Source organism: Pantoea sp. BJ2 (assembly GCF_040255075.1).
Taxonomy (GTDB): Bacteria; Pseudomonadota; Gammaproteobacteria; order Enterobacterales; family Enterobacteriaceae; genus Pantoea; species Pantoea leporis.
In genome coordinates this window covers 3565572-3678737 of sequence record NZ_CP158292.1, presented here as the reverse complement: position 1 = coordinate 3678737, position 113166 = coordinate 3565572, and the positions used below count along the sequence as shown (strand labels likewise).

The following is a 113166-nucleotide window of genomic DNA, read 5'->3' as shown; positions in this document are numbered from 1 at the left end:
ATGACCAAGTTCCGCACCCGTTTGCTGCCGCAATTGTTGTCGTCGCAGCAGCAAAACGGGCAATGGCCTGTGCGGCTGACCTTCGCCTTTGCCGCGCTGCTGGCCTTTTATCGTGGTGCAGAGGGCAAACGTCACTTGCCGCTGCAGGACGACGAACAGTGGCTGCAGCGTTTCGCTGAACTGTGGTCAGCAGTAAATAACGATAAACAGACTCCAGAACAGTTGGTGCGTGCGGTACTCAGCGACGCCAATCACTGGGGCGAAGATCTCACTCAGCAGCCCGGATTAGTGGCTGCGGTCAGCCAACACCTGCAAAACATCATCGTCCACGGGATGCGGACGGCGTTGACACAACTGAGATAACGCTATGCAAGATGCCATTAGAATCCATTCACGCGACAACGTTGCTGTGGCGTTGCGCGATTTGCCAGCCAATACCCAGGTCGAAATCAATCAACAGGTGATCACCTTGCAGCAGGAGGTTGGACGCGGCCATAAGTTTGCGCTGCAGCCTTTAGCCACCGACGCGCTGGTGATCAAATACGGTTTGCCGATCGCGCACGCCACTCAGCCGATTGCGGCTGGCGAGATCATTCACTCCAGCAATGCGCGTACCAACCTAAGCGACGTGGATGAGTACGACTATCAACCCGATTTTCTCGATCTGCCGTCGCAAGCTGGCGACCGCGACGTGCAGATCTATCGCCGCGCCAGCGGGGAAGTGGGCATCCGTAATGAGTTATGGATCCTGCCCACCGTGGGCTGCGTCAACGGCATCGCGCGGCAAATCCTGACGCGCTTTATGAAAGAGACCAATGACGCCGAAGGCATTGATGGCGTGCATCTGTTCAGCCATCCGTTTGGCTGTTCGCAGCTTGGGCAGGATCACGAGAACACCCGCACCATGTTACAGAACATGGTGCGCCATCCCAATGCCGGCGCGGTGCTGGTGATTGGGCTTGGCTGCGAGAACAATCAGGTTGATGTGTTTCGTGAAACGCTTGGTGGCTTCGATAGCGATCGCGTGCAGTTCATGGAGTGCCAGAAGCAGGATGATGAAGTGGAAGCGGGGCTGGAACGTCTGCACGAACTCTATGGTGCCATGCGCGCGGATCAACGCCAGCCGGGCAAACTCAGCGAGCTGAAGTTTGGCCTGGAGTGCGGCGGTTCGGATGGTTTTTCCGGCATCACCGCCAATCCTATGCTGGGCTGTTTCTCTGACCAGATGATTGCCAACGGCGGCACCACGGTGCTGACCGAAGTGCCAGAGATGTTTGGCGCTGAGCGCATTTTGATGAGCCGCTGCCGCGATGAAGCCACCTTTGAAAAAACCGTGGCGATGATAAATGACTTCAAGCGCTACTTTATCGATCACCAGCAGCCGATCTATGAAAATCCATCACCCGGCAACAAAGCGGGCGGCATCACCACGCTGGAGGAGAAGTCGCTCGGCTGTACGCAGAAGGCCGGACAAAGTCAGGTGGTGGATGTGCTGAAGTACGGTGAGCGCCTGCATACACCGGGACTGAATCTGTTAAGTGCGCCGGGCAACGATGCGGTTGCAACCAGCGCGCTGGCGGGCGCTGGCTGTCATATGGTGCTGTTTACCACCGGACGCGGCACGCCGTACGGCGGTTTTGTGCCGACGGTGAAGATCGCCACCAATACGCAGCTCGCCGAAAAGAAGCCGCACTGGATCGATTTTAATGCCGGGCGTTTGCTTGAAGGGATGAGTATGGCGGAGATGCTGGAGGACTTCGTCGATATGATTGTGGCGATTGCCAATGGCCAACCCGCGCGCAACGAAACTAATGATTTTCGCGAGTTAGCCATCTTTAAAAGCGGCGTGACCTTGTAAAACCAGGTCGCCATGAATGGCGACCTATTCAAAAACCTTACCTTACTCCGATTCTGACAACGTACGACGCGGCTGGCGCTCGGCTTCGGCCTGGCATACGGCCGCGGTAAACAGAATATCCGTCGAGGAGTTCAGCGCAGTCTCGGCGGAATCCTGCAGCACGCCAATAATAAAGCCCACCGCCACTACCTGCATCGCCAAATCATTTGGAATACCAAACATGTTGCAGGCTACCGGGATCAGCAGCAGCGAACCGCCGGCCACACCGGATGCGCCACAAGCACACAGTGACGCCACCAGACTCAACAGAATGGCGGTTGGAACATCCACCGCAATACCCAGCGTATGTACTGCCGCCAGCGTCAACACCGTGATGGTGATGGATGCGCCAGCCATGCTGATGGTGGCACCCAGCGGGATCGACACGGAATACGTGTCTTCATCCAGATTGAGACGTTTCGCCAGCGCCATATTGACCGGAATGTTGGCCGCTGAACTGCGGGTGAAGAACGCGGTGACGCCACTTTCACGCATGCAGGTAAACACCAGCGGATACGGGTTGCGGCGAATCTTCTGGAACACCAGCATTGGGTTGATTACCAGCGCCATAATCAGCATGCAGCCGAGCAGCAGCGCCAGCAGATTGGCGTATTCCCACAGCGCATCGAAACCGGTTGAGGCGAGAATGGAGGCCACCAGCCCAAAAATTCCCAGCGGCGCACAGCGGATCACACAGCGCACGACCCAGGTCGCGGCATTGGACGCGTCATTAAGAAACGCTTTGCTGCTTGGGCTGGCATGACGAAACGCCAGCCCCAATCCCAGCGCCCACACCAAAATACCGATGTAGTTGGCATTCATCAGCGCTTCAATCGGGTTCGACACCATGCTCATCAGCAAACCGTGCAGCACTTCGGTAATACCCGACGGCGGCGTAATTTGCGTGGCGCCGACGTTCATCGACAGCGTCTGAGGGAACAGATGGCTGAAGATCACCGCCACAACCGCAGCAAAGAACGTGCTGAGCAGATACAGCATGATAATCGGGCGGATATTGGTTTTTTGTCCCTGCTGATGGTTAGCGATCGAAGAGATTACCAGCACCAAAACCAACAGCGGCGCGACGGCTTTTAGCGCACGCACGAACAGCTCACCCAGCAAGCCAACGGCCAGTGCGGCATCGCGTGAGAACCACGCCAGCGCCACGCCCGCCACCAGGCCGATCATGATTTGTTTTACCAGGCTTCCTGCGAACAGTGCGCCCAGACGTCCAATAAAGTTGTTTTGCATATCACAGTCTTTTTATATTCGCGGTCATGAGTATTGTGCGCGGTTCCACCACGCACAACGGTTTGCCCGGCGGAGTATAAGGAAAAGAGCTTATGAGGAAAGAGATAATTCTGTGCATGCGCAGCAGATCGGTTTTTTGATCTGCTGATGATGGGAAGTGTGACAGATATATAAAAGGTGAAGGTTGCCACTGGCGAAACAAAGCAGGGGCGATTAGCGCCCCTGCAGAAGATTATGGTGAGATCTTCTTCTGGTCGTTTCTGTGGTTTACCCAGGCGTTGATCAGCAGCGTACCGCCGAGAATTACACCCACCACCGTCAGCGAGATGCCGACGGGAATGTGATAGAACTCGACAATCAGCATTTTGATACCGATAAACACCAGCACAATCGCCAGGCCATATTTCAGCATCGAGAAACGTTCCGCGACGTTAGCCAGCAGGAAGTACATGGCGCGCAGGCCAAGAATCGCGAACAGGTTGGAAGTCAGCACAATGAACGGATCGGTGGTCACCGCGAAGATCGCGGGAATGCTGTCCACGGCGAAAATCACATCGCTTAGTTCAACCATGATCAGCACCAGCAGCAGCGGCGTAGCAAACAGCACACCGTTTTTGCGGGTGAAGAACTTCTCGCCGTCCAGACTATCGGTCATGCGCAGATGTTTACGCAGCCAGCGCACCACCGGTTTGTCGCCCACCGTGCTGTCATCTTCCTCTTTCGCCAGCGCCATTTTCAGGCCGGTAAACAGCAGGAAGGCGCCGAACACGTATAGGATCCAGCTGAACTGAGTAACCAAATAGCTGCCAGCGAAGATCATGATGGTACGCAGCACAATCGCGCCCAATACGCCATAAATCAGCACGCGGCGCTGTAGGTTGGCCGGTACAGCGAAGTAACTAAATAGCATCAGCCAGACAAAGACGTTATCCACCGCCAGCGCTTTCTCTAAAACGTAGCCAGTGAGGAAGGCGAGGGTTTGCGCGGTGGCAACTTCGCGCCCGGCGGTGCCGTCGAGATACCACCAGAAGGCGGCGCTGAACAGCAGTGAAACTGACACCCAAATCAGCGACCAGACCGCTGCTTGTTTGAATGACATGGTTTGTGCGCCGCGTCGGCCCTGTAATAGCAGATCGATCGCCAGCATGATGAGCACTACGACAGCGAAGCTGCCCCAAAGTAACGGTGTGCCAACTGAGTGCATAGTCGTATCCTTTTCCAGAAATAAAAAAGCGGCTGAAGTCAGAAGACGTCAGCCGCTTTGATCGTGCTGCAAGCAAACCTCGCCTTCCGGCAAGGTCTCACTTACAACTCAGAATAGATTCCGGGTTGCCTGACGACCGGATGCGTAACGTATATTGCGTGGCGCATCGTAATGACGATCAATCAGCGTAGAAGTTACTCCCCTTTGCAGCGCTAAACATACGGAGTTCGATAATCGCTTTCAAGAGGGCTCTGGAAATGTTTTGCAATATTTACACTTCAGTCTGATCCGCCGGGAATACCACGCCGGTCTGGCGACGGATTTCCGTGAGCAACTGTGCCGTGATGCGCGAGTTTTCTAAGGCCGCATGCTCAACTTCACCGGCCTCCACCAATTTGGCGAAGGTTTCGGCTTCATACAGCATGGTATTGATGTGCTGCGGCTGCGTCAGGTTTTGGCTCTCGCCACCGCGCGGGATAAAGCGCAGTTGCTGGCACTCGGAGATCTTTTCAATCACCAGCGATCCCGCTTCGCCCTGAATCTCACTCGGGATCAGTGAATCGCTGACCTTTGAGTGCAGCAGCGTGACATCAAAATCGCCGTAGCCCAGTACCACCACGCCATGCGCATCAACGCCACTTTCCAGCAGGGAAGCTTGCGCCTTGACCTGCTGTGGCGCACCCCACAAGGTGACAGCGGCGGCGAGGCAGTAAAAGCCGATATCCATCATCGAGCCATTCGACCAGCGAGGATTAAAGGTATTCGGGTTCTCACCATCCAGATAGCGCTGATAACGCGAGGAATACTGGCAGTAGTTGATCAAGGCTTTACGCAGTTTGCCCAATTGCGGCAACGTTTTTTGCAGTTGCAGGAAGGTGGGCAGGCTGGCGGTTTTAAAGGCTTCGAACAGCACCACCTGATGCTGGCGCGCGCAGGCAATCATCGCCTCGGCTTCACGCAGGTTAGACGCCATCGGCTTCTCGCAAATCACATGCTTGCCATGCGACATAAACAGTATCGCCTGCTCACTGTGCAGCGCATTCGGACTGGCGATATACACCGCATCGATCTCACTGCTGGCGGCAAGCTCATCCAGAGAGGTGAAGGTCAGCTTGCAGGGATAATCCACCACAAACGCGTCGGCCTGCTGCTGACTACGCGAATAGACGCCGCTCAGCTTCATTTTGCCGGTTTCATGCGCGGCATCGATAAACTGGCGGGTAATCCAGTTGGTTCCCACGATGGCGAAACGAATCACGTGCTGCTCTCCTGCTAAAGTAAAACGGCAGAGTAACATGTTCATCTGAGCGCCAGGCAGGCGAAATTTGATCCTGAGATCCGCATTCCAATATGATGATGCCGCACAACTTTTTAACCGACTTAGCGGGGACGCGCGGGTGAGTGGAAGTAAACATGCTCTGAACTGGACCACATTACTGATTGCCATCCCCGTTGGATGTGTGGCCTCGCTGGTGACGCTGGCCTTTCGCGGCGTGATTGAATTGATCAACCATCTGCTATTCAACAGTGACAGTGAAATCACCGTGGCGATGCATGTCTGGCCGTGGATCTTCTGGCCGCTGCTGGTGGGCGCAGGCGGCGTATTGGCCGGTTTTTTCCTGCGCTATGCGGTGGCGATTGAGAAACAGGAAACGGTGCAGACCGATTATCTGGAGGTGATTAACGCGCGGCTCGATGCGGTACCAACCAAAACCTCGCTGTTCCGTGCGCTGTCATCGATGGCCAGCATCGGCAGCGGCGCGTCGATTGGTAAAGAGGGGCCGATGGTGCAGCTCTCGGCGCTGAGCGGCAGTTTAATCGGGCGCTGGCTGCCGAAATCGTTGAATCTGCGTAACAGCGATATCGTAGCGATGGCCGCTGCTGCTGGGCTTTCATCGGTGTATCACGCCCCGTTGGCGTCGGCGATATTTGTCGCGGAGATCGCTTTTGGCATCTCGGCGCTGCAGCGTTTGATTCCGCTGATTGTCTCGTCGGCGGTGGCGGTGATGACCATGTGGTCGCTGGGTTTTCGCAGCGCGCTATATCCGTTATCCGAAGCGCTATTTCAGATGGATATCAGCAGTTTGCTAATGACGTTGCTGATTGGATTTGTCGCCGGTATCGCCGGCTGGCTGCTGATCAAACTGATTGCGCGCAGCAAGGCGCTGTTTGGCCGCGTGCGTTCGCTGCCGCTGCGGCTCGGCGCCGGTGGATTAGCGGTGGGCTTTTTGGCGCTGATCTCCACCGATATTCTCGGTAACGGTTACGAAGTGATCGTGAAAATCATTGATGGCCAATATCTACTGATGGGATTACTGGGATTGCTGGTGCTAAAAACGCTGGCGACCACGCTGTCGGTGGGTTCCAACGCGGTGGGCGGGCTGTTTACCCCTTCCTTATTGATCGGCGCACTGCTCGGCGTGGCGCTGGCGCAGATGGGTGTGATGCTGCATTTACCGGTCGGCAATACTTTGCTGTATGCGGCCATTGGCATGGCGGCGGTGCTGGCGGCGGTCAGCCAGGCACCGTTAATGGCGATGCTGATGGTGCTAGAGATGACGCTGAATAGCAGCCTGCTGTTCCCGATTATGATCGCGTCAGTGCTGGCCTCGATGGTGGTGTATCGCCTGCAATCGTCCAGCACTTATCCGGTGGTGAGCAGCCATTTCAGTCGTTCCGAAGCCAAGTATGATTTCGATAACATGCGTGTCGATCAGTTGATCATTCCCGGCGCGGCGTTGCAGCCAGAAGAGTCAGTAGGGCAGGCGCTGGCGGTGAGCTCGCTCAAGCGGGAACGTTATGTCTATGTGATTAATAGTGAAGGGCAATTTCTCGGCGTGGTGTCGATACACGATATCTCACGCAAGGTGTTGTCGCAGGAGATCACGCTGCATTCGCCAGTCAGTAGCGTGATGGACAATAACTTTCCCTGCATTTATCAGAATCAAAGCATGCGCGAAGGCTGGGAAGCCTTTGCCCGCGTCACGCTTGAACGCCTGCCGGTGCTAAATAATCCGCAGGAGCGCCGTTTTATGGGCGCACTGACCAAAACCAGCCTGATCCAAAAAGCGCAGGAGTTTCTTTAAGCCGCGTTGCCGCGCATCGCCTGATCGGTCATCCACAAGCGTGCGTCAAATTCGAGCTGATGATAATCCGGTTCCATGTGGCAGCAGAGTTGGTAAAACGCTTTGTCGTGCTCTTTCTCTTTCAGGTGCGCCAGCTCGTGCACCACGATCATGCGCAAAAACGCTTCCGGTGCGAGGCGGAAGAAAGTGGAGATGCGAATCTCCGCTTTGGCTTTAAGATTGCCGCCTTGCACGCGCGAAATCGCCGTATGCAGCCCCAACGCGTGCTTCATCACCTTGATTTTATTGTCCCAAATCACTTTGCTCACCGGCGGTGCGCTGCGCATATAGCGGTTTTTCAGCGCCTGCGTGTAATCATAGAGCGCGCGGTCGCTGACGATATTGTGCGTATCGGGATAGCGTTGCTGGAGAAAGGCACCTAAGCGCTCATGTTCGATCAGCGTCTGAACCTGCTCGAGGATGTTTTCAGGGTAGCCCTGCAGATAGATTAATGACATTGGGATTCCCGGCGAAAGACAGTATACTGCGCCCCCTTTTTAGGGCGAAAATCGCGCAAAGTGTACCACGCCGGAGATTCCATGAGCCAACTTGAACTGACCAATCGCACGCTGACGCTGCACCGCTTCCCGCCAATGCGTGAGGAAAGCCCGCTACAGGCGTGGGATTCCGCCGATGAATACCTGTTGCAGCAAGCGCTGCCTGAGGGACCGGTTTTGGTGTTCAACGACAGCTTTGGCGCGCTGACTTGCGGGTTGGGTGCACGTCCGGTGTGGCACGTCAGCGATTCGCTGCTGAGCGAACAGGCGGCAAAACAGAACCTGCGACTCAATGAGATGGATGAAGATCAGGTGCATTTTCTCGATAGCCTGGCGCCATTGCCGGCCGCACCGGCGGTGGTGATGATCAAAATCCCCAAAGCGCTGGCGCTGCTCGAGCATCAACTGCGTGCATTGCGCGAAGTGGTTATGCCGGACACGCTGATTCTGGCGGCGGCGAAGGCCAAAGATATTCACAACTCCACGCTGCAACTGTTCGAGCGCATCCTCGGCGAGAGCAAAACCTCGCTGGCGTGGAAAAAAGCGCGTCTGATTTACAGCCGCTTCACTGCGCCGCAATTAGCGGATCAGCCCGCCACCACCGTTTGGCCGCTGGATGATTCTGAGTACCAGATCCACAATCACGCCAACGTGTTTTCCCGCGCGTCGCTGGATGTGGGCGCACGCTTCTTTATGCAGCATCTGCCTTTTGACATTGAAGGTGAGATTCTCGACCTGGGTTGTGGCAACGGCGTGATTGGCTTGCTGGCACTGGAACAGAACCCAAACGCGGACGTGCTGTTTTATGATGAATCCTACATGGCGGTGGCATCAAGCAAACTGAACGTGGAAGTGAACCGTCCGCAGGATATGGCGCGCTGTCAGTTCCGCGTTAACAACGTGCTGAGTGGCTTCCCGTCCGATCGCCTGCACGCGGTGCTGTGCAATCCACCATTCCATCAGCAGCACGCGGTGACCGATCATCTGGCATGGCAAATGCTGCGTGATGCGAAACGCTGCCTGCAGTATGGCGGCGAGTTGCGCATCGTCGGCAACCGCCACCTCGGTTATCACGTCAAAATGAAAAAGCTGTTTGGCAACTGCGAGCTGGTGGCGTCCAACGCCAAGTTCGTGGTACTGCGTTCGGTCAAACTGCGCTAATTACACACTCAGCGCCAGTTCGGTCGCCTGAGCGATGGCGCGGCGAGCATCCAGCTCCTGCGCCACATCCGCACCACCAATCACACGTACGGATTTGCCACGCGCGCTGAGCTGATCCGCCAGCAGGCGCAGCGGTTCCTGTCCGGCACAAATCACCACGTTATCCACCGCCAGCGTCATCGCTTCGCCCTGATGACGCAGATGTAATCCAGCATCATCAATCTGCAAATATTCGACGTCGCCCCACATCTGCACGCCGTGCGCCTGCAAGCTGGCGCGGTGGATCCAGCCGGTGGTTTTCGCTAAGCCTGCGCCCGGCTTGCCGGATTTGCGCTGCAGCAGCCAGATTTGCCGATCGGCGGGCTGTGGCTGTGGTGCCATCAAACCACCTCGCGCCTGCAGGCTGCGATCGATGCCCCAGCTTTGGTAGAAATCGTCATGGTTGGTTTGATGCAGCAGAAACTCGGCGGTATCAAAACCAATGCCGCCCGCGCCGATAATCGCCACGCGTTTTCCCACCGGTTTTTTATCGCGAATCACATCAAGGTAGCTCAGTACGCTGGGATGATCGATGCCAGGAATCGTCAGCTGGCGCGGCAAGATACCGGTTGCGATGATCACTTCGTCAGCGGCTGCCAGTTCGTCAGCGCTGACGCGATGTTCCGTTTTAATCGTTACGCCTGCGGCAGCAAGTTGGTAACGGAAATAGCGCAGCGTTTCACTGAATTCAGCTTTGCCGGGAATCTGTCGGGCGATATTAAACTGCCCACCAATTTGCGCATCGGCCTCGTAAAGCGTGACCTGATGGCCGCGCTGCGCCGCCTGCAGCGCGAACGCCATACCCGCGGGCCCCGCGCCCGCCACCGCCAGCTGTTTCGGCTGCTTGGTGGCGATCACCGGCATCAGCGTTTCGTGGCAGGCGCGCGGATTCACCAGACAAGAGGTGATTTTGCCAACAAAGATTTGATCGAGGCAGGCCTGATTACAGGCAATGCAGGTGTTGATGGCTTCGGGTTGGCCGGTTTCGGCTTTACGGACGAAAGCCGCATCGGCGAGGAAAGGGCGCGCCATCGAGACCATATCAGCGATGCCATCACGCAAAAGCTGTTCAGCGACATCGGGATGGTTGATGCGATTGGTGGCGATGACCGGCACCGATACGCGCTCGCGCAGGTGCTGCGTGACCCAGGCAAAACCAGCACGCGGCACGCAGGTGGCGATGGTGGGAATGCGCGCTTCATGCCAGCCAATGCCGCTGTTAAACAGCGTAACGCCGCACTGCTCCAACGCTTGCGCCAGTGAAAGCGTCTCTTCCAGCGAGCTGCCGTTATTGACCAAATCGAGCATCGACAGGCGGAAGATAATGATGAAGTCGCTGCCGACGGCATCACGAACCGCTTGCGTCACCGCTAACGCAAAGCGCTGGCGTCGCGTCACATCGCCGCCCCAGTCATCCTCACGCTGATTGGTGTGCGCCACCAGAAACTGGTTAATCAGATAACCTTCCGAGCCCATGATCTCCACGCCGTCATAGCCGGCCTGTTGCGCCAGTTTGGCGCAGTGCGCGAAGTCCTGAATGGTTTGCTGAATATCCGCATCGCTGAGCGCTTGTGGCGTAAAAGGATTGATCGGCGCCTGTAATGCCGATGGGGCAACCAGGTCACGCTGATAGCTGTAGCGCCCGGCATGCAGAATTTGCAGCGCGATTTTCCCGCCTTCTGCATGCACCGCATCGGTGATGATACGGTGCCAGTTGCACTGACTTTCCTGGTTGAGGATCGCTCCGCCTTGTGCCACCACGCCTTGCGGATTGGGCGCGATACCGCCAGTGACAATCAGCGCCACGCCTTCACGCGCGCGCTCAGCGTAAAAAGCGGCCAGGCGCTCTGCGCCCTCGGCGTGTTCTTCCAGTCCGGTATGCATCGAACCCATCAGAAAACGATTTTTAAGCTGGGTGAAACCCAGATCCAGCGGGGCGAACAGGTGGGCATAATGCTCAGACATAATCACATACTCAGAGAGTGGTCGGATGAGTGAACTCTAGCGGGATTTTGCAGGGAAGGAAGTGTGTGGCGTTCAGCCTGTGAGAAGTATCAAAAAAAAGCAGGGCGGTAAGTCGCAGACGAAAGTATCGGACTTCTTTCGGCAGGCACGGGAAGAAACCTACTCGCCCTGTAATAGCATGAAGAAGGGGCTAATAAATTAGCTCTGTGGTTATTAATTCCTTTATAACTCAATCTTTTTAAAAACTGTCCGGGGTTAGGACAAGGCATATCATGCCACGCCATAACGTTATTAATCAGCAAGACTAGTCTTGATTTTTCTTTCAACAAGCCCCATTGCGACGTGCAAGTTCGATGATATCAACCAGGTTTTTTGACTCAAGTTTTTGGAATATCTTTGTTTTATAAGTGCTGATTGTTTTATTATTTAATCCCAATTCGCAAGCGATGGTTTTATTCGACTTCCCCTGTGCGAGCTGTCGCAAAATTAAATTTTCACGGTCAGTCAGGCGAGAAAGCATATCTTGCTCATTTGCATAACGCTGACGTTTGTCCAGAATGTCGCCCGGTAGATAATTCACATTATTAGAAACGCAGCCAATGGCGGCGATCAGTGTTTGAATGGGATCGTAAGTTGACACGAACCCGTTCGCGCCTTGGCTAAGTGACTGTATTGAAAGATGGTTGTTGCTATCCCGACTAATCAATATGACTTTCATCCACGTCTTTGATTTGACGATATCGCGTAGAAATGCGATGCCATTTTTTTCTTTAAAGTCAGGGTCTAATATTAGTATGTCGATGTGTTGATGAATGATATCATCAATACCATCGTTAATTGTGTGCGCAGTAGTGACACAATTAAAGCCATTCATTAATAATAAAGCCTGCACGCCGGCGGCAACCAAACGATGCTCATCAACGATGAGAATTTTTGCATTAAACATATCTCTCCCTTTAACGGCACCGTAATGATGACGTTGACGGCCATTATGTCCGGCAGATTAATAGGGCGAACCGAGAAATGTCTCGATAAGATTATGATTCTATAAATCTTGATGTTTTTTCAGGCGATGTTTCTCAAATTCTTGCAAGGACTCATTAACACGTTTCATTTCCTCGACAATCTGCTGAATTAACACTTGCGGATCGAGGGCTTCCTCGCGGTGTTTCTCCAACTTGCGGCCCAGTTCAGTCAAGGTTGGAGCATTTAGCATTGCTGCTCCTCCTTTTAATTTGTGACCCAGCTGTGACAGGGCGCTGACATCATCGGTTTGCTGAAGTGATACCAACAACTCATCGTGGCTGGTTCGTATGCTGTTGAGTAACACCAGACAACCTTCACTATCCTGTTCGGCCAGTTGTGTTAACAGCTGTGGGAAAGAGGAGATACTTGCTGCCGGCGGGGCCTGGATTTCTGGTTTTATGGCGCTGCGCCGGGTACAACGTGCAACCTGAGCAAGTAAGCTCTCTAAATCCAGCGGCTTGAAAAGACAATCGTTCATTCCCGCCTGAAGGCAGCGTTGCATAATATGCTGCTCAGCCGATGCAGTCAGGCCGAATAGCATGATCGGTGTTAACTGATGCTCATGCTCGTATAGACGCAGCGCTTCAGCGAACTCAAAGCCGTTCATGCCCGGCATATTACAGTCTGTGATGATGAGGTCGAAACGTAATGGATCCTGCTGCCATAACGTCAGTGCTTCTGCCGCACTTTCACTCACCATGACTTGATGGCCGGCCAGTTCAAGCTGTTTCCCAAGCAGTAATCGGTTGGGTGCGTGATCATCGATGATCATCACGGAGAGCTTGTCGGAGATCAGCGGCTGCGACAAATGAGGCTGTGTTTGATCCTGCGGTTCACCGGGCAAGGCACGGAAATAAAAAGAGAACACCGCGCCTTCCCCTGGCGCACTTTCCACAATCAGCTCACCATCCAGTAGATGCGCCAGATTACGACAAATGCTTAATCCTAATCCGGTGCCAATTTGCTGCTGCTGACGATCGCCCACCTGCACAAAAGGTTCGAAGATGGCGTGCTGTTGGTCCTCCGTCATGCCACAACCTTGATCGCTAACTTCGATCACGAATTCACAACCGTCCTCCTCCTGCGCAATGCCCTGCATGAGCACGACAGTGACAGTACCGTAATCGGAAAACTTAATGGCGTTGCTCAATAGGTTGGAGAGAATTTGATTCAGCATCAATGGGTCTGTCTTCACCCAGTAAGCAGCAATATCCATCTCTACCCGCAGTTCAAGTCCCTTAATCTCTGCTTTATTACGAAATAGCGTAACCGCTTGATCGAGAACATCAGGAAGGTAGACCGTTTCTAACGTTGGTTGATAAAGGCCGGACTCGATTTTCGACAAATCGAGAATATCGCCAATCAATGACAGCAACGCGCGTGCCGAATGGTACGCAACCCGGATGTTCTCTGAGAGTGAATCAGCCGGTTGCAAGCGAGTTTCGAGCTCCAGTAAGCCAATCATGGCATGCAGTGGCGTGCGGATTTCATGGCTCATGCTGGCAAGAAATTCACTTTTGGAGCGGTTGGCTTTATCAGCCACATCTTTGGCGAGTTGTAACTCCTGCAGCAGCGCATTGCGTTCAGTGACATCCAGCCAGCCCCCAATAACACCTGCGACATCACCGTGCCGATCGCGAAACGGCAGTATCCAGTGATAAAGCTGGAATGTCCGCTGTTCAAAATCCATGTAATGGGATGGACTACCTCTTCCCTCTGCGCTTAACTGAACATAATTCATCCAGCAGGAGTGTGACTATGAACATCGCATTTATGGGCATCGACCTGGCAAAAAATGTTTTCCAACTTTGCGGACTGAATCAGGCAGGCAAGCCGGTTTATACCCGGCGTGTTGAGCGAAAAATTTTACTTCAGACGCTGGTCAATATACCCGCCTGCCTGATTGGTATTGAAGCATGTACGGGAGCATTTTACTGGCAAAGGGAATTTGAAAAACTGGGTCATAAAGTGAAAATCATCAGTCCCCAGTATGTTAAGCCTTTTATTCGCGGACAAAAAAACGATGGCAATGATGCACAGGCAATCGCGGTGGCACTGATGCAACCAACAATGCAATTTGTCCCCCCGAAAAGCCCGGAACAGCAGGATATACAGGCGTTACATCGGGCCAGACAACGTATAGTTAATCACCGTACTGCAACAATCTGCCAGATACGAGGGCTTTTACTTGATCGCGGCATCTCAATTGGTACGGCGATGTCCAGAGCCCGCCGTGCTGTTCCATTAATACTTGAAGATGGTGAAAATGGATTAAGCATAAGAATGCGAAAGACAATTGCTGAACTTTATGAGCTTTTCATAGATCTTGAGAAACGGATCAATTTTTTTGATAAGGAGATCGAAACTGTGTTCAGGCAATCAGCAGAATGTCAGCGCATAGCCAAAGTTAAAGGGATCGGCCCGAAAACGGCTACAGCTGTTGTTGCTGCGATCGGTAATGGTCAGGAATTTAAAAACGGCCGTCATTTTGCGGCATGGCTTGGACTTGTCCCGCGGCAGCATTCGAGCGGAGACAGACAGGTGCTGATGAACATCACTAAGAAAGGCGATAAACATTTAAGAACACTTTTAATTCACGGAGCCCGCGCAGTTGTCCGGGTAGCAACAAATAACAATGATGGTTCTCTAAACCAATGGGTTAATCAGTTAAAAGAACGACGGGGTTTCAATAAGACTACTGTCGCGGTGGCAAACAAAAACGCCCGGATTATCTGGTCGATCCTACGGCATGAAACTGAATATCAACCCGCATTGAATTAAGGCTTACCTGATGAAAGTTGCAGCGTACTGAAAATGGTAACAGGTTGCACCTGCACAGTCGGAACCTGATTTTTATACTGGTCCCTGAGACCGTCCAAGTGTTGAGGCGACTGTGTGCGGATTTCCCATTTGGGCACAGGCATATTCCTGATGCCGGATAGATGTTAGCAACAACCTAAACCTGACCCAGTGCTTGCAAAACAGAGGTAGTCCATAGATGTATATCGCGCATGACGGCTTCGCCATCCAGTAAGGTTTTTTGATAGCCATCTTCAATACTGTGAATACTGGCGTTATTGCCAGTGAGAACGTCCGACAGTCGTTTACCGATGACATCTTCTCGCTGGAAATCCATAAAACGTAGGTAGGCATTGTTGCAATCCACTAATCGGGTTTGTTTATCGCGGATATACATGGCAACGGGCGAGTCATTGAAGAGTGTATGGGTGAAATTGAGCTGATTTTTCAATGCATTTTCAGCCTGAATACGCTGCTGAATAACCTTCCGCAGATGACGGTTCCACAGCAAAATAAGGGCTATCAATCCGGCCGAGACCGACACGATCAGCAAGATAACTTGTTTGTAACTCTGCCATGAAGCGCTGAGGAACGGCATCTCTGACTGACGCCAATGTGCCAGCAACTTGAACATGGTTTCGGGAGGAATCGCGATCAAGGCTTTATTGAGAATGCTAATCAGCGTTTCATTACCGGGTTCAACACGCATGACAAAACGTGCCGGGTCTGCACCCAACGTGGTTTCAATAATCAGGTCATCTGCATAATGGTTGTGGAGCAGATAATCCACAAAAATCTTTGGCAGCACTACCGCATCGATTTCATGCGCCTGCAATTCACGCAAGGCCTGCAAAGGATCGTTGATATAGGCGAGGTTCAGATGGGGATAATGCAGAAGCATCCAATCCTTCATCTGCCGATTGTTCAGCATGAGAGCCGAGCCAAAGGGAAAAGGATCCCGAGCCATAATATTCCGAGGGCGTTTATGGCGAATAATGACCCAGTGTGAAACCAGCCATGGGCGGGTTATTAACTGAGGTGGCATATCCGGGGTAAGCATCTCAAGCGCATACAGATGTGGAAAATGCTTATCGGTTTGGTTACGTCCACTTTCTTCCTGAACTTCTGAATTAAATGTAATGCCACTTTGGTTGGCTATCAGATCTAAAACATCAATGATCATGCCGCGAAACGGCATGCTTCCGTTGCGACTGCTGAGTGGAGCGAGGGTTTGCGGTAGTGCGGTGTTAATACGCGGGTGTGCCTGTAGCCATTTCTCCTCTTCATGCTTGAGTGCAAGCGGATTACGCTGCAGCACATGGTACGTATCCAGTTGCCAGCGCTTCGCTATCTGCATGCGAATAGAGAGAGGAATTTGTGTTAAGGCAAAATTAATCGCTTCGGCAAGTTGTGGATAACGCGGGCTAATGCCAAAGCTGAAATTCATTGGAATAGCGTGGTCATCTTTGGTTATATCCAGCGCATTTGCGAACATGAAGCGATTAAGGTGCGTAAGTGTGGCGGCATTGCCCCATACACGCTCTGTTTGGCCAAATACTGTTGCTGCGACAGCATCGTAGTAACCAGGAAAGCGAACTAAAAGGTCGCTCTTAAAAGTCTCTTCTAAATGTGCACGCATCAACGCTGAACCAGACCAGGCCATGCGATTGGGTTCATCAATTTTTAATGGAGCGTTCTGCCCAGACTTAAAACCGATCGCTGCATAATCCAGCATCCAGGGGTCGCTGGCGATCAAGGTTTGCGGCTTTGATACTGAGGGGGGTTCCACATAGATCGCTAATAGTTGCATTTCTCCGCTGGTTACCGCTTCCTGGGCCGCGCTATGGCTGGCGTAATAATGGATTTCTATTGTGGTATCCAGCATATTCTGAATCAGAGAGAGATAATCCGCACTCACGCCTTCGAATCGTCGCGTATCTATATCCATAAAAAGGGGCGGTTGTGGTTGCCCAGCGACAGCAACTTTGAGAACGTGATGACGAAACTCCGAAGAGATTGGTTCAGCCAGTTGTAAAGCAGGTTGAGCTACATCATATCGCGCCAGTAATTGCAGTTTTTTCTCTGATGCTATTAATGAACATGAAACTAAAGCCAGAAAAAATAATGCCAACAAGCGAAAAGTATTAAGATTAATTAGCACGCTGCCTTCTTAAGGTATCCATTAATATCTATTAGGACCAGGGATTATAAAGATATTATTATCTTTCGCTCGTTCTATTCTTTTACTGTTGAAATTTTGCGACCATTCTCAAATATTTGATTTTTAGCGAAAGAGAGAGGGTGATGACGATGTCACTATATGATGTTCATTTCTTAGCTTATTCAGTTGGTTAGATTGCTCCTTTTCTTTCAAGACAATTCTTATGTGGTCTTGTTAAGGAGTTAAGTCAGACTTTTCCCACTTTTACGTGAGCAGGAAAGTAAGAATCTATCACGGAAAAATATAAACCTAAAAGGGGTATATAAAAATGACCGCTATTAGGGTGACGCTATCGATTTAGAATTCTGATGTTGTGAAGGCTATTTTTTCACAGCTGTTGTAATCGACACCATTTATTTATTGAAGCGGGTGTGACAGTCAGAATTGGACAAAGTTAATGCTGTAATAAAGGAATAAACAAATGGTATATGCACACAATAAACAAGTGCGTGTGGCTGTCCTTGATGATCACCCCATGGTCCGTACCGTTTTCGAGTTGTGTTTGAAACATGAGCCCGATATTCATTTGGTGGGTACCTGGGCTTCAAGTAATGAATTATTTAATCAGCTGAGAAGTACCGTAGTCGATGTGCTGGTACTGGATTTCCTGCTGGGTGAACGTGAACTGGATGGTTTGGCGCTGGTGAAGCAACTGCGTAATCACCATCCCCAGCAAAAAATTCTGATCTCTTCTTCGATGGAGAGTCCGGCCATCGTCAAAATGGTGCTAAGCGCAGGCGTGAAGGGCTTTATTGGCAAAAGCCACAATATGCAGGAAATTACCCATGCGATTCGTCAGGTGGCGCAGGGCCGTTTGTTCTTGTCTAAAGAAGTCGCTTACGAGGTTGAAAATCTCTATGTCATGAGCGAAGAGTCGCTGGATGACAGCCTCGATTTCAGCAGCAAAGGCAATATGTATGAGAAGGTGAAAACCCTCAGCCCGCGTGAAGTTGAAGTGGTGCGTTGTTTTCTCGATGGTTTGAGCGTGTCGCAAATTGCCGTGAAGTTTAAGCGCAGTCGTAAAACCGTGAGCGGGCAGAAACAATCGGCGCTGAAAAAGCTCGGTTTACGTTCGGATTCTGAGCTGTTCAAATACAGCCACGACCTGATGTCAGGCTATTAATTCTCTTCACAGGCGGCCACTTACGGCCGCCTGTTTCCTCTTCGGCATCGCAGACTTCACGTTCCAGGTAACAGCTTTCCGTAACATGTTTTTAGGTGATGTTCATCACAGTTTTAAGCCGCATAACCCGGTCTGATGGCCCCCATTGCTAAAGCTCTTATGGGGACGTTATGAATATCGAAACGCAATCCGGCGTAATCACTGGAAAAAAACAAGTCAGCGTTGCGCAGCAGCAGGTGAAATGGGACGGCAAAGGTACGCTGGTGCGTATCACGCGTGGCGGCATTTGTGGATCCGATCTGCATTACTATCAGGAAGGCAAGGTCGGTAGTTTTGAGATCAAAATGCCGATGATCCTGGGCCACGAAGTGATTGGTTATGTGGTGGAGAGCGACAATCCAGCACTTAAACCCCAACAAAAAGTCGCGGTAAATCCCTCTAAGCCTTGCGGCGCGTGCAAATATTGCCAGCGCGATCAGGAAAACCAGTGCACCACCATGCGCTTCTTCGGCAGCGCCATGTATGTGCCGCACGTTGACGGCGGTTTTACCCAATACAAAGTGGTGGATAGCGCGCAATGCGTGCCGTTCCCGCAGGATGCTGATGAAACGGTCATGGTGTTCGCTGAGCCGCTGGCGGTGTGTATTCACGCCACGCAGCAGGCAGGTGATCTCACCGGCAAGCACGTGTTTATCTCAGGCGTGGGTCCGATTGGCTGCCTGATTGCGGCGGCGGCCAAAGCGCGCGGCGCGGCCTCCATTGTGTGCAGCGATATCAGCGAGCGTTCACTGGAGATGGCGCTGCAGATGGGCGCAAGCGAGGTGATTCATGCCGCCGATGGCGATTTTGCGCCCTATCTTGCCGACAAAGGCTATTTCGATGTGGCGTTTGAAGCCTCCGGCCATCCTTCTTCGCTGCAGCGCTGCCTCGATGTGGTGTGCGCCAAAGGTACGCTGGTGCAGGTTGGCATGGGCGGCACCATTCCCAATTTCCCGATCATGGCGCTGATTGCCAAAGAGATTAATCTGGTTGGTTCCTTCCGCTTTACTCATGAATTCAACACCGCCGTCGAATGGCTGGCCACCGGCGTGGTAAACCCGTTGCCGCTGTTCAGCGGTGAGTATGCCTTGCAGGATATCGATGCCGCGCTGCAGTTTGCCGGCGATAAAACCCGTGCCGCTAAAATCCAGTTAACCTTTTAAGGAGCAGTGATGAGCCAGTTATTTTCCCTCGAAGGCAAGCGTGTGCTGCTGACCGGTTCGGCGCGCGGCATTGGATATCTGCTGGCGCGCGGCCTGGCGGAAGCCGGTGCTGAAGTGATCGTCAACGCCACCACGCACGAAGGCGCAGAGAAGGGCGCGGCGCAGCTGCGTGAGTTGGGCTTACGCGCGCACGCCAAAGCGTTTGATGTCACGCAATCGGCGCAGGTGAAACAGGCGGTAGATGAGATCGAAGCGGAGTGGGGCGCGATTGATGTGCTGGTGAATAATGCTGGCATCCAGCGTCGTCGGCCGTTCCTTGAATTCCCGGAGCAGGACTGGAATGACGTTATCGCGGTCAACCAGACCGCCGTATTCCTGGTTTCGCAAACTGTGGCGAAAAAAATGGTCGAGCGTCAGCAGGGTAAAATCATCAATATCGGTTCGATGCAGAGCGAATTAGGGCGCGACACCATCACGCCTTACGCGGCCTCCAAAGGCGCGGTGACTATGCTGACGCGCGGCATGTGCGTGGAGTTGGCGCGTCACAATATTCAGGTGAACGCCATTGCGCCGGGCTATTTCGTCACGGAGATGACTCAGGCGCTGGCTGACGATCCTGCCTTTACCGGCTGGCTAACCAAGCGCACGCCAGCCGCTCGCTGGGGCAAACCGGAAGAGCTGATTGGCGCGGCAGTGTTCCTTGCTTCCGGTGCGTCGAACTTCGTTAACGGGCATCTGCTGTTCGTTGACGGTGGCATGCGCGTCGCCGTGTGATGACCGGGCGCGGCTGGCATTATCATCAGGCCGCGCCTAAACCTTAATCACCCCTCTGTATTCCTAAGGATAATAAAAATGCCAATAACCATCATTGTGCTGGGTGTGATACTGCTGCTGGTGTTGATGATTGTATTTAAGGTCAATGGCTTCATTGCCTTGGTATTTGTCTCGGCGGTGGTCGGTATTGCCGAAGGCATGACGCCACTGAATGTTATGGCCTCGATCCAGAAAGGTATCGGCTCGACGCTGGGCGGATTAGCCATGATCCTCGGCTTCGGCGCCATGCTCGGGCGGCTGGTTTCCGATACCGGTGCCGCACAACGTGTTGCTACCACGCTGATCGCCGCTTTTGGTAAAGAGCGGCTGCAATGGGCGCTGGTGGTGACCGGACTGATCGTCGGCCTGGCGATGTTCTATGAAGTTGGCTTCGTACTGTTGCTGCCGCTGGTGTTCACTATTGTGGCGGCTGCCGGTTTGCCGCTGCTGTACGTCGGCGTGCCGATGGTCGCCGCGCTCTCGGTCACTCACTGCTTCCTGCCGCCGCATCCTGGCCCAACGGCGATTGCCACTATCTTTGGCGCCAATCTCGGTACCACGTTGCTCTACGGCATGATCATCACCATTCCAACGGTGATTATTGCCGGACCGGTTTTCTCGAAGTTCCTTAAAAGCTTTGAGAAGTCACCGCCGGAAGGGCTCTACAACCCAAAAATCTTCACGGAAGAGGAGATGCCTGGCTTCGGCATCAGTATTTTTGCCGCAGTGATTCCGGTGGTGCTGATGGCGATTGCCGCCGTCTTCGAGTTGACCACGCCGAAAGAGAACGCGCTGCGTCAGTTCTTCGAATTCATCGGTAATCCGGCAGTGGCGCTGTTTATCGCAGTGGTGATAGCGGTGCTGACGTTGGGGCTGCGCAATGGCCGTAAGATGGAAGAAGTGATGGATATGTGCGGCGAGTCGATTGCCGCCATCGCCATGATCATCTTTATCATCGCGGGCGGCGGTGCATTTAAACAGGTGCTGGTGGATAGCGGCGTAGGTAACTACATCGCCGATATGATGAAGGGATCGTCACTGTCACCGCTGCTGATGTGCTGGACGGTTGCGGCAATGCTGCGCGTGGCGCTGGGTTCAGCCACGGTGGCGGCGATCACCACCGCCGGTATTGTGACGCCAATTATCGCGGCCACGCATGCCGATCCGGCCTTGATGGTACTGGCGGTGGGTTCCGGCAGCGTGATCGCTTCACACGTGAACGATCCCGGCTTCTGGCTATTTAAGGGCTACTTCAACCTGAGCGTGGTGGAAACCCTGAAAACCTGGACGGTGATGGAAACGTTAATCTCGATTCTCGGTTTAGCCGGCGTGTTGGCGCTCAATGCCATAATTCACTGATCGATAAAGCTTCACAAGGACGTGAAGCTCTTAACCGCGCGTGCGGATCCACGAGAAACGTGACTGATAGCCGCTGTCAAAATGGGTGTTGTAGCGATAGCTGGAACCCGCTTCCGCCATGCAGTAGGTACAGACGTTCAGCACTTCAATATGTTCCGCCACCACTCCCCGCTGTAACAACAAGCCTCGCGCCAGGTTAGGCAGATCAAACCAGATTCCATCCTGCTGGGCCCGCGCCTGCGGACGGATCGCTTGTGCGTTGTGCGGCTGCTGGGTGGAGTAGGGTAACGGCGGAAGATCGTGACGATCCTGCATATGTGTCACCAGATCGTTACCCAGTTCATAGCAGCACGGCCCGATCGCTGGACCGATTACCACACGCAGCGTTTCACGGCTGGCGCCGCGCTCCAGCAGACGATCAATCGCGTTGTTCAATACGCCACCGAGCGTGCCTTTTAATCCGGCGTGCACCGCCGCAACCTGCTGTTGTTGCGGATCGGCAAATAACACCGGCAGACAGTCGGCGGTATACACCGCGACCGGCAGATGATCTTCGCCAATCAAGCCATCCGATTCGCAACGTTTAGGCGGGATGTTTTGGCTTGCCAGCAACACATTGGCGCTGTGACGCTGTTGACCATAAGCCGCCTCTGCCGGAACGGGCTGGCCAGCCGGCTGAAAGGCGTATTCCAGCCAGGAAAAGTCATCCAATAGTCTTGATCGTGGACCGCTGTGGGGGTGCTGTACCATAAGTGTCTCCTCTCACCAAACCGCTGTTTTCTGCTGCTCACAGCTTACGTTAGCTGCTACATTTTTAAAGCTTTACAAAAACTGACCCTAATCACTTAAGGATGAAATGATGAAGAAAACCACCTTGCTGGCGGCATCCGGCTTAATGGCGCTGGCATTAACCGGTTGTGCGCAGCCTTCTAAACAGCAGGCTCAGCAGCAGCTCGGCCAGCAATCGGTGCTGGCAGTAAATTGGTTCCAGCAATCCGGCGAATATCAGGCATTGAGTTGGCAGGCATTTAACAGCGCGCGCATGGCCTTCGATCAGGCGCCATCGCTGGCGGGTAAACCGAAAGCGGTTATCGTCGATTTAGATGAAACGATGATTGATAACAGCGCCTACAGCGCGTGGCAGGCGAAAAACGGCCAGCCCTTCTCGGGTAAAACCTGGTCAGCGTGGACGCAGGCGCGTCAGGCAACGGCCGTTCCGGGCGCAGTGGAGTTTGCCAACTACGTCAACAGCCACGGCGGCACTATGTTCTATATCTCCAACCGCGACCAAAAAGATTTTGCCGCAACGGTTGAGAACCTGAATAAGCTGGGCTTCAGCGGCGTGAGCGAGAAGACGGTGCGCTTGAGTACCGGTAATTCTAACAAGCAAGAGCGCTTCGACGCGGTTAAGAATGCCGGTTACAACGTGGTGCTGTATGTGGGCGACAACCTGAATGACTTTGGCGGTTCAACCTGGCATCAGGGAAATGCGCAGCGTCAGCAGTTCGTTAGCCTTAATCATCAGCGTTTTGGCACCCAATTTATCGTGTTACCGAACCCGCTGTATGGCGACTGGGAAAGTGGCATGGCGGAAAACTACAACAAACTCACGCCTGAGCAGCAACTGCAGGTGCGTGAAGCGCGTATGAAAGCGTGGAACGGTAAATAATTCGTCAGGTAAAATAGCGTCTGCTTAGGCAGGCGCATTCATGTCCTTTTCAGGTCCATCAATATTTACATAACTCCGTAACTATTATTCCCCTCACTGTTTTCCTGATCTCTTACTAAATTCATGGCAACTGAATAGCGAAATATCTCGTCTTATTTGCTGAATGGCAGTGAATCGCACTAATCATAAATTTTTTAATTAGGAATTCTCCCAGCTCATAAGGATTAAATTATAGCGTCGCTAAAATGGCATATAATTTTTGCGTGTATTGTTTTGTAATTGCACCGAAAATATCACATTTAAAATCGCTCTTATTTAATTGTTAATAATGCTTTTTATCGATCCTGCTCATCATTCCGCTCCTTGCATAAACTTACCTGATTCATACGTTTATTGAAGTTTTGTTTACAAAAAGATTCGTTTTGTCGACGTCAGAAATATTCATGATGCAAGGTAATGCTTAAGCGTCTATAAACTATTTTTGTGAGGAAGTTCTGCTTTCATCCTCAATGGTTCTCCATAGCCGCGTTTAATGACGTCGCTATCTGCCTGAAAGCGATCTTTTTAAATGTTGAGAGAAGATTATTGTGATGACCCTGAAACCCTTATTAGTGATAAATCGTACTCTGGCTTTGCGGCGCCGCGCGCGGTTAATTCAGCCATCTGCAGAGGAATCAATGCCATGAATTTAAGCACGCTTCGTCAGGATATTCCGGCTGGTTTGGTGGTGTTTCTGGTCGCGCTGCCGCTCTGTCTTGGCATCGCGCAGGCGAGTGGATTACCGCCCTTTGCGGGTCTGCTCACCGGCGTGATTGGTGGGTTGCTGGTGACTGCGCTGAGCCCCTCGCGTTTTGCGGTTAGTGGTCCGGCGGCGGGATTGGTAACGATTGTGGTCGCGTCGATCGCCACGCTAGGCAGCTTTTCCGCCTTTCTCACCGCGCTGATTCTGGCGGGTGCGTTGCAGTGCCTGTTTGGCTTACTGCGTGCAGGACGTTTTATCGCCTTAGTGCCGAGCAGCGTGATTAAAGGCATGCTGGCGGCGATTGGTATTTTACTGATTATGCAGCAAATTCCGGTAGCATTCGGCGCGGCGGGCGATGTTGAGCTGTTGTCGCTGGTAAACGGGGAATTTCAATTTTCCAGCAGCGCGATGCTGGTTGCTGGCGTGGGATTGGCTATTTTATGGCTGTGGACCACGCCGCTGATCAAGTCAGTTAAAGTGCTGAGCTGGATGCCCGGTCCGCTGGTAGCGGTGCTGGTGGGCTGTGCGGCGACGGTGTTTGGCGATCGCCTGTTTCCAGCGTTAGCTGATGGCTTGCCGCGTATCGCGCTGCCCGCGTTCGACAGCATGTCGGCGCTGGTGGCTGAACTGGAAACGCCAGACTGGCAAGCGTGGCAGAATCCTGCAGTGTGGATGGTGGCGATCACGCTGGCGCTGGTCGCGAGCCTTGAAACGCTGCTCAGCCAGGAAGCGCTGAAGAAACTGCGTCCGCAACATCCTGCACCTTCACCTAACAAAGAGATGTTTGCGCAGGGTATTGGTAACCTGACCGCCGGTTTCCTTGGCGCGATGCCGATTACTGCAGTGATTGTGCGCAGTTCGGTGAACGTCAGCGTTGGCGCGCAAACCAAACTGTCGATTCTGATTCATGGTGTGCTGCTGTTAATCTGCGGCCTGTGGTTCAGTAATCTGCTTAACGCGATTCCCCTTGCCAGCCTTGCGGCGGTGCTGCTTTATACCGGCTATAAGCTGGCCACGCCGCGCCTGTTCATTGAGCAGATGCGCATGGGACCGCAGCAATATGTGCCATTCCTTGCCACTATCGGCGGCATTATTGTGTTTGGCATGCTGGCCGGCATCGGAATTGGCATCGCTACGCAAATCCTCTACAGCATCTATAAAAGCCATCGCAACGCCTTGCAGCTTACGCGACATGACGATCACTACGTTTTACGCCTGCAGCAAAATCTGACCTTTATGCACAATCCAAAGCTGCAGGGATTGCTGGCGGAGATCCCGGAAAACAGCGTGGTGATTGCTGAGCACGGCAATGCCCAATATATGGATCCCGACGTTAAAGCGGTGCTAAAAGACTTTGGTGAAAACGCACGCCAACGTGGCATTCGTCTAAGTCAATGGCCTGTTGCGGTGAAATAGCCATAAGTCTGTGCTGGAACAACCGTTTTAATACTAAAAAATCGGATATCTCGGATAGCCGATTTTTTTATTTACAGGGCATAATTGCCACAAGTTTTATCCTTTGTCTCTGGCGTTTCCACAATGCCATTTGGCGCGACGCTGCTTTTTATGGCAGGTGAGCGCCGCCCAGCCGCAGAGTAGGATGACGAACACTTGCTTAATTACCGAATCATCGCACGGGTATTTCCGGTTTAATGCTTGCAGATGCTTAGGGTTGATGCCGGCACTTTCCAGGTTACAAGGTTCAGACGTATGCGCGTTATGCTGTTTGAAGAGAATAATTTTAAAAAGAATGCCCTCACGCTGTTCTTCATTACGCTGTTTTTCTGCTTTATCGGCAGCCATTTACGCATCCCCGAAGAGTTCTCACTATTCTGGCCGGTGAATGCGCTGGTGGCGGGATTAATAGTGCGGAATCCGTTTTTGCACACTACCTCCAGCTATCTGGTGTGCTTCAGTGCGATGATTTTTAACGACACGGTATTTTCCGGCTGGGCGCTGCCAGCGTTTACCGTCAATTTTGCCAACATTCTGTTTATTCTCGTCGCGGTCAGCATGCTGATCAAACATCTGCAACGTCCTTCCGCCCACAGCCAGGTGTTCAATGCCATGCGCATTTTTCCCGCCTGTTTTCTTGGCGCGGCGGCTTGTGCAACCTGGGGCGCGTGGGCACAGGATATTGATTTCAATGCGCGCTTTATTGTGGCGTGGAGCGACTGGTTCAGCGAACAGTTCTCTACTTCGCTGATGCTGCTGCCGGTGATGCTGGCACGCCCGCTGCGAACGGTTTCACCGCGCACCTTAATGCATCCCGGCAAATTGCTGCCGCTGGCGGCGGTGATTCTATCGCTGACTGTTGGGGCACTAATTGGCGGGGCCGGTAGCCTGACATTCCCGGTTCCTGCGCTGATCTGGTGCGCCATTGTGTTACCGATTCCATTGACTAGCTTAGTGATCCTGATAACCGGTATCACGGAGATTGTGCTGGTGTCGCATGGTGTGATGAACATCCAGGGAGACGATGCACTGCTACCGATTAGCCATCTCACCTCGGCACGGCTTGGCGTCGCCACCGTTGCGCTCAGCCCGCTGCTGGTGGCGGTGAGCATGGATGCGATCCGCCAGTTAAATCATCGCCTTGCACTCCGCGCTAATTTTGATTTTCTCACCCAGTTGCTGTCCCGTTCCGGTCTGTATGAAAGCTTAAGAAATGAACCTTTCTCGCTACAACGGGAAGCAGGCGTTATTATGCTTGATGTCGACTATTTCAAAGCCATTAACGACAATTTTGGCCACGATGCCGGTGATTGCGTGCTGGAAGAGATTGCGCGGCGCATTCAGCGCGTGGTTGGCAATCGTGGCATGGTGTGTCGCTTTGGTGGCGAAGAGTTTGTGATGGTGATGTTCGATTGTAGCCATAGCCAGCTTTACCAACTCGCCGAAACGGTACGTCAGGCGATGGTCAAAGAGAAGTTCTGGATTCAGGGCAACACGGTGACGGTAACTGCCAGTTTAGGTCTGGCGCGCGGCAGTGCGCAGAATGAACGTGAATGGCCAAGCGTGATCAATCGCTTAGTGTCAGCGGCGGATAAGAATCTTTATCTTTCCAAACGCAATGGTCGTAATCAAACCTCACCGGCGATGGAGCCGCGCAGCATGATGAATGACGTGGCCTGAGCCACGTCATGGCGATTCAAACGCTACTTTTCAGTTGGCTGGTTTGCTGGTGACGCTGCTGAGCCAGCTCAATCAGACGGGAAATCAGATCGCTGTAGCTCAAACCCGCTGCCTGCCATAACTTCGGATACATGCTGATATTGGTAAAACCTGGCAAAGTATTCACTTCATTGACAATGATCTCGCCGCTTTCCGTCAGAAACACGTCAACACGCGCCATGCCAAAACACTCCAGCGCCTGAAACGCAGTAATTGCCACCTGACGAATCGCCTCGCTGGCTTCATCGCTGATTGCCGCTGGCACCACCACTTGCGCACCGCTTTCGCTGATGTATTTGGTGTCGTATGAGTAGAAGGCATCATGCACCACCACTTCGCCGCACGGGCTGGCTTCTGGCGCATCGTTGCCCAGCACGGCACATTCAATCTCGCGGCCCTTAATCCCTTGCTCGATCAAGACTTTGCGATCAAACGTAAAGGCGAGATCCAGCGCGGCAACGAACGCTTCAGGGCTGTCGACTTTGCTCACGCCAACGGACGATCCCTGGTTAGCCGGTTTGATAAACAGCGGCAGGCCAAAGCGTGCAATCACGGCCTCAGCATCAATGTTCGCGCGCTGTGCCTGCGTCACGCTCAGCCAGGGTGCAACGTTCAGTCCGGCATCACGCAGCAGCCGCTTGGTAAAATCTTTGTCCATGCTGACGGCAGACCCGAGCACGTCAGAGCCGACAAACGGCAGATTCGCCATACGCAATAAGCCCTGAAGCGAGCCATCTTCACCCAGCGTGCCGTGCACGATGGGGAAAATGACATCCAGCTGTGACAAAGGCTGCGCTTGCTGACGGGTAATCAGCTGCTGGGAAGAACTGCCCGGAACCAGCGCGACATTTTCACCTGAACGATTAAGCGCAATCAGCTTCGGGTTCTCAGCGTTGAGCAAGTATCCCGAAGCATCATTGAGATGCCATTCACCCTGTTTATCGATTCCCAGCAACACCACCTCGTACTTGCTCTTATCGATGGCTTCGAGGATGTTTTTGGCTGATTGTAATGACACTTCATGCTCGGCCGATTTGCCGCCAAACACGATCCCTACGCGCTGTTTTACCATTGCTATTTGTCCGATTGCGATAAAGCGAGCCAGTAAGATAACACGCCCAGGACGAGCATCAACAGCCTTGCATTTTTCTGCGCCAGGCAGTGCAAAAAGCCCGCCTCCGTGCCTGCAATCACGAGTTTAAACAATTATTCCTAACCGTTTGAGACAAGTCTTGGACTGCTCAAAACCTGCCTTCTGTCAGAATTTTCCCAATTCAAACAGGTGCAACGGTGGGCAATGTGCTCACCGTTTTTTTGTCAGGTTTACAGGAGTCGGGAAATGGTCGACCAGAAGCAGGATGCTGTGGAGCAGGATGCGCGTTCTGTTGCTCGTATTGAAACCACGGTAGATGACACGCTGTTAAAAAGCGTGGCTTGGATCTGCAAACACTACAAACGCGAGAAAAGTGAAGAAGCGCTGGTGGCAGGTTTGCCAAAAGCGACATTGCTCTCACCATCACAGGCCATGACAGCGCTCGAAAACGCCGGCATTACCGGCGGCATGGTTGAGCGTCGTCTGCAGGATCTGCCGGAGCAGTTGATGCCGATGATTCTGCTGCGCAAAGGGGGCGGCGGTTGCATTGTGCTGTCGCGCCGCATTCACATTAATGAGGAAAATCAACGCGAATTGCGCTTCCAACTGGTGATGCCAGAAGTCAGCGCTTCAGCCGTTGAGATGAATCTGGCCGAGCTGAATGAGATCTACGCGGGCTTCGCCGTCATGGCGAAACCCACTGCTGTGGTCGATGAGCGCGCCAGTGAAATGCTGCCGGAAGTAAAAGGCCATTGGCTGTTCACCACTCTGTGGCGCTATCGCCGCTATTACCGCAGTGCCGCGATTGCGGCGGTATTGATCAACGTTCTCGGTCTTTCCAGCATCTTCTTCACCATGAACGTCTATGACCGTGTGGTGCCGAACCAGGCATTCGTGACACTGTGGTCACTGGCGATTGGCGTGACCATTGCGATGATCTTCGAAGCCGTTACCCGCTTCGTACGCGCGCATCTGCTGGATATGGCGGGTAAAAAGGCCGATTTAGTGCTCGGCAGTATGCTGTTCCGTCAGGCACTTTCTATCCAGATGGAACACAAACCCGCTTCCTCCGGTACCTTCGCCAACCAGATTCGTGAGTATGAATCGGTACGTGACTTCGTGGCATCTGCCACGCTGGCGGCGATTTCCGATCTTCCTTTCATTCTGATGTTTGTGGGTGTGATCTTCTTTATCAGCGGTCCGCTGGCGATCATTCCACTGATGATGATCCCATTGATCATCATCGTCAGTGCCGCGATCCAGTGGCCGCTGGCGCGCATTATGAAAGAGAACTTGCGTGACGCCTCACTCAAACAAGGCGTGCTGATTGAATCAGTTGAAGGTATGGAAACGCTGAAAGCAGTGGGCGGTGAAGCACACATGCAGCGTCGCTGGGAAAATTTCAGTGCACTGCAATCCGCTAACTCGATGAAATCAAAACGCTACTCAACGCTGGCAACCGGCGTGGTGACGTTCCTGCAGCAGTTTCAGACGGTGATGTTGGTGGTGGCCGGTGTTTATCTGATCAATGAAGGCACGTTCACCATGGGTGCGATGATCGCCACCGTGATGCTTGCCAGCCGCGCTACTGGCCCGCTCGGTCAGGTTATTGGCCTGGCTGTACGTTATCAGCAGGCAAAAGCGGCGCTAACGTCACTCAACAAGCTGATGGAGATGCCTATTGATCGTGACAGCAGCAAAACCTATCTCACCGATCCGCCGTTGAGTGGTGAGATCACGCTGACCAACGTCAACTTCTCCTATCCGGCACCGCCAATGAAGCCGAACCCGGAAATCCTCAAAGATATCTCGTTGAGCATTAAAGCCGGGGAACGCGTCGCGATTCTTGGCCGCATCGGTAGCGGTAAATCCACCTTATTACGTGTAATGGCACGACTTTACCAACCGGTGAAAGGTCAGCTTTCGGCCGATGGTCTGGATGTTAATCAGATTGATCCGGCGGACTGGCGCAAGGCTGTTGGCTTTGTCGGTCAGGATGCGCGTCTGTTCTACGGCACGCTGCGCGAAAACGTAATGATTGGGCGCCCGGACGCCACCGCCAATGAGCTGCTGCGCGTGCTAAATCTGACCGGTTTGGACCACGTTGCGGCACGCCATCCAAGTGGTATCAATTTAACGGTTGGCGAGGGCGGCGAAGGCTTGTCTGGCGGTCAGCGTCAGCTGGTTTCTCTGGCGCGAACGCTGCTCACCCGTCCTAAAGTGCTGCTGATGGATGAGCCAACCAGCGCCATGGATAGCATGACGGAAAACCAATTCCTCGCGCATTTACGTCGCGCCAGTGAAGGACACACGCTGATTGTGGTGACGCATCGTCCATCCATTCTGGCATTGGTCGATCGCATCATCGTGGTGGAAGAAGGCAAAGTGGTGGCGGATGGCCCGAAAGATCAGGTGCTTGCCGCTTTAGAAGGAAAAAATAAAGCCCGCAAACAGCCGCGTCAGGCGGTTGAACCGGCGGTACGTGCGCCAGCTCCCGCTAACGATTCAGCGCCGACGCAAGCAGCAGCAGAGGAGGCCGCAGTATGAGCAAGTTAATGTCATGGCGTAAGAGCGAGAAAGGTATGTCCGCTGCTGATGCCGAATTTATGAATGACGTGCAGGCTTCTCTGCTGTCGCAGACCACGCCGGGTTCCAAGCTAGTGATGTGGATCATCATTGCGGTGTTAGTTGGTGGCCTTACCTGGGCCAATTACGCACGAGTGGAAGAGATCACTAAAGGCGATGGCAAGGTCATCTCACGCAGCCGTGAGCAGGTTATTCAAAGCCTGGAAGGCGGCATTCTGGCAGAGATGAATGTGCGTGAAGGTACGGTTGTAGATCGCGGTGATGTGCTACTGAAAATTGACCCAACGCGTGCGCAATCCAGCTATCGCGAAGTACTGAGTAAAGTGGTGGGTCTGAAGGGCAGCATTGCACGCTTACGTGCTGAAGCTTATTCATTGCCACTGGCGTTTGATGAGCAGGTACAGAGCGATCCCGCCGTTGTGGCGCAGGAAACTAAAGCTTATGAATCGCGCAAACGTGCGCTAAGTGACAGCATCAACTCATTGCAACGCAGTTACGCACTTTCGATGCGCGAGATACATCTGGCTGAGCCGTTAGCGGCCAAAGGTCTCTTGTCGGAAGTCGAACTTCTGCGTATGCAGCGTCAGGCCAATGACATTCAGGCGCAAATCGTCGAACGTCGTAACCGCTATCAATCAGATGCCCACACCGAGCTGGGACGCCTGGAATTAGAACTGAGCCAGGTTAGCGAAAACCTGATTGGCCGTGCCGATATTGTTGATCGCACCACGATCGTCGCACCGGTGCGCGGCACGGTGAAAAACGTACGCGTTAACACCATTGGCGGGGTTATTCAGCCGGGTGAGCATATTCTCGAAATCGTTCCACTGGAAGAGCAGTTGCTGGTGGAGGGAAAAATCCGTCCGTCGGATGTCGCCTTCCTGCGTCCAGGCTTACCGGCCAAGGTGAAAATCACCGCCTATGACTTTGCCATTTACGGCGGGCTTGATGGGCACGTGGAGTATATCAGTCCGGATACCTTAAAAGACGATCAGAAAGCCGCCAGTGGACGCCCGGATGATACCTACTATCGCGTACTGATCCTGACGGATAAAAGCACGCTGCACGCAGGTAACAAAGATCTGCCGATCATTCCCGGCATGATCGCTACCGTCGAGGTGCGCACGGGTGAGAAAACCATTCTCGATTACCTGCTGAAGCCGGTCCTGAAAGCTAAAGAAGCATTCCGCGAGCGTTAATAATCATGAAAAATAATAACAAGATGCGCCATGCACAAGCGCGTCATTTCTCTCTGCTTGCCGTTTGTATTGCCGTTGTGATGGCGCCAGCGGTCAACGTGATGGCGGATTCCACCAGTGAGTTGATGATGTTTGCGGAAATGAGCGGCCAGCGTCCTGTCGCTCCTGCGGCAGCGCCGGTGCGAACGCAACGTTTGCAAGGTTCAATGGCGCCTGCATCTGCTCTAACGACACCTGCGGCAAAGGTTGCGCAACCAACGTTCACTTCGCCTGCGCCGCTGTTTGTTGAAAGACAGATACCGGAGGTCGCGATTACTCCACGAGTTCAGCCGCCAGTTGCGCCAATCGTACCGGCCCCAATAGCAAAAGCGCCGCACCAGCGCGAAGCTGCCGAACGTCCTGCTCAGATCAGTGCGAAAACCAGCCAGCATGCTGAAATTCAGGGCGGAGGTTTCCTGACGGAGGATCAGCGTCGCCCTGAACCACAGCCGTTTAACCCGATGCAACCGTCGCGAAATGTGGGTCAGCAGCAGGCGGCAGCAACGAAAACCTATGCTCCAGCTGAAAGCGCTAAGGCAGATTTTAGTTATGTTAGCCCTCCAGCAGCGACTACAGCGGCAGAAACGACTTCACCCGTTACGTTAAGCGGCGGAGTTAATGAAACAGTTGCCGAGAGTGAAATACGGCAAAAGTTTCTCTCAGCTGCGCGTATCACCTGGCGAATCAGCCCGGCGCTGAAGTCCTATATTGCTCAGGGTGATGCGGCTGAAGCCAGCGTGGATGAAGCGAAAGGTCAGCGCTGGCCACAAGTTGATGTAAGCGCCGCTTCGGCAACCAAAGAGTTTGGTGGTGGAACTAAAAATTATGAATACCAAGGGAATATGCCGTCTTTAGGTGTTTCAGTAGCGACTAATCTAATCGACTTTGGCCAAACCAGTCGCACCATTGAAAGTCGCGAAGAGCGCGTTAAGTCAGCCTTACAGTCGGTGCAGGCACAGCGAGAAGATTTGGCGATGCAGGTAAGTAACGCCTTGATTGAGTGGAATAAACAGCAGCACGTCATCGCCATCAGTAAGCAGTATTTGGGGCGTATGGCGGAGCTGACCAAAATGCTCAGCGGTATTGTTCAGTCAGATACTGGACGTCGCAGTGAACTGACGCAGGCAAAAGGGCGCTTACTGCAAGCGCAAAGCTACCTGGAAAATGCCGAGTCTCGCGCGCGGGATGTTGAAATCACTCTGAATCGCCTGATGGGCAACAACCGCGTGACGTTACCAGCCAGCGATAAGTGGGCGCTTTCCTTTGGTGATTTAAACCGCCAACTGACGAGTTTGGATGTCCATCCTCTGATCTTGCGCGCCAGCGCTGAGGAGCGAGCAGCCTTTAAAGAGGCGGAGGCAATCAAAGCTTCTGGCCTGCCAAAGCTCAACTGGACGGTAAGCAAAAACACCCGTGAAGATCAGCTCGGACGCCAACAGGCATGGCAAACCGGCCTGAACGTTAGCTGGGGCTTATTCCGCGGCGGTTCAACCAACGCCCAGGAAATTGCGGCGATTAAACGTGCCGAAGCGAGTCGTCAGCAGGTGCAGGAGCAACGCCGCGATCTGGAAAATCGTGTGCGTGCTGCCAACCAGAATGCCCACTCAACAGCGGAACGCGCCGTGCTTTACAAAAACCTGATTGTGGAATCCGATCGGATTCGTAAGGACTTCTTTGATCAGTGGTATCACTTAGGCCGCCGTTCATTGCTGGATGTATTGAGCGCAGAAAGCGATCTCTACAACAACCAGGTTAGTGAAGTCAGCAACCGTTTCGATAGCTATGCCGCCATTATCAGCGGATATGCTAACTCGGGCACGCTAAGTCGTTGGCTAACGACGGGGCGATAACAATTCCATACACCCGCTTCGGCGGGTTTTTTGTTTTAACTTAACGTAAACGAACGGGCTATTTGAGTTGGCAACGCTGCGTAAGTCATTTTAGAATCGCGGCGGATTTTTACCCAAGAGGAGAACGGCATTGGACACAAGTCCCAAACGATTACAGCAGGACCTCGCGGTAAGATAGCCTTCACGCTGTCTTAACTGCGCGTTAAGACGGTGAATTTCCTTCCAGAATCACCCCTTTTCATAAGCACAATGCGGCTGGTTCCCAGCGGTATTCGCACTGTCTGTAATCCATTTATTAATCTTTTGTTCCGCAAACAGAAAGCTGCGGATTGAGGTCTATCATGGATTGGAAAATCTTTTTACTGCGCGTCACCGTCGCGCTGGTTTTGGGTGCGCTGATCGGCAGTGAGCGCCAACTACGTCAACGCATGACTGGATTACGCACCAATGCGCTGGTGAGCACTGGCGCTTGTCTCTTCGTTCTGATGACACAAAGCGTGCCCGGCATCGCTACGGATGCGTCACGCGTTGCGGCTTATGTGGTTTCCGGTATCGGTTTCCTCGGCGGCGGAGTCATTATGCGCGATGGCTTGAACATCCGCGGATTGAATACCGCCGCCACCTTGTGGTGCACCGCCGCCATTGGCGTGCTGTGCAGTATGGGATTGCTGCTGGAGGCGGCCCTCGGCTGCATGGTGATCCTGTGCGCGAATATACTGCTGCGTGAACTGGCCTTGGGTATCAACCGCCAAACCATCGTCTCAGCAGCCGAAGCGATGCAACACTACAAAGTACAAATCATCTGCCTCGCGCAGGATGAGGTTCAGGTTCGCAGCCTAATGCTGCACACGCTGGGCGGCAGCGGATTGCGCCTGCAATCACTGCATAGTGAGGATTTGGATCCGCCGCATCGCATGGAGGTGAATGCTGAGGTGATTGGCAATCCCACTTTAACCGATCAGCTGGAAAGCCTGGTGAGCCGCATTAGTCTGGAGAAGGGCGTAAGTTCGGTGCGTTGGCAGGTGAATGAGTTGGAGCGTGATTGATATTTAGAATCGCTTTAGAAAACGTATCGCCATTTGATCGCCACTGTGAATGACAAACAAAAAAGCCACCTTGAAAAAGATGGGTTAACAGTATGATTTACATTACTAAAATTAGTGGCGCTGCTGGATTTGAACCAGCGACCAAGCGGTAACAAGTTAAAATTTATAGCGAGTGGAATCAGTAATTTACTGAATTTAATGTTTTCTTTGAGCCGAATAGTGATGAAAAGTGGCACATAGCGTTGCGCTCTGCTGCCATTTCTACACAAAAATTTCTCTAGCTAGAATTCCCATCCAGTCAGAGTTGTCTAACTTCCTGTAGAGGGGGGTTAGACGCTCTTTAACATGCAAAATGAGTTCGTTTTCACTCATTTCAGAAGCTTTTGAATAAAAGATAGGTATTACTTCGTCAAACAGTTCCCAATAAAAATTGGATAGAATATTCGCTGATCTGGCGAAAGCTCTTGGCGGAAAATCTAAGAAATAATGAGTAAATAATGCAAGCTTGCCCTCAACATCTTCACCGGATTTAGAAGCAATCAAATATCCTATTTGCATCCGTAGCCATACTAATGCGCTGTAATGAGGATGTGGATTTTGTATGTTCATCTCTCGCTGGTAAATTTTTAGATATTGCTCTACTTCATTACGATCAGGTATCGGCTCTAAATTCAGAGATGCCAGAATAAGGAGAGTATCAGACTCTTCGCCTGTTAAGACTTTTCTTTCAGCCCATTCTGTTATCGCTTTGTAATACCTATCCAAGCCAATTACATGAAATGTATTACTGAAAACCCTAACGCATAGGAGTTCTTCGAGTTCTAAATCATCACACTGAATTTCCTTCTCCATCACGATTCCATTTTGCTGAGAGGGTTAAGTAAAATAGCTTCAGACAAGTGATCTGGCGCAAAATGCGCATATCTCATTGTTACCTTAATATCTGTATGCCCCAGTATCCGCTGAAGTACGAGAATATTGCCGCCGTTCGTCATGAAATGAGACGCGAACGTGTGGCGCAAAACGTGCAAAAACTGCCCAGCAGGTGTTTCGATACCGGCACGTTGCATGGCCTTCCTAAAGGCTAAGTAACAAGGTTTAAAGAGCACCTGTGCTTTCCTGCAGGCTGGCAGATCAGCTTGTAATTTTTTAGTTATCGGCACCTCGCGGTTTTTCTTGCCTTTAGTTTTCACATAGATGAACTGACCGGCGCGGATTTGGTTGCCCTTTAAGCCTTCGGCTTCACTCCAACGTGCGCCAGTTGCCAGGCAGATCTTCATAATAGTAGTTAAATCTTTAGAACGGCTGTTCCCACATTCAGCGAGGAGTGTTTTAATTTCCTCAATGGTGAGAAACGCCATCTCCGATTCACTGATTTTAAACTCGCGCACGTTTTCAAGCGAGTTCGGAGCGGTTCATTAATCTAACCGGCGTAGCTCGTTAAACATTGCCCTAAAATATGCCAGCTCTAAATTAACAGTGCGCGGCGTAACCGTCTTCACTCGGCTGGAGCGGGTGATCTTCTTGCTTATCCGCTTTATCTCCCAGCCAAGGCTTATGTTGAGCCTAATCTTTTACGAAATCAGGCAAAGCGTCGCGGCTACACGTCAGGAGACTATCGCGCCAGTGGTTTGGATTGGTTCAGAGCAAATCAACGTGGCGCAGTTGATGCTTGACAGTGTTGCGCTTATGCAGTGAATGGCAAGTCATACGCACCCGTCTACCGGGCAGCCAACCAACAGAGTCGCCATCGGGAAAAGTGCCATACATGTCACTGCACTCGCCGCGAAATATTCTCAAGTTATCGGTAAATTATCCACTTCACCAGACCTGCTAACACAGCGTTTTTTTATGCCTGCTATCACACCACACAGAACGCACGTAGCCGCACGCATCAGAACAGCCACTCGACTAATCACCCTCACATGGATCATCCGCACAGTAGGGCACAGGTGCAGCAACAGCCCCACAATGACGAAAACGGCGCTACATCGCACCCGCCTGTGGGTTTTACATCATAAAAATTTTTCAGTTTTATTTTTATGCAAACCGATGCGCCAGTGCACGCGGCTGCTGGCTTTCTGATGTAATTAGGAAAATTAAAATCTTGAAAAGATTTTGAGTGCTTTTCAGTTTGAAGGATCAATATTGGATCTTGGTAATTGCACAGCTCAATGAGAAAAAGACAAGATTGTTATTTGCAGATTATTGGATCTTGAATGGATCTGCTGCTTGAGCGTAAGCAATGTCCATTTGGCCATGATTGGTTAGGGGGCTGCGGTAAAATTGACTGATTCGAATGGACTGAAAAACAGAGGGGTAAAAACAGTGTCAGGCGTCATTAAAAATTAGCACGATTATAGGTGGTTGTGCTTTCCAAAAGTTTAAATGACGCTAAGAATTAACCGTTTATTGTCAACCTAAATTATCACAAGACGAATTGTTTAAATTTTTCTCTGTTCGCAACAAGGTAAGATGGGAATTTATCATTAGTTAACTCTTGCCTGACAAGTTTTCTTTCCCTATTCCATAAATCTTTACCATTTTTCAACGCATCAATAATGTGCTCTTTATTATTTAAATGAGGTAAATCATATTCGGTATGAGAAATTGAAGACATTTTTTCTGATATCCGTTCTGGAGTCATAATCCATGAGAAATGCCAGCCTGCATTTTTTATGACCTCGCTGCGTAACTTAAACCAGTTTCTTGAAATAAAATTACTGTATAATTCTGATTTCTTTATGTTTCGGAACAACTCTGGTTTACCGTCAAAATAATGTTTGAGATTATGCATATTAGTAGCCCGTGGTAATCGGCATTGACGCTCTGATCCGTCAGCATTGAATACTTGAAGATTAAATTGATAATTATAAAAAGGCATATACAATATCGTACATAATTTCTTGGGGTTTATTTTTTTTATAATTGCTGAGTTAAAAATTTCATCAACATCGGAAATTAATATCAAATCTTCATCCTTAGCCTTTTTTAATCCTCGCATTATAGCGTTTCTTGTTGCAGCCTCGTTTGCCCAGGCATCATAGTTCCCTGCTTTACCATTTTCTAGAATTGGTAACTCATCAAAGACAACATAGATAATCTTATCTTTAAATCTTTCATATTTATCTATATCGAAATTTAATTTCTTAGTTTTCCCAGTGAATGTATGAGTAGATTCTACAATGACAAAATAATCTACGGCATCGTCCAAACTATTTAATCTTATATCAAGTAGCATATCTTCGTCGTAGTATAAAAAACAATCATAAATCATTAGGTATTCCTTGCGCATTGAGTTAGTTCCAGCGTCTTATGTTCACAAATGATAGATGCTGCTGTCTAGCTTTTGGATCTCGGTGGACAAAAAGGGGGCAATGAAAGCCAAATACGAAAAAGCCACCTCAAGGAAGGTGGCTTAAGAGCATGATTTAAATCACTAAATTTGGTGGCCCCTGCTGGGTTTGAACCAGCGACCAAGCGATTATGAGTCCCAATTTGAAGCGAGTAAAATCAGTAACTTACTGATTTATATGTTTTCTTCAGGCCGAATAGTGATGAAAAGTGGCACATAGCGTTGCGCTCTGCTGCCACTTTGCTGCCACTTACGGGGGATAATAAATTTAAGAATTCTTAACGAGTTCACTTAAAAAAGATTGCAATGCCTCTGATGGTTCATGAACATCACTGACAATCATTTTCACTCCTCTTGCATCTAATATTTTCTCTTGCACAGGGTTTGGTCTTGTTGAGAAAACGAAAGACTTTGGTCTGGATGTTGAAGTGTTGCTATTTTTTTTCCATAGCTTATCTAACTTATAAAATAATAGTTTTATATTCCAATCTGAAAGACTATAACCAATGAAAAGGACTGATTTACCTAACATGTCGCTTCTGAATTTTATGTCTAACGGGCTATCAAAATCTAAACGATCAAAATAGCTTGATTCACCAAGCACAATCGATGAGTCATCCGAAAAATCCCCATGAAGCTTGACTACTTGTGTTACATCGCTTTTTATATCTGCTATATCAGACACATCAACGATAACTTTATGTTTTTTATTATAATGTTTAAGTGAATGCTCAATCCATCTGTCGTAATTAGTTGTATAGATTATTGGGAAGTTACCGGTTGCAATATGTCGATGGATCTCAGAGTCTTCGATTTTTATATCACCACTATGCCACTTTGTATCCATCCAACTTCTTAACTTCCCGATCTTGTTGTTATTATTCAATAAGTAATATTCAGCTAGACTTAAGTAATCACCGTATGTAAGGAATACATCGTCGTCGAACTCAAGTTCATTTGCGATTTCACTAATCAGTTCCTTCCAGTCTGGAAGATTAAGGTTTTTTGAAACGCCAGCTCCAATAAAAAGAATGAGATTGTCATTTTTATAAGCATCCAATAACTCTTGATCTAACATCACTTTTCCTCCAGTAAATGTGCCGAAAGCTTATCCAATGCTAATTTCCTCATGGATATTTCATTTTTTTTATCGCCCATCTCAGCAAAGCTTTCTTGGTAACCATTTGGTATAAATATACAGTCCCACTGAAAATCACGGTTTCCTAATGGTGAATCTGATATCGTTCCTTCAACTTCGCCTTCGAAAAAGTGTATTTTCTTTCCATCGCAATAGCCAATTACTGTTTTAGCAATTGCAGCCTTATCTTGATGAGAGTTGAGTAGTGATATGAACCCTTCCGCTTCAAGATCATCCCAAAATATTTGAGTTAACCCACCAGGTAACTCTTTTAATGATTTTAAATATAAACCAGTATGTTCTACAAAAACTGGTCTTCCTATCTGCTTGAAGGCTTTTAATAATTTATCTCTAACTAAATCCTGCGTATTTTTACTCTGTATTTCTTCAATTTTTATATTTGCACTCACCACCTCAACCCGATCACCTAAGATATCATTTATTTCCTTGATTTTATTCGGATTGTTACTCAGGAAATGTAGTTTCATATTATTCCTTTAATAAAAGTATATTGTTTTTGATATTCATACATGTTTTTGGAAAAGTTAGGGATTATAATTTCTTTATTGCAATAACCGTAATCATCAATAAGGCTTGTCTCTTGTATCCCCGGATTATCTGAGCAAACAACAAAGGGAACTTCGAAATTCAAAAACTCTTGAAGAGAATGTCCTTTGGCTATATTTGTAGCACCTGTCATCACGTTGCTTAAAGGGCATACTTCAACACAAACTTGATTCTTACTTAGCATCTCTAATACATAATTATCGTTTTTAGCGCAAGTTCCGTGGCCTATTCTATCTGCTTCGAAATGAGTTATGGCTTTTTTAATATTATCGACATTTCCAGTCTCGCCTGCATGAATTGTAATTCCTAATCCTAAATCATGTTTGCATTTTTTAAACAAGTTGTAGATATTATTATCCAGTTCAGCATCCTCATCTCCAGCCAAATCAATACCAACGATATTATTCTGTGAGCTTGATAAAGGAATATTAGTGATGGCGAGTTTAATATGGTCCATGGCCTGTTCGCCTCTCCCAATTGTAATAATTAGCCCAGCCTTTATCTGATATTTGCAGCTATAAATTGTCATGCCTTCTAGAAGCCAATCTAATGCCTCGAGATAAGTAATCCCACAATTTCTAGCTAAATGGATTACCGTGTGCCTGATCTCAACAAATTTTATGTTTGTTTCTGCCATGGCTATAAAAAAAGCCTCAATCATAGTATTTAATTGAACTTTGTTTATAGGGATAAGCCGAAGAAATTCCCAGGGCTTAAGATACTCTATCAATCCAGACGATTTCTTATTAACTAACAATTTGCTGTGATGGTAATTAATTTCATTCAATCGATCAGCAGAATTATTTTCTACAATGATTCTATCAACAATTTCTGGAGGTAAAGCTCCATTGAAATGTACGTGTAATTCACCTTTTGGAGTAACTAAAAAATCATCCATGCGTTATCCTAATTTAAATTCACATTTTCTCTTGAAAATTTTGTTGTTGGTTTGAGGCGTTTATTGGCAGCCACGATATTAATTATATCAATTTGTCATATGGAAGAGTTAGATATAATTAATAGGATTAAGCCGCGTCGCTTCAGCTAAATGGTCTGGCGCGAAATGCGCGTATCGCATCGTCACCTTAATATCCGTATGCCCTAAAATTCGCTGAAGCACAAGGATGTTTCCTCCGTTTATCATGAAGTGAGAAGCAAAGGTATGACGTAATACGTGCGTTAGCTGCCCGGCAGGTGTCTCGATGCCGGCGCGCTGCATGGCTTTTCTAAAGGCTGAGTAACAAGGTTTAAAGAGCACCTGCGCTTTTCTGCTGGATGGCAGTTCAGCCTGTAATTTTTCAGTTATCGGCACCGCGCGGTTTTTCTTGCCTTTAGTTTTCACATATATGATCTGACCGGCGCGGATTTGGTTTCCCTTCAAGCCTTCGGCCTCACTCCATCGTGCGCCAGTTGCCAGGCAGATTTTCACAATGGCCGTTAGGTCTTTGGAGCGGCTGTTCTCACATTCGGCGAGAAGCGTTCTAATTTCCTCAATGGTGAGATACGCCATTTCCGATTCATTGATTTTAAACTCGCGCACGTTCTCTAGCGGGTTAGGTGCGGTCCATTCATCTAACCGGCGTAACTCGTTAAACATCGCCCTAAAATACGCCAATTCTAAATTGACCGTTCGAGGCGTAACTGTCTTCACTCGAGTGGAGCGTGTGATCTTTCCGCTTAACCGCTGCTCGCGATAAGACGCAAAGATTTTCGCGTTAAACTCGGTTGCGAGTGGGTTTCCCATAGCCTCGCAGGCGAACGCCATTGTGGTTCGCCGCTTCTCACCATCCGCCAACGTAATGCCATGCGTGTTGAACCACAATTCAACAAGCTCAATTACCCGCCGCTTATCTGCTTTCTCTCCCAGCCAGGGCTTTTCTTGAGCCTGCTCTTTTACAAACTTCTCATAGGATTGCGCTTCGCCCTTAGTCGCAAACTGGCGGCGAATCCTTTTGCCATCACGGCCGTTTGGGAAAACCTGTGCCTGCCATTTCCCATTGGGTAATTTGTTTATTGCCATTCCATGCCTTAAAGGTATTCGGTTCGGGTGATCACTTTGCCTAAAACAACGATGTCACTTGATTGGCACTCGAATGAAGATTTCCCATTCTCGACACGTATTCTTCCACCGGGAAAACGTACCAGTTCTCGGATGCTTACTAACTTATCAATCTCGATAAGCCACAGCCCATCGACGATCTCGCCTTCATAGGTATCAACCAAATAAGTGCTTCTATCTGCGTTGATCACAAACGGGGCATTCAAGCCTTCGGGTAGTGATGCTTTATCCAGAATGAAATCATCCATAGGTTCTAAAATCCCATTTGAGATTTTTTTGTGTCTCGCAATCACAACACGGGATTCCTCCACTTCCATAAAGCGTGCACCTTTACCTGTAGTAAGCCAGGTAAGTGATGCTCCCGTTTCCACATGGCAGATGATCACCCAGTCAGCTGGGAAGGTATCGCGGGCAGAACGGTTGGCTAGCGTGCTTTGCGAAACGCCCAAATGGGTGCATAGCGCCTGACGGCTGCTGAATCCGTACGCTTCAACTAAGCGAAGAATCGCGTCTTTACCGCCCCGGTTACTCTCTACCGCTTCACGAACCACTTTCGCATCATGGCGATTTGTGTTTTCTTTCGTTGACATATCCGATTTGTGATCCTATTCTTCGGTCTGTGATGAGATGAATAGCGTTTAATAGTGAGATCTAATACCTAAACCGAGGAATACTGCATCATGACCCGTAAACTTTCAATGCGCCCATCAATCAATCTCGTGATTTCAGAACCGTACATTACCGTAGAGGAGTTCTGTCGCCGCACGGGTTACAAGAAAGGCACTGTTCGCCAGATGTACCGCGAAAACCGCCTACCTATCAGGAATAAGGATGGGGTTAACGGCCTTATCGAAATCAACATGCTTGCCCTAATTATCGAAGCAGCAGCCGGTCATGAAATCACAATGCAGGCTTGATGCATCCATATTGGGATAACGTGAGGTATTAAGCATGTTTGATTTCAGTGTCTCCACACAAAGCCATTTTGATGAAGCGTGCCGCGCGTTTTCCGCGAAACACAACATCATCCAGCTGGCTAAAAAGGCGGGGCTTAATCCGCAAACCATCCGAAACAAGCTAAACCCGGATCAGGTCCATCAGCTTACCGTTCGTGAAATGCTGATCCTGACCGACCTGACGGAAGACTCAACGCTGGTTGATGGTGCATTGGCTCAACTGCAATGCCTGCCATGCGTGCCGGTAAACGAAATCGCTCAGGAGAACTTACCGGCTTATGTCCTCAAAGCTACCGCCGAAGTCGGGCAGTTAGCCGCGGGCGTTGTGAGTCAGAAGAAATTTACCTCGGCCTGTCGGCGCGGATTTGTGCAGAACGTTAATGCCGGAATTCGTTGCCTGACGTTAGCTGCGATAGCTGTTCAAACACGCGTGCATTCAAACCCTGCATTGGCTGGCACCGCAGATGTGTTAAGCGGGATCGGCGCATCGATAGGGGTTGTTTAGTTATGGCGTTTTCAGTAGCGCCACTTCTAAAACGGCAAAGCCCTTCACACGCATTCGGTCATGGCTGGATTGCAGCTGAAAATGGCAGGCGCTGGCACCCGGCAAACTCTCAAGCCGAATTGCTGGCAGGTTTAACTGGCAACAGGAAAAAAGCGACATGGCTTACAAAGCTGAAAGCATCACTGTTCAAATGAGCGCCGGGCAGCGAGTTAGCGCGCTTAATCATATTGCCGCACTTCGCACCATGATGTACGGCGATTGCGGTAATGAGCTAAAACGGTTCATCAGTGAAATGCGTAATACTCGTGATCCAAAGTACGAACAAAATAACCGGGCGATGAGCGCCATTTTCTTTCTGGCAAACATCAATAAAGAACGTCACAACGTTGAATACAGTGAATTGACGAGTGACGAAATTACCGCGCTGATAGGTGCAATGAATCACTTTCGCGCAGTCGTGAGTTTATTTCCCAAGAAGCTAACGCTTCCAAATTAATTAACCCGAAAAATAAATGGCGTAAACCCGCCGGGCATTTTTATGCCCAAATTCTGGAGAAAGTTAAATGCGAAATATTGAAACCCGTAATTTTGAAGCTGATGCAGAAGTGCTAAACGCGATGCTGAGTAAGGCCAAAAGTGAGCAGCGATCAGATGATGCGCTGGCCGTATCCGTTCGCCTGGCTGCATTAGCGATTCATGCAAGAAACAAAGAAATGTCAGCTGCTGAAATTATCGAACTGCTGGACAAAGAATCCGTGCGCTTCCAGAACCAATCACGGGAGCTGCACTAATGGCCGACTCAATGGATCTGGTTCAGCAGCGCGTCCAGGAAGAACTGGCGCGCAATCTGGCAACGGCTATTCACCGTCCTGCAGGTGCGAGTAAGTTTTTCTGCCTGTCATGCGATGCAGCTATCCCCGAAGCGCGTCGCCGTGCGTTGCCGGGTGTCGAGCTGTGCGTTACCTGCAAAGAGACTAGCGAACTGAAAAGCGTGCATTACAAAGGGGCCGCGCTTTGAGAGTCCAGGTTGATGATCGCTATGCAGTGCGCGCGCTGAAATCCAGTGAGCCGGGCAAGCCGCAACAGTTGGCGCTGGAGAAATTCAGCTGGCTTGAGATTGATGGCGTCCGTCAGCGCGTGCCGCAAACCATGGCCGTATATGAGTCGGCCGTGCTCCTCACGCGCGATTTGGCCGCTGATGTCATTGGTCGTCATGTTTTGCACGGCCAGATGAAAACAACGGCGGCCTTTGTGGCGGAAACTCGCCGCATTGCTGAGTTGGTCGAGGCTGCGGTGCAAGAGCTGGCTGAACTTAAGGCCGCGCATGTCTGAAAGCCTCCCTGATCTCCTTACTGGTGAATATCACGCCGTAAATCAGCAGCGGCGTGAAGTCTTTGGCATGTCCGCTCCGGCGGATATGTCCCTTTCTGAGCGCCGTCTCTGGAATGTGAATCCAGAGGACCACAACTGGCGCAGCCAATATCTGCAAAATATGCCGGATTATCTGGCCGTTTACTTTGCAGATCGCTACAGCAAAATCCTCTCAGCAAATAATGGCCGCCGTCGGGCCAATGCGTTTCTGCGCCAGACTATCGGTCAGAACGTATTGCCACGCCTGCAGCTGGTTCGCCGTCGCTATCGTCTTGATGAAGCCGCTCAACATGAACTGCCGTTCATAAAGCAGCTTGATCGTCTGCCCACGCTCGACCGGCAGGACGTGCGCGATCTGGCTTATAAAGTTGCATCCTATCTTTCGCTCAGTCTGGCTGAGTTTGTCGATAAAACCTCGATGCCACAGGAAGCGGACGAGCAGACCATAACCTGCATTGCTTATCGCTACGTTGCTGAGCTGGCCGCATTGACCGGCACGCAGCCGCCATATTGGGCGGAGTTCAAAGCCTGCAAAGGTGAGCTGAGCCTGCGCAAGGCGCAATCCGGTTTGTTACGCATGATGGCGCCAGAGTGGTGGCGCGGCCGTCTTAAGCAGATGCGCGATCTCCAGCGCGAGCACATGGCAATCGCCGTTGGGCAGGTGCAAAAATCTGCTTCGCCTTACGTTTCACGCGGCACACTGGCGGAATGGGTTGAGCAGAAGAAACGCAATCGCGAGTTCTTCAAAAGATACGACCTGATGAACAAAGAAACCGGTGATCGTGTCGCGATGGATGAAATGGTCAACCGCAGCACCGCGAACCCGGCCATGCGCCGCCGCGAGCTGATGACCAGAATGCGTGGTTTTGAAGACATCGCCAACGAAAGCGGCTGCATAGGGGACTTTTATACGATCACCGCGCCGTCGCGTTATCACTCCGTTTATAGCCAGGGCGGCTTCATTACCAAATGGAACGGCTCAAGCCCGCGCGATACGCAGCGCTATTTATGCCGCGTTTGGGCGCGTATCCGCGCCGCACTTTCACGCGAAGAAATCCATGTTTTCGGTTTCCGTGTTGTGGAGCCGCATCACGACGGCACGCCACACTGGCACATGCTGCTGTTTATGCTGCCGGAGCATCGCGAGCGTGTGCAGCAGATCATGCGTGAGCACGCCAGCAAAGAAGACGCGGACGAACTGAGCACGCCGCAGGCGCGTAAAGCGCGTTTTCACGCTGAGCCTATCGATCCCACCAAAGGCAGCGCCACGGGTTACATCGCTAAATACATCTCCAAAAATATCGACGGCTTCGCGATGGACGGCGAAAAGGATGATGAAACCGGCTCAAACATGCGTGATATGGCGAAAGCCGTTTGCGCGTGGGCGTCTCGCTGGCGCATCCGCCAGTTTCAGCAGATTGGCGGCGCGCCGGTCACTGTTTGGCGCGAGTTGCGCCGTCTCGGCGATACGCGCCTACCAAACGAGAAGATGGACGCTGTGCTGGCGTCTGCTTCCGTTGCCAGCTGCTGGGCGTCTTACACCATGGCGCAGGGTGGCCCGCTGGTCGCGCGTGATGACTTGGTGATCCGCCTTTGCTACGAGATTACCGAAATGGGCAACGAATACGCGGAGGATGTGCAGCGCGTTCAAGGCATCTACTCGCCTCACTATCAAGATTCTGAAGTATTCACGCGTCTGGTGAAGTGGGAAGCCGTTGCCAAATTAGCCGACGCGTCAGCGGAGGCTGGTCCTTCTGGCGGCATCGCCGCCCCTTGGAGTTCTGTCAATAACTGTACGGGGCCGGAGCGCCGACGGTTAGAGCTGGAACTAAAAGCCCGTGGTTTTGAGGGGCATGAGGAGGAAATTAGCCTCCTTTCCCGAGGATGCAGCATAAATTCAGGCGCGCGAATGCGGCTGTTTTACCGAAACGGCAGACTTCAGGAACAAAAGATAACCATCTGATTAGTCCAGAGGATTTCTCACGGAAGGTAAAAAAACGTTTCACATTTCGAAACTCATAATATACTGTACGTATAACCAGTTGTTCATTGTGCGGAGGGAATATGCAGGATTATTTTTTGGAGTCGATGAAGCTCCAGCGTATTGATTTATTTATGAAACTTGTTGCTGCTAGTGATTGCACGGATGACGAGAAGCAGCTTGCCATTCAGTGGGTCTCTGAACTGACCGATGAGCTGATGCGGAAAGTCAGAAGCCACGAATATTCGCGCATGATGCACGCTTCAGATTAGTTTTTTCAGATGTCACGCGTAGCAAGATGTGATCGGATGGAAGCTACATATCACGCCGGGATGCTTACGGAAGGTGAGTCCGAACTTAACGAGAGTTGCGAGGCGTTAAGCCATGGCTAAAAATCCCGAAAAATTCCAGATCGTTTACCGAGGTGAGGTACTCACTTACTACAAGCCAGGTGAATGGGTGTTTTTCCAACGGCCGAAAGAATGCGGCGGGGGTTACTGGCTCGGTAAAACCTACGACTTCGTTTTCATGCTTGAGATTCCATATCCCATTTCTTTACGGCAGGGCATGGATTTTCTGAACGAAGCAGAAGGAATTGGCATCCACAAATCAGCTTCTGTGGACGACTTCAAACTGGAGTGAAGAGTGCATGACTATGCCGCATGAATTCGCATGATCCGAAAAGGATCGCTTTACCCTCGGCCCGCCAGTTCTGGCGGGCTTTCGTTTATGTCATGCAGGTGCATGAAAACCGCATCATAAAGCGGGCAGGCGTGGCGGGGGTACGAGCGCGCGCTAAAGGTTTTGATGTATAGTCATGCATAAAAATTTAGAAAGGAAAGAGGTTATAAATGTCAATTTATACTTTTATCGGAACTATACATCCAAATAGAGCAATAATAGAGAATCACAATTTCAAAGCTAAAATTTCATTTCATGCAGCTGAAAATAAAACTGCATTTTTTAACGTTGATGTTCGTATTCTTATGAATCAACTCTTGGTGTATGTAGAGGGAGATGATGTTTTTGATCCCTTCACTATGAGAAATTTTGTTCAAGGTCTTGTCGAAGACGATTTAGCAAAAGTTGCTTTTATAACAGGACACAGCTACAGAGCTGAAGTAATGCGGGTTATTAATGATTCATTGGAATGGGATGAGGTATATGGAATTAATAATACACTCATTCAACACTACTATCCAATTAAGGATTATAAGGCATCGCTTGAAAGGATTAGGAACCATTCTAAAGGTGAGATTGGGTATTTTATAAGTAATGCATTATCCAACATGAATGAAGCGCTCAAAAGCATAAATGACTCTTCATTCTATTGTAATCGTGCGTTAGAGTGCTTGAGGAATCATAACTCTTTACGTATGGGGAAAACAAAGGAAAAGGATTGGAATTTATTTAAAGAGACGCTTGGCCTTGAAGGGGATTTTATTAAGGAAAAAGTAGGAAGTCTTCAATTGAATTCACGACATGGTCGCCCAGAAATTCTTTCTGAACAGCAATATAATGAGTGCATCAGGGCGACTTGGGCTGTTTTTTATAAATATTTAGATGTGATTGAGTCGAAGTAATAATAAGGGGCTTCATCATTATTATGATGAAGCCCTACTATTAAAAGTTATAATCAGTAAATTTTATGACATCTTGATTTAACCACTTATTTAATTCTTCTAGCCTTTTTTGAAGGGGAATTAACTCATTGCGTACGAATACCCGACTTGCTTTTTCTACATCGCCAAAACCGCCAGTGTTATTCGGGATAACCCCCATTAATTGCGGCGGCACTCGGTGCGCAGCCATCATGTCGTCACGGCTCACGTTCTTGATATTCAGAAACTCATCTTTAGCCGCCACCTCCGACAGCGGGATGATCTGAATTCCGTCTTTCTTCCCGTTCGGCGAGTACATAAACAAATTACGGAAGTTGCCCGGCCCCTTGGCGCTTTTCATCGCCTGGCGGATATTGTTCACGTCTTCCTGATTCTGTGCCGCATCGGTCATGTACATGATGAAACCGGCGTGGCTGCCGTTAAGGTAATATTTGCGGCGGAACAGCGTTGCCGACTCGTTTAGCAGGGTGGACGGGATCGCCGAAAGATATTCCGGCAGGCCATAAACCTCCTGATTTAAGTCCGGCTCCATCAGGTGAAACACGCTGCCTTTAGTGAACTCATAGGGCTGCGTGTTCATGCCGTACTGAACAAACCAGTAGGTGTCTAAATCCGTGCCGCGTCGGGTGAATTTTGCCAGTGCCGGCTCAAGCGCCAGCACGCCGCCGAGCCTGTTGGTACGCTTCTCCAGATAGGCGTTGCCGAACACCAGATAGTCCTGCACAAAGCGGCTAAACGCCTGCTGACTCAGCAATGGGTGGGGAATGAAGGTGCTGGTCAGGATGTTGCGCTTCACGTTGATCGGCGAACTGTGATGTACGGCTGCGCGGAACGTGCGCGCCAGCCCGTCAAAGCTCACCGGCGGTTCATACCACTTATCCATGACCACGCATTCCACGTAGTCCAGCAGCTCGCGACGGTCCAGCACCGGCACCGGATCGCCAAAGGTGAACGCTTCTGCCGCCGGGCCGCCGGTCATCTGTTGCTGCTGCACGGGCTGCGTGCGCGTACGGTTCCTGCGATTGCTCATTTAAAAAATCTCCATAATGTTGCCTGTGTGGGCGGCTTCGCCCTGTAGCGGTTCGTTTGCCAGCGCGTGCATGGTTGCCCATGCCAGATCGGCGTGGCTTGCTTCTTCGCTACGGCTGGCTTCGTAGGTCGGGCGGTTGCCGCTGGCCGTGGTGGCGCGGCGGATAGCCATGAATGACTGCGCGATGTCGAGGTGCCCGGCGTCGAACTCCAGGCGCCCGCTGCTGATGATGTCGAACGCCTTCAGCACCAGGGCGTTTTTCACGTTCGGGTTGTAGACGAACTCCTTTACCGCCGGATAAAACATCTTCACGTTCTCGTACACCCCGAGGCCCACGCCGGTGGAGTCGATGCCGATATAAGTCACGTTGTACTGCTGCGTCAGCTTTTTGATGGACTCGGCCTGCGCGCGGAAGTCCATACCGCGCCACTGGTGGCGCTCCAGAATGCGGAACTTGCCGCCCGGCACAGCTGGCGGGGCGATCACCACGCACCCGGCGCTGTCGCCGTTCTGCGTACCTTTCGCCGGGTCATAACCGATCCACACTTCGCGCCAGCCGAACGGGCGCAGCGCCAGCGCTTCGAAGTCGGCCCACACTTCCCAGCTGTCCACCATGCACTTTTGCAGCAGCTGCAGCGGGAACACGGACGCCAGATCGTCCACGAATTCGCACATCAGCAGGTTCTGGTATTCCGGCGGGCTGTATTCGAGGCGCAGCTGGTCGAGGTCAAACAGGTTACAGCCACCGCGCACGGCGTCCTCAACGGTGACAATCTGGCGGAACTGGCCATCATCGCAGAAGCGGCCCGGCGACAGGTTCATGTGCGACAGGTCGATGTCCACGCGGTCCGCCTTCGCGCGGCCCCGGTTGAACAGGCCGCCGGACCAGAACGGATAGGCGCTGTGCGTGAGGCTGGACGGGGTGGAAAAATAGGTTTGGCGCCACTTCTTATGCAGCGCCATGCCTGACGCCACCTTGCGCAGCTCCTGAAACTTCGGGATCCAGAAGTATTCATCAAGGTAGAGGTTGCCATGGTAGCTCTGCGCGGTGCGGGCGTTGGTGCCGAGGAAGTACAGGCACGCGCCGTTGCTGAGCGTCATCGGATCGCCCTTTAGCTCAACATCAACCTCTTTAGCGAACTCGATGATGTACTGCTTGAAGACGTGCGCCTGTGCTTTACTCGCTGAAAGGAAAATCTGATTCCGTCCGGTGGTCAGCGCATCCAGCAGCGCCTCACGCGCAAAATAGTAGGTGGCACCAATCTGGCGCGACTTCAGCACGTTGCGGATGCGGTGCTTGTTGCCCGCATCCCACCACTGGCGCTGGTAGCCGAACATCGAGCCGTGGAAAATCTCCTGTAATTTCTCCACTTGTTCGTCGCTAAACACGTTCTTTTCCGGCGGCTTGCGCGGCCCGCTGTTGCGATTCGCCACGTTCGGATTGAGATCCGCCTCGTTGCCGCCGTTGCTGAACTTGCCGATGCGAGCGTGCCGCTCAGACTGGCGCGCCAGCAGGTCAATCTCCTTGAAGTCTCTCCCTTCTTTTGTCTCCTTCATGATCAGCTGGCAGTAGCGCGCGGCGGTGGTCAGCTGCATCTGGTCAAGCGGGCCATAGTCGCCCCACTTGTCGCGCTTCTTCCAGCTGTGAACGGTTGCGGGTTTCTCTCCCAGCATTTCAGCAATGCGGGCGATGCGATATCCCTGAAAGTACAGCAGCATGGCCTGCCTGCGGGGATCGAGGTCTTCGGGGGCGAGTGTCGTTGTCATGGCACCAAAATACGGCCCCGACGATCCCTTTTCTGCCGTCCCTCATTGTGTGGCTGCCCGCACAACGTGCCCGCGTTGTTTCGACCCCCTCTGAACCGCAAACATAAGGCTTCAAAGCGATTTACCCAACGGAGCCTGACCTATGGCAGTTAAAGCAAAGCGTTTTCGTATCGGGGTGGAAGGTGCCACCACGGACGGACGCGAAATTTCCCGCGAATGGCTGGTACAGATGGCCGCCGCCTACAACCCGGCGGTTTATACCGCGACCATCAATCTGGAACACATTAAATCGTACTCGCCGGACAGCACCTTTAACCGTTACGGCACGGTAAGCGCGCTGGGAACGGAAGAGATAACCGACGGCCCGCTGGCCGGAAAGCTGGCGCTGTATGCCGACATCCTGCCGACGGATTCCCTTGTGGCACTGGTGAAGCAGGGCCAGAAGCTTTTCACCTCCATGGAAGTCAGCACCAAGTTTGCCGACACCGGCAAAGCCTATCTGGTTGGCCTGGCAGCCACCGACGACCCGGCAAGCCTCGGCACCGAAATGCTGGCCTTCAGCGCCAGCGCGCAACACAACCCGCTGGCAAACCGCAAACAGCATCCGGAAAACCTGTTTACCGCCGCCACCGAAACTGCGATCGAGCTGGAAGAGGTGGAAGACAAACCCGCGCTGTTTGCCCGCATCACCGCGCTCTTCAGCAAAAAGCAGGTGTCCGACGACGCACGATTTTCTGACGTGCATCAGGCGGTGGAGTTAGTTGCTACTGAGCAGCAGGAATTCAGCACCCGCACCGATAAGGTGCTGGGCGAGCAGGCGGATCGCCTGAGCCAACTGGAAAACCTGCTGGAAACGCAGGTGAACGATTTCACCGAACTGAAGCAGCAGCTGGGCCGCGAAGACAGTCGCGCCGATTTCCGTCAGCGCGCACCGGGTGGAAGCGGTGCCAGTGAGAACCTGACCGACTGCTGATACGGGCCATTCCACTTTACATAACTGATTTCAGAGAAACTGACCGATGAAAAAAACGACCCGATTTAAATTTAATGCCTTCCTCACTCAGCTCGCGAAGCTCAACGATGTGGAAGTGCCGGACATCAGCGCGAAATTCACCGTCGAGCCGTCCGTAGCGCAGAAGCTGGAAAGCAAAATTCAGGAGTCTGCAGCCTTCCTGAAGATGATTAACATCATCCCGGTAGATGAACAGTCCGGTGAAGTGCTGGGGCTGGGCGTAGGTTCGACCATTGCAGGCACCACGGACACCTCTTCACAGGAGCGCCAGCCAACCGATCCGACTTACATCGATGGTACTGGCTACAAGTGCACCCAGACCAATTTTGATACCGCGTTACCTTATGCGAAGCTGGATTTGTGGGCGAAGTTCCAGGACTTTCAGACCCGCATTCGTGACGCCATCATCCAGCGTCAGGCGCTGGACCGCATCATGATCGGCTTTAACGGCGTGAAGCGTGAGAAAACCTCAAACCGCGTAGAAAACCCCCTGCTGCAGGACGTCAATATTGGCTGGCTGGAAAAAATCCGCCAGGAATCACCGGTGCATGTCATTAAGGGCATCCCGCAGGAAGACGGCAGTCTGTCTTCTTCCGTTCGCGTCGGTAAAAACGGTGACTTTGCGAATCTGGACGCTCTGGTGATGGATGCGGTTAACCGCAAAATTGGCGTTCAGTATCAGGACGACACCGATCTGGTAGTGGTTTGTGGTCGCGGTCTGCTGGCAGATAAATATTTCCCACTGGTGAATCAGCAGCAGCCAAACACCGAGGCTCTGGCCGCTGACCTCATTATCAGCCAGAAACGCATGGGCGGCTTACAGGCCGTGCGTGCGCCTTACTTCCCGGCTGATGCCTTACTGATCACCCGCCTCGACAATCTCTCCATTTACTGGCAGGACGAGAGCCGCCGCCGCGCCGTCATCGACAACCCAAAACGCGATCGTGTTGAGAATTTTGAGTCCGTCAACGAGGCGTACGTGGTTGAGGATTACGAATGCGTTTGCCTGGTGGAGAACATTGAAATGGGCGAATTCGCCGCAGCGGCGGCCAGCGGCGCAGAGGCATAAGCATGGCGATGAGTCCTTTTCAGCGGCACACGCAATATGTTCTGGCACAGGAGGCCGCCCGCAAGGGCGGCAATGGCAGCCACTTAAAGGGCTATGACCTGATGCTGATGCAGCTTGGCGAAGACCGCCGCCGCCTCAAGGGCATTCAGTCCACCGTGAAGAAGGCCGAAATCAAGGTGGAAGTCCTGCCTAAATACGTGCCGTGGGTGGATGGCGTGCTGGCCGCCGACGGTGCGCAGCAGGACGACGTGCTGATGTACGTGATGCTGTGGCGCGTTGATGCCGGTGATTATGCCGGGGCGCTCGCCATTGGCCGTCACGCTATCCGCCACGGCTGGTCGATGCCGCAGGGCTTTAACCGCAACGTGCAGACGCTGCTGGCTGAGGAGATGGCCGACGCTGCTAAAAACGCCCTTGTGGCAAAAACCGACTTTGACCCCGGCCTGCTGATGCAGACGCTCGACGTGATCGGCGATCTGGACATGCCCGATCAGTCGCGCGCACGCCTGCACAAGTCGCTCGGCTGGGTGCTTCGCGAAAACCAGCCCGTTGCCGCGCTGAACCATCTGCAGCAGGCCATGCAGCTCGACGAGCGCTGCGGGGTGAAAAAAGACATTGAGCAGCTGGAGCGGAAAATCCGCAACGCCAGCTGATAACCGGACGTGCCCACGCGCGGGGCGGCACGGGGTGGCGACAGGCAGCGCCGCATCAAAACCCCGTCCACCGCCCACCTATTCAGGAGAAATAAGGCATGCAGTTTGTAGCGCCGGAAAAGGCGACGGGAACGCCGGAAATTATCCCCAACAACTCATTCTGGCCGGACATCGATCTGGCAACGTTTCGCAGTGTCATGCGCGTTGACGGTACGGTGACGCCGCAGCGTCTGAAGCAGGTGGTGCTCACCGCAATGGCGGAAGTGAACGCGGAGCTTTACTCGTGGCGCGAACAGCAGGAGCTGCGCGGCTTTAACGGGCTGGCCGATGTCCCGGCGGAGCAGCTGGCCGGGCGCAGCGTGCGTCTGCATCACTATGAAAATGCGGTGTGGTGCTGGGCGCGCGCGGTGCTGAACGAGCGTTATCAGGACTTTGACGCCACCGCTGCCGCTGCCAAGCGCGGGGAAGAGCTGGAAGACGCAACCGGCGATCTGTGGCGTGACGCACGTTGGGCGATCAGCCGTGTACAGAATGCGCCGCACTGCACAGTCGAGCTGATCTGATGAAGGTGCGCGCGCAGCAGTACGACACGGTGGACGAAATCTGCTGGCGTCATTACGGGCGCACGCAGGGTATGACGGAGCAGGTGTTGCAGGCCAATCCGGGGCTGGCGGAGCACGGCCCCATTTTACCGCACGGGCTGGAGGTGGAGCTGCCGGACGTGACGGCGGCGGCCACCGTGCAGGCCGTCCAGCTATGGGACTGAATCATGTGGGAAAGAATCCGCGCCGGGATCGTCTGGTTTATTGCCGTAGGTATGGCATGGCTGGGCGACATGTCGCTAAAAGACGTTTCAACCGTGGCCGGGGTGTTAATTGGCCTGCTGATGGCAATTATCAGCTGGTATTACAAACGCAAAACCTATCAGCTGCTGGCCGCCGGGCGCATCACGCGGGAGGAATATGAATCTGCAAACCGTTAAGCGCTGCACCGTTGGCGCTGTGCTGCTCATTGTCGCTTCAATGCCGGGTTTCCAGCAGCTGCACACCTCCGTCGAGGGGCTGAAGCTGATCGCCGATTATGAGGGCTGTCGTCTGAAGCCGTATCTGTGCGACGCGGGCAAGTGGACCGACGGCATTGGTAACACCGTTGGCGTGGTGCCGGGCCGGACCATCACCGAGCGGCAGGCGGCGGGCAACTTCATCACCAACGTGTTACGCGCTGAGGCGGCACTGGCGCGCTGCGCTGCGGTTTCTATGCCGCAGCCGGTCTACGATGCGCTGGTGTCGCTGGCGTTTAACGTCGGCACCGCCAACGCCTGCGCCTCAACCATGGTGGCACTCATCAAAAAGGAGCGCTGGCGCGATGCCTGCTATCAACTGCCGCGCTGGGTGTACGTGAAAGGCGTATTCAATCAGGGGCTGGATAACCGGCGACAGCGTGAGCTGGCATGGTGCTTAAAAGGAGTAACAGCATGATGCGCGCGCTGGCTGCGGTGGTGCTGGTTCTGATTGCCGCGCTTGGCGTGCAGTCGTGGCGACTCAGCACCGCCCACAACAAAATCGACGCGCAGGTGAAGGACTTAGCCGCGCAGGGTAAAAAGCTGTCACAGAAAAACGGCCAGCTGATTGCTCTCAACATTCTGACGCAGACCAGCAGCCGGGCGCAGACGCAGCTGTACGCCGCCGCCGAGCAGAACGGCACGCTGCTGCGTGACCGGCAGCGCACCATTGAGGAACTGAAACGTGAAAATGACGAGCTTCGCCGCTGGGCTGATGCCTCTTTGCCTGATCCTGTTATCCGGCTGCGCCAGCGTCCGCCCCTCACCGGAGGTCAGTCTTACCGTGAGTGGCTGTCCGCGAATCACCCCGTGCCGCCTGGACGAAGCCGCACCGCGCCGTAACGGCGATCTGCTGGCGCAGCTGGACGACACCGAAGCCGCATGGGCGGCCTGCGCCGACAAGGTAGACACCATCATCAGCTGTCAGGATAAAGACGATGAACAAGCCGCAGTCCTTGCGAAACGCCCTGAATAAAGCCGTGCCCTACGTGGCTGACAACCCGGACCGCCTGCACCTGTTCGTGGACAATGGCGCGGTGGTTGCCACCTCCGCCACGTCGATTTCGTGGGAGTATCGCTATACGTTGAATGTGGTGATCACTGATTTCACCGGCGACCAGAATCTGCTGATGGCGCCCGTTTTATTCTGGCTCGGCGTCAACCAGCCGGACGCGCTGCAGAACGCCACCGAACGGGAACGGCTTTTCACCTTTGAGGCGGATATTCTGGGCAATGACCGCTGCGACATCAGCATGAACCTGAAGCTGACGGAGCGAGTGATCGCGAAGGAAGTGGACGGCGTGATGTCTGTTGAGGCCGTGCCGGAACCGGAAGCGCCGGATGATGCAGAGGAGAGCTGGATGGTGCGCCGTGGCTGAGTTGCATGAGGTTGAGGAGTGGCTGGGTGCGCTGCTGTCGCAGCTTGAACCGGCAATGCGCACAAAGATGCTGCGCGAAGTGGCGCGAGACGTGCGGCGCATCCAGCAGAACAACATCACGCTGCAGCGCAGCCCGGACGGCACGGCATGGGAACCGCGGCGCGTAACTGCCCGCACCAAGCCGGGCCGCATTCGCCGTAAGATGTTTACGAAGCTGAAAACAGCAAAGTATCTCATGGCCCAAGCGGATGATAATGAAGCCGTTATAGCATTTAAAAATGATGTTCAACGTATTGCATTAGTGCATCACTATGGGCTAAGGGATAAAATCAATAAATCACGCAAAGTAATTAAATACCCAGTTAGGATTTTAATTGGTGTAAATAAAGAAACTATTGATATCGTTTTAACCAGAATGATTGAGTTTCTTTCCTAACGCCTCACTAGTTAATTTTAGTGAGGACTCTAGCCTTTCGGTATCAAAATAGCCATTCATTAATTTTAGTTTTTGAGGTGATATATTGGTTGAGAGCAAATCCCATTTCAGAAGGCAAAATAAAACTCGGTTCAATAAAATTCTTAGATGTTCGCTGGCTAGAATTAAGTGCGAAAAGATATTTTTAGGTAAAATATCGCCATGGATTATTTTGTTTCTTAATGTAGATAATCCGATTGCATCTTTTTTGTCAAAAAGAGGCCATAAATCTGACATTTCAACTTTAAGTTCATCGAAAAATATTAAAGTGGTGTCCTGTAATGATGGGCGGTTTAATTCCATTATTTTTGACTTAATCAATGCTCTTTTTTCTTTATCAGGTACGATGTCAGTATTTAACTGCTTTTCAATGATAGTGCGTAATTTTTTAAATGTTGATGGATCCAATGTGTGCTCGATGTTATTTATTCTTCTGAATGTAAGCGTTAGAGATTCAAGTGCTTGAAAATAGGCTAAGAAAGTCATTTCTAAAACCATACCTTTGGTATACATCAGTGAATTTATAGAGTTTTTTATAGCAGCACTATATTCAGAATCATTGTAGACTAATGATGCTTCATTAAGAAATCTATTAATTTCAGTTCTTGTAACTATTTCCCTGAATACACTATTTGGGATGTCATCTGTCTCTACTTGGTTACATCTGAAATACTGAATGATGCAGTTGTTTTTGTAGCACGTCCATCCTCTACACATAACTCTTTCACCATGTGCTAATGATGTAAGAAGTAGAAGGTTGTCAACTTCTGGTAGTAAATTTTGATTGATAGTTTCAATTACGTTGTGTTTCTTATTTGTTTTTGCTTTCAAAACCTGATGGCGAATTGATTCGAATTTATTTCCCTCCGAAGTGTAAGAAAAGTTAACGTCAGATAAAATTTTATTTCCATTGGGGAGCGTTATTGAAATCGGCTTTTGCTTCCTTTGGTTTACATTTCCATTGCTGTCGAATGACGGTGAAATTCTTGGTGCTATAATCGGCGCGTCATTAATGAAAAAATCAATGTGATTACTTAATGTCGAGTCATTTTCATTAAAAAAATGTCTTTTTATGACATTTCTTGGGTGAACGGTGAACTGAATTTTTCCGCCGGTATTGATGAAGGAGATGGAATAGTTTCCGACGACAGTATCAAGCATTTCAATTTTTTTGTATGTTTTACTTGCATTGAAATTACCCATAATTTCTACAGTGAATGAATCCCAGTTCCTTAAGTCTGCTGCTAATTTATTTCTCGTTGTAATGGTTATTTCCTTCCATGTACTTTCTTCCTCGACAGTGATATCACACTCAACACTGTCCAGCCTTTGGGTGGTGGAGATAAATGAAACGCTCTCTGCTTCAAAAGTTACCTTTCCCATATGAAAATTATCCTTATTTTAAAAGTTGTCTTAATTAATGCTCGTCTTATAATGCTTATGGCAGTCAGTGGCTTTCTTGATGGTTTTTTAAGTTTTATTTTTATTTTTTTCTAGACATTTTGACTTCTCGATCGATTCTTTGAATATTTCCACTAAGGATATTGATGCTCGAAATATTGCTATAAATCCCAAGCCTACACTCAGCATTGAAAAAATGACTGGGTTATCTCTAGCCCAGCTAGTAAGGCTTTTGGGTTGTTCAATTCCGTAAAGGGTATAGTCATAAAATAAATAAAATCCGTAGCAAAAAGCACAAGCCGTTTCAATATTCCATAAGGCATTAACAGTATTTTTAAGTGCTTCTAACTTCCCCATTCTTAAACGAATGCCAGAGAGGATTGTTAAAAGAGTGAAGGCTGCGATTGATAGGAGAAATTCAATTTTGAAATCTGAAGGGGTAAAACTTAAAACGGATATGAGACACGAAATTATCAATGTTAAAGAGAAAATTAATCTGTTAGGTAAGTTAAGAACCAATCGCATCTACACCTCCTTGATGTTGTGTCATCCATCAAACATTTATATATACATGCCATAGCGAGAATTTCAACGCAAGCTATTCCTATGAATATACAACTCACCGAAATCATGCGCCTCATTACAAACCTGATCCGCACCGGCATTGTGTCCGAGATGGACCCGGAGAAATGGCAATGCCGGGTGAAAACGGGCGACCTTGAAACTAACTGGATTAACTGGCTCACCTTCCGCGCCGGGAATACTCGCACATGGTGGCAACCCTCCATTGGCGAGCAGGTTGTGCTGCTGAGCCTCGGCGGCAATCTCGAAACTGCCTTCGCGCTGCCGGCCATTTATGCCGACGCCTTCCCGCCGCCCGATTATTCAGAGAACGGCAGCACCACCGTGTTCAACGACGGCGGCTGGTTCCAGTATGAGCCGGACACCGGCCAGCTGTTGATTAAGAACATCAAAAGCGTGCGCATTGAAGCCGCCGACGGCATTCAGCTGATCACTGACCAGCTGGGCGTTGATGCAAGTCAGATGCTCATCAATAGCGAAACCGTGATGAACGGCGCGGTGACGCAGGGCGGCGGCCCAATGAGTTCAAACGGCGTGATTGCTGACAAGCACGCACACGACAAAGTGAAAGCCGGTGGCGACATTTCAGGAGAACCAATGTGATGTATCTCGGCATGAACCGCGACACCGGAGCAGCCATCACCGACACCGAGCACATTCGCCAGAGCGTGCGCGACATCCTGATCACGCCGGAAGGCAGCCGTATCGGGCGACGGGAATACGGCTCGCTGCTATCGGTGCTGATTGACCAGCCGCATAACGACGTAGTGCGCCTTCAGGTGATGGCGGCAGCGTACACCGCGCTGAGTCGTTGGGAGCCGCGCATCCGTCTCAACTCTTTGGGCATAACCAGCGCCTTTGATGGCTCCATGGTGGTTGAGCTGACCGGCCAGCGCGCCGACGGCTCACCGCTCGCAATGTCAGTGCCTACGGGGGTGAACAGTGGCAGTAATTGACCTTTCGCAGCTGCCCGCACCTGAAGTGATCGAGGTGCCGGACTTTGAAACGCTGCTGGCCGAACGTAAGGAGGCACTGATTGCGCTCTATCCGGAGGACGAACAGGCCGCCACGCGCCGCGTGCTGGCGCTTGAATCTGAGCCGATTGTGAAGTGCTTACAGGAAAGTGTGTACCGGGAAATCCTGCTGCGCCAGCGCATCAACGAGGCGGCGCAGGCCGTCATGGTGGCTTATGCGCTCGGAAGCGACCTCGACCAGCTGGCCGCGCGCAGTAACGTGCAGCGCCTGACCATCACCCCGGCCAACCCGGATGCTGTGCCGCCGGTGGACGCGGTGATGGAATCGGACGACGCGCTGCGCGTGCGCGTGCCGGAAGCGTTTGAGGGTTTATCGGTTGCTGGTCCGACGGCGGCCTACGAGTTTCACGCCAGAAGCGCAGACGGACGGGTGCAGGACGTGTCCGCCATCAGCCCGTCACCGGCGACAGTGCTGGTCACCGTGCTGAGCCGTGAGGGTAACGGCACGGCAGCCGCCGATTTACTGAATACAGTGGACAAAGCGCTGAATGACGAAAGCGTGCGCCCGGTGGCGGACCGCGTGTCCGTGCAGCCTGCAACCATCAACGACTACCGCGTGCAGGCGAAACTGCACCTTTTTGACGGCGTGGCCGCCGCGCCCTGTCTGGAAGCGGCAAACGCGCGGCTTGCCGCCTACCTCACCGAACAGAAAAAGCTGGGCCGCAGCGTGCGCCGCGAGTCCTACGGGGCGGTGCTGCGCGTGGCCGGTGTGGACTGGGTAGAAATCACCGAGCCGGCCGCCGACATCATCATGGACCGCACGCAGGCGGGCAACTGCACCGGGACGGACATCAGCGTGGCGGATGACGAGGTGCAGGCATGAGTAACAGCCTGCTGCCGCCCGGCTCGTCCGCGCTGGAACGCCGTCTGGCGCAGGCCTGCAGCGGGATTTCCGGCCTGAACGTGCCGCTGCGTGACCTGTGGAACCCGGACGTCTGCCCGGTGAATTTTCTGCCCTATCTTGCCTGGGCGTTTTCGGTGGACCGCTGGGACGAAGGCTGGCCGGAGACCGTTAAGCGCAAGGTGGTGAAGGACGCGTTTTATATCCATCAGCACAAGGGCACCGTCAGCGCGATCCGCCGCGTGGTGGAGCCACTGGGCTATCTTATCCGCGTGATTGAGTGGTGGAAAACCAACGACGAACCCGGCACGTTCCGGCTTGACGTGGGCGTGCTTGATACCGGTATTACCGAGGAAATGTATCACGAGCTGGAACGCGTGATTGCGGACGCCAAGCCGTGCAGCCGCCATCTTATCGGGCTTTCGATCACCCTGGACGCAAACGGCACGGTGCCGGTGGCCGTTGCCAGCTACAGCGGCGACGAGCTGACTGTTTATCCCTATACCCCTGAACTAATCAGCGTCGGCGGGCCGGTGTATTCCGGCGCGGCGGTGCATCTTATCGACCTGACGGAAGTGAGCGCATGACGACAAAATATTTTGCCCTGCTGACCAATCAGGGCGCGGCTAAGCTTGCCAATGCTGCCGTGCTCGGCACCAAAGTGAACATCACGCAGCTGGCCGTGGGCGACGGTGGCGGCACGCTGCCTACGCCTGACCCGGCACAGACGAAACTCATCGGCGAGAAGCGCCGCGCGTCGCTTAACTCGCTGACGATTGACGCCGCTAACGGCAGCCAGATTATTGCCGAGCAGATTATCCCGGAGGGCGAGGGCGGTTTCTGGATCCGTGAAATCGGTTTGTTCGATGGCGATGGTGTGATGATTGCCGTGGCTAACTGCGCCGAGACTTACAAGCCGCAGCTGGCCGAGGGCAGCGGGCGCACGCAGACGGTGCGCATGATTATCATCGTGAACAGCACCAGCGCGGTGACGCTGAAAATTGACCCGTCGGTGGTGCTGGCGACGCGTAAATACGTAGACGACGGCGTGATTGTGGCGAAGCAGTACGGTGACACTTTGCACCAACAGGCGAAGGAATATGCGGAACGTTTGCAGAAGGAGGCGGAGGAATACGCCGACACGCTGCTTGAGCAGGCGAAAAAGTACAGCGGTGATGCGCTCAAGCAGCATACGGATGCCGTTAATCCCCATACGCAGTACCCGTTGATTAAGAACGCCCTGAAAGAGCTGGCCGACGCCGGTCTGGTAGCTGAGGCTTTGAAGAATCTGGGGCTGGAAAAATCAATCGCCGGAAGCGGGTACTTTGTTTTCCCCGGCGGGCTGATCATTCAGTGGGGATACGGTTCATTCGCTGGGCAGAAAACAACGACGGTGACATTGCCTATTGCATTCCCTTCTAACGGACTCATGGCTGTTGCCAGTAAGGGTTCAAACATCGCTTTGGGGGGGGAATATTCCCCTGGCATTCAGGTATCAAAAACAACCGTAGCGGTTAGCAACAGTCACGCTTCTGCAACTGCCACCCAGGGAATTAACTGGATCGCACTGGGATATTAGCCATGAAAAAATACTCACCTTCAACTAACGCGTTTTATGATGCGGACATTAACCAGTCAATCCCTTCTGATGCGACTGAAATCACCGATGATGAATGGTCCTCGTTGCTTGCAGGGCAGTGTGAGGGGATGGTCATTGTGGCCGGTCCGGGTGGCAAGCCGTTACTGACCGAGCTTGTACTTAGTGAAGAGGAAAAATTCGCACAGCTTGAGGCAAAAAAGCGTGAGCTGCGCATCGTTGCAGATGATGTCATTACGCCCTTGCAGGATGCCGTCACGCTTGGTATCGCGACGGATGATGAAAACGCCAGCCTCAAAGCGTGGATGACGTACCGCGTCCTGCTTAACCGTTTAGATACGAAGTCCGGCGGATCCTCAGAAATTATCTGGCCCGAGCAGCCCGCATGAAAAACAGGCCCGTTGTGGGCCTGTCTGTAATGAATATTATTACTTGTTAATCTTCAATAAATTTCCATCAATGCTGTAATCTGCCGAAATGGTTTCTCTAACCATTCCGCCAAAACCATTACGGCCGCCGTACTCTGTGATAACGGTAAGGTGATCGCCTTGGTCATAATAAACAGTTTTGTAATGTTTATAGCTATCAGGATCATTCATTGCATCTTTAATTCTGCGCGTTAGGTCTTTGTGGCTTCCATCCCAAGCACTAAATTGTGTTTCTATCTCTTTCGCGCGCTCTTTTACTTTGTCTTGCAATAATTTCATTTTTGAGGTGAACGATTTTTCTTCCTCCTCTGAAGTGTAAGGGTTTACTTTTTCCAAACTGACATAGACCAAAGTCACTTCACTTGGTTGAATCTTCAACTTTTTAGCGACAAAGTTAGACAGTTTATCCTCATTAACATTGTCATTTTTATCCGTGAATTTTTTACGATTCTGATACCACGTATCATAGATTTTAATCTGCTGAGGCGTAACTGTATCCTTAGATGACTGGATATCCCAAATCACATCATCACATTCCTTACCGGAATACTGGCATCCGTCTGCGAAGTAAGTTGCCATTGCCAAAGGTCCGCCCCTTCCAACGCTCTCTTTGCTGAATGCTAGATAGGCTCGAATAACCGGCACGTTTGTTTTGGCTTGAAGATCTTCAGCCGCTTTACGAACTGTTGCTGCTCGGTCTTCAAAAGAAATTGCTTCAGGTGACATAATCCAAATAGATGAGACGCGATTATCAGCCCTTTTAGATTTATCTTCCTGCGCAATTATTGAATAAGTTTTAGCTTCACCGATTTGACGTGGGTATTCTTTTTTTGGTTCAACATCAGTTTTGGCAACTTCCGCTTTATTATCTGATTCAGGAGCGCCACTTATGCCAATAAATGCAGCAATAATCACCAAAACAATTACAGAAAGAATGTATGTGCCGATAGCCGAGAATATATTCCTCGCTTTTGCTTCCGGTTTTTTCTTTGTGTTTAATCTATAAGTCCAGCGAGCTATGAAAAAGGCGATGATGATGCTTGCGAACGTTAGTAATACCCCAAAGGCTTGCATGTGTACCCCAATTATTGGATTGCTTGAAGTGGTTATTTTTTAGGCGGTAGATGGTAGTCAAAAGTGCCGAATGTGTCACTGCTTTAAATGTTCTTTTCTCAGTGGTGCTTTGATCAGGATCAATGATAGATGGAAATTATGGGCAGTGGAATATTCATTGTGTAGTTAATGGCACAGCTAAATATTAGTGATTCAACATTCGAATGATTTGACCATAGCGGAACCCCTTCACAGGAGAACCGCCACATGGCACAGGATTATCACCACGGCGTGCGCGTTGAGGAAATCAACGAGGGCACCCGAACCATCACCACCATCAGCACGGCGATTGTCGGCATGGTCTGCACCGGCGATGACGCCGATGCGGCCACGTTCCCGCTTAATCGTCCGGTACTGCTGACTGACGTACTCACCGCCAGCGGCAAGGCGGGTGAATCCGGCACGCTCGCGCGCTCGCTGGACGCTATCGCCGACCAGGCTAAACCCGTCACCGTTGTCGTGCGCGTGCCGCAGGGCGAAACCGAGGCCGAAACCACCGCCAACATCATCGGCGGCGTGAGCAACGGCCAGCGCACCGGCATGAAGGCGCTGCTGGCCGCGCAGGCGGTGTGCGGCGTTAAGCCCCGCATTCTCGGCGTGCCCGGTCACGATACGCAGGCGGTGGCTACCGAACTGCTGAGCGTGGCGCAGAGCCTGCGCGGCTTCGCCTACCTGTCGGCGTACGGCTGTCAAAGCGTGGAAGAGGCGATTGCCTACCGCGCGAACTTCAGCCAGCGCGAGGGCATGCTCATCTGGCCGGACTTCATCAACTTCGACACCGTGCTGAAGGCGGACGCGACGGCCTTCGCCACCGCCCGCGCGCTCGGCCTGCGCGCCAAAATCGACGAGCAAACCGGCTGGCATAAATCCTTATCGAACGTTGGCGTGAACGGCGTGACCGGCATTTCCAAAGACGTGTTCTGGGATTTGCAGGATCCGGCTACAGACTCCGGCCTGCTGAACCAGAACGACATCACCACGCTGATTCGTAAAGACGGCTTCCGCTTCTGGGGCTCGCGCTGCCTGAGCGATGACCCGCTGTTTGCATTTGAGTGCTACACCCGCACCGCGCAGGTGCTGGCCGACACCATGGCCGAGGCGCACATGTGGGCGGTGGACGGCGCGCTGAATCCGTCGCTGGCCCGCGACATTATCGAAGGCATTCGCGCCAAGCTTCGCAGCCTCGTGAGTCAGGGCTACCTCATCGGCGCGGACTGCTGGCTGGACGAGAGCGTGAATGACAAGGACACGCTCAAGGCAGGCAAGCTGCTCATCGACTACGACTACACGCCGGTGCCGCCGCTGGAAAACCTGCTGCTGCGCCAGCGCATCACCGATCAATATCTGGTCGATTTCGCCAGCCGCGTCAGCGCATAAGGAGACTGAATCATGGCATTACCCCGCAAGCTCAAGCACCTCAACCTGTTCAACGCAGGCGACAACTGGCAGGGGCTGATCGAGTCCGTGACGCTGCCAAAAATTACCCGCAAGTTCGAGAAATATCGCGGCGGCGGCATGGCCGGTGCGGTGGACATCGACATGGGCCTGGACGACGGCGCGCTGGATACGGAATTCACCTGCGGCGGCGTTGAGGCGAAGCTGTTCAAGCAGATGGGCACCCTGACCGTGGACGGCGTGCAGCTGCGCTTTACCGGCTCCATTCAGCGCGACGACACCGGCGAAGTGCAGGCGGTGGAGCTGGTCGTGCGTGGCCGTCACAAGGAGCTGGACTCCGGCGAGTGGAAGACCGGCGAGTCCAGCACCACCAAAGTGTCCGGCACCAACAGCTACGCCAAGCTGACCATTAACGGCGAAGTGCTCTACGAGATTGACCTGGTGAACATGATTCACATCGTGGACGGCACGGACCTGATGGAAGCGCACCGTAACGCGCTGGGCCTGTAATCAATCAGTAGCAATAAACCGGCAGGGGAGACCCTGCCGCCTTAAACCCTTTAGCGAGCCATAACCATGACTGACAAAACTACCGAAAAAACCGTTGAGCTGGACACTCCCATCCTGCGCGGCAAGACCGAGATTAAAAGCATCGTCGTGCGCAAGCCGCAGTCCGGCGCGCTGCGCGGCACGCGCCTGCAGGCGCTGATGGACATGGACGTCAACGCGATGATCACCGTGCTGCCGCGCGTCACCACCCCGGCGCTGACCACGCAGGAAATCACCGAGATGGACCCCGCCGATCTGGTGAGCCTGTCGGTTGAGGTGGTCACTTTTTTACTGAAGAAGTCGGTGCTGTCGGATTTAGCGACGGCCTGACGGTAGACGATCTGGTGGCGGACATCGCCACCGTCTTTCACTGGCCGCCGTCCGTTACCGAGTTCATGACGCTGACCGAGGTACTGGAGTGGCGGCATAAGGCGATAATGCGACACGGGACCAGCGATGAGTGATAAAGACTTGCGCCTGCAGGTTGTTCTTAACGCGGTAGACAAACTGACCCGCCCCTTCCGTTCTGCCAAGGCCAGCACCCGCGAGCTGGCCGATTCCCTGCGCACCGCGCGCGCCAGCCTGAAGGACTTAGACGCGCAGGCCGCGCGCATCGACGGCTTCCGTAAAGCCCGCTCGCAGCTGGCTATCACCGCCAATAACCTGAAGGGCGCGCGCGAAGAGGCGGCGAAGCTGGCGACGCAGTTCAGCGCCACCAACCGGCCCACCGCCGCGCAGGCGAGGGTGCTGGAGCAGGCGAAGAACCGCGTGCGCGAGCTGCAGCAATCCTATAACGGCCTGCTGGGTTCGGTGCAGCGCCAGCGCGCCGCGCTCACTGAATCCGGCGTTGATACCAAAAAACTCAGTCAGGCACAGCGCGACCTGAAAGGACGGGCAGACGACGCGCGCGCGGCGATTGACCGCCAGCAGAAGTCGCTGAAGCGACTCGGCGAACAGCAGGCAAAAATCAACGCGCTGCGTGAGCGCCACGCCCGATCGCTTGAGGTGCGCGATAAAATTGCCGGTGCCGGTGCGGCGACCACCGTAGCCGGGCTGGCAATGGGTGCGCCGGTGCTGGCTGCCGTAAAAGCCTCGGCCAGCATGGAAGACGCCATGAAGGGCGTGGCGAAGCAGGTGAACGGCCTGCGCGACAACGACGGCAACCGCACGGCGCAGTTCTACGACATGCAGGCCGCCATCAAGGCCGCCAGCGAGCAGCTGCCGATGGACAACGGCGCGATTGATTACGCCGCGCTGGTCGAGGGCGGCGCGCGTATGGGCGTCACCAACCAGAACGACTCCTACGAGGACCAGAAGCGCGACCTGCTAGCGTTTGCCACCACGGCGGCGAAGGCGTCCACCGCGTTTGAGCTGCCCGCCGGTGAGCTGGCCGAGGGGCTGGGCAAGATTGCGCAGCTCTACAAAATCCCCACACGCAACATCGAGCAGCTGGGCGACGCGCTGAACTACCTGGACGACAACGCCATGTCCAAGGGATCGGACATCATCGACGTCTTGCAGCGCATGGGCGGCGTGGCGGACAGGCTGGACTACCGCAAGGCCGCAGCGCTCGGCTCCACGTTCCTGAGCCTCGGCGCCACGTCGGAAACCGCCGCCAGCGCGGCAAACGCCATGGTGCGTGAACTCTCCGTCGCCACCATGCAGGGCAAGACCTTTATGGGCGGCATGGAGCTGCTGAAGCTGGACCCGAAAGCCATCGAAAAGCAGATGACCACCGATGCGATGGGCACCATCCAGCGCGTGCTGGAGAAGGTGAACAACCTGCCAGCCGACAAGCGCCTGACCGCAATGACCATGGTTTTCGGCAAGGAGTTCGGCAAGGACGCGGCGAAGCTTGCTAATAACATGCCGGAGCTGCGTCGCCAGCTGCAGCTGACGCAGGGCAACGCGGCCAGCGGCTCCATGCAGAAAGAATCCGACATCAACAAGGACTCGCTGTCCGCGCAGTGGCTGCTGGTGAAAACCGGCGCGGCCAACACGCTGAGCAGCCTCGGCGACACGCTGCGCACGCCGCTGATGGAAATCATGGACGCGGTGAAGCGCGTCACCGGCACCATGCGCCGCTGGGTGGAGTCCAACCCGGAGCTGGTCGGCAGACTGATGAAAATCGCCGCCGTGGTGGCAACGGTAACGCTGGCGCTCGGCACGCTCGCCGTGGGCATGGCCGCCGTGCTCGGGCCGATCCTGATGCTGCGCTTCGGGTTAAGCATGCTCGGCCTGAAAGGGCTGGCGAAGCTCTCGCCGCTGCTGGGCGGGCTGGGCAAGGCGTTTGCAAAACTGGCGCCCGGTCTGACGTCATCCGGCGACGGCATCAAAAAGCTGTTCTCACTGTTCAGCGGCGGCGAGGCCGGGGAGTCGGTGAACTGGCTGGAGAAAATCCGCGACGCGCTGGCGTCCCTGCGCGGCGGTGACGATGACGAAGAGGGCAGCGGCATACTGAACGCCTTCCGAGAGGGTGCGCTGGAGAAAATTAAGGAGAAGGCGCAGGACGCCGGGCAGACGCTGGTTGCGTCCTTCCGTAATCCGATGGCCGGTGTGCGGGCGCTGGGCGCGCAGGTGCGCGGGCTGGCTGGTGCCGCCCTTGCGCCGCTGGCTGCGTCGGTGCGCGGTGCCGGTGGTGCGCTGATGTGGCTGGTGAAGTCACCGCTGGCGCTGCTGCGCACGGTGCTGACGGGCGTGATATGGGCGCTCGGCGCGCTGCTGAGTCCCGTCGGACTGGCGGTGGCGGCGCTGGCCGGTGTGGCGCTGGTTATCTGGAAATACTGGGCACCCATCAAGGCGTATTTAGGCGGTGTGGTGGACGGCTTCCGGGCCGCCGCCGGACCCATCAGCGAGGCGTTTTCACCGCTCCAGCCGGTGTTTCAGTGGATAGGCGATAAGGTGCAGGCGCTGTTCGGCTGGTTTAAAGACCTGCTGACGCCGGTACATTCCACCGCTGACGAGCTGAAGAACGCCGCCGAAATGGGCAGGCAGTTCGGGCAGTGGCTGGCCGACGGCCTGAACATGGTGATGCATCCGCTGGACACCCTGAAGGCCGGGATCGGCGAGCTGCTGGATAAGTTCGGCCTCGTTAACAAAGCTGCTGCTGGCACAAAGCTGCCGGTGCCGCCGCAGGCCGCCAGCGCCAGCGGCGGCAGGGTGACGCTGCCAGCGGGCGGCTTCCCGGCGTTTGCGGGCATGTACGACACCGGCGGCGACATCCCGGCGGGCCAGTTTGGCGTCGTGGGTGAAAACGGGCCGGAAATCGTCGGCGGGCCGGTGAGCGTAACCAGCCGCAGGCGCACCGCGCAGCTGGCCGCGATGGCGGCGATGACGCTCGGCATGGCAGCCGGAACGGCGGAGGCTAAGCCGCTGCACCCGCTGAGCCTGCCCGCGCAGAGCTACCGGCAGGACGCGCCGCGCCAGCAGTCCGCAGCAACTACCGCGCCCGTGAGCATTCACGCGCCGATCACCATCGTGCAGCAGCCGGGCCAGAGCGCGCAGGACGTTGTGGACGAAGTGATGCGCAGGCTGGAGGCGAAAGAGCGGCAGGCGCAGTCCCGTGCCCGCAGCAGTTACCGAGACCGTGGAGGATTTGAATCATGATGATGACGCTGGGCCTGTTTGTTTTCATGCTCAAGACAGTGCCGTATCAGGAATTGCAGCTGCAGCGCAGCTGGCGCTTCCCGTCGAACAGCCGCGTGGGCGTGCGTCCCGCGCTGCAGTTCCTCGGCCCGGATAACGACACGATCACGCTGTCGGGCGTGCTGCTGCCGGAAATCACCGGCGGCAGGCTGTCGCTGTTCGCGCTGGAGCAGATTGCGGAGCTGGGCCGCGCGTGGCCGCTGATTGAGGGCAGCGGCACGATTTACGGCATGTTCGTGATCGAGAGCCTGAGCCAGACCAAGGCGGAGTTTTTCAGCAACGGCGTGTGCCGGCGCATTGAGTTTACGCTGACGCTGAAGCGCACCGACGAATCGCTGGGTGAAATGTTCGGCAGCCTCAGCGATCAGCTGTCGGCCATGCAGGGCGCAGCCACCGACGCCGCCGGTAAAGTGGGCGCCGCAGTGGGCGGGTTGTTCTCATGATGGCGGGCAGCTGGATTAACAGCAAGGCGAACGCGCCCGCTTTTCGCCTGACGCTTGCCGGTGCGGATGTGACGCAAAAGACAGAGCAGCGGCTTATCAGCCTGACGCTCACCGATAATCGCGGCTTTGAAGCGGACCAGCTGGACATCGAGCTGGACGACGCGGACGGCCAGCTGCTGATGCCGCGCCGGGGCGTTGAGCTGTCGCTTGCGCTGGGCTGGAAGGGGGAGGCGCTTTTCCCGAAAGGCACCTACACCGTGGACGAAATCGAGCACAGCGGCACGCCGGACCGGCTGACCCTGCGCGCGCGCAGCGCAGACTTCCGCCAGACGCTGAACACGAAGCGCGAAAAGTCGTGGCATCAGACCAGCGTGGGCGAGGTGGTGAAAGAGATTGCCGGGCGGCACAAGCTCAAAACGGCGATAGGCGACGACGTGGCAAAGATGGCCGTGGACCATATCGACCAGACCAACGAGTCAGACGCCAGCTTCCTGATGCGGCTGGCGAAGCAGTGCGGCGCGGTGGCCTGCATCAAAAACGGCAACCTGCTGTTTATCCGGCAGGGACAGGGAAAAACGGCGAGCGGTAAAGTGCTGCCCGCCATCACCATCGTGCGTAAAGAAGGCGACGGCCACCGCTTTACGCTGGCTGACCGTGATGCCTACACCGGCGTGATCGCGAGCTGGCTGCACACCCGCGAGCCGGAGAAGAAGCCGGAAACCACGGTGAAGCGCAAGCGCCGCAAGCCTGCTGCGCAGAAGAAGGAGCCGGAGGCGAAGCAGGGCGACTATCTGATCGGCACGGATGAGAACGTTTTGGTGCTGAGCCGCACCTATGCGAACCGGGCCAACGCCGAGCGCGCTGCCAAAATGCAGTGGGAGCGGCTGCAGCGCGGGGTGGCGACGTTCTCTATTCAGCTGGCGCGTGGTCGCGCAGATCTCTACACGGAAATGCCGGTAAAGGTTAGCGGGTTTAAACAGCAGATTGATACCGGGGAGTGGATTATCACGACCCTTACGCACAGCCTGAGCGCGGACAACGGCTATACGACCAGCATTGAGCTTGAAGTGAAAATAGATTCACTTGAAATGGAATAGTGCTATCCCAAAAGGGTTAAATTGAGTAGTATTTATCTCAATTGGGTTATGGAGAAAACATTATGATGAATTGCCCTTTGTGCGGGAACGCCGCACATACCCGCAGCAGCTTTCAGGTATCAGCATCAACCAAAGAACGATATAACCAGTGCCAGAACATTAATTGCAGCTGTACGTTTAAATCACATGAGACTGTATCAGAGATCATCATGAAGCCCGGAACGGTTAAGCCAGTGCCTCCGCATCCAGGAAGAAATCAGCAGCAAGCGTTGTGGTTGTGAATTTTTAAGCTTTAATAGCCTATAAAATACGGGCTTTACAATTATTTTTTGAATAATAAATTATTAATAAAAAATTCGGGGGGAGTTATTTAGTTAACCCTAAGCGACTACAACGCCCCCCAAACCGACATCACGTTTCAATAGGATTATTTAGAGCTAAAGCATGTATTGATGCTGAGTCTTCTACAGAAACATTTTAGCCTAATGGATTAATGTTCCATATGCACTAAGCGCAGCAGCAATAAATGAAAATATAGCCGTGGCAAGCATTCCACGTTGAATATATTTATTTTCACTTTGCTTTTTTTGTTCAGAGAAACTATTTTGCAAGGTTAGTATGGCAGTACCAGTAGGTTTGTAAGTTAATCTATCTGTTGTGTGCAAGTTACCATTATTGGAAAAGGCACTGAGATATAGCTCAACTTCCTTTTTCATCTGATTACTATTATCATGGTAGAACCATAATGAAGAGTGCAGTTTTGTCATTATAGAAACGAAATGTATGGGCTCGTCTGAGTTTGATTGCATGTACAAATCAACAACGGCTTTAAGTACATCCATTTGTTGCTTTACACTATGGTTCTGCATTCTGTATTGATGTTTTTGTTTGGCCCGCTTCCAGTTATCTAAAATAACTTTAATCTGAAACCACCAAACTTTCATAGGAGTTATTTCATGAAGGCTTGAGAAAGCGGCTTCATTTGCTTTGTAATAATAGATGCCAGAGAATGAATTGGCTTTAAATTCTTCTGGTTTTAGAATAACTATGTCTTGAAAAGCTTCATTTTCTAAGCTCCATTTTTTAGCTCGTATTTCGTCATTCTGGTAGCCTTCAAATAGAAACTGTTCGCCAGTCTGGGGATGTGTGATGTAGACCGAGTACATGTCGTAATTTATTGATTTTTCGAAGCTTAGACTTATAAAGTCAGGTGATTTTTTCTTTTCAAATCTCTCTAAATACGATTGAATATCCATTTTAACAATCTCAGCTATTGTAGAATTTAATTTATATAAATTTAAAAGATGGAAATGAATTGCCATCAATGCTTTAAGTAATGTTTACGGCCTTTATTTATTTTTCTGAGTTCTCTCAGAGATTTTTGCTCTCAAAAAATTGCAGAATGCACTACAAGTTACCAGCATAAATTTAGCATCAGCATATGAAGGGTGTTCTGAATCTTCAGTAAGAGCATGGCGAATACCACCGCTGTCGCTTGTGTAGCCGTATAGCTGTAAAAAAGCTCTCTTCAAAGCTGGATGAAAAGATGTTGTTTTTTCCAATTCTGTTAATGCGTCACTGAATTTTTTGAAGTCATTACCAGCTAAATGTCTACATAAACTCTCTACGGCAGAAATCGATTCTTTAATAGAGTTACGATAATCTGGAGATTTTCGATCAGATAATAGTGATAATGAAGTTTTGAAATGGATTGCAGCTCCTTTGTCGTTCTCTTCGAGTGCTGCTTCTATAGTATTAATCTCGTTCTCATCACTAATAGGTACTAGTTGAGATTCGACATATCTGTAAGCTGCATTTTCCCGCTCCAGCATACGATTTAGAAAATTTATTGCATTTTTTTTTGTGTCATTGGATAGTTCAAATTCATTGAAAATGAATTCAACAAAATCATAAGCTTCCCACCATTTTATTTTGCTATCCAAAAAGTATTTTCGGCACAATGAATATGCACAATTGTCATTCATGCGACCATATAAATCTTCCGTAAAAAATGCAGGGCATGTGTCAATTGGTAGTTTAAAAAGAGAAAACCAAATTCTTTTAGCAACACCATCTAACTGGTTATAAATTTCATAACCTTTTTGATCCCAAAAACAAATCTGTAAAACATTCCAAAGTCCATAACGCAACTCATCATCCATTGATTCGATTTGAATTGCTTTTTTTAAAGGAGTAATTCCCATTCGTTGAGAAAACAGTGCCATTGTTTTACCTCATTATGTATGCCTTTTAAGGTAAATGATGATTGGAATTTGCTTCGATGTCTATAGTTGTTCAGTTTGAACAGATTTACAGGGTAGTTTCCTTCAATCAATACATATTTATGCATGTCACCCAACACTAACACCATCCAGTAGCATTTCTCATCCGTTAGTAGGGGTTAGTTCACCCGTTTTACATATATAGGTGTGATTCACTGGGCATAATTCATCATGCTGATTGCTCCGAACTTCATGTGTTGCCTTAATAATGTGGTGAGTGAAAAATGGAGAAGCTAAAAATCTGCTGCCATTTTGCTGCCAACAGCGGGTTCAGAAAACAAAAAAGCCACCTCGAAAGGTGGCTTAAATGCATGATTTTAATCACTAAATTTGGTGGCCCCTGCTGGGTTTGAACCAGCGACCAAGCGATTATGAGTCGCCTGCTCTAACCACTGAGCTAAGGGGCCAGCGGAGCGGGGATTATAGAGTATCTTGTTAGGGTGATCCAGAGTTCGCCATTTGGATGGTGAAAATTACAGCAATAGCTGACTCATTGATCTCAAAAGAAAATTCTATCGTCCCACGCTCTATCGCTTATTAAGCGCCCAATCATCATTGGTTTTTGAGACCAGGCTCATTCGAAAGTTTGCTGATGCTACAAATAGCGTGATGCAGGCTTGTTAAGCGAGATGAACGGCAATATGGCGATGCGTGCCTCTTCATAACTCTGCCAAAGATGCACATCTTCAACGGATGGGATGGTCACCAACTCGCCGGCATCGAGTCCACGTAGCGCAGCCGAGACCAAATCATCCACTTCCATCAGCATCTCAGCGGGAAGTTCGTTAATGGATTTTCCTGCGCGCTCGAAAATCTCGGTACGCGTTAAGCCTGGCAACACCGCCTGCATACGCACACCGCTTTCGGCTAATTCACGATGCAAATTACGGGTCAGGGAAAGCACATACGCTTTGCTGGCGTTGTACGCGCCATTCGCCGATTCGCTCACTAGCGCTAGCACTGAAGCAATATTCACTATCGTACCATTGCGACGTGCACGAAACGCCTGCGCAGCAGTGTGGGCCAGCTGTGTCAGCGCCACGATATTTAACGTCAGCATTGTTTGAATTTTCGCGATGTCACCGTCGATGAATTCACCTTCAACCGTCATGCCCGCATTGTTTACCAGCAGAGTTATCGCTTTATTTTGCTGGATTTCGTGATCGACTCTTTGCAAATCATCATGGTTGGTGAGATCGGCCGCTAACACGCTGACTTCAACGCCATATGATTCACGCAAAGATTGCGCCAACAGATTGAGCCTGGCTGCATCGCGCGCCACCAGAATCAAGTTTGTGCTGCGTGCTGCCAGCTGTTTTGCATAGGTCGCGCCAATTCCGCTTGATGCACCGGTGATTAAAGCCAGATGTTGTGACATGGTGTATTCCTCTAAATGATGGTTATCATATTTACGAGGTTTAATATGACGATCATAATATTTATCGTCAAGCTAGAATATGATGGTTGTAATAATTACACTGATTGCTATCAACGATATCGGAGTCAATGAAGATGGAAAAGCTGAGCCATAAAGCGCGTACGCGACAGCGCATTCTGGATGAAGCCTCTGTGGTAATGCGCGAGAACGGCACTGAAAGCATCGGCGTCGCGGCGCTGATGAAGCGCGTGGGCTTAACGCACGGCGGCTTTTATGCCCACTTCGCCTCGCGCGAAGATCTGGTGCAAGCGGTGATCGCTGAGATGTTTGCCGATTCGGCGCGCCGCTTTGCGGATATCACCTCAATTAACGATCCCGCTGAACGACTGAGTCAGTTAATCGATAGCTATTTATCCGAGCATCATTGCAACACGCCGGGTGAAGGCTGTCCGCTGCCTGCGCTGGTGAGTGAAATGGCACATTTACCGGTTGAGGCGCGCACACTATTTTCCCAGCGGCGAGAAGCGATGCGGCAGCGCCTGGCGTTGACGCTACATGAACTTAACCATCCGCATGCGGATGACGCCGCGACCACCATGTTGGCTGAAATGGTTGGCGCGGTGGCAATGGCACGTGCTTGTCCGGACGACGAGGAAGCACGTACGATGCTGGCGAGCAGTCGTCGGTCGGTAAAACAACGCGCCGGACTGGAGATGGCATGAGTGAGCACGATATCCGCGACATTATTGCGCCTGATTTACAGGTGCTGTTTTGTGGCATCAATCCGGGCAAATCGTCGGCGCACACCGGATTTCACTTTGCGCATCCCGGTAATCGCTTTTGGAAGGTGATTTATCAGGCCGGCTTTACGCGCGAGTTACTTAAGCCCGAGCAGGAGCAGCGGCTGCTGGAAACTGGCTGTGGCATCACCATGCTGGTGGAGCGTCCAACGGTGCAGGCTAACGAGTTGGACGGCGATGAATTACGCGACGGTGGTTCACGCCTGCAGCAAAAAATTCTGCACTATCAGCCGCGTGCGTTGGCGGTGTTGGGCAAGGATGCTTTTCAGAAAGCGTTTCGTCAGCGCAAAGTTGAGTGGGGCGAGCAGCCGCAAACGCTGGGTGAAACGCGTTTGTGGGTGCTGCCTAATCCAAGCGGGTTAAATCGTGCGACGCTGGAAGATATGGCCGCATCCTATCGCCAACTGCATGATTGGCTGCAGAGCAACGCGTGAAAGAGCTATTCTTCAGGCAATAAAAAACCCCGGCAAGCCAGGGTTTTTTCGTCTCGACAACGATTAATCGTCGAGGAAGCTACGCAGTACTTCTGAGCGGCTTGGGTGACGCAGTTTACGCAGCGCCTTGGCTTCGATCTGACGAATACGCTCACGCGTTACATCAAACTGTTTGCCAACCTCTTCCAACGTGTGGTCGGTGTTCATATCGATACCGAAACGCATACGCAGCACTTTCGCTTCGCGCGCGGTCAGGCCAGCCAACACGTCGTGGGTCGCTGAGCGCAGGCTTTCCGAGGTTGCGGAATCCAGCGGCAGCTCCAGCGTGGTGTCTTCGATAAAATCGCCCAGATGCGAATCTTCATCATCACCAATCGGCGTCTCCATAGAGATCGGCTCTTTAGCGATTTTCAGCACTTTGCGGATCTTATCTTCAGGCATCAGCATACGTTCAGCCAGCTCTTCCGGCGTCGGTTCGCGACCCATCTCCTGCAGCATCTGACGCGAAATACGGTTGAGTTTGTTGATGGTCTCAATCATATGCACCGGAATACGGATGGTGCGCGCCTGGTCAGCGATAGAGCGGGTGATAGCCTGACGGATCCACCATGTAGCGTAAGTTGAGAACTTATAACCACGACGATATTCAAACTTATCAACGGCTTTCATCAGACCGATGTTGCCTTCCTGAATCAAATCGAGGAACTGCAGACCACGGTTGGTGTATTTCTTGGCGATAGAGATAACCAGACGTAAGTTTGCTTCAACCATCTCTTTCTTCGCACGGCGCGCTTTCGCTTCGCCGATAGACATGCGACGGTTAATGTCCTTCACCTGCTCAATGGTCAAGCCGGTTTCTTCTTCGATCTGCTGCAGTTTGTACAGCGAACGATTCACATCATCTTCAACTTCCAGCAGCTTCTCAGACCATGGTTTGTTCATTGCCAGCGCGGCTTTGAACCAGCTTGGGTTGGTTTCGTTGCCGGTGAACAGCGTGATGAAGTTTTTCTTCGGCATCTTGCACAGTTCAATACACAGCTTCATGATCAGGCGCTCTTGCGTACGCACGCGCTCCATCATTTCACGCATATTGTTTACCAGGTAGTCGAACTGCTTCGGTACCAGGCGGAACTGCTTGAACACTTCAGAGAGATTCTGGATTTCGGCTACGGCGTCAGCATGGCTGCGACCTTTCGCTTTGATGACGGTACGCGTGGTTTCATACTGCGTACGCAGGTCGCCAAACTTCTCGCGAGCCAGTTCTGGATCGATAGAATTATCGTCGTCAGAGCTGTCGTCATCCTCTTCATCTTCTTCTTCATCGTCGTTACGATCTTCCTGAGATAACTCAGAACCCACGTGCGTGGCGGTCGGCGCGATATCTTCTTCCGCGTTAGGATCGATGAAGCCGATGATCAAGTCAGACAGGCGATAGTCGCCCGCTTCAACGCGATCATACTGATCGAGTAGATAGGTGATCGCTTCCGGATATTCGGCTACAGAGCATTGGACCTGGTTGATACCGTCTTCGATGCGCTTAGCGATGTCAATTTCGCCTTCGCGCGTCAGCAGTTCAACGGTACCCATTTCGCGCATGTACATGCGCACCGGGTCGGTGGTACGGCCAATTTCAGATTCAACACTGGATAAAACCTGAGCGGCGGCTTCTGCGGCATCTTCGTCAGTATCGGAGCTGTTTTCATTCAGTATCAGATCATCAGCATCAGGCGCTTCTTCAACAACCTGAATACCCATGTCATTAATCATCTGGATGATGTCTTCGATCTGATCGGAGTCGACGATATCTTCCGGCAGATGGTCATTGACCTCAGCATAGGTCAAATAGCCTTGCTCCTTACCACGGGTGACAAGTAGCTTAAGCTGTGACTGCGGGTTTTGCTCCATAAGACGGTATCCACACTTCTGTTAATTAGATTGGTGTCGGTCGGCGCGAGCCAACTATAACAGTGAAGGCGTTGTGTTTTTGCCGCTGCCTACATCGCGGCCAGGGCTGAAGCCCATCTATAATCGGCACTTAAGCCGCTTGTGTTCTTTCCGAGGCTAACTTACTTGCCATTTTCAGTGCTGGCAGTGCTCGCAATCCTCACGTACTTCAGTACGCTCCGGTTGCTGTGCGCTGGCAGCACTGAAACTGGCTGCGACGTTGACGCCTCTAAATTTGTGCTGTGTGTTTCCGGCTTCGCTTATCGCGTCTATCATTCCGGAAATCACTGAACCAGAATGCTGTTTTTAACGTACTTGCAGTTCTGATCCCGTTAAAATCTTATTTTTTCGCTAATGCCTGGCTTAAAGCCCAGAATTCACGGCGTTCGACGGCGCTTAGGCCTTCAGTTCGCTCGCGTGCGATCAGCGCTTCAAGGCGCTGTTCGAGTGCGGAATCGTAAATGCTCGCCAGTGAATCCTGGAACACTTCTTCCGCCTCTTCATCCACTATCATGTGGTTCCAGGTGGCCAGTGTTTCAAGGGGCTGGCTAAAATTTGTTCCGCGATATAACTCTAGTAGCTGTCCGGTGGTCAGGCCAGGATTCTCTGTACAACGGCTGACTAACTCCACAAATAGCGGTAAACCCGCCATTTTTGACTGCTCCAGTCCATCCAGTGTAGGCACGATGGAGGCAAATTGCGGATTCTGCACTAATAACGCGATCAATACGCGCATGGTGGTGCGCTTCAACGGTGGGGCAGTTGGCAGCACTCCGCTTTCTGCCAGCTTCGGCATCAGCTTGTCTAACTGGTTATCGTCAAGAATCCCGAGTTTATTACCCAAGGTTTGACGCATATAAATGCGCAGCGTTTCACCGGGAATTTGACTAATCAGCGGTAACGCCAAGGTCGCCAGCTTGGTCTTGCCATCGCGTGTACTCAAATCCACTTGCGGCATCAGGCTGTCGAACAAAAATGTGGAGAGCGGTGTAGCCTGCTCCATCCGCGCTTCAAAGGCTGCTTTGCCCTCTTTGCGTACCAGCGTGTCCGGATCCTCGCCATCGGGCAAAAACATAAAGCGTAGCTGACGACCATCATTCATGTAAGGCAATGCGGTTTCGAGCGTACGCCATGCCGCTTCACGTCCGGCGCGGTCACCGTCGTAACAGCAAATCACGGTATCCGTTGAGCGATAAAGCAGCTGAACGTGTTCAGCGGTGGTCGAAGTGCCCAACGAAGCTACGGCATAATCGATGCCAAACTGCGCCAGCGCCACCACGTCCATATAACCTTCGACAACCAGCAAACGCGCGGGTTGCGGATGATTTTTCTGCGCTTCATAAAGCCCGTATAACTGGCGGCCTTTATGGAAAATCGGTGTTTCCGGTGAGTTCAGATACTTCGGCGTATCGTTGCCCAGCACGCGGCCACCAAAACCAATCACGCGGCCACGCTTATCACGAATAGGGAACATCACACGATCGCGGAAGCGATCGTAGGTGCGGCCTGAGTCATTACTGACCAACATGCCCGCTTCCATCAGCGATTCGCGATCGTCTTTCTGCTGCCCAAAGCGCTTCAGAGCATTATCCCAACCCGCAGGCGCATAGCCGATAGCGAAGTGATCGATCACTTCCTGACTAAGACCGCGCGTGGCGAGATAGTTCTGTGCAGATTGCGCTTGTGGATTACGCAGGCTCTGTTGATAGAAGCCGTTCAGGCCATCCAGCAACTGATAAAGACTTTGACGTTGATGGCGCTCCATCTGGCTAGGACCGTTGCCCGCTTCATACGGCACTTCTAAGCCATGAAGCGTGGCGAGCTCCTCAACGCTCTCAACAAATTCCAGACGATCGTGATTCATCAGGAAGTCGATGGCGTTGCCTTTGGCGCCACAGCCGAAGCAGTAATAGAACTGCTTCTCACCGCTTACGGTGAAAGAGGGGGTTTTCTCGTTATGAAAAGGACAGCACGCGTGATAGTTCTTACCCTGCTTTTTCAGCTTAACGCGGGCATCGATAATATCCACGATGTCCGTGCGGGCAAGTAAGTCGTTGATAAATATGCGTGGAATTCGTCCAGCCATAAGCCCCGATTTTTCAGCTCATAAACGACAACAAGCCGCGCTTCCTTTCGGAAAGCACGGCCTTTTACTTGACTCTGTCTGCGTTTATCACGCGGCGGAAGCAAGCTTCCGCAAGAAATTAGTACAGACGAGTGCGGCGTGCGTTTTCGCGAGCCAGTTTCTTGGCATGACGCTTAACTGCAGATGCTTTAGCGCGCTTACGCTCAGTGGTAGGCTTCTCGTAGAACTCACGGCTACGAACTTCTGCCAAAACACCTGCTTTCTCGCATGAACGCTTAAAGCGACGCAGTGCTACGTCGAACGGCTCGTTTTCACGTACTTTGATTACCGGCATGTAACTCTTACCTCGATAAAATTCGGTTTTTGCTGCTGACTGCGGCGCCAGCACATTTCAAAATGGTGCAGCATTTTACTCCAGCCGCGGCCGACTTGTAAAGCACCATGTATAATTTAGAACCAACAGGGGCATATGCCATCGCGGCTGCCGGTTTTTTCAGGCCGTGGAGTATAGCGCACTCTTTGTGCGACAGAAAAACACTTTTTCAGGGGCAAAGTCTCTGGCGTGAGAATTGCCTGTGTTACACTGCGCGCCGCACGAAGAGGGTGATAAAAGCTATGCGAGTTCTGGGTATTGAAACGTCCTGCGATGAAACCGGCATCGCGATTTACGACGATGCGTCCGGTCTGCTGGCAAATCAACTATATAGCCAGGTGAAACTGCATGCCGATTACGGCGGCGTGGTGCCGGAACTGGCATCGCGTGACCACGTCCGTAAAACCGTGCCGCTGATTCAGGCGGCACTGAAAGAAGCGGGCCTTGAGCCACAACAGATTGACGGCGTCGCCTACACCGCCGGGCCCGGATTGGTGGGCGCGCTGCTGGTTGGCGCCACCATTGGCCGAGCGTTGGCATTCGCCTGGAATGTGCCGGCGGTGCCGGTGCATCATATGGAAGGGCATCTTCTGGCGCCGATGCTGGAAGAGAATCCGCCGGAATTCCCGTTTGTCGCGCTGCTGGTTTCCGGCGGGCATACGCAATTGATCAGCGTGACCGGCATTGGTGAATACACCTTATTGGGCGAATCGATTGACGATGCGGCTGGCGAAGCGTTCGATAAAACCGCCAAGCTGCTGGGGCTGGATTATCCCGGCGGACCGATGCTGTCGCGTATGGCGCAGCAAGGCACGCCAAACCGTTTCCGCTTCCCGCGGCCAATGACCGATCGTCCGGGGCTGGATTTCAGCTTCTCCGGCCTGAAAACCTTTGCGGCGAATACCATTCGCGAGCATCAGGGCGACGAGCAAGCTCGCGCGGATATTGCTCGCGCATTTGAAGATGCGGTGGTTGATACCTTAATGATTAAGTGCAAACGCGCGCTTGAGCAAACTGGCTTTAAACGTTTGGTGATTGCGGGTGGCGTCAGCGCCAACCGCACGTTGCGTGAGCGCATGGCCGAGATGATGCAAAAGCGTGGCGGCGAGGTGTTTTACGCACGCCCTGAGTTTTGCACCGATAACGGCGCGATGATTGCTTACGCGGGCATGGTGCGCCTCAAAGGCGGCACCAGCGGTGGACTCAGCGTCAGCGTGCGGCCGCGCTGGCCGCTGGCAGAATTGCCCGCCATCTAAAATAAGAAACCGGCCTTGCGCCGGTTTTTTTATTTCTTCTTTTTCCGCTTCCAGATCTTATTTTCCTGGCCGCGCCACAGGCGCTGGATGTTGTCGTGGTGCCGCAACAGAATCAGGCACGAGAGCATCGAAACGGGGAAAGTGAATTGCGGTTTGAACCACCACACGTAAAAGGGTGCGATCAGCGCGCTGACAATCGCGCCAAGTGACGAATAGCCGCTAAGCAGCACCGTCAGCAGCCAGGTTCCGGTCATCAATCCCGTCAAATCCCAGCCAATCGGCGCAATCGCACCAAAGGCCGTCGCCACGCCTTTACCGCCGCGAAAACGAAAGAACACCGGATAGATGTGGCCCAGACAGGCGGCAATCGCCGTGAGGCCAAGATAGAGCGGGGCAACGTGCAGCAGATAAGCAATCCACACCGGCAGCATGCCTTTTGCCACGTCGAAAATCAGCACCGCCGCAGCGGCGGCTTTGCCACCAATGCGCAAAACGTTGGTCGCGCCAGGATTGCCTGAGCCTTGCGAGCGCGGATCGGGTAAACCAGCCAGTTTACAGACCAATATCGCACTGGAAATCGAGCCGCAAAGATACGCGAAAATAATCATACCAAGCGCGATAGCACTCATAGCGTCGTACCGTTCCTTTTGGGTCGTTTTGTTCTCGATAAGCGTGGATAATACGCATAATCCGCCGGAAGTGGTATCCGGCTTAGCCAAAAACAGAGACTGACATCATGGATATCGTATTTATCGAGCAGCTTACCGTGTTCACAACTATTGGCGTTTACGACTGGGAACAAGGCATGCAGCAGAAGCTGGTGCTCGATGTCGAAATGGCGTGGGACAACCGTCACGCCGCCGCCAGCGACGATGTGAATGATTGTCTGAGCTACGCCGATGTCACGGAAATGATCCTCAATCATCTGCAAGGCCAGCGTTTCGCCCTGGTCGAAAGGGTAGCAGAAGAAATCGCCGATCTGTTGATGAATCGTTTCAAAGCCCCCGGCGTGCGCATAAAGGTAGGCAAACCGGGCGCTGTAGCGCAGGCGGCCAGCGTTGGCGTACGTATTGAGCGCGGGACTATTCCGAAATAAATCTTCCGTGATTGCCATCATAATGAAACCAAACCAAATTATGGTGTGTCTCACTTGAGGCCGTTGCGCTAACCAGCAGGAAGTGACCGAATTTCTTAAGGTTTCCTTCAGCGTGACGCAGGCATAATTTCAGGCGGTAGCCCTTTGCGACCGCCTTTTTACTGTTTAAAACGGATAGAGGAAATATTTTGATGGCAGACATTCACCAGCTTTGGGTAGCTGCAATCCTGGGGGTTGTAGAAGGCCTCACGGAATTCCTGCCGGTCTCTTCCACGGGCCACATGATTATTGTTGGCCATCTGTTGGGTTTTGAAGGCCAGACCGCTGAAACCTTCGAAGTGGTGATTCAGCTCGGTTCAATTCTGGCTGTGGTCGTGATGTTCTGGCGCCGCTTGTTTGGTTTGATCGGCATTCACTTCGGTGAGGTCAAACATGAAGGCGTGGGTACGGGCAAATTAACCCTGATTCATATTCTGTTGGGTATGGTGCCTGCGGTGGTGATTGGTTTGCTGCTGCACGACCAAATCAAAACGCTGTTTAACCCGATCAACGTGATGTATGCGCTGGTGGTCGGCGGTGTGCTGCTGCTGGTGGCGGAATACTTCAAGCCGAAGCAGCCGAAAGCGGTTGGCGTTGACGATATCACCTACCGTCAGGCATTTATGATTGGCTGCTTCCAGTGTCTGGCGCTGTGGCCGGGCTTCTCGCGCTCAGGTGCGACGATTTCTGGCGGTATGCTGATGGGCGTGAGCCGTTATGCGGCGTCAGAGTTCTCGTTCATTCTGGCGGTACCGATGATGATTGGCGCCACCGGACTGGATCTCTACAAGAGCCTCGGCTTCCTGACGATGCAGGATTTCCCAATGTTTGCCGTCGGGTTTGTAACGGCTTTCGTCGTGGCGCTGCTGGCGATCAAGGTGTTCCTTGAGCTGATCAAGCGTATCTCGTTCGTCTCTTTCGCTATCTACCGCTTCATTGTTGCGGCCGTGGTTTACGCCATCTTTATGTAAGTTGCCCCGCGCGGCTGGTTACACTGGCCGCGCGTTAATCAATTGCGCCTGCAGCACCGCCACACGCCGACGCGTCAACTCTTCCCGCACTTCCGCCCCTTTAAAACCTGCTGCCACCACATCTTTAGTTGGCACCGCTTGCGCCAGCGCAAACGCCTGACGCAAATAGTCGCCTTGCGGATAAGCCATGCTTTCCAGACCCGCACGCCCGCGCGCATCCGCTTCGCTGGTCAGCGCCATCTTCTCCACACGATCGGGCTTGCGCCAGGCATCAATTCGATCAAAAAGCGCGATTAACGCGTCAGCTGGCTGGCGTTCAATGGTGTGCACCACGTCATGGAATTCGGTCACCACTAACGCCAAATCACGCACCTGATTCGGCACGCGCAGGCGCTGGCACAGCGCTTCAACAATCGGCACGCCCGCGAGGCCATGACCATGATGGCTCGGCCATTTTTCTGCTGGCGTCAGCGCCTTACCGACATCGTGGAACAGCGTAGCGAAACGCACATCAAGCTGATCCGAGAGCGCAGCGGACATCGCCAGCGTCATCAGCGCATGGATGCCGGTATCAATCTCGGGATGCCATTTGATCGGGGCCGGAATGCCATAAAGATTATCGATTTCCGGGAACAGCACCTGCAGCGCGCCGCAATCACGTAATACCTGGAAATAGACCTGTGGATTGCGCGTCAGCAGCGCTTTTTCCGTCTCTTTCCACACCCGTTCTGCGGTGAGATGCGCCAGTTCGCCGCTGACCGCCATTTCGCGCATCAGCGCCTGGGTTTCATCAGCAATACGGAAATTCAGATGGGCAAAGCGGGCGGCGAAACGCGCCACGCGCAGTACACGCAGCGGATCTTCGTTAAAGGCGGTGGAAACATGGCGCAGCTGGCGTTTCGCCAGGTCGCGCTGACCGCCATACGGATCAATCAGCTCACCGCTGTCGCTTTGGGCGATGGCATTGATGGTGAGATCGCGGCGCTGCAAATCTTGCTCGAGCGTGACATCCGGCGCGAACTGCGTCACAAAGCCGGTGTAACCGTTGCCGCTTTTGCGTTCCGTACGCGCCAGCGCATACTCTTCACGGCTTCGCGGATGCAAAAAAACCGGAAAATCCCGGCCAACCTGCTGATAACCTTCCGCCAGCATCGCATCTGGCGTCGCGCCTACAACAACCCAATCTCTATCTTTTACCGGCAAACGCAGTAAGGCATCGCGCACTGCGCCACCGACCAGAAACGTCTTCACTCAACCACTCCAGAGGCAGATCAAAAATTGCGTGCTGAACACGCTTGTTACTTTATTGTTGCATACTTTGGCTAAATATCGGGCACGCCAAAAAGGGCATCTTACGATCCCCTTAAATAAAAGAACAAATCTGCGTGGCGCGTTAGTTCATCCAGCGATCGTTTTTCTTACGACGCGGCACCATATGCGGCAGCAACAGACCCAACAGCAGACCAACGCCCAGCACGCCGCCGCCATACATAAACCACTGCATGATGATGGTGCGCTGCTTGTCATCCAGTTGCACATTGGCGGCGCTGACTTTCTTCTGCGCGACAATCAGCTCATTTTTCAGCTTCTGATTCTCCGCTTTCAGGCCATCAATGGTGCCGTCGCTGTTGGCGACTTTGTTCTGCATCTCAGAAGTGCGCTGATTCCAGCTGTTGTCAATATTCGCTAGCTTGGCCGTCAGATCTTTAACCTGCTGCTCCAGTTGCGGTACGCGGGTACGCAGGCTAGGACTGGCGCTCAGTTGCGACAGTGGAATCCAGTTAGTTTTGCCTTCTGCATCACGAATCTGACCATATTGAGAGTCGTTATTGGTCTGCAGTAAGGTCACTTCCTCTCCGGCGTTCAGCTTACCGATCAGGCGATATTGATCGCCCGGACCGCTGCGCACCCAAGTGGATAATTCATCGGAGATGTAGCGTTTTTCGTCAGCAGCATGAGCAGGTGTGATGGCGCTGAAAGCCAGCAAAGAAAGGGCAGCAAGTGTGATTTTTTTCATTCGATGTCGTTTTTTCTTAATGGCGTAAAATTACCGGCACAGTCTGGAGACGCTTCTCAAAAATCTGAATGAGAACTATCCTGGTCTCAATCCGGTGCGAAAAGGGTCGTAAAAGCACAAGAAAGCGGAGACAGCGGGCTTCCGGTGCATTACTCTTCGCCAGATTAAACTCGTAAGTGCCAGCAGCGTATTGAATAAAAAATTATGACCATCGAAATCGAATTAAAGTTCATTGCTACACCGCAAGCCGCCGAAAAACTGGCGGAAAAGCTTGCCGCGTGGCCACATCAGCACTTCGCCGCGCGCGAGCTGACCAATATCTATTATGAAACCGACGACAACCAACTGCGTCGCTGGGACATGGGCCTGCGCATTCGTGGCGTTGATCAACGCTATGAAATGACGCTGAAAGCGGCCGGTAAAACCGTTGGCGGTCTGCATCAGCGTCCGGAATACAATGTTGATCTCACGGAGCCGCAGCTGGATATCGCGCGCCTGCCAGCCGAGATTTGGCCGCAGGGCACCGATATTGCTGCACTGCAATCGCGCCTACAGCCGCTGTTCAGCACTCATTTCCAGCGCGAAGCCTGGTTGGTGCAATTTGGCGACAGCGAAATTGAAGTGGCGTTTGACCGCGGCGAAGTCGCTGCCGGTGAATTCAGCGAACCGCTTTATGAAGTCGAGCTGGAGCTTAAAAGTGGTCAACGCGATGACATGCTGAAGTTCGCTGAAGCGCTGGTTACGATGGGCGGATTACGTCTCGGCAGCCTGAGCAAAGCCGCGCGCGGCTATCAGCTGGCGCAGGGTAACTTACCGCGCCCCATCCGTACGTTGCCATTGCAGAAAATCGCCGCGAAAGCGTCGGTTGAGCAGGGCATGATCAACGCAATGACTGCGGCACTGAATCATTGGCAATATCACGAAGAAGTGTGGCTGCGTGGTAATAAAGATGCCAAAGCAGCGGTAATTGATGCGCTGGAAACGCTGCGTCAGGCGTTCTCACTGTTTGGTGCGTTGGTGCCACGCAAAGCCAGCAGCGATCTGCGCCAGAAATTAACCCGTCAGGAAGAGTTGCTGGCCGATGATGAGAACAATGCTGAAGCTACCTGCTTTTCGTTAACCTCGGTTGAAGCTCAGTTAGCACTTACTCACTGGCTGGTTGAGTCGCAGTGGCAAAAATGGCTCGACGACAAGAGCAAAAGCAAGCTGCAGGGATCGTTCAAGCGCTTCAGCGATATTATGCTAAGTCGTATTGCCGCCGATCTCAGAGAAACATTCGTTGATGTTCAACTGTTCAATGAGTTCCAGGATAAAGCGACGCGCCTGAATCGCCAGTTGTTGGCGGTGAACCTGCTGGCGGGTGCTTATCCGGCCGAAGAGGTGAATGTTTGGCTGGACGGTTGGCTGGAGTTACAGCATGCGATTCGAGAGAAGCAGGAACGTGGCTTAATGCATCTGGTTAACCTGGCCGTGCGCCCCGCACCTTTCTGGCTCAATAGCGGAATCAAACGCTAACGAAAAATCCAATCAGGGAGAGAAGATGTTGTTACCGTTACCGGCGCTCATGCAGGCGCAGTTGGCTAATGTGGCAGAGCGACTTAATTTGCCATCCTCAGCGTTCACGCCAGAACAGGCGGGCGCGCTGACCTTTAGTGACTTTATCCTCGATAACCTGCAGCAGCATCCCGAATGGTGGCAGCATCTGCAACAGCAAGCGCCTGCGCCAGATGAGTGGCAGCACTATGCCCGCTGGCTGAATGACGTGCTGCACTCGGTTGAAAATGAAACCTCCCTGATGCGTGAACTGCGTTTGTTCCGTCGTCATATGCTGGTACGCATCGCCTGGATGCAGGCGCTGCAACACGCCACTACCGAACAAAGTTTGCAGCAACTCAGCACGCTGGCGGAAATCCTCATCGCTGCCGCGCGCGACTGGGTTTGGCAGGATTGCAGCCGCGACTTTGGTACGCCATGCAATGAAGCGGGTGAAGCCCAGCCGATGCTGATTCTCGGCATGGGTAAACTCGGCGGCTGTGAACTCAACTTCTCTTCTGATATCGATCTGATTTTTGCCTGGCCGGAAAACGGCGTAACCCAAGGTGGACGGCGCGAGCTCGACAATGCGCAATTCTTCACGCGCATGGGGCAGCGGCTGATCAAAGTGCTCGATCAACCAACGGTGGATGGATTTGTCTATCGCGTGGACATGCGTCTGCGTCCGTTTGGTGATAGCGGTCCGCTGGTGCTGAGTTTCGCGGCACTGGAAGATTATTATCAGGAGCAGGGCCGCGACTGGGAACGCTATGCGATGGTCAAAGCCCGGCTGATGGGCGAAGATCATGGCCACTGGAGCCAGGAATTGCAGCAAATGCTGCGGCCGTTCGTCTATCGCCGCTATATCGATTTCAGCGTGATTCAATCGCTGCGTAACATGAAGGGCATGATCGCGCGCGAGGTGCGTCGACGCGGCTTGAAAGACAACATTAAGCTCGGCGCCGGTGGCATTCGTGAAACGGAATTCATTGTGCAGGTGTTCCAGCTGATTCGCGGTGGACGTGAGCGCTCACTACAATTGCGCTCTTTGCTCCCTACGCTCAAAGCGATTGGTGAGCTGGCTTTGTTAAGTCAGAAACAGGTCGATCATCTACGTGAAGCCTATTTGTTCCTGCGTCGGCTGGAAAACCTGCTGCAAAGCATTAATGACGAGCAAACGCAAACGCTGCCAGAGAACGAGCTCGACCGCCAGCGCTTAGCCTGGGCGATGGGCGCGGCAGACTGGACCGCGCTGATGGCGCAGCTTGAGCTGCAAATGGCCGGTGTGCGCGCCATCTTTGACGAGCTGATTGGCGACGATGCACCGGATGTCGACGATCAGCCGCAGTTGGCTGAGTTTGCCGGGCTGTGGCAGGACGCGCTGGAAGAGAGCGATCTCATCCCGGTGGTACCGCAATTGGACGATGCGCAGCGTCACGCGCTTTACAACGCGTTGAACAACTTCCGCCAGGATGTGAGCCGCCGTACTATTGGTCCGCGTGGTCGTCTGGCGCTCGACCAGTTGATGCCGCGTCTGCTCTGTGAAGTTTGTCCGCGCGAAGATGCCGATGTGCTGCTGAATCGTCTGACGCCGTTGTTGCTGGGCGTGCTGACGCGCAGCACTTATCTGGAATTACTCACCGAATATCATGGCGCGCTGCGTCATCTGATTCGTCTGTGTGCCGCGTCACCAATGGTTGCCAGCCAATTGGCGCGCTATCCGCTGCTGCTGGATGAGTTACTCGATCCCGCAACGCTGTATCAACCCACCGCAACCGACGCTTACCGCGACGAACTGCGCCAATATCTGCTGCGTATTCCCACCGATGACGAAGAGCAGCAGTTGGAAGCATTGCGCCAGTTTAAACAGGCGCAGCATCTGCGCATCGCCGCTGCCGATATTGCTGAAACGCTACCCGTAATGAAAGTGAGCGATCACTTAACCTGGCTGGCAGAAGCGATTATTGAATCCGTGGTGCAGCAAGCCTGGCAGATGATGGTGCAGCGATATGGTCGTCCATCGCATTTGACTAGCGACAGTGAGCGCGGTTTTGCGGTTGTCGGTTATGGCAAGCTGGGTGGTTGGGAGCTGGGTTACAGCTCTGACCTTGATTTGGTGTTCCTGCATGATTGTCCGGATGATGCGGAAACCGATGGCGAGCGCGTCATTGATGGTCGCCAGTTCTATCTGCGCCTGGCGCAGCGTGTAATGCATCTGTTTAGCACGCGCACGTCGTCCGGCATTTTGTATGAAGTGGATGCGCGTCTGCGTCCTTCTGGCGCGGCGGGTATGCTGGTCAGTACTTTTTCCGCTTTCAACGAATACCAGCGCAGCGAAGCATGGACCTGGGAACATCAGGCGCTGGTGCGCGCGCGCATCGTGTTTGGCGAACCTGCGCTCTGTGAACGCTTTGATGAAATCCGCCGTAACGTTCTTTGCCTGCCGCGAGACGTTGAGACGTTGCAAAAAGAAGTGCGTGAAATGCGCGAAAAAATGCGGGCGCATCTCAGCAACAAACAGAAAGGTCGCTGGGAAATTAAGACCGATGAGGGCGGTATCACCGACATTGAATTCATCGCGCAATACCTTGTCTTAAGCTACGCGGCCGATCAGCCAGCGTTGACGCGTTGGTCGGATAATGTCCGCATTTTCGAATTGATGGCGCGTCATGGCATTATGCCGGATGAAGAGGCGCAGGCTTTGACGCATGCGTACGTCACGCTGCGTGATGCGCTGCACCATCTGGCATTGCAGGAATTACCGGGCCATGTGGCGCCTGAAGCCTTTGTCGCTGAACGCGCGGTGGTCAACAACAGTTGGCAGCGTTGGTTAAGCGGTATCCAATCTGACAGCGCGGAACAGTGAGCCTGATGGCTTATGTGGTAATATCCCGCGCATTATTTTGACCGTGTTGGAGTCTCTGAATGAAAGTAACACTGCCCACTTTTGGCAAGGCCACTGTGCTGGTCGTCGGCGATGTGATGTTAGATCGCTATTGGTATGGCCCAACCAGCCGTATTTCCCCGGAAGCGCCGGTGCCGGTGGTGAAAGTGGATACCATTGAAGAGCGTCCAGGCGGCGCGGCAAACGTCGCCATGAACATTGCTGCGCTCGGTGCAGCATCACGGCTGATTGGCTTGACCGGCGCCGATGATGCCGCGCGCGCGTTAAGCGAAACCCTGCAAAAGGTCAACGTCGACTGTGATTTTGTGGCGGTACAAAGCCATCCAACCATCACCAAATTGCGCGTGCTTTCGCGCAATCAACAGCTGATTCGCCTCGATTTCGAAGAGGGTTTTGAGGAGATTGATCCGCAGCCGATTCACGATCGTATGCGTCAATCGCTGACGCAAGCGGGTGCGCTGGTGCTGTCTGACTACGCCAAAGGCGCGCTGAACAGCGTGCAGACCATGATTCAATTAGCGCGTGAAGCTAATGTGCCGGTACTGATTGATCCTAAAGGCACGGATTTTGAACGTTATCGCGGTGCAACGCTGCTGACGCCGAATTTGTCTGAATTCGAAGCGGTTGTGGGTAAATGCAAAAGCGTGGAAGAGATTGTCAGTCGTGGCATGCAGTTAATCGCTGATTATGAGCTTTCCGCGCTGCTGGTAACCCGTTCTGAAAACGGTATGACGCTGCTGCAGCCGGGCAAAGCGCCGCTGCATCTGCCTACGCAGGCGCAGGAAGTGTATGACGTGACCGGTGCGGGCGATACGGTGATTGGCGTGCTAGCCGCAGTGCTGGCGGCTGGCGACAGCCTGGAAGAAGCCTGTTTCCTGGCGAATGCTGCGGCTGGCGTCGTCGTCGGGAAGCTCGGTACTTCCACTGTCAGCACTGTTGAGCTGGAAAATGCCATTCACGCCCGTCCGGAAACGGGATTTGGTGTGATGACCGAAGCGGAGCTGAAAGCCGCTGTTGCGCTGGCGCGTCAGCGTGGTGAGAAAGTGGTAATGACCAACGGCGTGTTTGACATCCTGCACGCTGGCCATGTTTCTTATCTGGCGAATGCGCGCAAGCTGGGCGATCGTCTGATTGTGGCCGTTAATAGTGATGCCTCGACGAAGCGTCTGAAAGGCGAAACGCGTCCGGTCAATCCGCAAGAAAACCGTATGATTGTGCTGGGTGCGCTGGAAGCGGTGGATTGGGTGGTGCTGTTTGAAGAGGATACGCCACAGCGTCTGATTGCGGGAGTGCTGCCAGATCTGCTGGTAAAAGGCGGCGACTACAAGCCGGAAGATATCGCGGGTAGCAAAGAAGTGTGGGCAAACGGTGGTGACGTGCGCGTATTAAACTTCGAAGATGGCATCTCAACCAGCAACATCATCAAAACGATTCGCAGTCATTAAGTGTGAATGGGCGGGAGCAAAACTCCCGCCCATTAGCTTACTGCGGAGTATCAATTTTCCCAGCGGGATCTGGCGTGATGATCGCCGGCGCGGGTGCCGCTGGACTTTCACTTTCTAACTTCGCCAGGCGCTGTTCCAGCGCAGCTAATTTCTCGCGCGTGCGCAGCAGAACCTGCGTCTGCACATCAAACTCTTCACGATTAACCAGGTCCATGCGCGTCAACTGCGCCTGCAATACCTGACGGATTTTCTTTTCGACATCATCGCCAAAATCGCGAATCCCTTTCGGCATCGCTTCATGTACCTGGCGAGCCAGTTGTTCAATTTTTTTCGTGTCGATCATGATTATTTCCTGGTTACGGTGGCCGATAGCTGCGCGTGTTCGGACTCAATAGCTATTAAGTGTAATGCCTGAAACGAAAAGGTTAAACCTGAAATCCGCAACGCAGGAAATGCAAAAGCATTTGCACTTTTGTCGATTGCCCGACCAGATGATTGGCGTTATAGTTTGTTCGCTTATTCTCAGGGCGGGGCGAAATTCCCCACCGGCGGTAAATCAGCTCTCGCTGAAAGCCCGCGAGCGCTCTCACAGCAATGTGAGAGGTCAGCAGATCCGGTGTAATTCCGGAGCCGACGGTTAGAGTCCGGATGGGAGAGGGTAACGACATCAGCCGGGCTTTGCCCGCGTCACGTTTTTGCCATGTGTTTTGTACGCACTCCTAAGCACGCCCTGGTTCTGGTAACTCATATTTTATAAGGTTTTTTTACCATGAATCAGACGCTTCTTTCTGAATTTGGCACGCCTGAACAGCGTGTAGAGCGCGCCATTGATGCGCTGCGCAACGGCCGCGGTGTAATGGTGCTCGACGATGAAAATCGTGAAAACGAAGGTGACATGATCTTCCCGGCAGAAACCATGACCGTTGAACAGATGGCATTAACCATCCGTCACGGCAGCGGTATTGTGTGCCTCTGCATCACCGAAGAGCGCCGTCAGCAGCTTGAGCTGCCAATGATGGTGGAAACTAACACCAGCGCTTACGGCACCGGTTTCACGGTGACAATTGAAGCTGCAAGCGGTGTGACCACCGGCGTTTCTGCTGCCGATCGCATCACCACGATTCGCGCTGCGGTGGCTGATGGCGCGAAGCCTTCAGACCTTAACCGTCCGGGCCATGTGTTTCCGCTGCGTGCGCGTGAAGGCGGCGTTCTGTCGCGTGGTGGACACACCGAAGCGACTATCGATCTGGTGACGCTGGCGGGATTTAAACCTGCAGGGGTATTGTGCGAATTGACCAATGATGATGGCAGCATGGCGCACGCGCCAGAAGCGATCGTGTTTGCAAAGCAACACGATATGCCGGTCGTCACCATTGAAGATTTGGTGGCGTATCGCCGTCAGCGAGAAACGCGTCACGCCAGTTAACTGAATTAATACAGAAGAAAGAGGCCGGATAGATATCTATCTGGCCTCTTTTTTTTGTTTTAACGATTGGCGTAAAACACGTGATTGCCAATTACTACTGTACGCTGAAAGGTATGACGCCAGGCCGGTTTAGCATGATGTGCATGGAAAAAGGTCGCGCCTTTCGTTACGTCCTGTAATTCCCCTTCAACAATCTTCTGTGCCAGCTTTCTGGCGCGTTGCCAGCTTTTATCTTCATGTGGTGGATAACGATAAGGATGCTTTTTGAGAGACGTCCAGGAGAACTGCTTAGGTGCATACACCACAGGACAGATCTCTTTGACATCCCAATTGGCACGGTTCATGGTCACCGTACCAACGGCTATTTGTCCTTTAATCGGTTCGCCTCGCGCTTCATGGTAGATATTCATCGCCAGGCACAATATTGCTCCCTGTATTAACATAAATTCCAACTCATCTTTCTAAAACCGAGGGGAGTTTAAGAAGTAGATTGATTGGATGTAACAAGACTGGTCTCGCTCGGTCTTAGGTGCGGGCTATATCACTGATATCTAAAAGGCTCGCGTGCAATATTAAGACCTAACCTGTGTCGAATTTATCCGCCCTATATCATTCAAATTCTCTGACAGAGACCATCATACTTATCAGCGTTAATCCCCCAGCGAAAGCGCGTATCGTAGCGGTTAACAAAGCGACACTCCGTCAGAGGATTAATCATGAGCACTACACGCATGCCTGCGCTGTTCCTTGGTCACGGCAGCCCGATGAACGTACTGGAAGATAATCGTTATACCCAAGCCTGGCAGCAATTGGGTGCAACCTTGCCGCGTCCACGTGCGATTCTCGCGGTTTCGGCGCACTGGTACACACGCGGCACGGCGGTGACGGCGATGAATAATCCGCGCACTATCCATGATTTTGGTGGTTTCCCGCAGGCGCTATTTGATGTGCGCTATCCCGCGCCGGGATCGCCAGAACTGGCTCAGCAAGTGATGAATTTACTGGCTCCGATCGCCGTTCATGCCGATCAGGAGTGGGGTTTTGATCATGGTTCCTGGGGTGTGCTTGCAAAAATGTATCCCGATGCCGACATCCCAGTGGTGCAACTGAGTATCGACGGCACTAAACCTGCTGAATGGCACTACGCATTGGGGCAAAAGCTGGCGTCATTACGAGATGAGGATGTGATGATCGTGGCCAGCGGTAACGTGGTGCACAATCTGCGTATGCTGCGCTGGCAAGGCGCAGAAACTGCGTATCCGTGGGCGGAGAGCTTCAATCAGTTTGTACGTGAGAATCTGGATTTCCACGGTGAGGCAGCAGATCACCCATTGGTGAACTTTATGCAGCATCCGGATGCACAGCTTTCGAACCCAACGCCTGAACACTATCTACCGCTGCTCTATATTCTTGGCGCGCGTGCCGCTGATGAAGCGATCAGTATTCCTGTGGAAGGGATGGAGATGGGCGCGATCAGCATGATGTCAGTGCAGATTGGCTAATGCGCAAGGCCGCCCGAAGAGTGCGGGCGGCACAGCTTTTATTCGATGAAGGTATGCGGATAGAAGCGCGACAGATCCTGCGTGATCAAGGCACGATCTTCGCGTAAGCCGATGCCCGCAGGTTGATCGTCAATCAGCCAGCTACCGATCAAGGTATAGCTATCACCGAATTTCGGTAGCTGATAGAACTGCTGGATAATCATGCCTTCTTCGCCATACGGACCATCGGCGCGGGCGATCTCCTGACCGTTTTCAATGATACGAATATTGGCACCTTCGCGCGAAAACAGCGGTTTCACCACGTACTTATCCAGCTGCGGCGCGTTCTTATCATCGGCAAAGTAAGCGGGCAGCAAATTGGGATGATTAGGGAACATTTCCCACAGCAGCGGTAACAGCGCTTTATTGGAAATGATGCTTTTCCAGGCCGGCTCCAGCCAACGCACGCCCGCATCCGCCAGCTTGGTAGAAAACACTTCGCGCAGCATGAATTCCCACGGATAGAGCTTAAACAGATTGCTGATGACCTGATCGTTTACGTCGGTAAACTGACCTCTTTCACCCAATCCAATCTCGTCAATATAGAGAAATTCGCTCGGCAATCCGGCTTCAGTGGCGCAGTCCTGCAGATATTGCACCGTGGCGCGATCTTCCTCGGTATCACGGCAGCAGGAGAAGTGCAGCCAGTTGAAACCGAACTGCTGATGCAGCGTGGCGAAGCGCTCAATCAGCTTCTCTTGCAGGCTGTTGAACTGGTCGCTGCCCTGCGGCAGATTGCCCGCTTTGACCTGGTCTTCTAGCCAAATCCACTGAAAGAAGGCGGCTTCATACAGCGAGGTTGGTGTATCCGCGTTGTTTTCCAGCAGCTTAGCGTCACCTTTGCCATCCCATGCCAGATCGAGGCGCGAATAGAGCGAAGGCTGGCGCAACTTCCAGGAATCACGCACAAAGTCCCAGGTGTGCTTAGGAATACAGAAACGGGTGAGCAGCTCGTCACTGTTCACCACTTTTTCCACCGCCTGCAAACACATCTGGTGCAGTTCGGCGGTGGTATCCTCAAGCTGTTCAACCTGCGCTAGCGTGAATTGGTAGTACGCATCTTCACACCAGTAAGGTTCGCCATACATGGTGTGAAACTGGAAACCATATTCCGCGGCTTTTTCACGCCAGTCTGGACGTTCGGGGATTGCAATACGTTGCATGCTGCGGCTTAGCCTCCCAGCGAGCGGCTGCCGGTGCCAGAAGCACTGCTGCGCTGCATGGTGTTTTGTTTTGCCACGCTGTCACCAAAGCCGCCACGCGTAATGGTGGAAGTGGTCGCGGGTTTCGGCGCCATTGCGGTTTTCGGCACGTTGATGGTGCGGCCCGATGTGGCATTACCGTAGTTTTTACCCGCAGCATCAACAAATTTACCGTTTGCCGGGCTGTTCGGATTTTTTGGCGAGAACAGGGGCTGCTGGGCAAACCCTGCACCGCCGCTCATCATACGTCCCATCATGTAACCGGCCATCAACGGCATCCAGAAGCTACCGCTTTGCTGAGCTTCAGCATTGTTTGCGGTGGTGCCCACACCCGCTTGTGCAGGCGTTTGCTGGCATTGGTTTTCACCAAACTCAGCCACACAATCTTCGCGTGTAGCGTATTTTGGCGCGGTACGTTCGGCTTCTTTCTGTGCGTTGTTATACGCAGTGGTACATTGCGCGCTCTGGCCTGGATTGGCTTTGGCGCAATCATCCGCGTTTTGATAGAGCGACACCGTTTCGTCACTCTGCTCGCAGCCTGCCAGCATAAACACTGCGCTAACGGCAAAGGCGACTGGCGTTAAGTGGCGTGCCTGCCAGCTTTTACGAAAAGCGGCATGGCGAATATTTTTCGTCCGTTTCATTATTTTCATCCTGTGCCCAAAGGTGGGGTAAGGATAGGGGATGAGCGGTGGAAAATGAAGCGCGAAGCCAGATGGGGAAAGGATCTTTACGTAGCTATACGATTGAATGCGAAAGGGGCCGCATACGGCCCCCTGGGGAATTAATTACCGAATGGATTTCCGCTGCTGCGTGCGGCAGCTGGACGGGCTTGTGCGGCGGCTGAAGGCGATGAAGCTTTCGGACCGTTATCCACACGCGCGGCCTGCTGGTTATTCTCCGGCGCCACCACTTCAGGTGTCGTTGTGATCTCTTTGCCCAGCGTGCTGTTCAGCTGCTGCAGATCCTGCTCGTTCAGCGTACCCAGCGCATATTTGATATTCAGCTGGTTGATCAGATAGCTATAACGCGCATCAGAAAGCTGCTGTTTAGCATTGAACAGCGTGGTGGTCGCATCCAGCACATCGACGATGGTACGCGTACCGACCTGATACCCGGCTTCCATCGCATCCAGTGAGCTTTGTGCAGAGACAACGGCTTGCTTATAAGCATCAATGCTGCTGATAGAGGCATTCACGTTATTGAATGATGAACGTACCGTCTGAACCGCACTGCGATGTGCGCCTTCCAGCTGTTCGCTGGCCGCGACATAGTTGTACTGCGCCTGTTTCACCTGCGAGGTGACCGAGCCGCCGCTGTAAAGTGGCATGGTGAAGCTCAAGCCAACCTGGTTAGAACCGGTGATGGAATCGGTGCTGCCAGCGCTCTGATTGGCGCGACTGCCGCCATATTTGCTATTCGACATACCGGTTGAGGCGGTCAAATCCAGCGTTGGCATGTGGCCGGTTTCGGCTGAACGAATCTGTTCACGCGCCAGATCCTGGCTCAGACGCGCAGACAGCAAGGTCAGGTTGCGGCTTTCCGCTTCTTTCAGCAGGCTGGCAACAGCATCTGGACGCGCGGTTTTGAAACGATCGATATTCAATGAAGCCAGCGACAGATAATCCATGCCGGTAATCTGACGCAGCGATTCCACCGCATTATCGAGGTTGTTACGTGCGGTCACTTCGTTAGCCAGCACGGTGTCATACTGTGCACGGGCGTTTTGCACGTCAGTAATCGCGACCAAACCCACGTTAAAGCGCTGCGTGGTTTGATCCAGTTCGCGGTAGATAGATTGTTTCTGTGCTTCGGTGTAAGAAAGCGTGTCGATTGCCTTTAACACGTTAAAATAGGCAGTCGCCGTGTTAAGAATCAGGTCTTGCTGAGCAACCTGATAGGTAACATCTTGAATACCAGCCTGTTTTTCCTGCAGCGACAGCGCACGCCATTTCGACATATCGAAAATAGTTTGAGTTAATTGCAGAGAGGCGCTGGTCGTGTTGGAATGAAGTCCGCTGCTGTCACGGTAGCCATTGTTATAAGTGTAATCTGCGCCCAAGCCTAACTGTGGCAATAAAGGACTACGCGCTTCATTGATTTTCTCAAATGCAGCGTCGCGGTTAGCGGCAGAAGATCGCAGATCGGGGTTGCTAAGGCGCGCCTGCTGATAGACCTGCAACAGGTTTTCTGCCTGGCTGGCAAGGCTGAATCCGCCCAGAGTCAGCCCAATAAAAAGTGGGAGCAGTTTTTTCATTTGCATTCCTTTTGTTGCAGCAAAATGCACTGGTAGTGCTGCAGGTAAGCCAAAAAAATAATCGCCGATTCTACAGAGGCGGCGTCAGAGATAAGTTGGCTGAACGTGCCTTCTTCCCCTAATTTACGTAAATAATTCAAAAAGAACCACTCGGACGGAGCGGTAGACTTGGCTTTTCTTTGCTCCATCCCAATCTGCATAAGGAATCAGACGATGGCGAGTGAAAAAAAATCCCCTGTGACTTTCACAAAAAACGATGTAGAAATTATTGCACGCGAAACGCGTTACGATGGTTTTTTTTCCATCGTCAGCTACCGTTTCCGCCACCGTCGTTTTAATGGCGAAATGAGTGGTGAAGTGGTGCGCGAAGTTTTTGAGCGCGGACACGCCGCCGTGCTGCTACCCTATGATCCCTTGCGTGATGAAGTGGTACTGATCGAACAGATCCGCATTCCCGCTTTTGATTCCAGCCCAACGCCCTGGCTGCTGGAAATGGTGGCTGGCATCATCGAACCTGGCGAAACACCAGAAGATGTCGCACGACGTGAGGCGGTAGAAGAGGCGGGCCTTAAGGTTGGCCGCGTCAAACCGATAGTGAATTACTTAGCCAGCCCCGGCGGAACGTCTGAACGTTTATCGGTGCTGGTGGGCGAAGTGGATGCCAGCCTGGCAGAGGGAAATCACGGGCTGGAGGAAGAGAATGAGGATATTCTTGTCCATGTGGTGAGCCGCGAACAAGCTTATCGCTGGGTGGAAGAGGGGATTATTGATAACGCGGCATCTGTCATCGCCTTGCAATGGCTGGCGTTGCACCATGAAAAACTACGACAAGAGTGGAAGCTAAAATGAAACAGCGCTATACCCCTGACTTTCCCGAAATGATGCGCCTGTGCGAAACCAATTTCGCCCAGCTGCGTCGCCTGCTGCCGCGTAATGACGAGGCAGGCGCATCGGTGATTTATCAGGTGAATGGCGCCAGCTATCAGCTCACCATCGAAGAATCGACGCGCTACACCACGCTGGTGGAAGTGCGTCAGGTGGCGCCCGCCGTGAGTTACTGGAGCCTGCCTTCTATGTCGGTGCGGCTCTACCATGATGCGATGGTCGCTGAAGTGTGTTCCACTAAACAGATCTACCGATTTAAAGCGCGCTATGATTATCCTAATAAAAAACTGCATCAGCGCGATGAAAAACATCAGATTAACCAGTTCCTTGCGGATTGGTTGCGTTACTGCTTAGCGCACGGCGCTGTGGCAGTACCGGTTTGCTGATAGCGTAAAAAACGCAACGATGGCGTGGAGATTAAGGAAACGCTTTGGATAGCCTGCTAACTCTTCCTGCGCAAGATGGGTCTGATATCAGGATTTTACAAATCACGGATACCCATCTTTTCGCCGGAAAACATCAATCGCTGCTTGGGGTAAATACCTGGTCGAGTTTTGATGCGGTACTGGATGCTATTGAAGTACAACAGCGCCAGTATGATCTGATTATCGCCACTGGCGATCTCGCTCAGGATCACACCGTCGAAGCTTACCAACACTTTGTAGCAGGCATTAATCGTCTGCCAAAACCTTGCGTCTGGTTGCCGGGAAATCACGATTTTCAGCCGGCAATGGTGGATACGCTGGCTGACGCGGGCATCAAATCTGACAAGCACGTTCTTTTGGGCGATCACTGGCAACTGGTGCTGCTGGATAGCCAGGTATTTGGTGTGCCACACGGCATGTTGAGCGAATACCAGCTGGAGTGGCTGCACACCGCACTGAGCAAGTACCCAGAACGCCACACTTTGGTACTACTGCATCATCACCCGCTGGCTTCCGGATGTACGTGGTTAGATCAGCACAGCTTGCGCAATCCGCATCAGCTGGAAGCGGTACTGCAGCACTTCCCACGCGCACGCAATCTGGTGTGCGGCCATATTCATCAGGAGCTCGATCTCGACTGGCATGGTCGCCGCGTGATGGCTTCACCATCAACCTGCGTCCAGTTCAAACCGCATTGCACTAACTTCACCATTGATACGCTGGCGCCGGGCTGGCGTTGGCTTACCTTGCAGCCCGACGGCTCGCTGCAGACCGAAGTTAACCGCCTGCAAAGTGACATGTTCCGCCCCGATCTTGATTCCGAGGGCTACTAAGCAATGGCGGCGCTGATCTATCTGCATGGCTTCAACAGTTCCCCGCAATCGGCGAAAGCCACGCAGCTGCAGCAGTGGCTCAACGAACAGCATCCGCATATTAATGTGATGGTGCCGCAACTACCGACGTTTCCGTCTGAAGCCGCCAGCATGCTGGAAGATCTGGTGATGCAATATGCCGGTGAACCGCTGGGATTGGTGGGATCGTCGCTGGGCGGCTATTTTGCTACTTGGCTGTCGCAGTGTTTTATGTTGCCAGCGGTGGTGGTTAATCCCGCCGTACGGCCGTTTGAGCTGTTAGTGGATTACCTCGGCGAAAACCGTAATCCCTACACCGGCCAGCAATATGTGTTAGAGTCTCGCCACATTTACGATCTGAAAGTAATGCAGATTGACCCTCTTGAAGCGCCCGATTTACTCTGGCTGCTGCAACAAACCGGCGATGAAATACTCGATTATCGCCAGGCGCTGGAGTATTACAGCGCATGCCGCCAGACGGTTGAAGAGGGCGGCAATCATGCCTATATCGGATTCGAACGCCATTTCGCACAGATCGTTGATTTTCTGGGATTAAACGCCCAGTGACCTTGCGAAGTGGGGCCATTTTCCTATTGCTAATCAGACATTTACGATGAGCCAATCAAGCTATAATGCCGATGCCATTGAGGTCCTGACCGGCCTTGAACCGGTGCGTCGTCGTCCGGGGATGTACACCGATACCACGCGCCCGAACCACCTGGGCCAGGAGGTGATCGATAACAGCGTCGATGAGGCGCTGGCCGGTCACGCTAAACGCGTGGAAGTCATTCTTCATGCCGACCAGTCGCTGGAAGTTATTGATGATGGTCGTGGCATGCCAGTGGATATCCATCCGGAAGAAGGCGTGCCAGCGGTTGAGCTGATTCTTTGTCGCCTGCATGCGGGCGGCAAATTCTCCAACAAAAACTATCAGTTCTCAGGCGGCTTGCACGGCGTCGGGATCTCGGTGGTTAACGCCTTGTCGAAGCGCGTGGAAGTTACCGTGCGACGTAACGGCGAAATCTACCAGATTGCCTTCGAAAATGGCGACAAGGTGCAGGATCTTACGGTTACCGGCACCGTCGGTAAACGCAATACCGGTACCAGCGTGCACTTCTGGCCAGATGAAAGCTTCTTTGATAGCCCGCGTTTCTCGGTTTCTCGTTTATCACATCTGTTAAAAGCCAAAGCCGTGCTTTGTCCGGGCGTTGAAATTGTTTTTAAAGACAAGGTCAACGACACCGAACAAACCTGGATGTATCAGGATGGCCTGACCGATTACCTGTGTGAAGCGGTTGACGGCTTACCCACGCTGCCGGAAAAACCCTTTGTAGGCAGTTTTGCAGGCGATGTGGAAGCAGTGGATTGGGCGCTGCTGTGGCTGCCGGAAGGCGGAGAGCTGCTAACAGAAAGCTACGTTAACCTGATCCCAACCATGCAAGGCGGCACGCACGTCAACGGTTTGCGTCAGGGCTTGCTGGATGCCATGCGCGAGTTTTGCGAATACCGCAATATTCTGCCGCGCGGCGTGAAGCTGTCGGCAGAAGATATCTGGGATCGCTGTGCGTATGTGCTGTCGGTGAAGATGCAGGATCCACAGTTTGCCGGTCAGACTAAAGAGCGCCTGTCGTCGCGTCAGTGTGCGGCATTCGTCTCAGCGGTGGTCAAAGATGCCTTCAGCCTGTGGCTGAATCAAAACGTGCAGGCGGCTGAAATGCTGGCGGAGCTGGCGATCTCCAGCGCGCAGCGCCGCATGCGCGCCGCGAAGAAAGTGGTGCGTAAAAAACTCACCAGCGGCCCGGCGCTGCCGGGCAAACTGGCTGACTGCACCGCACAAGATTTGAACAAAACCGAGCTGTTCCTCGTCGAAGGGGATTCTGCGGGCGGATCCGCCAAGCAAGCGCGCGATCGTGATTATCAGGCGATCATGCCGCTGAAAGGTAAGATCCTCAATACCTGGGAAGTCTCTTCGGACGAAGTGCTGGCCTCACAGGAAGTGCATGATATTTCAGTGGCGATCGGTATCGATCCTGACAGCGAAGATCTGAGCCAGCTGCGTTACGGCAAAATCTGTATCCTCGCGGATGCGGACTCCGATGGTCTGCACATTGCCACGCTGCTGTGCGCGCTGTTTGTGAAGCATTTCCGTACGTTGGTGCAACACGGCCATGTTTATGTGGCGATGCCGCCGCTTTATCGCATCGATCTTGGCAAAGAAGTCTACTATGCCCTGGATGAAGACGAGAAAGAGGGCGTGCTCGAGCAGTTGAAGCGCAAGAAAGGTAAGCCGAACGTGCAGCGTTTTAAGGGCTTGGGTGAAATGAATCCGCTGCAGCTGCGCGAAACCACGCTTGATCCGAATACGCGTCGTCTGGTGCAATTGACGATCAGCGATGAGGATGTCGATCAAACCCTACGCGTGATGGACATGCTGCTGGCGAAGAAACGCTCGGAAGACCGCCGCAACTGGCTGCAAGAGAAAGGCGATTTAGCCGACCTCGAAGTGTAAAAAAACAGGGACGCCGCGGCGTCCCTGTTTTATTGCTGCTGTAATGCCTGTTTAATCCGCGTAATAACCGTGCTCCACGCTTCATCCTGCCCGCGCCCAAACAATCTCATTTGCGGATACCACGGCGATTCATCGCGATTTTCCAACCAGCGCCAGTCTCGCGCCCAGGCGGGAAGTAATACCCAGCAAGGTATCCCCATCGCCCCTGCTAAGTGGATCACCGACGTATCTACACCAATCACCAAATCCAGTTGTGAAATGACCGCGGCGGTATCCTGATAATCAGTGAATTGGGCACCAAGCGGCTGTATGTGTGGGAAGTCAGCGATTTCCTCTTCACCTGCACCTTTTTGCAAGCTAATCCAGTTGATATCAGGCAGGTCAAATAAAGGTGCAAACTGTGAAAGGTGCGCAAGCGATCGTTGGCTATCATTCTTATGCCCGCTGGCGCCTTTCCATACGATACCAATTTTTTTCCCGTTCCCCTTAATCGGCCACCTCGCCTGTTGTTCTGCAGAGCTAAACAGATAGGGATGATGCGCGCTAAAGGGCTGTGTTGAGTTGAGGAAGTGCTGCGGTAAATCCAGTAGAGAGCACCAGTAATCTGCCGGTGGCAACGTGTGTTGTACATCTTCCCGTGTCAGATAATTATCAAGGTGCGGCAGCGTAACCATTAACGATTTTAAGGATTTGCTACCCAGCATGATCACTTTTATCGCATGCTTTTCAGTTTTAACGCGTGTGAGATAACGACAGAATTGAATTTCGTCCCCCATGCCTTGCTCGGTCCTTACCAACAGCGTTTTACCGCGCAGATCCTCTCCTTGCCAGTAGCGAATAGGGAGTTTCGGTAAGGTAAAGAAGCGATCGGGATTATCGGACGCATAACGCGCCTGATAGTTAGACCAGCCAGCAGCGAAGTTGCCTTGTTGTAGCTGAACCATGCCGAGCGAATTTCGGCAACGTTGATCGGCGTCACGCACTTGCAATACTTGCTGCATCTGACTTTCTGCTTCTTGTAGCTGGCCCATGTGCGCTAGCAACGTACTTATGCCATAGCGGGCTTCGGTATAATCAGGCTGGCTTTGCAGCGCCAATCGATACTGATCTAAAGCAAGGTGATAGCGCTGCTGTTTATGCAGCAAAATAGCGTAGTTATTGTGACAGGCGGCATAGCCCATATGTGATTGCAGCGCAGCCTGATAACAGGCTTCCGCCTCGCTCCAGCACCCGGCGTCATAATGGGTTAGGCCAAGACCGTTGAGTAATCCCGCATCTGTTGGCGCAAGTTTTAGCGCCCGCTGATAATAGCGCTGCGCCGTATCCAGATCGCCGTTGCGCCGGGCAAGCCGTGCGGCTTCATGAAGGAACCAGCCATCGTAGGGAGCAAGCGTCAGGTGTGCCCGAATCTTACGCCAGGCTTCTTCCTGTCGCCCTTGCTGCAGCAACTGGGTTACCGCTTGTTGCTGACGTAAATCGTTAGCCACCCGAGGTTTATGGCGCATTGTGATATCCTGCCGCTAATAAAGTGACGTAATTTAAGCCAAAAGTGTCAGAAACCGCGCTAAGACAGGTCTCGATCTTTGAGGATGGGAATTTGAAAATAACACTGGAAGAGTTACGTGCCTGGGTTGCGGTGGTGGATACCGGATCAATCACATCAGCCGCAGAGCAGTTAGATCAAACCAGCTCTGGCGTGAGCCGTGCGCTTAGCCGGCTGGAAGGTAAGCTGCAAACCACCTTAATGCATCGCACCACGCGTCGCCTGGCATTGACCGAAGAGGGGCTGATTTTTCTCGATCATGCGCGGCAGATTCTGGCGTCGGTTGAACAGGCGGAAGAACTGATCGCGCAGCGCCGGGACATTCCTTCTGGACGCTTACGCGTCAATGCCAATACGCCATTTACCCTGCACGTCATTGTGCCGCTGGTGGCGGAGTTTCGTCAGCGCTACCCGCTGATTCAGCTGGAATTAAACACCGACGATATTGTGATCGATCTGCTGGAGCAGCAAACGGACATCGCCATTCGCATCGGCGAGCTGCGCGATTCGACGCTGCGTGCGCGTGTGCTCGGAAGCAGCGCCATACGCCTGTTAGCCAGCCCAGATTATCTTGAAAAGTTTGGTGTACCGGAAAATGTTGATGCACTGGCGAACCATCAGCTGTTGGGGTTCAGTCAGCTTGATGTACACAACGTCTGGCCGGTTTGGCAGCGCGAAGGCGAGTTCCTGCGCATCAAACCTACGCTGTCCGCCTCCAGTGGTGAAACATTGCGTCAACTGGCTTTAGCTGGGCAAGGTATCGTACGTTTATCCGATTTTGTCAGCCGTGAAGATCGCAAAAGTGGGCGTCTGGTACAGGTTTTAGCAACGGAAACCCGTGAACAGCGTTTACCCATCCACGCGGTCTATTATCGCAATCAATCCCTTACCTCGCGCATTACCTGTTTTCTGAGTTTTTTACGCGAAAAAATTCAGGAAAATCATCTGTTATAGTCTTGTTCCTGCTCGATTATTTACCCTTCATCTTCATATCTTTATTCATAAAAACGCTTTAATTCATATAGTTAATTAACTAATAACTTTTCTGTCAATGTTGGGAAATTTTTTCTTTCCTAACGGGACGTTTCTTATGTCTCGGAAATCTCTCTTTCCCGATTATGTCGCTCACTTTGAGCCCGCACAGGTGGGTTAAGCCAGGGAGATTGTTGCGCTTGTACACAATCGCACAATCAAAATCTAATGTACGGAAGGGATTAAACATGAACGTTTCGCCCGTGAGTGTTGCGGTTATTGATAAAAAAACAATAACGAAAGCGGAAGCATTGCGTGTAGGTAAAGACGGTAAAGCTGCAAAAGTTCAGGCTATTACCAACGGCAAATATTTGCTGACCCAGGGTAATGACGGCGTTGCACCAGAAAACATTACCGTTAAGCGTGTCGGGAAAGATTTGCTGGTGATGCTGGAAGGATCCGACGCCAGCGAACCAGATCTGATTATCGAAGACTTTTTTGCTAAATCAGGTGCTTTAGTTGGTAAAGCTGAAGATGGCGCCATGCATGAATACGTCGCTACCGATGGTGATGCCGATCACGATGCTGCCGCATTGGCTGATGGCGAAACCACCGCATTAGCGCTTGGAGAGAGCACGGTTGATACCGATTCTGGTTTCATGCTGGCCTCAGGATTTGAATGGTCCCCGGCGTTGATCGCTTTAGGCGGATTGGCGGCTATCGCTGCGGCCGCCGGCCTGGGCTACGTGGCAGCCAAAGAGCAGTATCAGGATAAAAACGCTCACGAAAACGGCAGCAGCGATCAAAATGGTGAGGACAACGGGAAGGGCGGTGATGGCGGCGGTGATGGCGGCGGTAAAGGTGGCGGCGACAGCGGCGGCGGCAATGTAAACGTCCCGGTAGTTAACGGCCTGTATGACGACGTGGGCAGCATTACCGGATTGATCGCGAAAGGCGGCCGTACCGATGACACCACGCCGACACTGAACGGCACGGGCACCAAAGGGAATGTCATTGAAATTTGGGATGGCAGCACAAAAATTGGTGAAACCACGGTTGGTGAAAACGGCACATGGTCCTTTACACCTGGTAAAGCATTGGGCGCCGGTAGCCACAGCATCACCACACGTGAACGCAATGAAAGTGGCGTAGTAGGCGATTCAAGCGAGGCCTGGAGCTTCGTTATCGATCTGACCGCCCCAGCCAAGGGCACCATTGGTAGCATGGTGGACGACAGCGTGAATCCGCCGAAAGAGATCGTGAAAGATGGCATCACCAAAGACAACACACCGACGCTGGCGGGTAAGGCCGAAGCGGGCGCTACCGTTGAAATCTGGAAAGATGGCCAGTTGCTGGGCACTGCCAAAGTAGACAGCGAGGGTAACTGGACCTACACCAGCCCGACGCTGTCAGAGGGTAAACATGATTTCAGCATCGTCGTCGTGGATGAAGTCGGGAATAAATCGCTGCCTTCCGAAGCCTGGATTATCGAGGTTGATACCGTAGCACCAGAAAATAAAGGCATTGGTGCCATCGCTGATGATGAAGGTAAGTTGATTGAAAATGGTGGCAAAACGCAAGACAGCACGCCAACCTTCTCTGGCGTCGGTGAAAAAGGCGACATCATTAAAATCATTGATAACGGCCAGGTTATCGGCAGCACCGTTGTAGACGACGAAGGAAAGTGGCAATTCACCCCAGAAAAAGCCATTGGTAATGGCGATCACGAATTCCAGATTATTGAAGTGGATCCAGCAGGTAATGAATCTGCGCCTTCAGAAAAAGTCATTATCGAAATTAACGATCCGAATAACCCTATTGATCCCGGCAAGGAAGTGATTCCGAATCCCGATGTACCGGTAACTGGCGCGGTTGACGACGTGTATCGTGATGAAATGTTGGATAACGGCGAAAAGTATTTTATCGGTAAACAGCCTATTGCTAACGGCGATGCGGTGAATGATTCAACGATTTTTGTGGGTGGATCCGGCAACGCGGGCGATATCGTTTATATCTGGCTCAGTGGAAGCAATAACCATTATTACCTCTCCTCTGTCGTAGATGAGAACGGGAAGTGGAGTATCGCCACGCCAGAGTTATCTGATGATGTTTACAAGATTGAAGCGGCATTTAAAAATGCTGAGGGCGTAGTAACAGCCAAAACTGAAGCTTTCGAAGTTGAGATCGATACGATTCCACCAGAACCCATCGATCCGGGCGATCTCTTCCCTGATCTACTCAGCCATGTTGAATTATCTGAGCTGCTCTCGGAAAACGGTGACACGTTATTCAATGAAGCGCAGGAAGAATCTGTATTACTCAATAATATTGATGAAAGCATTTTAAGTAATACGATTTTTGATGCGGATATTAAGAGTTCTGCAGTGGACGGCGTGATGTCTCTCGATATTACAGCTTTGAAGGATTTAGATATTCATTATTTATCTGAATAATTATCACATCATTGCGATTAATAGAATAAAAACAGGCGTCGTCTGGCGCCTGTTTTCTGGAGTTATAATGAAACTTAAAAAATATGCTATTGCCACGGTGCTTGCGTCATTGTCCATCAGCGCAACGCTCCAAGCGCAATCTAATTTTGGCAAAGCCTGGCAATCCATGCCTGCAGCGGCCTCAGAGCAAACCCGCATCGTTTATTATCGTGCTACAGACGATAATAATAACAAAGCAGCACACATCTATGTTGATGGCGAATTCCAAACGGCATTATTAACCGGTGGCTACACGGTGTTTTGCCTGAAACCGGGTGTACATTCATTGGGGAGCTATATCGATGATGCGCCGGGTTATCAGGGCAAGCAGCAACAGCCATGGCGCGATAATCTGGCGGCGGGCAAAACCTATTATATTATTGCCAGCCTTGACGGTTCTGGCCGTCCTCTGGTGATGGATAGCGAACAGGCTCAGCAGCAATTAGTAGGAACACGTCAGCAAACTCACTTGCTTTCCCGCGCGTCAGCGGTGGTGCCGTGCCAGCCTGGAACTACACAGTCTTATGATAATTATGAGTTTTCATCGGATTTGTTGTTTAATTTTGGTAGTGCGAGCAGTGCCGATATCTCCGCTCAGGGTCACAGCGCCATTCAACAATTTGCGACCTTGTTGAAAAGCAAAAATAAAGCCGAACAGCGCATTATAGTCACCGGCTTTACCGATCCGATTGGGGAGGAGGAAAGCAACATCAAGTTAGGTCAACGCCGCGCGGATGCAATCAAGAAATTATTGGTTAATAACGGGCTCGCGAGCGAGCATATTCATTCGCAAAGTATGGGTGAAAGTCAGGTCACGGCGCAGTGCACCGGCTCGCTGAAGCAGCAAAAAGCATGCTATCAAGGCGAACGTCGTGTAATTATCAGTGTGGAGAATAAATAGTTTTATCACTTTCTGAAAATTAACCAATGGTCTGATTTTTTAAAATTTAGACCATTTTTTTCGGCCGCCGGTTTTTATTAGTGATTTCGTTAAAAGACCATTAATTAAGACATGTCCTGTGTTGGTTATTTCACTAACTGGTCGAGAATACTTGCGTTCCGGGAGGGAACCGGAACACGAATCTAAATATTTAAAGGAATATATTCATGGCGAATAACAGTATTAATGAAATTAAAGAAATGAAAATCAGTACTATTACCGACAGAAATTTTGGTTGGAAAGATATACAAGTCGATCTCAAAGATGCCGGTGGTCGTGTTGAAATTCTTATTGATGGTGTGGTTTACAAAGCACCTATCGATGAAAATGGTAAGTGGTCTTTCACACCGCCAGCGGGCTGGGACGAAGGCTTACATACCGTGCAGGTGATCACCCTCGATAAAGCGGGTAACCGCTCACCATCAAATTCAAATTCCTTTATTGTTAATCTGGATACCCAGGCCCCAGAAGCGCCAGAAATCTGGCGTGTGGTAGACAACACTGGCAGCAATAAAGGTAATTTGAATCCGGGCGAAATCACCGACGAACACAAGCCAGTCATTTCAGGCGTAGCGGAGCCGGGCGCGATCGTTTACCTGTATGACAACGGTGGAAAAGATCCGATTGCGTCAGTCAAAGCCAATAGCATGGGGGCATGGACCATCACTCCAGAATTGGCTGATGGCGAACACAGCCTGACGGTAGTGGCTAAAGATGCGGGTAAACACGAAAGCCCAGCCTCTGCGCCATTCGTCGTCGTGGTTGAAGCGGGCGTGGTGGTCAAAGCCGAAGGCCCAACTTCAGAGTTGCAACAATCTGGAGAGTCAGTAGCTGATACGCATGATTTCGGCACATTTAAAAATGGCTGGGAGTCATATACCAAAAAGAACTACATTGATTACTCCGGTAAAGTTGAAGCGAATGCGGAAATTCAAGTTACCTTGAACAATGAAACGTATGTTCTTCGTGCTGACAATGAAGGCAACTGGAGCTTCAAATCCGAAGAGTTGCCAGATGGGATTTATTATTTTCAGACACGCGTTCGTGACAACGCTCATAACTGGGGTGCTCCAACTCAAATCATTCTGCATGTTGAAGCCGAAGCACCTGAAGCGCCGCAAATCCTGCGCGTCATTGACGATGAAGGGAATGTTGACCACTTAACTTCGGGTCAATACACCGACGATAAAAACCCAACGCTGTCTGGCGTGGCTAAGCCAGGCTCGCTGGTCTTCATTTACGGTGCGGATTCAGCACCGATCGGCAGCGTGAAAGCAGGTGGCGATGGCCGTTGGAGCTTCACACCGGAACTGACCACGGATGACACCTATATCTTCAACGTGGCGTATCAGGATCGCTACGGTCGTATGAGTCCGAAATCAGACAACTTCATCCTGAAACTGGATGCTACTGCACCTGAAGCGCCTTCACTGGAAGGTGTTTACGATGACGTAGGCCGCGTAACCGGTGAGCTGAAATCAGGCGATACCACTGACGACACCACCCTGTCGCTGTCGGGTAAAGCGGATGCCGGTTCCATTGTACGTATCTGGGATGGTGAAAAAGTAGTTGCAACCGTTATTGCCAACTCACGTGGTGAATGGTCTTACGAACTGGATGTCGCCGAGGGCAAACATGCACTGCGCGTAGATTCCGTCTCCAAAGGTGGTGCTGCTTCTGCTCCATCAGAAGAGTTCATTGTGATTGTTGATACCCAAACGCTGCCTCCGGCACAGATCGAAGAGATCGTTGCCAACAACGGTGCAGAAGAGCGTCCGCTGGTGAGCGGTGATGCTACCAACGATGATACCCCAGTGCTGCGCGGTTCAGGTGAAGAGGGTGAAATTGTTTATGTTTACGATAAAGATAAAGTCATTGGTTCTGCTACCGTAGGCAAAGATGGCAAATGGGAAATCGAGCTTGATCCACTGGAAGAAGGTTCGCATGAGCTGAAGATCAAAATCGAAGATCCAAAAACCGGCAAAAGTTCAGACTTCTCAGATCCGGTCACCATCGTGGTGGATTTGACTGCACCTGAAAAACCGGTTGCTCCGGGCATTGTCGATAACACCGGTGATGAGCAGGGCGTCATCCAGCCAGGCACGCCAACCGACGAAACCCAGCCGGAGTTCACCGGTGGCGGTGCTACGCCGGGCGACGTTGTGGAAATCATCATCATTGATAAAGATGGAAAAGAGCAGGTCATTGGTAGCGGCGTAGTCGACGAGAAAGGTGATTGGACCGTCACCCCAACCGATCCAATCGGTGATGGTGAGTACGACGTGGTGGTTGAAATTACCGATCCGGCGGGCAACACCTCCGATCGTTCCGATCCGATTGAACTGATTATCGATACCAAAATGCCGGGCGAAATCAAGGACTTCGAATTGTGGGATGACGTAGGTGTCATCACCGGTCAGATCCTCGATGGCGGCGTTACTGATGATAAATCGCCAACCGTGCGCGGTACCGGTGAAAACGGCTCTAAAGTCATTATCTATGATGGCGATAAGCAGATCGGTTCAGCAACCGTGGTTGATGGGAAATGGAGTTTTGATCTGCCTGCTCTGACGGAAGGTGCGCACAATATCCGCGTTCAACCTGTCAGCGCTTCAGGTGTGAAAGGCCCTATCAATGACGGCATCAACTTTGATGTGGATCTGACCGCGCCTCAGGCTGGTACATACACCGGTGGTACGTTCATTGACGTTGATGGCTATCCTCGTCCAATTGTTCCTGATATCAACGGTCAGGTCATGAAGCTGAACGGTACCGGTAAAGAAGATGGCACCGTGGTAGTGGTCTATGGCGATGCAGCGCGTACCGAAATTATTGGCAGCGCGGTGGTGACCAACGGCAAATGGACACTGGATACCAAAGAACTGGCTGAAGGTAGCTACCATATCTCCTTCGGTTACCGTGACGCGGCGGGTAATGAAGTGGCCGGTGAAGAATCGTTCGATGTGAACGTCGACGTTACTCCACCAGAGCCTATCGATCCAGGCGACCTGTTCCCAGACTCATTCAACGAAGCGCTGATGAGCATGTCACTGACGGATATTCTGTCCATGAGCGATGACTCGTTATTCATCGACAACGGTAAAACACAGTTGATGATTTCGGATTCTGCGCAGGAAGTGACCTTGCAAGACATCCTGCCGGAAGGTGAAGACGTGAATAACTGGAGCCAGGCAAATGGCACCGTAACCGTGGCAGGCGTTGAATATAACGTTTACCAGAACAACGGTGGCGTTGCTGAAGTGATGGTTCCACAGCACCTGCTGCAGGAACAACAGCACTAATTTCTGATTAGCTGCGAAACAAAAGCCCCGATCAAAAGATCGGGGCTTTTTTTATGCACGATATGTAACAACACAGTAAATTGACTTACTTAGCCGCTTCCAGCACCAGGATCTTCACATCGACCACTTCATCTTTAATCAACGCGCGATGCGCATCCATGTGTGGCATCTGCTGATGCTGCTCCAGATGACGCAGTGATTCCCACAGCTCCAGCATGAAAATGGAATCGGGTGAATTCTGTTTCCACGGCACTTGCGCCTGATGATCAACTAATGCGTCATATTGATGACAGCCATCTTCTTCCAGCACGGTAGGAATCAGCTGGTTAATCGCATCCAAAACCACCTGGCGACGGCCCGGTTTGACACAAATCTCTGCAACGACGGTTAACATAGTGCTTCCTCTTTTCCCTGGGTGCTTACAGTTAAGCAAAGATCTGGCTGAGATGAGTCCGATAACGTTCGATATCGCGCGGTACGTCCGGCATTTTAATCACATCGTTACAGATAAAGGTCGGCAAACCTTCCATACCGAGGAACTGGTTGGCCTTATGGAAGTGCAGATACAAACCGTCCACGCCCACGCCTTCAAAAAACTGCTCGGGATCGTTAAAGGCTTCCAGCGGAGCGTTCCAGGTCAATGACAGCATGTATTTCTTACCCTGAATCAGGCCGCCGGAGCCGTATTTTTTACCGGCATCGCTGCGTGTGCGGCCATCGCTGGCATACAGTGAACCGTGACCTTCGGTGAAGACATCATCGATATACTTTTTTACTGTCCACGGCTCGCCCATCCACCAGCCGGGCATTTGATAGATCACCACATCGCTGTCGAGGTATTTCTGCACTTCTTCTGCCACGTTGTAGTCGCTGTCGGCAATCGTTACCTGTACCTGATGACCAAGATCGCGCAACTGGCTGGCTGCGACGTCAGTTAAGGTATGGTTCAGTTCGCCTTTCGAATGGGCGAAGGTTTTGCCACCATCGATAATTAAAAAATTCATGTCATCCGCTCCGTTTCTCGTTAATGCCGCACACTCTACGCGCGCGCAGCAGCG

The 113166-nt window shown here is 52.3% G+C and carries 112 protein-coding genes, 1 tRNA gene, 1 pseudogene and 1 riboswitch (1 of these 115 cut by a window edge); of the genes and pseudogenes, 71 read left to right on the top strand and 43 right to left on the bottom strand.

Annotation, left to right across the window (positions count from 1 at the left end; translation table 11 throughout):
• On the top strand, positions 1 to 363 hold the end of the coding sequence (locus tag AAF463_RS16925) for a tagaturonate reductase (protein WP_350261173.1). 1086 nt of this gene lie to the left of the window's left edge; only the last 363 of its 1449 coding nucleotides appear in the window; its start codon lies off the left edge, out of view; the stop codon is at positions 361 to 363.
• A 4-nt stretch (positions 364 to 367) separates the two neighbouring features.
• The gene (locus AAF463_RS16920; protein WP_350261172.1) at positions 368 to 1858 is read left to right on the top strand and encodes an altronate dehydratase family protein; all 1491 of its coding nucleotides are present in this window, start codon (positions 368 to 370) and stop codon (positions 1856 to 1858) included.
• Positions 1859 to 1900: 42 nt separating this feature from the next.
• Here AAF463_RS16920 and sstT read toward each other — a convergent pair whose 3' ends face one another.
• The 3 genes from sstT to AAF463_RS16905 all read right to left on the bottom strand — a co-directional run bounded on the left by sstT (position 1901) and on the right by AAF463_RS16905 (position 5610).
• Positions 1901 to 3148, bottom strand: coding sequence for a serine/threonine transporter SstT (gene sstT / locus AAF463_RS16915; RefSeq protein WP_350261171.1), 1248 nt, complete (start codon positions 3146 to 3148; stop codon positions 1901 to 1903).
• 232 nt (positions 3149 to 3380) lie between these two features.
• On the bottom strand, positions 3381 to 4352 hold the full coding sequence (locus AAF463_RS16910) for a TerC family protein (protein WP_008103489.1): 972 nt from the start codon (positions 4350 to 4352) through the stop codon (positions 3381 to 3383).
• A 271-nt stretch (positions 4353 to 4623) separates the two neighbouring features.
• The gene (locus tag AAF463_RS16905) at positions 4624 to 5610 is read right to left on the bottom strand and encodes a Gfo/Idh/MocA family oxidoreductase (RefSeq protein WP_350262011.1); all 987 of its coding nucleotides are present in this window, start codon (positions 5608 to 5610) and stop codon (positions 4624 to 4626) included.
• A gap of 139 nt (positions 5611 to 5749) precedes the next feature.
• Here AAF463_RS16905 and AAF463_RS16900 point away from each other — a divergent pair, with 139 nt between their 5' ends.
• Positions 5750 to 7438: a chloride channel protein gene (locus AAF463_RS16900; RefSeq protein WP_137386575.1), complete on the top strand. Its 1689-nt coding sequence runs from the start codon at positions 5750 to 5752 to the stop codon at positions 7436 to 7438.
• On the opposite strand, the gene AAF463_RS16895 is transcribed toward AAF463_RS16900, so the two are convergent.
• Positions 7435 to 7935, bottom strand: a complete 501-nt coding sequence (locus AAF463_RS16895; protein WP_101762916.1) for a M48 family metallopeptidase — start codon at positions 7933 to 7935, stop codon at positions 7435 to 7437. The two genes, AAF463_RS16900 and AAF463_RS16895, sit on opposite strands and share 4 nt — an antisense overlap.
• An 81-nt stretch (positions 7936 to 8016) precedes the next feature.
• On the opposite strand from AAF463_RS16895, the gene rlmG reads away from it, so the two are divergent.
• A complete protein-coding gene (gene rlmG, locus AAF463_RS16890) occupies positions 8017 to 9135 on the top strand; it encodes a 23S rRNA (guanine(1835)-N(2))-methyltransferase RlmG (RefSeq protein WP_350261170.1) in 1119 nt (372 codons plus the stop codon).
• Here the strand turns inward: rlmG and AAF463_RS16885 are convergent, their stop codons facing one another.
• The 3 genes from AAF463_RS16885 to AAF463_RS16875 form a co-directional block, all read right to left on the bottom strand.
• Positions 9136 to 11139, bottom strand: coding sequence for an NADPH-dependent 2,4-dienoyl-CoA reductase (locus AAF463_RS16885; protein WP_350261169.1), 2004 nt, complete (start codon positions 11137 to 11139; stop codon positions 9136 to 9138). It abuts the gene before it with no gap.
• Between the two features lie 322 nt (positions 11140 to 11461).
• The gene (locus AAF463_RS16880; RefSeq protein ID WP_101762919.1) at positions 11462 to 12085 is read right to left on the bottom strand and encodes a response regulator transcription factor; all 624 of its coding nucleotides are present in this window, start codon (positions 12083 to 12085) and stop codon (positions 11462 to 11464) included.
• A 99-nt stretch (positions 12086 to 12184) separates the two neighbouring features.
• On the bottom strand, positions 12185 to 13855 hold the full coding sequence (locus AAF463_RS16875) for an ATP-binding protein (RefSeq protein WP_350261168.1): 1671 nt from the start codon (positions 13853 to 13855) through the stop codon (positions 12185 to 12187).
• 68 nt (positions 13856 to 13923) lie between these two features.
• On the opposite strand from AAF463_RS16875, the gene AAF463_RS16870 reads away from it, so the two are divergent.
• Complete coding sequence (locus tag AAF463_RS16870; protein ID WP_350261167.1) at positions 13924 to 14946, top strand: IS110 family transposase; 1023 nt, start codon at positions 13924 to 13926, stop codon at positions 14944 to 14946.
• Positions 14947 to 15121: 175 nt separating this feature from the next.
• Here AAF463_RS16870 and AAF463_RS16865 read toward each other — a convergent pair whose 3' ends face one another.
• Positions 15122 to 17125 (bottom strand): PAS domain-containing protein, encoded by a 2004-nt coding sequence (locus tag AAF463_RS16865; RefSeq protein WP_350261166.1) that lies wholly within the window; start codon positions 17123 to 17125, stop codon positions 15122 to 15124.
• A 535-nt stretch (positions 17126 to 17660) separates the two neighbouring features.
• On the opposite strand from AAF463_RS16865, the gene AAF463_RS16860 reads away from it, so the two are divergent.
• From AAF463_RS16860 to AAF463_RS16845, 4 genes are all read left to right on the top strand, one after another.
• Complete coding sequence (locus AAF463_RS16860; protein WP_233501773.1) at positions 17661 to 18308, top strand: response regulator transcription factor; 648 nt, start codon at positions 17661 to 17663, stop codon at positions 18306 to 18308.
• A gap of 170 nt (positions 18309 to 18478) precedes the next feature.
• Positions 18479 to 19510, top strand: a complete 1032-nt coding sequence (idnD, locus tag AAF463_RS16855; RefSeq protein ID WP_350261165.1) for an L-idonate 5-dehydrogenase — start codon at positions 18479 to 18481, stop codon at positions 19508 to 19510.
• A gap of 9 nt (positions 19511 to 19519) precedes the next feature.
• On the top strand, positions 19520 to 20284 hold the full coding sequence (gene idnO / locus AAF463_RS16850; protein ID WP_137386569.1) for a gluconate 5-dehydrogenase: 765 nt from the start codon (positions 19520 to 19522) through the stop codon (positions 20282 to 20284).
• Positions 20285 to 20362: 78 nt separating this feature from the next.
• The gene (locus AAF463_RS16845) at positions 20363 to 21682 is read left to right on the top strand and encodes a gluconate:H+ symporter (RefSeq protein WP_008103467.1); all 1320 of its coding nucleotides are present in this window, start codon (positions 20363 to 20365) and stop codon (positions 21680 to 21682) included.
• Between the two features lie 30 nt (positions 21683 to 21712).
• Here the strand turns inward: AAF463_RS16845 and AAF463_RS16840 are convergent, their stop codons facing one another.
• Positions 21713 to 22432, bottom strand: a complete 720-nt coding sequence (locus AAF463_RS16840; RefSeq protein ID WP_101762924.1) for a polyphenol oxidase family protein — start codon at positions 22430 to 22432, stop codon at positions 21713 to 21715.
• A gap of 109 nt (positions 22433 to 22541) precedes the next feature.
• Here AAF463_RS16840 and AAF463_RS16835 point away from each other — a divergent pair, with 109 nt between their 5' ends.
• Both AAF463_RS16835 and AAF463_RS16830 read left to right on the top strand, forming a co-directional pair.
• The gene (locus AAF463_RS16835) at positions 22542 to 23351 is read left to right on the top strand and encodes a 5'-nucleotidase, lipoprotein e(P4) family (RefSeq protein ID WP_101762925.1); all 810 of its coding nucleotides are present in this window, start codon (positions 22542 to 22544) and stop codon (positions 23349 to 23351) included.
• Positions 23352 to 24033: 682 nt separating this feature from the next.
• Complete coding sequence (locus AAF463_RS16830) at positions 24034 to 25509, top strand: SulP family inorganic anion transporter (RefSeq protein WP_350261164.1); 1476 nt, start codon at positions 24034 to 24036, stop codon at positions 25507 to 25509.
• A 96-nt stretch (positions 25510 to 25605) separates the two neighbouring features.
• Here the strand turns inward: AAF463_RS16830 and AAF463_RS16825 are convergent, their stop codons facing one another.
• On the bottom strand, positions 25606 to 25896 hold the full coding sequence (locus tag AAF463_RS16825; RefSeq protein ID WP_350262021.1) for a hypothetical protein: 291 nt from the start codon (positions 25894 to 25896) through the stop codon (positions 25606 to 25608).
• Between AAF463_RS16825 and AAF463_RS16820 the strand changes: the two genes are divergently transcribed.
• On the top strand, positions 25804 to 27228 hold the full coding sequence (locus tag AAF463_RS16820) for a GGDEF domain-containing protein (RefSeq protein ID WP_110867375.1): 1425 nt from the start codon (positions 25804 to 25806) through the stop codon (positions 27226 to 27228). The two genes, AAF463_RS16825 and AAF463_RS16820, sit on opposite strands and share 93 nt — an antisense overlap.
• Before the next feature lie 16 nt (positions 27229 to 27244).
• Here AAF463_RS16820 and ddlA read toward each other — a convergent pair whose 3' ends face one another.
• The gene (ddlA, locus tag AAF463_RS16815; protein WP_350261163.1) at positions 27245 to 28339 is read right to left on the bottom strand and encodes a D-alanine--D-alanine ligase; all 1095 of its coding nucleotides are present in this window, start codon (positions 28337 to 28339) and stop codon (positions 27245 to 27247) included.
• A gap of 267 nt (positions 28340 to 28606) precedes the next feature.
• Between ddlA and AAF463_RS16810 the strand changes: the two genes are divergently transcribed.
• From AAF463_RS16810 to AAF463_RS16795, 4 genes are all read left to right on the top strand, one after another.
• Entirely contained in the window at positions 28607 to 30907 is a 2301-nt protein-coding gene (locus AAF463_RS16810) for a type I secretion system permease/ATPase (protein ID WP_350261162.1), read from the top strand.
• On the top strand, positions 30904 to 32145 hold the full coding sequence (locus AAF463_RS16805; protein ID WP_137386563.1) for an HlyD family type I secretion periplasmic adaptor subunit: 1242 nt from the start codon (positions 30904 to 30906) through the stop codon (positions 32143 to 32145). The genes AAF463_RS16810 and AAF463_RS16805 overlap by 4 nt, the downstream gene beginning before the upstream one ends.
• Before the next feature lie 5 nt (positions 32146 to 32150).
• On the top strand, positions 32151 to 34034 hold the full coding sequence (locus tag AAF463_RS16800) for a TolC family protein (protein WP_350261161.1): 1884 nt from the start codon (positions 32151 to 32153) through the stop codon (positions 34032 to 34034).
• Positions 34035 to 34375: 341 nt separating this feature from the next.
• Entirely contained in the window at positions 34376 to 35080 is a 705-nt protein-coding gene (locus AAF463_RS16795; protein ID WP_110867369.1) for an MgtC/SapB family protein, read from the top strand.
• Between the two features lie 261 nt (positions 35081 to 35341).
• Here the strand turns inward: AAF463_RS16795 and AAF463_RS16790 are convergent, their stop codons facing one another.
• The 8 genes and pseudogenes from AAF463_RS16790 to AAF463_RS16755 form a co-directional block, all read right to left on the bottom strand.
• Positions 35342 to 35932: a hypothetical protein gene (locus tag AAF463_RS16790; protein ID WP_350261160.1), complete on the bottom strand. Its 591-nt coding sequence runs from the start codon at positions 35930 to 35932 to the stop codon at positions 35342 to 35344.
• Positions 35932 to 36618 (bottom strand): annotated as a pseudogene (locus AAF463_RS16785) (tyrosine-type recombinase/integrase); the annotation flags it as partial. The pseudogene AAF463_RS16785 and the gene AAF463_RS16790, both read right to left, overlap by 1 nt.
• An 890-nt stretch (positions 36619 to 37508) precedes the next feature.
• Positions 37509 to 38375, bottom strand: a complete 867-nt coding sequence (locus AAF463_RS16780) for a benzoate transporter (protein ID WP_350261159.1) — start codon at positions 38373 to 38375, stop codon at positions 37509 to 37511.
• 328 nt (positions 38376 to 38703) lie between these two features.
• Positions 38704 to 39513, bottom strand: a complete 810-nt coding sequence (locus tag AAF463_RS16775; RefSeq protein ID WP_350261158.1) for an SIR2 family protein — start codon at positions 39511 to 39513, stop codon at positions 38704 to 38706.
• Positions 39513 to 40061 (bottom strand): non-canonical purine NTP pyrophosphatase, encoded by a 549-nt coding sequence (locus tag AAF463_RS16770; RefSeq protein ID WP_350261157.1) that lies wholly within the window; start codon positions 40059 to 40061, stop codon positions 39513 to 39515. The genes AAF463_RS16775 and AAF463_RS16770 overlap by 1 nt, the downstream gene beginning before the upstream one ends.
• Positions 40058 to 41038: an adenosine deaminase gene (locus AAF463_RS16765; RefSeq protein WP_350261156.1), complete on the bottom strand. Its 981-nt coding sequence runs from the start codon at positions 41036 to 41038 to the stop codon at positions 40058 to 40060. The genes AAF463_RS16770 and AAF463_RS16765 overlap by 4 nt, the downstream gene beginning before the upstream one ends.
• 108 nt (positions 41039 to 41146) lie before the next feature.
• Positions 41147 to 42160, bottom strand: coding sequence for a tyrosine-type recombinase/integrase (locus AAF463_RS16760; RefSeq protein WP_350261155.1), 1014 nt, complete (start codon positions 42158 to 42160; stop codon positions 41147 to 41149).
• Positions 42161 to 42168: 8 nt separating this feature from the next.
• Positions 42169 to 42789 (bottom strand): phage repressor protein CI, encoded by a 621-nt coding sequence (locus AAF463_RS16755; protein WP_350261154.1) that lies wholly within the window; start codon positions 42787 to 42789, stop codon positions 42169 to 42171.
• 90 nt (positions 42790 to 42879) lie between these two features.
• Between AAF463_RS16755 and AAF463_RS16750 the strand changes: the two genes are divergently transcribed.
• From AAF463_RS16750 to AAF463_RS16700, 11 genes are all read left to right on the top strand, one after another.
• Positions 42880 to 43116: a hypothetical protein gene (locus AAF463_RS16750; protein ID WP_061720369.1), complete on the top strand. Its 237-nt coding sequence runs from the start codon at positions 42880 to 42882 to the stop codon at positions 43114 to 43116.
• 34 nt (positions 43117 to 43150) lie between these two features.
• A complete protein-coding gene (locus tag AAF463_RS16745; RefSeq protein WP_061720368.1) occupies positions 43151 to 43660 on the top strand; it encodes a phage regulatory CII family protein in 510 nt (169 codons plus the stop codon).
• Between the two features lie 2 nt (positions 43661 to 43662).
• Positions 43663 to 43854, top strand: coding sequence for a phage filamentation protein Fil family protein (locus tag AAF463_RS16740; protein WP_110867359.1), 192 nt, complete (start codon positions 43663 to 43665; stop codon positions 43852 to 43854).
• Positions 43818 to 44156 (top strand): DUF5347 family protein, encoded by a 339-nt coding sequence (locus AAF463_RS16735; protein WP_350261153.1) that lies wholly within the window; start codon positions 43818 to 43820, stop codon positions 44154 to 44156. Before AAF463_RS16740 ends, AAF463_RS16735 begins: the two co-directional genes overlap by 37 nt.
• Positions 44157 to 44223: 67 nt before the next feature.
• Positions 44224 to 44451, top strand: a complete 228-nt coding sequence (locus tag AAF463_RS16730) for a DUF2732 family protein (RefSeq protein WP_350261152.1) — start codon at positions 44224 to 44226, stop codon at positions 44449 to 44451.
• Complete coding sequence (locus tag AAF463_RS16725) at positions 44451 to 44678, top strand: TraR/DksA family transcriptional regulator (RefSeq protein WP_350261151.1); 228 nt, start codon at positions 44451 to 44453, stop codon at positions 44676 to 44678. Before AAF463_RS16730 ends, AAF463_RS16725 begins: the two co-directional genes overlap by 1 nt.
• Positions 44675 to 44992 carry a DUF5405 family protein gene (locus AAF463_RS16720; protein ID WP_350261150.1) on the top strand — a complete coding sequence of 106 codons (318 nt, stop codon included), beginning with the start codon at positions 44675 to 44677 and terminating at the stop codon, positions 44990 to 44992. Before AAF463_RS16725 ends, AAF463_RS16720 begins: the two co-directional genes overlap by 4 nt.
• On the top strand, positions 44985 to 46994 hold the full coding sequence (locus tag AAF463_RS16715) for a replication endonuclease (protein ID WP_350261149.1): 2010 nt from the start codon (positions 44985 to 44987) through the stop codon (positions 46992 to 46994). The genes AAF463_RS16720 and AAF463_RS16715 overlap by 8 nt, the downstream gene beginning before the upstream one ends.
• Positions 46995 to 47095: 101 nt before the next feature.
• Positions 47096 to 47284: a hypothetical protein gene (locus AAF463_RS16710; protein WP_049850574.1), complete on the top strand. Its 189-nt coding sequence runs from the start codon at positions 47096 to 47098 to the stop codon at positions 47282 to 47284.
• Positions 47285 to 47396: 112 nt separating this feature from the next.
• Complete coding sequence (locus AAF463_RS16705) at positions 47397 to 47654, top strand: hypothetical protein (RefSeq protein WP_061720362.1); 258 nt, start codon at positions 47397 to 47399, stop codon at positions 47652 to 47654.
• Between the two features lie 209 nt (positions 47655 to 47863).
• On the top strand, positions 47864 to 48595 hold the full coding sequence (locus tag AAF463_RS16700; protein ID WP_350261148.1) for a hypothetical protein: 732 nt from the start codon (positions 47864 to 47866) through the stop codon (positions 48593 to 48595).
• Between the two features lie 40 nt (positions 48596 to 48635).
• On the opposite strand, the gene AAF463_RS16695 is transcribed toward AAF463_RS16700, so the two are convergent.
• Together AAF463_RS16695 and AAF463_RS16690 are read right to left on the bottom strand one after the other, a co-directional pair.
• Positions 48636 to 49664 carry a phage portal protein gene (locus tag AAF463_RS16695; protein ID WP_350261147.1) on the bottom strand — a complete coding sequence of 343 codons (1029 nt, stop codon included), beginning with the start codon at positions 49662 to 49664 and terminating at the stop codon, positions 48636 to 48638.
• Complete coding sequence (locus AAF463_RS16690) at positions 49665 to 51431, bottom strand: terminase ATPase subunit family protein (RefSeq protein ID WP_350261146.1); 1767 nt, start codon at positions 51429 to 51431, stop codon at positions 49665 to 49667.
• Between the two features lie 142 nt (positions 51432 to 51573).
• Between AAF463_RS16690 and AAF463_RS16685 the strand changes: the two genes are divergently transcribed.
• The 11 genes from AAF463_RS16685 (at position 51574) to AAF463_RS16635 (ending at position 57040) form a co-directional block, all read left to right on the top strand.
• Positions 51574 to 52404, top strand: a complete 831-nt coding sequence (locus AAF463_RS16685) for a GPO family capsid scaffolding protein (protein ID WP_350261145.1) — start codon at positions 51574 to 51576, stop codon at positions 52402 to 52404.
• Positions 52405 to 52450: 46 nt separating this feature from the next.
• Positions 52451 to 53512, top strand: a complete 1062-nt coding sequence (locus tag AAF463_RS16680; RefSeq protein ID WP_350261144.1) for a phage major capsid protein, P2 family — start codon at positions 52451 to 52453, stop codon at positions 53510 to 53512.
• Between the two features lie 2 nt (positions 53513 to 53514).
• Positions 53515 to 54165: a terminase endonuclease subunit gene (locus AAF463_RS16675; protein WP_350261143.1), complete on the top strand. Its 651-nt coding sequence runs from the start codon at positions 53515 to 53517 to the stop codon at positions 54163 to 54165.
• 98 nt (positions 54166 to 54263) lie between these two features.
• Complete coding sequence (locus AAF463_RS16670; RefSeq protein WP_350261142.1) at positions 54264 to 54728, top strand: head completion/stabilization protein; 465 nt, start codon at positions 54264 to 54266, stop codon at positions 54726 to 54728.
• Complete coding sequence (locus tag AAF463_RS16665) at positions 54728 to 54931, top strand: tail protein X (protein WP_061720352.1); 204 nt, start codon at positions 54728 to 54730, stop codon at positions 54929 to 54931. Before AAF463_RS16670 ends, AAF463_RS16665 begins: the two co-directional genes overlap by 1 nt.
• A gap of 3 nt (positions 54932 to 54934) precedes the next feature.
• Positions 54935 to 55147 carry an HP1 family phage holin gene (locus AAF463_RS16660; RefSeq protein WP_009127601.1) on the top strand — a complete coding sequence of 71 codons (213 nt, stop codon included), beginning with the start codon at positions 54935 to 54937 and terminating at the stop codon, positions 55145 to 55147.
• Complete coding sequence (locus tag AAF463_RS16655; protein WP_350261141.1) at positions 55128 to 55643, top strand: lysozyme; 516 nt, start codon at positions 55128 to 55130, stop codon at positions 55641 to 55643. Before AAF463_RS16660 ends, AAF463_RS16655 begins: the two co-directional genes overlap by 20 nt.
• Positions 55640 to 56068, top strand: a complete 429-nt coding sequence (lysB, locus tag AAF463_RS16650) for an Rz-like lysis system protein LysB (RefSeq protein ID WP_350261140.1) — start codon at positions 55640 to 55642, stop codon at positions 56066 to 56068. The genes AAF463_RS16655 and lysB overlap by 4 nt, the downstream gene beginning before the upstream one ends.
• Positions 55953 to 56201 carry an Rz1-like lysis system protein LysC gene (gene lysC, locus AAF463_RS16645; RefSeq protein WP_225614447.1) on the top strand — a complete coding sequence of 83 codons (249 nt, stop codon included), beginning with the start codon at positions 55953 to 55955 and terminating at the stop codon, positions 56199 to 56201. Before lysB ends, lysC begins: the two co-directional genes overlap by 116 nt.
• On the top strand, positions 56164 to 56604 hold the full coding sequence (locus AAF463_RS16640) for a phage tail protein (protein WP_350261139.1): 441 nt from the start codon (positions 56164 to 56166) through the stop codon (positions 56602 to 56604). The genes lysC and AAF463_RS16640 overlap by 38 nt, the downstream gene beginning before the upstream one ends.
• On the top strand, positions 56597 to 57040 hold the full coding sequence (locus AAF463_RS16635; protein ID WP_350261138.1) for a phage virion morphogenesis protein: 444 nt from the start codon (positions 56597 to 56599) through the stop codon (positions 57038 to 57040). Before AAF463_RS16640 ends, AAF463_RS16635 begins: the two co-directional genes overlap by 8 nt.
• On the opposite strand, the gene AAF463_RS16630 is transcribed toward AAF463_RS16635, so the two are convergent.
• Both AAF463_RS16630 and AAF463_RS16625 read right to left on the bottom strand, forming a co-directional pair.
• Complete coding sequence (locus AAF463_RS16630) at positions 57011 to 58462, bottom strand: hypothetical protein (RefSeq protein ID WP_350261137.1); 1452 nt, start codon at positions 58460 to 58462, stop codon at positions 57011 to 57013. The genes AAF463_RS16635 and AAF463_RS16630 overlap by 30 nt on opposite strands.
• A gap of 87 nt (positions 58463 to 58549) precedes the next feature.
• A complete protein-coding gene (locus AAF463_RS16625; RefSeq protein ID WP_350261136.1) occupies positions 58550 to 59005 on the bottom strand; it encodes a hypothetical protein in 456 nt (151 codons plus the stop codon).
• 81 nt (positions 59006 to 59086) lie between these two features.
• Between AAF463_RS16625 and AAF463_RS16620 the strand changes: the two genes are divergently transcribed.
• From AAF463_RS16620 to AAF463_RS16595, 6 genes are read left to right on the top strand one after another with little or no spacing between them, the layout of a single operon-like run.
• The gene (locus AAF463_RS16620) at positions 59087 to 59665 is read left to right on the top strand and encodes a phage baseplate assembly protein V (RefSeq protein WP_350261135.1); all 579 of its coding nucleotides are present in this window, start codon (positions 59087 to 59089) and stop codon (positions 59663 to 59665) included.
• The gene (locus AAF463_RS16615) at positions 59665 to 60018 is read left to right on the top strand and encodes a GPW/gp25 family protein (RefSeq protein ID WP_350262010.1); all 354 of its coding nucleotides are present in this window, start codon (positions 59665 to 59667) and stop codon (positions 60016 to 60018) included. The genes AAF463_RS16620 and AAF463_RS16615 overlap by 1 nt, the downstream gene beginning before the upstream one ends.
• Positions 60005 to 60919: a baseplate J/gp47 family protein gene (locus tag AAF463_RS16610; RefSeq protein WP_350261134.1), complete on the top strand. Its 915-nt coding sequence runs from the start codon at positions 60005 to 60007 to the stop codon at positions 60917 to 60919. The genes AAF463_RS16615 and AAF463_RS16610 overlap by 14 nt, the downstream gene beginning before the upstream one ends.
• Positions 60916 to 61524 (top strand): phage tail protein I, encoded by a 609-nt coding sequence (locus AAF463_RS16605; RefSeq protein ID WP_350261133.1) that lies wholly within the window; start codon positions 60916 to 60918, stop codon positions 61522 to 61524. The genes AAF463_RS16610 and AAF463_RS16605 overlap by 4 nt, the downstream gene beginning before the upstream one ends.
• Positions 61521 to 62516 (top strand): phage tail protein, encoded by a 996-nt coding sequence (locus AAF463_RS16600; RefSeq protein WP_350261132.1) that lies wholly within the window; start codon positions 61521 to 61523, stop codon positions 62514 to 62516. Before AAF463_RS16605 ends, AAF463_RS16600 begins: the two co-directional genes overlap by 4 nt.
• A gap of 2 nt (positions 62517 to 62518) precedes the next feature.
• On the top strand, positions 62519 to 62923 hold the full coding sequence (locus AAF463_RS16595) for a tail fiber assembly protein (RefSeq protein WP_350261131.1): 405 nt from the start codon (positions 62519 to 62521) through the stop codon (positions 62921 to 62923).
• A 39-nt stretch (positions 62924 to 62962) separates the two neighbouring features.
• Here AAF463_RS16595 and AAF463_RS16590 read toward each other — a convergent pair whose 3' ends face one another.
• The gene (locus tag AAF463_RS16590; RefSeq protein WP_350261130.1) at positions 62963 to 64036 is read right to left on the bottom strand and encodes a hypothetical protein; all 1074 of its coding nucleotides are present in this window, start codon (positions 64034 to 64036) and stop codon (positions 62963 to 62965) included.
• Between the two features lie 246 nt (positions 64037 to 64282).
• Here AAF463_RS16590 and AAF463_RS16585 point away from each other — a divergent pair, with 246 nt between their 5' ends.
• The 8 genes from AAF463_RS16585 (at position 64283) to AAF463_RS16550 (ending at position 71485) form a co-directional block, all read left to right on the top strand.
• Entirely contained in the window at positions 64283 to 65452 is a 1170-nt protein-coding gene (locus tag AAF463_RS16585; RefSeq protein ID WP_101762971.1) for a phage tail sheath protein, read from the top strand.
• Between the two features lie 12 nt (positions 65453 to 65464).
• Entirely contained in the window at positions 65465 to 65980 is a 516-nt protein-coding gene (locus AAF463_RS16580; protein ID WP_061720445.1) for a phage major tail tube protein, read from the top strand.
• A 66-nt stretch (positions 65981 to 66046) separates the two neighbouring features.
• Complete coding sequence (locus tag AAF463_RS16575; RefSeq protein WP_179452110.1) at positions 66047 to 66349, top strand: phage tail assembly protein; 303 nt, start codon at positions 66047 to 66049, stop codon at positions 66347 to 66349.
• 14 nt (positions 66350 to 66363) lie between these two features.
• Entirely contained in the window at positions 66364 to 66483 is a 120-nt protein-coding gene (locus tag AAF463_RS16570) for a GpE family phage tail protein (protein WP_071531062.1), read from the top strand.
• Complete coding sequence (locus tag AAF463_RS16565; protein WP_350261129.1) at positions 66476 to 69625, top strand: phage tail tape measure protein; 3150 nt, start codon at positions 66476 to 66478, stop codon at positions 69623 to 69625. Before AAF463_RS16570 ends, AAF463_RS16565 begins: the two co-directional genes overlap by 8 nt.
• Entirely contained in the window at positions 69622 to 70107 is a 486-nt protein-coding gene (locus AAF463_RS16560) for a phage tail protein (protein WP_049850603.1), read from the top strand. The genes AAF463_RS16565 and AAF463_RS16560 overlap by 4 nt, the downstream gene beginning before the upstream one ends.
• Positions 70104 to 71204: a phage late control D family protein gene (locus AAF463_RS16555; RefSeq protein WP_350261127.1), complete on the top strand. Its 1101-nt coding sequence runs from the start codon at positions 70104 to 70106 to the stop codon at positions 71202 to 71204. The genes AAF463_RS16560 and AAF463_RS16555 overlap by 4 nt, the downstream gene beginning before the upstream one ends.
• A 62-nt stretch (positions 71205 to 71266) precedes the next feature.
• Positions 71267 to 71485, top strand: coding sequence for an ogr/Delta-like zinc finger family protein (locus AAF463_RS16550; RefSeq protein ID WP_350261126.1), 219 nt, complete (start codon positions 71267 to 71269; stop codon positions 71483 to 71485).
• A gap of 201 nt (positions 71486 to 71686) precedes the next feature.
• Here the strand turns inward: AAF463_RS16550 and AAF463_RS16545 are convergent, their stop codons facing one another.
• From AAF463_RS16545 to AAF463_RS16530, 4 genes are all read right to left on the bottom strand, one after another.
• Positions 71687 to 72526, bottom strand: coding sequence for a hypothetical protein (locus AAF463_RS16545; RefSeq protein ID WP_350261125.1), 840 nt, complete (start codon positions 72524 to 72526; stop codon positions 71687 to 71689).
• A gap of 27 nt (positions 72527 to 72553) precedes the next feature.
• Entirely contained in the window at positions 72554 to 73429 is an 876-nt protein-coding gene (locus tag AAF463_RS16540) for a hypothetical protein (protein WP_350261124.1), read from the bottom strand.
• A gap of 388 nt (positions 73430 to 73817) precedes the next feature.
• Positions 73818 to 73893: transfer RNA gene (locus AAF463_RS16535), tRNA-Ile, on the bottom strand.
• Positions 73894 to 74081: 188 nt separating this feature from the next.
• Positions 74082 to 74864 carry an SDR family oxidoreductase gene (locus AAF463_RS16530; protein ID WP_350261123.1) on the bottom strand — a complete coding sequence of 261 codons (783 nt, stop codon included), beginning with the start codon at positions 74862 to 74864 and terminating at the stop codon, positions 74082 to 74084.
• Positions 74865 to 74998: 134 nt separating this feature from the next.
• Between AAF463_RS16530 and AAF463_RS16525 the strand changes: the two genes are divergently transcribed.
• Both AAF463_RS16525 and mug read left to right on the top strand, forming a co-directional pair.
• Positions 74999 to 75586, top strand: a complete 588-nt coding sequence (locus AAF463_RS16525) for a TetR/AcrR family transcriptional regulator (protein ID WP_110867321.1) — start codon at positions 74999 to 75001, stop codon at positions 75584 to 75586.
• Positions 75583 to 76098 (top strand): G/U mismatch-specific DNA glycosylase, encoded by a 516-nt coding sequence (gene mug / locus AAF463_RS16520; RefSeq protein WP_350261122.1) that lies wholly within the window; start codon positions 75583 to 75585, stop codon positions 76096 to 76098. The genes AAF463_RS16525 and mug overlap by 4 nt, the downstream gene beginning before the upstream one ends.
• Positions 76099 to 76161: 63 nt before the next feature.
• Here the strand turns inward: mug and rpoD are convergent, their stop codons facing one another.
• The 3 genes from rpoD to rpsU form a co-directional block, all read right to left on the bottom strand.
• The gene (gene rpoD / locus AAF463_RS16515; protein ID WP_064738465.1) at positions 76162 to 78003 is read right to left on the bottom strand and encodes an RNA polymerase sigma factor RpoD; all 1842 of its coding nucleotides are present in this window, start codon (positions 78001 to 78003) and stop codon (positions 76162 to 76164) included.
• Positions 78004 to 78382: 379 nt separating this feature from the next.
• Positions 78383 to 80128 (bottom strand): DNA primase, encoded by a 1746-nt coding sequence (gene dnaG, locus AAF463_RS16510; RefSeq protein ID WP_192412135.1) that lies wholly within the window; start codon positions 80126 to 80128, stop codon positions 78383 to 78385.
• A 118-nt stretch (positions 80129 to 80246) separates the two neighbouring features.
• Complete coding sequence (gene rpsU / locus AAF463_RS16505; RefSeq protein ID WP_008103436.1) at positions 80247 to 80462, bottom strand: 30S ribosomal protein S21; 216 nt, start codon at positions 80460 to 80462, stop codon at positions 80247 to 80249.
• A gap of 281 nt (positions 80463 to 80743) precedes the next feature.
• Between rpsU and tsaD the strand changes: the two genes are divergently transcribed.
• The gene (gene tsaD, locus AAF463_RS16500; protein WP_101762982.1) at positions 80744 to 81757 is read left to right on the top strand and encodes a tRNA (adenosine(37)-N6)-threonylcarbamoyltransferase complex transferase subunit TsaD; all 1014 of its coding nucleotides are present in this window, start codon (positions 80744 to 80746) and stop codon (positions 81755 to 81757) included.
• A 29-nt stretch (positions 81758 to 81786) separates the two neighbouring features.
• On the opposite strand, the gene plsY is transcribed toward tsaD, so the two are convergent.
• On the bottom strand, positions 81787 to 82386 hold the full coding sequence (gene plsY, locus AAF463_RS16495; RefSeq protein ID WP_061720459.1) for a glycerol-3-phosphate 1-O-acyltransferase PlsY: 600 nt from the start codon (positions 82384 to 82386) through the stop codon (positions 81787 to 81789).
• A 107-nt stretch (positions 82387 to 82493) separates the two neighbouring features.
• On the opposite strand from plsY, the gene folB reads away from it, so the two are divergent.
• Both folB and bacA read left to right on the top strand, forming a co-directional pair.
• Positions 82494 to 82853, top strand: a complete 360-nt coding sequence (folB, locus tag AAF463_RS16490; protein ID WP_350261121.1) for a bifunctional dihydroneopterin aldolase/7,8-dihydroneopterin epimerase — start codon at positions 82494 to 82496, stop codon at positions 82851 to 82853.
• Positions 82854 to 83044: 191 nt separating this feature from the next.
• Positions 83045 to 83863 (top strand): undecaprenyl-diphosphate phosphatase, encoded by an 819-nt coding sequence (gene bacA / locus AAF463_RS16485; protein ID WP_101762986.1) that lies wholly within the window; start codon positions 83045 to 83047, stop codon positions 83861 to 83863.
• Between the two features lie 18 nt (positions 83864 to 83881).
• On the opposite strand, the gene AAF463_RS16480 is transcribed toward bacA, so the two are convergent.
• On the bottom strand, positions 83882 to 85114 hold the full coding sequence (locus AAF463_RS16480; RefSeq protein WP_101762987.1) for a multifunctional CCA addition/repair protein: 1233 nt from the start codon (positions 85112 to 85114) through the stop codon (positions 83882 to 83884).
• A 142-nt stretch (positions 85115 to 85256) separates the two neighbouring features.
• Positions 85257 to 85880: a TIGR04211 family SH3 domain-containing protein gene (locus AAF463_RS16475; protein ID WP_101762988.1), complete on the bottom strand. Its 624-nt coding sequence runs from the start codon at positions 85878 to 85880 to the stop codon at positions 85257 to 85259.
• A 204-nt stretch (positions 85881 to 86084) separates the two neighbouring features.
• Here AAF463_RS16475 and AAF463_RS16470 point away from each other — a divergent pair, with 204 nt between their 5' ends.
• Genes AAF463_RS16470 through hldE form a run of 3 tightly spaced genes read left to right on the top strand, consistent with a single transcriptional unit; the run spans position 86085 to position 91763 of the window.
• Positions 86085 to 87395 (top strand): inorganic triphosphatase, encoded by a 1311-nt coding sequence (locus AAF463_RS16470; RefSeq protein WP_110867315.1) that lies wholly within the window; start codon positions 86085 to 86087, stop codon positions 87393 to 87395.
• 25 nt (positions 87396 to 87420) lie between these two features.
• Positions 87421 to 90279 (top strand): bifunctional [glutamate--ammonia ligase]-adenylyl-L-tyrosine phosphorylase/[glutamate--ammonia-ligase] adenylyltransferase, encoded by a 2859-nt coding sequence (glnE, locus tag AAF463_RS16465; protein WP_350261120.1) that lies wholly within the window; start codon positions 87421 to 87423, stop codon positions 90277 to 90279.
• Positions 90280 to 90338: 59 nt separating this feature from the next.
• Positions 90339 to 91763: a bifunctional D-glycero-beta-D-manno-heptose-7-phosphate kinase/D-glycero-beta-D-manno-heptose 1-phosphate adenylyltransferase HldE gene (gene hldE, locus AAF463_RS16460; protein ID WP_350261119.1), complete on the top strand. Its 1425-nt coding sequence runs from the start codon at positions 90339 to 90341 to the stop codon at positions 91761 to 91763.
• 37 nt (positions 91764 to 91800) lie between these two features.
• Here the strand turns inward: hldE and AAF463_RS16455 are convergent, their stop codons facing one another.
• A complete protein-coding gene (locus tag AAF463_RS16455; protein ID WP_008103418.1) occupies positions 91801 to 92106 on the bottom strand; it encodes an accessory factor UbiK family protein in 306 nt (101 codons plus the stop codon).
• 171 nt (positions 92107 to 92277) lie between these two features.
• A riboswitch (FMN riboswitch) is annotated at positions 92278 to 92427 on the top strand.
• 105 nt (positions 92428 to 92532) lie between these two features.
• Here AAF463_RS16455 and ribB point away from each other — a divergent pair.
• Positions 92533 to 93189, top strand: coding sequence for a 3,4-dihydroxy-2-butanone-4-phosphate synthase (ribB, locus tag AAF463_RS16450; RefSeq protein ID WP_008103416.1), 657 nt, complete (start codon positions 92533 to 92535; stop codon positions 93187 to 93189).
• A 59-nt stretch (positions 93190 to 93248) separates the two neighbouring features.
• Here ribB and AAF463_RS16445 read toward each other — a convergent pair whose 3' ends face one another.
• A complete protein-coding gene (locus AAF463_RS16445) occupies positions 93249 to 93632 on the bottom strand; it encodes a cell wall hydrolase (RefSeq protein ID WP_110867311.1) in 384 nt (127 codons plus the stop codon).
• A gap of 273 nt (positions 93633 to 93905) precedes the next feature.
• Here AAF463_RS16445 and ygiD point away from each other — a divergent pair, with 273 nt between their 5' ends.
• Positions 93906 to 94691, top strand: a complete 786-nt coding sequence (gene ygiD, locus AAF463_RS16440; RefSeq protein WP_217549714.1) for a 4,5-DOPA dioxygenase extradiol — start codon at positions 93906 to 93908, stop codon at positions 94689 to 94691.
• A gap of 38 nt (positions 94692 to 94729) precedes the next feature.
• On the opposite strand, the gene AAF463_RS16435 is transcribed toward ygiD, so the two are convergent.
• The 4 genes from AAF463_RS16435 to AAF463_RS16420 all read right to left on the bottom strand — a co-directional run bounded on the left by AAF463_RS16435 (position 94730) and on the right by AAF463_RS16420 (position 98377).
• Entirely contained in the window at positions 94730 to 95893 is a 1164-nt protein-coding gene (locus AAF463_RS16435; protein ID WP_101762994.1) for a glutathionylspermidine synthase family protein, read from the bottom strand.
• 8 nt (positions 95894 to 95901) lie between these two features.
• Positions 95902 to 96576: a DUF1190 family protein gene (locus tag AAF463_RS16430; protein ID WP_061720467.1), complete on the bottom strand. Its 675-nt coding sequence runs from the start codon at positions 96574 to 96576 to the stop codon at positions 95902 to 95904.
• A 140-nt stretch (positions 96577 to 96716) separates the two neighbouring features.
• Positions 96717 to 98189 carry an outer membrane channel protein TolC gene (tolC, locus tag AAF463_RS16425; RefSeq protein ID WP_192236273.1) on the bottom strand — a complete coding sequence of 491 codons (1473 nt, stop codon included), beginning with the start codon at positions 98187 to 98189 and terminating at the stop codon, positions 96717 to 96719.
• Positions 98186 to 98377: a hypothetical protein gene (locus tag AAF463_RS16420; RefSeq protein WP_225614418.1), complete on the bottom strand. Its 192-nt coding sequence runs from the start codon at positions 98375 to 98377 to the stop codon at positions 98186 to 98188. The genes tolC and AAF463_RS16420 overlap by 4 nt, the downstream gene beginning before the upstream one ends.
• A gap of 25 nt (positions 98378 to 98402) precedes the next feature.
• Here AAF463_RS16420 and nudF point away from each other — a divergent pair, with 25 nt between their 5' ends.
• The 5 genes from nudF to parE are packed head-to-tail and all read left to right on the top strand — an operon-like array spanning position 98403 to position 102859.
• On the top strand, positions 98403 to 99038 hold the full coding sequence (gene nudF, locus AAF463_RS16415) for an ADP-ribose diphosphatase (protein ID WP_101762996.1): 636 nt from the start codon (positions 98403 to 98405) through the stop codon (positions 99036 to 99038).
• Positions 99035 to 99460 carry a DUF1249 family protein gene (locus AAF463_RS16410; protein ID WP_008103400.1) on the top strand — a complete coding sequence of 142 codons (426 nt, stop codon included), beginning with the start codon at positions 99035 to 99037 and terminating at the stop codon, positions 99458 to 99460. The genes nudF and AAF463_RS16410 overlap by 4 nt, the downstream gene beginning before the upstream one ends.
• Before the next feature lie 44 nt (positions 99461 to 99504).
• Entirely contained in the window at positions 99505 to 100332 is an 828-nt protein-coding gene (gene cpdA, locus AAF463_RS16405) for a 3',5'-cyclic-AMP phosphodiesterase (protein ID WP_192236279.1), read from the top strand.
• A 3-nt stretch (positions 100333 to 100335) separates the two neighbouring features.
• Entirely contained in the window at positions 100336 to 100917 is a 582-nt protein-coding gene (gene yqiA / locus AAF463_RS16400; protein WP_101762998.1) for an esterase YqiA, read from the top strand.
• A 46-nt stretch (positions 100918 to 100963) separates the two neighbouring features.
• A complete protein-coding gene (gene parE, locus AAF463_RS16395) occupies positions 100964 to 102859 on the top strand; it encodes a DNA topoisomerase IV subunit B (protein ID WP_110867305.1) in 1896 nt (631 codons plus the stop codon).
• Between the two features lie 29 nt (positions 102860 to 102888).
• Here parE and AAF463_RS16390 read toward each other — a convergent pair whose 3' ends face one another.
• Positions 102889 to 104364, bottom strand: coding sequence for a tetratricopeptide repeat protein (locus AAF463_RS16390; RefSeq protein ID WP_350261118.1), 1476 nt, complete (start codon positions 104362 to 104364; stop codon positions 102889 to 102891).
• A gap of 92 nt (positions 104365 to 104456) precedes the next feature.
• Between AAF463_RS16390 and AAF463_RS16385 the strand changes: the two genes are divergently transcribed.
• From AAF463_RS16385 to AAF463_RS16370, 4 genes are all read left to right on the top strand, one after another.
• A complete protein-coding gene (locus AAF463_RS16385; RefSeq protein WP_217549709.1) occupies positions 104457 to 105356 on the top strand; it encodes a LysR substrate-binding domain-containing protein in 900 nt (299 codons plus the stop codon).
• 266 nt (positions 105357 to 105622) lie between these two features.
• Positions 105623 to 107827 (top strand): Ig-like domain-containing protein, encoded by a 2205-nt coding sequence (locus AAF463_RS16380; RefSeq protein WP_350261117.1) that lies wholly within the window; start codon positions 105623 to 105625, stop codon positions 107825 to 107827.
• A gap of 67 nt (positions 107828 to 107894) precedes the next feature.
• Entirely contained in the window at positions 107895 to 108767 is an 873-nt protein-coding gene (locus AAF463_RS16375) for an OmpA family protein (RefSeq protein WP_101763003.1), read from the top strand.
• A 206-nt stretch (positions 108768 to 108973) separates the two neighbouring features.
• On the top strand, positions 108974 to 112108 hold the full coding sequence (locus tag AAF463_RS16370; protein ID WP_350261116.1) for an Ig-like domain-containing protein: 3135 nt from the start codon (positions 108974 to 108976) through the stop codon (positions 112106 to 112108).
• An 85-nt stretch (positions 112109 to 112193) separates the two neighbouring features.
• Here the strand turns inward: AAF463_RS16370 and AAF463_RS16365 are convergent, their stop codons facing one another.
• On the bottom strand, positions 112194 to 112502 hold the full coding sequence (locus tag AAF463_RS16365; RefSeq protein WP_008103384.1) for a putative quinol monooxygenase: 309 nt from the start codon (positions 112500 to 112502) through the stop codon (positions 112194 to 112196).
• A 31-nt stretch (positions 112503 to 112533) separates the two neighbouring features.
• Positions 112534 to 113112, bottom strand: coding sequence for an NAD(P)H-dependent oxidoreductase (locus AAF463_RS16360; protein ID WP_008103382.1), 579 nt, complete (start codon positions 113110 to 113112; stop codon positions 112534 to 112536).
• Positions 113113 to 113166 lie beyond the last annotated feature (54 nt).

What these genes read in the sequence shown, in the direction of transcription:
- AAF463_RS16585 (WP_101762971.1), top strand. Translation starts at nt 64,283, where the DNA reads ATGGCACAGGATTATCACCACGGCGTGCGCGTTGAGGAAATCAACGAG.
- AAF463_RS16690 (WP_350261146.1), bottom strand. Translation starts at nt 51,431, where the DNA reads ATGACAACGACACTCGCCCCCGAAGACCTCGATCCCCGCAGGCAGGCC.
- rlmG (WP_350261170.1), top strand. Translation starts at nt 8,017, where the DNA reads ATGAGCCAACTTGAACTGACCAATCGCACGCTGACGCTGCACCGCTTC.
- AAF463_RS16885 (WP_350261169.1), bottom strand. Translation starts at nt 11,139, where the DNA reads ATGTCTGAGCATTATGCCCACCTGTTCGCCCCGCTGGATCTGGGTTTC.
- AAF463_RS16365 (WP_008103384.1), bottom strand. Translation starts at nt 112,502, where the DNA reads ATGTTAACCGTCGTTGCAGAGATTTGTGTCAAACCGGGCCGTCGCCAG.
- AAF463_RS16705 (WP_061720362.1), top strand. Translation starts at nt 47,397, where the DNA reads ATGGCTAAAAATCCCGAAAAATTCCAGATCGTTTACCGAGGTGAGGTA.
- nudF (WP_101762996.1), top strand. Translation starts at nt 98,403, where the DNA reads ATGGCGAGTGAAAAAAAATCCCCTGTGACTTTCACAAAAAACGATGTA.
- AAF463_RS16625 (WP_350261136.1), bottom strand. Translation starts at nt 59,005, where the DNA reads ATGCGATTGGTTCTTAACTTACCTAACAGATTAATTTTCTCTTTAACA.
- AAF463_RS16695 (WP_350261147.1), bottom strand. Translation starts at nt 49,664, where the DNA reads ATGAGCAATCGCAGGAACCGTACGCGCACGCAGCCCGTGCAGCAGCAA.
- mug (WP_350261122.1), top strand. Translation starts at nt 75,583, where the DNA reads ATGAGTGAGCACGATATCCGCGACATTATTGCGCCTGATTTACAGGTG.
- AAF463_RS16410 (WP_008103400.1), top strand. Translation starts at nt 99,035, where the DNA reads ATGAAACAGCGCTATACCCCTGACTTTCCCGAAATGATGCGCCTGTGC.
- AAF463_RS16580 (WP_061720445.1), top strand. Translation starts at nt 65,465, where the DNA reads ATGGCATTACCCCGCAAGCTCAAGCACCTCAACCTGTTCAACGCAGGC.
- AAF463_RS16380 (WP_350261117.1), top strand. Translation starts at nt 105,623, where the DNA reads ATGAACGTTTCGCCCGTGAGTGTTGCGGTTATTGATAAAAAAACAATA.
- plsY (WP_061720459.1), bottom strand. Translation starts at nt 82,386, where the DNA reads ATGAGTGCTATCGCGCTTGGTATGATTATTTTCGCGTATCTTTGCGGC.
- AAF463_RS16565 (WP_350261129.1), top strand. Translation starts at nt 66,476, where the DNA reads ATGAGTGATAAAGACTTGCGCCTGCAGGTTGTTCTTAACGCGGTAGAC.
- AAF463_RS16685 (WP_350261145.1), top strand. Translation starts at nt 51,574, where the DNA reads ATGGCAGTTAAAGCAAAGCGTTTTCGTATCGGGGTGGAAGGTGCCACC.
- ddlA (WP_350261163.1), bottom strand. Translation starts at nt 28,339, where the DNA reads ATGGTAAAACAGCGCGTAGGGATCGTGTTTGGCGGCAAATCGGCCGAG.
- AAF463_RS16445 (WP_110867311.1), bottom strand. Translation starts at nt 93,632, where the DNA reads ATGTTAATACAGGGAGCAATATTGTGCCTGGCGATGAATATCTACCAT.
- AAF463_RS16835 (WP_101762925.1), top strand. Translation starts at nt 22,542, where the DNA reads ATGAAGAAAACCACCTTGCTGGCGGCATCCGGCTTAATGGCGCTGGCA.
- ygiD (WP_217549714.1), top strand. Translation starts at nt 93,906, where the DNA reads ATGAGCACTACACGCATGCCTGCGCTGTTCCTTGGTCACGGCAGCCCG.
- dnaG (WP_192412135.1), bottom strand. Translation starts at nt 80,128, where the DNA reads ATGGCTGGACGAATTCCACGCATATTTATCAACGACTTACTTGCCCGC.
- AAF463_RS16430 (WP_061720467.1), bottom strand. Translation starts at nt 96,576, where the DNA reads ATGAAACGGACGAAAAATATTCGCCATGCCGCTTTTCGTAAAAGCTGG.
- AAF463_RS16800 (WP_350261161.1), top strand. Translation starts at nt 32,151, where the DNA reads ATGAAAAATAATAACAAGATGCGCCATGCACAAGCGCGTCATTTCTCT.
- AAF463_RS16830 (WP_350261164.1), top strand. Translation starts at nt 24,034, where the DNA reads ATGAATTTAAGCACGCTTCGTCAGGATATTCCGGCTGGTTTGGTGGTG.
- AAF463_RS16605 (WP_350261133.1), top strand. Translation starts at nt 60,916, where the DNA reads ATGAGTAACAGCCTGCTGCCGCCCGGCTCGTCCGCGCTGGAACGCCGT.
- AAF463_RS16560 (WP_049850603.1), top strand. Translation starts at nt 69,622, where the DNA reads ATGATGATGACGCTGGGCCTGTTTGTTTTCATGCTCAAGACAGTGCCG.
- AAF463_RS16545 (WP_350261125.1), bottom strand. Translation starts at nt 72,526, where the DNA reads ATGGCAATTCATTTCCATCTTTTAAATTTATATAAATTAAATTCTACA.
- tolC (WP_192236273.1), bottom strand. Translation starts at nt 98,189, where the DNA reads ATGAAAAAACTGCTCCCACTTTTTATTGGGCTGACTCTGGGCGGATTC.
- AAF463_RS16710 (WP_049850574.1), top strand. Translation starts at nt 47,096, where the DNA reads ATGCAGGATTATTTTTTGGAGTCGATGAAGCTCCAGCGTATTGATTTA.
- AAF463_RS16740 (WP_110867359.1), top strand. Translation starts at nt 43,663, where the DNA reads ATGGCGTTTTCAGTAGCGCCACTTCTAAAACGGCAAAGCCCTTCACAC.
- yqiA (WP_101762998.1), top strand. Translation starts at nt 100,336, where the DNA reads ATGGCGGCGCTGATCTATCTGCATGGCTTCAACAGTTCCCCGCAATCG.
- AAF463_RS16750 (WP_061720369.1), top strand. Translation starts at nt 42,880, where the DNA reads ATGACCCGTAAACTTTCAATGCGCCCATCAATCAATCTCGTGATTTCA.
- idnO (WP_137386569.1), top strand. Translation starts at nt 19,520, where the DNA reads ATGAGCCAGTTATTTTCCCTCGAAGGCAAGCGTGTGCTGCTGACCGGT.
- AAF463_RS16390 (WP_350261118.1), bottom strand. Translation starts at nt 104,364, where the DNA reads ATGCGCCATAAACCTCGGGTGGCTAACGATTTACGTCAGCAACAAGCG.
- AAF463_RS16805 (WP_137386563.1), top strand. Translation starts at nt 30,904, where the DNA reads ATGAGCAAGTTAATGTCATGGCGTAAGAGCGAGAAAGGTATGTCCGCT.
- AAF463_RS16370 (WP_350261116.1), top strand. Translation starts at nt 108,974, where the DNA reads ATGGCGAATAACAGTATTAATGAAATTAAAGAAATGAAAATCAGTACT.
- AAF463_RS16760 (WP_350261155.1), bottom strand. Translation starts at nt 42,160, where the DNA reads ATGGCAATAAACAAATTACCCAATGGGAAATGGCAGGCACAGGTTTTC.
- AAF463_RS16920 (WP_350261172.1), top strand. Translation starts at nt 368, where the DNA reads ATGCAAGATGCCATTAGAATCCATTCACGCGACAACGTTGCTGTGGCG.
- AAF463_RS16680 (WP_350261144.1), top strand. Translation starts at nt 52,451, where the DNA reads ATGAAAAAAACGACCCGATTTAAATTTAATGCCTTCCTCACTCAGCTC.
- AAF463_RS16640 (WP_350261139.1), top strand. Translation starts at nt 56,164, where the DNA reads ATGAACAAGCCGCAGTCCTTGCGAAACGCCCTGAATAAAGCCGTGCCC.
- AAF463_RS16825 (WP_350262021.1), bottom strand. Translation starts at nt 25,896, where the DNA reads ATGGCTGCCGATAAAGCAGAAAAACAGCGTAATGAAGAACAGCGTGAG.
- ribB (WP_008103416.1), top strand. Translation starts at nt 92,533, where the DNA reads ATGAATCAGACGCTTCTTTCTGAATTTGGCACGCCTGAACAGCGTGTA.
- AAF463_RS16670 (WP_350261142.1), top strand. Translation starts at nt 54,264, where the DNA reads ATGCAGTTTGTAGCGCCGGAAAAGGCGACGGGAACGCCGGAAATTATC.
- AAF463_RS16525 (WP_110867321.1), top strand. Translation starts at nt 74,999, where the DNA reads ATGGAAAAGCTGAGCCATAAAGCGCGTACGCGACAGCGCATTCTGGAT.
- AAF463_RS16600 (WP_350261132.1), top strand. Translation starts at nt 61,521, where the DNA reads ATGACGACAAAATATTTTGCCCTGCTGACCAATCAGGGCGCGGCTAAG.
- rpsU (WP_008103436.1), bottom strand. Translation starts at nt 80,462, where the DNA reads ATGCCGGTAATCAAAGTACGTGAAAACGAGCCGTTCGACGTAGCACTG.
- AAF463_RS16735 (WP_350261153.1), top strand. Translation starts at nt 43,818, where the DNA reads ATGGCTTACAAAGCTGAAAGCATCACTGTTCAAATGAGCGCCGGGCAG.
- AAF463_RS16540 (WP_350261124.1), bottom strand. Translation starts at nt 73,429, where the DNA reads ATGGCACTGTTTTCTCAACGAATGGGAATTACTCCTTTAAAAAAAGCA.
- AAF463_RS16845 (WP_008103467.1), top strand. Translation starts at nt 20,363, where the DNA reads ATGCCAATAACCATCATTGTGCTGGGTGTGATACTGCTGCTGGTGTTG.
- glnE (WP_350261120.1), top strand. Translation starts at nt 87,421, where the DNA reads ATGTTGTTACCGTTACCGGCGCTCATGCAGGCGCAGTTGGCTAATGTG.
- AAF463_RS16820 (WP_110867375.1), top strand. Translation starts at nt 25,804, where the DNA reads ATGCGCGTTATGCTGTTTGAAGAGAATAATTTTAAAAAGAATGCCCTC.
- AAF463_RS16725 (WP_350261151.1), top strand. Translation starts at nt 44,451, where the DNA reads ATGGCCGACTCAATGGATCTGGTTCAGCAGCGCGTCCAGGAAGAACTG.
- AAF463_RS16620 (WP_350261135.1), top strand. Translation starts at nt 59,087, where the DNA reads ATGAATATACAACTCACCGAAATCATGCGCCTCATTACAAACCTGATC.
- AAF463_RS16880 (WP_101762919.1), bottom strand. Translation starts at nt 12,085, where the DNA reads ATGTTTAATGCAAAAATTCTCATCGTTGATGAGCATCGTTTGGTTGCC.
- AAF463_RS16470 (WP_110867315.1), top strand. Translation starts at nt 86,085, where the DNA reads ATGACCATCGAAATCGAATTAAAGTTCATTGCTACACCGCAAGCCGCC.
- bacA (WP_101762986.1), top strand. Translation starts at nt 83,045, where the DNA reads ATGGCAGACATTCACCAGCTTTGGGTAGCTGCAATCCTGGGGGTTGTA.
- AAF463_RS16420 (WP_225614418.1), bottom strand. Translation starts at nt 98,377, where the DNA reads ATGGAGCAAAGAAAAGCCAAGTCTACCGCTCCGTCCGAGTGGTTCTTT.
- tsaD (WP_101762982.1), top strand. Translation starts at nt 80,744, where the DNA reads ATGCGAGTTCTGGGTATTGAAACGTCCTGCGATGAAACCGGCATCGCG.
- folB (WP_350261121.1), top strand. Translation starts at nt 82,494, where the DNA reads ATGGATATCGTATTTATCGAGCAGCTTACCGTGTTCACAACTATTGGC.
- AAF463_RS16770 (WP_350261157.1), bottom strand. Translation starts at nt 40,061, where the DNA reads ATGAAACTACATTTCCTGAGTAACAATCCGAATAAAATCAAGGAAATA.
- AAF463_RS16730 (WP_350261152.1), top strand. Translation starts at nt 44,224, where the DNA reads ATGCGAAATATTGAAACCCGTAATTTTGAAGCTGATGCAGAAGTGCTA.
- AAF463_RS16840 (WP_101762924.1), bottom strand. Translation starts at nt 22,432, where the DNA reads ATGGTACAGCACCCCCACAGCGGTCCACGATCAAGACTATTGGATGAC.
- AAF463_RS16775 (WP_350261158.1), bottom strand. Translation starts at nt 39,513, where the DNA reads ATGTTAGATCAAGAGTTATTGGATGCTTATAAAAATGACAATCTCATT.
- AAF463_RS16790 (WP_350261160.1), bottom strand. Translation starts at nt 35,932, where the DNA reads ATGGAGAAGGAAATTCAGTGTGATGATTTAGAACTCGAAGAACTCCTA.
- hldE (WP_350261119.1), top strand. Translation starts at nt 90,339, where the DNA reads ATGAAAGTAACACTGCCCACTTTTGGCAAGGCCACTGTGCTGGTCGTC.
- AAF463_RS16595 (WP_350261131.1), top strand. Translation starts at nt 62,519, where the DNA reads ATGAAAAAATACTCACCTTCAACTAACGCGTTTTATGATGCGGACATT.
- AAF463_RS16360 (WP_008103382.1), bottom strand. Translation starts at nt 113,112, where the DNA reads ATGAATTTTTTAATTATCGATGGTGGCAAAACCTTCGCCCATTCGAAA.
- AAF463_RS16810 (WP_350261162.1), top strand. Translation starts at nt 28,607, where the DNA reads ATGGTCGACCAGAAGCAGGATGCTGTGGAGCAGGATGCGCGTTCTGTT.
- AAF463_RS16745 (WP_061720368.1), top strand. Translation starts at nt 43,151, where the DNA reads ATGTTTGATTTCAGTGTCTCCACACAAAGCCATTTTGATGAAGCGTGC.
- AAF463_RS16660 (WP_009127601.1), top strand. Translation starts at nt 54,935, where the DNA reads ATGTGGGAAAGAATCCGCGCCGGGATCGTCTGGTTTATTGCCGTAGGT.
- AAF463_RS16895 (WP_101762916.1), bottom strand. Translation starts at nt 7,935, where the DNA reads ATGTCATTAATCTATCTGCAGGGCTACCCTGAAAACATCCTCGAGCAG.
- AAF463_RS16475 (WP_101762988.1), bottom strand. Translation starts at nt 85,880, where the DNA reads ATGAAAAAAATCACACTTGCTGCCCTTTCTTTGCTGGCTTTCAGCGCC.
- AAF463_RS16795 (WP_110867369.1), top strand. Translation starts at nt 34,376, where the DNA reads ATGGATTGGAAAATCTTTTTACTGCGCGTCACCGTCGCGCTGGTTTTG.
- AAF463_RS16615 (WP_350262010.1), top strand. Translation starts at nt 59,665, where the DNA reads ATGTATCTCGGCATGAACCGCGACACCGGAGCAGCCATCACCGACACC.
- AAF463_RS16455 (WP_008103418.1), bottom strand. Translation starts at nt 92,106, where the DNA reads ATGATCGACACGAAAAAAATTGAACAACTGGCTCGCCAGGTACATGAA.
- AAF463_RS16665 (WP_061720352.1), top strand. Translation starts at nt 54,728, where the DNA reads ATGAAGGTGCGCGCGCAGCAGTACGACACGGTGGACGAAATCTGCTGG.
- AAF463_RS16870 (WP_350261167.1), top strand. Translation starts at nt 13,924, where the DNA reads ATGAACATCGCATTTATGGGCATCGACCTGGCAAAAAATGTTTTCCAA.
- AAF463_RS16555 (WP_350261127.1), top strand. Translation starts at nt 70,104, where the DNA reads ATGATGGCGGGCAGCTGGATTAACAGCAAGGCGAACGCGCCCGCTTTT.
- AAF463_RS16375 (WP_101763003.1), top strand. Translation starts at nt 107,895, where the DNA reads ATGAAACTTAAAAAATATGCTATTGCCACGGTGCTTGCGTCATTGTCC.
- sstT (WP_350261171.1), bottom strand. Translation starts at nt 3,148, where the DNA reads ATGCAAAACAACTTTATTGGACGTCTGGGCGCACTGTTCGCAGGAAGC.
- lysB (WP_350261140.1), top strand. Translation starts at nt 55,640, where the DNA reads ATGATGCGCGCGCTGGCTGCGGTGGTGCTGGTTCTGATTGCCGCGCTT.
- AAF463_RS16590 (WP_350261130.1), bottom strand. Translation starts at nt 64,036, where the DNA reads ATGCAAGCCTTTGGGGTATTACTAACGTTCGCAAGCATCATCATCGCC.
- idnD (WP_350261165.1), top strand. Translation starts at nt 18,479, where the DNA reads ATGAATATCGAAACGCAATCCGGCGTAATCACTGGAAAAAAACAAGTC.
- AAF463_RS16910 (WP_008103489.1), bottom strand. Translation starts at nt 4,352, where the DNA reads ATGCACTCAGTTGGCACACCGTTACTTTGGGGCAGCTTCGCTGTCGTA.
- AAF463_RS16780 (WP_350261159.1), bottom strand. Translation starts at nt 38,375, where the DNA reads ATGCGCAAGGAATACCTAATGATTTATGATTGTTTTTTATACTACGAC.
- AAF463_RS16550 (WP_350261126.1), top strand. Translation starts at nt 71,267, where the DNA reads ATGATGAATTGCCCTTTGTGCGGGAACGCCGCACATACCCGCAGCAGC.
- AAF463_RS16530 (WP_350261123.1), bottom strand. Translation starts at nt 74,864, where the DNA reads ATGTCACAACATCTGGCTTTAATCACCGGTGCATCAAGCGGAATTGGC.
- AAF463_RS16875 (WP_350261168.1), bottom strand. Translation starts at nt 13,855, where the DNA reads ATGGATTTTGAACAGCGGACATTCCAGCTTTATCACTGGATACTGCCG.
- AAF463_RS16655 (WP_350261141.1), top strand. Translation starts at nt 55,128, where the DNA reads ATGAATCTGCAAACCGTTAAGCGCTGCACCGTTGGCGCTGTGCTGCTC.
- AAF463_RS16630 (WP_350261137.1), bottom strand. Translation starts at nt 58,462, where the DNA reads ATGGGAAAGGTAACTTTTGAAGCAGAGAGCGTTTCATTTATCTCCACC.
- rpoD (WP_064738465.1), bottom strand. Translation starts at nt 78,003, where the DNA reads ATGGAGCAAAACCCGCAGTCACAGCTTAAGCTACTTGTCACCCGTGGT.
- AAF463_RS16715 (WP_350261149.1), top strand. Translation starts at nt 44,985, where the DNA reads ATGTCTGAAAGCCTCCCTGATCTCCTTACTGGTGAATATCACGCCGTA.
- AAF463_RS16700 (WP_350261148.1), top strand. Translation starts at nt 47,864, where the DNA reads ATGTCAATTTATACTTTTATCGGAACTATACATCCAAATAGAGCAATA.
- AAF463_RS16675 (WP_350261143.1), top strand. Translation starts at nt 53,515, where the DNA reads ATGGCGATGAGTCCTTTTCAGCGGCACACGCAATATGTTCTGGCACAG.
- AAF463_RS16765 (WP_350261156.1), bottom strand. Translation starts at nt 41,038, where the DNA reads ATGGATGATTTTTTAGTTACTCCAAAAGGTGAATTACACGTACATTTC.
- AAF463_RS16860 (WP_233501773.1), top strand. Translation starts at nt 17,661, where the DNA reads ATGGTCCGTACCGTTTTCGAGTTGTGTTTGAAACATGAGCCCGATATT.
- AAF463_RS16435 (WP_101762994.1), bottom strand. Translation starts at nt 95,893, where the DNA reads ATGCAACGTATTGCAATCCCCGAACGTCCAGACTGGCGTGAAAAAGCC.
- AAF463_RS16755 (WP_350261154.1), bottom strand. Translation starts at nt 42,789, where the DNA reads ATGTCAACGAAAGAAAACACAAATCGCCATGATGCGAAAGTGGTTCGT.
- parE (WP_110867305.1), top strand. Translation starts at nt 100,964, where the DNA reads ATGAGCCAATCAAGCTATAATGCCGATGCCATTGAGGTCCTGACCGGC.
- AAF463_RS16575 (WP_179452110.1), top strand. Translation starts at nt 66,047, where the DNA reads ATGACTGACAAAACTACCGAAAAAACCGTTGAGCTGGACACTCCCATC.